Source organism: Neobacillus sedimentimangrovi (assembly GCF_010614825.1).
In the GTDB taxonomy this organism is placed as follows: domain Bacteria; phylum Bacillota; class Bacilli; order Bacillales; family Cytobacillaceae; genus Neobacillus; species Neobacillus thermocopriae.
This window is the reverse complement of sequence record NZ_JAAFZF010000003.1, coordinates 57,672-143,274: the sequence shown is the minus strand read 5'-3', so window position 1 is coordinate 143,274 and position 85,603 is coordinate 57,672. Positions and strand designations below refer to the sequence as shown.

Annotated in this window: 95 protein-coding genes, 3 pseudogenes, 1 riboswitch and 1 other annotated feature (1 of these 100 running past the window's edge); of the genes and pseudogenes, 24 read left to right on the top strand and 74 right to left on the bottom strand. The window is 38.2% G+C overall.

The window, feature by feature from the left end:
• A partial coding sequence (locus GZA11_RS16430) for a hypothetical protein (protein ID WP_204317740.1) occupies positions 1-181 on the bottom strand: 181 nt, incomplete at its 3' end.
• Positions 182-432: 251 nt separating this feature from the next.
• On the opposite strand from GZA11_RS16430, the gene GZA11_RS02885 reads away from it, so the two are divergent.
• Positions 433-834, top strand: a complete 402-nt coding sequence (locus GZA11_RS02885; protein ID WP_081905129.1) for a YrvL family regulatory protein — start codon at positions 433-435, stop codon at positions 832-834.
• A 151-nt stretch (positions 835-985) separates the two neighbouring features.
• Here GZA11_RS02885 and GZA11_RS02880 read toward each other — a convergent pair whose 3' ends face one another.
• From GZA11_RS02880 to GZA11_RS02815, 14 genes are all read right to left on the bottom strand, one after another.
• A complete protein-coding gene (locus GZA11_RS02880; protein ID WP_038539474.1) occupies positions 986-1,561 on the bottom strand; it encodes a GNAT family N-acetyltransferase in 576 nt (191 codons plus the stop codon).
• A gap of 49 nt (positions 1,562-1,610) precedes the next feature.
• Complete coding sequence (locus tag GZA11_RS02875) at positions 1,611-1,925, bottom strand: DUF3892 domain-containing protein (RefSeq protein ID WP_038539471.1); 315 nt, start codon at positions 1,923-1,925, stop codon at positions 1,611-1,613.
• Positions 1,926-2,079: 154 nt separating this feature from the next.
• Positions 2,080-3,120, bottom strand: a complete 1,041-nt coding sequence (locus GZA11_RS02870; protein WP_163182815.1) for a zinc-binding dehydrogenase — start codon at positions 3,118-3,120, stop codon at positions 2,080-2,082.
• Positions 3,121-3,137: 17 nt separating this feature from the next.
• Positions 3,138-4,184: a galactitol-1-phosphate 5-dehydrogenase gene (locus tag GZA11_RS02865; RefSeq protein WP_163182814.1), complete on the bottom strand. Its 1,047-nt coding sequence runs from the start codon at positions 4,182-4,184 to the stop codon at positions 3,138-3,140.
• An 86-nt stretch (positions 4,185-4,270) separates the two neighbouring features.
• Positions 4,271-5,542, bottom strand: a complete 1,272-nt coding sequence (locus tag GZA11_RS02860; RefSeq protein WP_163182813.1) for a PTS galactitol transporter subunit IIC — start codon at positions 5,540-5,542, stop codon at positions 4,271-4,273.
• A 52-nt stretch (positions 5,543-5,594) separates the two neighbouring features.
• A complete protein-coding gene (locus tag GZA11_RS02855; RefSeq protein WP_163182812.1) occupies positions 5,595-5,873 on the bottom strand; it encodes a PTS sugar transporter subunit IIB in 279 nt (92 codons plus the stop codon).
• Between the two features lie 74 nt (positions 5,874-5,947).
• Entirely contained in the window at positions 5,948-6,418 is a 471-nt protein-coding gene (locus GZA11_RS02850; RefSeq protein ID WP_163182811.1) for a PTS sugar transporter subunit IIA, read from the bottom strand.
• A gap of 28 nt (positions 6,419-6,446) precedes the next feature.
• On the bottom strand, positions 6,447-8,501 hold the full coding sequence (locus GZA11_RS02845) for a BglG family transcription antiterminator (protein WP_163182810.1): 2,055 nt from the start codon (positions 8,499-8,501) through the stop codon (positions 6,447-6,449).
• A gap of 310 nt (positions 8,502-8,811) precedes the next feature.
• Complete coding sequence (locus GZA11_RS02840; RefSeq protein ID WP_163182809.1) at positions 8,812-9,192, bottom strand: DUF488 domain-containing protein; 381 nt, start codon at positions 9,190-9,192, stop codon at positions 8,812-8,814.
• Entirely contained in the window at positions 9,192-9,422 is a 231-nt protein-coding gene (locus GZA11_RS02835) for an excisionase family DNA-binding protein (protein ID WP_038539448.1), read from the bottom strand. Before GZA11_RS02835 ends, GZA11_RS02840 begins: the two co-directional genes overlap by 1 nt.
• Positions 9,413-10,456: a DmpA family aminopeptidase gene (locus GZA11_RS02830; RefSeq protein WP_163182808.1), complete on the bottom strand. Its 1,044-nt coding sequence runs from the start codon at positions 10,454-10,456 to the stop codon at positions 9,413-9,415. Before GZA11_RS02830 ends, GZA11_RS02835 begins: the two co-directional genes overlap by 10 nt.
• Complete coding sequence (locus GZA11_RS02825; RefSeq protein WP_163182807.1) at positions 10,453-11,388, bottom strand: dipeptidase; 936 nt, start codon at positions 11,386-11,388, stop codon at positions 10,453-10,455. The genes GZA11_RS02830 and GZA11_RS02825 overlap by 4 nt, the downstream gene beginning before the upstream one ends.
• Positions 11,389-11,515: 127 nt before the next feature.
• A complete protein-coding gene (locus tag GZA11_RS02820) occupies positions 11,516-11,878 on the bottom strand; it encodes an ArsR/SmtB family transcription factor (protein WP_163182806.1) in 363 nt (120 codons plus the stop codon).
• Positions 11,879-12,298 carry an SRPBCC family protein gene (locus tag GZA11_RS02815; RefSeq protein WP_163182805.1) on the bottom strand — a complete coding sequence of 140 codons (420 nt, stop codon included), beginning with the start codon at positions 12,296-12,298 and terminating at the stop codon, positions 11,879-11,881.
• A 404-nt stretch (positions 12,299-12,702) separates the two neighbouring features.
• Between GZA11_RS02815 and GZA11_RS02810 the strand changes: the two genes are divergently transcribed.
• The 3 genes from GZA11_RS02810 to GZA11_RS02800 all read left to right on the top strand — a co-directional run bounded on the left by GZA11_RS02810 (position 12,703) and on the right by GZA11_RS02800 (position 15,606).
• Positions 12,703-13,656 carry a DMT family transporter gene (locus GZA11_RS02810; protein ID WP_163182804.1) on the top strand — a complete coding sequence of 318 codons (954 nt, stop codon included), beginning with the start codon at positions 12,703-12,705 and terminating at the stop codon, positions 13,654-13,656.
• Positions 13,657-13,855: 199 nt separating this feature from the next.
• Positions 13,856-14,731: a LiaG family protein gene (gene liaG, locus GZA11_RS02805; protein ID WP_163182803.1), complete on the top strand. Its 876-nt coding sequence runs from the start codon at positions 13,856-13,858 to the stop codon at positions 14,729-14,731.
• Between the two features lie 485 nt (positions 14,732-15,216).
• Positions 15,217-15,606 carry a hypothetical protein gene (locus tag GZA11_RS02800; protein ID WP_163182802.1) on the top strand — a complete coding sequence of 130 codons (390 nt, stop codon included), beginning with the start codon at positions 15,217-15,219 and terminating at the stop codon, positions 15,604-15,606.
• Positions 15,607-15,719: 113 nt separating this feature from the next.
• Here GZA11_RS02800 and GZA11_RS02795 read toward each other — a convergent pair whose 3' ends face one another.
• The 11 genes from GZA11_RS02795 to GZA11_RS02745 form a co-directional block, all read right to left on the bottom strand.
• Positions 15,720-17,390, bottom strand: a complete 1,671-nt coding sequence (locus GZA11_RS02795) for a glycoside hydrolase family 13 protein (RefSeq protein WP_163182801.1) — start codon at positions 17,388-17,390, stop codon at positions 15,720-15,722.
• A gap of 140 nt (positions 17,391-17,530) precedes the next feature.
• Complete coding sequence (locus tag GZA11_RS02790; RefSeq protein WP_038539436.1) at positions 17,531-18,223, bottom strand: YesL family protein; 693 nt, start codon at positions 18,221-18,223, stop codon at positions 17,531-17,533.
• 119 nt (positions 18,224-18,342) lie between these two features.
• A complete protein-coding gene (locus GZA11_RS02785) occupies positions 18,343-19,311 on the bottom strand; it encodes a sugar phosphate isomerase/epimerase family protein (RefSeq protein ID WP_038539433.1) in 969 nt (322 codons plus the stop codon).
• A gap of 17 nt (positions 19,312-19,328) precedes the next feature.
• A complete protein-coding gene (locus GZA11_RS02780) occupies positions 19,329-20,372 on the bottom strand; it encodes a Gfo/Idh/MocA family protein (protein WP_163182800.1) in 1,044 nt (347 codons plus the stop codon).
• A gap of 2 nt (positions 20,373-20,374) precedes the next feature.
• Entirely contained in the window at positions 20,375-21,406 is a 1,032-nt protein-coding gene (locus GZA11_RS02775) for a Gfo/Idh/MocA family protein (RefSeq protein WP_163182799.1), read from the bottom strand.
• A 27-nt stretch (positions 21,407-21,433) separates the two neighbouring features.
• Positions 21,434-22,162: a ThuA domain-containing protein gene (locus tag GZA11_RS02770; protein ID WP_163182798.1), complete on the bottom strand. Its 729-nt coding sequence runs from the start codon at positions 22,160-22,162 to the stop codon at positions 21,434-21,436.
• Positions 22,163-22,240: 78 nt separating this feature from the next.
• Complete coding sequence (locus tag GZA11_RS02765) at positions 22,241-23,284, bottom strand: LacI family DNA-binding transcriptional regulator (RefSeq protein ID WP_163182797.1); 1,044 nt, start codon at positions 23,282-23,284, stop codon at positions 22,241-22,243.
• Between the two features lie 103 nt (positions 23,285-23,387).
• The gene (locus GZA11_RS02760) at positions 23,388-24,206 is read right to left on the bottom strand and encodes a carbohydrate ABC transporter permease (protein WP_038539419.1); all 819 of its coding nucleotides are present in this window, start codon (positions 24,204-24,206) and stop codon (positions 23,388-23,390) included.
• Positions 24,206-25,066: a carbohydrate ABC transporter permease gene (locus GZA11_RS02755; RefSeq protein WP_038539416.1), complete on the bottom strand. Its 861-nt coding sequence runs from the start codon at positions 25,064-25,066 to the stop codon at positions 24,206-24,208. The genes GZA11_RS02760 and GZA11_RS02755 overlap by 1 nt, the downstream gene beginning before the upstream one ends.
• 189 nt (positions 25,067-25,255) lie before the next feature.
• Complete coding sequence (locus GZA11_RS02750; protein ID WP_163182796.1) at positions 25,256-26,554, bottom strand: ABC transporter substrate-binding protein; 1,299 nt, start codon at positions 26,552-26,554, stop codon at positions 25,256-25,258.
• Between the two features lie 330 nt (positions 26,555-26,884).
• Positions 26,885-27,277, bottom strand: coding sequence for a globin domain-containing protein (locus GZA11_RS02745; RefSeq protein ID WP_163182795.1), 393 nt, complete (start codon positions 27,275-27,277; stop codon positions 26,885-26,887).
• Positions 27,278-27,534: 257 nt separating this feature from the next.
• Positions 27,535-27,579: riboswitch (PreQ1 riboswitch) on the top strand.
• A gap of 45 nt (positions 27,580-27,624) precedes the next feature.
• Here GZA11_RS02745 and GZA11_RS02740 point away from each other — a divergent pair.
• Both GZA11_RS02740 and GZA11_RS02735 read left to right on the top strand, forming a co-directional pair.
• Positions 27,625-28,122, top strand: a complete 498-nt coding sequence (locus GZA11_RS02740) for a QueT transporter family protein (RefSeq protein WP_163182819.1) — start codon at positions 27,625-27,627, stop codon at positions 28,120-28,122.
• Between the two features lie 154 nt (positions 28,123-28,276).
• The gene (locus GZA11_RS02735; RefSeq protein WP_163182794.1) at positions 28,277-28,801 is read left to right on the top strand and encodes a DinB family protein; all 525 of its coding nucleotides are present in this window, start codon (positions 28,277-28,279) and stop codon (positions 28,799-28,801) included.
• Positions 28,802-28,919: 118 nt separating this feature from the next.
• On the opposite strand, the gene GZA11_RS02730 is transcribed toward GZA11_RS02735, so the two are convergent.
• Entirely contained in the window at positions 28,920-29,528 is a 609-nt protein-coding gene (locus tag GZA11_RS02730; protein ID WP_163182793.1) for an exonuclease domain-containing protein, read from the bottom strand.
• 268 nt (positions 29,529-29,796) lie between these two features.
• Here GZA11_RS02730 and GZA11_RS02725 point away from each other — a divergent pair, with 268 nt between their 5' ends.
• Positions 29,797-30,306, top strand: coding sequence for a DoxX family membrane protein (locus GZA11_RS02725; protein ID WP_038539402.1), 510 nt, complete (start codon positions 29,797-29,799; stop codon positions 30,304-30,306).
• Positions 30,307-30,368: 62 nt separating this feature from the next.
• On the opposite strand, the gene GZA11_RS02720 is transcribed toward GZA11_RS02725, so the two are convergent.
• The 17 genes from GZA11_RS02720 to GZA11_RS02640 form a co-directional block, all read right to left on the bottom strand.
• Positions 30,369-30,587 carry a hypothetical protein gene (locus GZA11_RS02720; RefSeq protein WP_163182792.1) on the bottom strand — a complete coding sequence of 73 codons (219 nt, stop codon included), beginning with the start codon at positions 30,585-30,587 and terminating at the stop codon, positions 30,369-30,371.
• Positions 30,588-30,725: 138 nt separating this feature from the next.
• Positions 30,726-31,742 carry a 4-hydroxy-2-oxovalerate aldolase gene (dmpG, locus tag GZA11_RS02715; protein ID WP_038539400.1) on the bottom strand — a complete coding sequence of 339 codons (1,017 nt, stop codon included), beginning with the start codon at positions 31,740-31,742 and terminating at the stop codon, positions 30,726-30,728.
• Positions 31,743-31,763: 21 nt separating this feature from the next.
• Positions 31,764-32,648 carry an acetaldehyde dehydrogenase (acetylating) gene (locus GZA11_RS02710; RefSeq protein ID WP_163182791.1) on the bottom strand — a complete coding sequence of 295 codons (885 nt, stop codon included), beginning with the start codon at positions 32,646-32,648 and terminating at the stop codon, positions 31,764-31,766.
• A gap of 44 nt (positions 32,649-32,692) precedes the next feature.
• Positions 32,693-33,472: an IclR family transcriptional regulator gene (locus tag GZA11_RS02705; protein WP_163182790.1), complete on the bottom strand. Its 780-nt coding sequence runs from the start codon at positions 33,470-33,472 to the stop codon at positions 32,693-32,695.
• A gap of 144 nt (positions 33,473-33,616) precedes the next feature.
• Positions 33,617-34,843, bottom strand: a complete 1,227-nt coding sequence (locus tag GZA11_RS02700) for a cation:proton antiporter (protein ID WP_038539394.1) — start codon at positions 34,841-34,843, stop codon at positions 33,617-33,619.
• Complete coding sequence (locus tag GZA11_RS02695) at positions 34,844-35,347, bottom strand: cation:proton antiporter regulatory subunit (protein ID WP_038539392.1); 504 nt, start codon at positions 35,345-35,347, stop codon at positions 34,844-34,846. It abuts the gene before it with no gap.
• 41 nt (positions 35,348-35,388) lie between these two features.
• Positions 35,389-35,955 carry a tyrosine-type recombinase/integrase gene (locus GZA11_RS02690; RefSeq protein WP_163182789.1) on the bottom strand — a complete coding sequence of 189 codons (567 nt, stop codon included), beginning with the start codon at positions 35,953-35,955 and terminating at the stop codon, positions 35,389-35,391.
• 377 nt (positions 35,956-36,332) lie between these two features.
• Positions 36,333-37,763: an aspartate ammonia-lyase gene (gene aspA, locus GZA11_RS02685; protein ID WP_038539386.1), complete on the bottom strand. Its 1,431-nt coding sequence runs from the start codon at positions 37,761-37,763 to the stop codon at positions 36,333-36,335.
• A gap of 229 nt (positions 37,764-37,992) precedes the next feature.
• Positions 37,993-38,271, bottom strand: coding sequence for a 2-hydroxymuconate tautomerase family protein (locus GZA11_RS02680; protein WP_374718300.1), 279 nt, complete (start codon positions 38,269-38,271; stop codon positions 37,993-37,995).
• Positions 38,240-39,037 (bottom strand): 2-keto-4-pentenoate hydratase, encoded by a 798-nt coding sequence (locus GZA11_RS02675; RefSeq protein WP_163182788.1) that lies wholly within the window; start codon positions 39,035-39,037, stop codon positions 38,240-38,242. The genes GZA11_RS02680 and GZA11_RS02675 overlap by 32 nt, the downstream gene beginning before the upstream one ends.
• A gap of 63 nt (positions 39,038-39,100) precedes the next feature.
• A complete protein-coding gene (locus GZA11_RS02670; protein WP_038539374.1) occupies positions 39,101-39,880 on the bottom strand; it encodes a 2-keto-4-pentenoate hydratase in 780 nt (259 codons plus the stop codon).
• A gap of 57 nt (positions 39,881-39,937) precedes the next feature.
• Positions 39,938-41,398, bottom strand: a complete 1,461-nt coding sequence (locus GZA11_RS02665) for an aldehyde dehydrogenase (protein ID WP_038539372.1) — start codon at positions 41,396-41,398, stop codon at positions 39,938-39,940.
• Positions 41,399-41,872 (bottom strand): RidA family protein, encoded by a 474-nt coding sequence (locus GZA11_RS02660; protein ID WP_038539370.1) that lies wholly within the window; start codon positions 41,870-41,872, stop codon positions 41,399-41,401.
• A gap of 5 nt (positions 41,873-41,877) precedes the next feature.
• The gene (locus tag GZA11_RS02655) at positions 41,878-42,882 is read right to left on the bottom strand and encodes an amidohydrolase family protein (protein WP_163182787.1); all 1,005 of its coding nucleotides are present in this window, start codon (positions 42,880-42,882) and stop codon (positions 41,878-41,880) included.
• Positions 42,873-43,421 carry a 3-hydroxyanthranilate 3,4-dioxygenase gene (locus GZA11_RS02650; protein ID WP_038539364.1) on the bottom strand — a complete coding sequence of 183 codons (549 nt, stop codon included), beginning with the start codon at positions 43,419-43,421 and terminating at the stop codon, positions 42,873-42,875. The genes GZA11_RS02655 and GZA11_RS02650 overlap by 10 nt, the downstream gene beginning before the upstream one ends.
• Before the next feature lie 30 nt (positions 43,422-43,451).
• Entirely contained in the window at positions 43,452-44,006 is a 555-nt protein-coding gene (locus tag GZA11_RS02645; RefSeq protein WP_038539362.1) for an NADPH-dependent FMN reductase, read from the bottom strand.
• A 30-nt stretch (positions 44,007-44,036) separates the two neighbouring features.
• Positions 44,037-45,515: a 4-hydroxyphenylacetate 3-hydroxylase family protein gene (locus GZA11_RS02640; protein ID WP_163182786.1), complete on the bottom strand. Its 1,479-nt coding sequence runs from the start codon at positions 45,513-45,515 to the stop codon at positions 44,037-44,039.
• Positions 45,516-45,758: 243 nt separating this feature from the next.
• Between GZA11_RS02640 and GZA11_RS02635 the strand changes: the two genes are divergently transcribed.
• On the top strand, positions 45,759-46,382 hold the full coding sequence (locus GZA11_RS02635) for a Crp/Fnr family transcriptional regulator (RefSeq protein ID WP_038539357.1): 624 nt from the start codon (positions 45,759-45,761) through the stop codon (positions 46,380-46,382).
• Positions 46,383-46,393: 11 nt separating this feature from the next.
• Here the strand turns inward: GZA11_RS02635 and GZA11_RS02630 are convergent, their stop codons facing one another.
• Positions 46,394-47,014 carry a Crp/Fnr family transcriptional regulator gene (locus tag GZA11_RS02630; RefSeq protein WP_163182785.1) on the bottom strand — a complete coding sequence of 207 codons (621 nt, stop codon included), beginning with the start codon at positions 47,012-47,014 and terminating at the stop codon, positions 46,394-46,396.
• Positions 47,015-47,143: 129 nt separating this feature from the next.
• Positions 47,144-47,758, bottom strand: a complete 615-nt coding sequence (locus tag GZA11_RS02625) for a TetR/AcrR family transcriptional regulator (RefSeq protein WP_163182784.1) — start codon at positions 47,756-47,758, stop codon at positions 47,144-47,146.
• 286 nt (positions 47,759-48,044) lie between these two features.
• Between GZA11_RS02625 and GZA11_RS02620 the strand changes: the two genes are divergently transcribed.
• From GZA11_RS02620 to kynB, 3 genes are all read left to right on the top strand, one after another.
• Positions 48,045-49,457, top strand: a complete 1,413-nt coding sequence (locus GZA11_RS02620) for an amino acid permease (RefSeq protein WP_038539351.1) — start codon at positions 48,045-48,047, stop codon at positions 49,455-49,457.
• A 70-nt stretch (positions 49,458-49,527) separates the two neighbouring features.
• Positions 49,528-50,397, top strand: coding sequence for a tryptophan 2,3-dioxygenase (kynA, locus tag GZA11_RS02615; protein ID WP_038542086.1), 870 nt, complete (start codon positions 49,528-49,530; stop codon positions 50,395-50,397).
• A gap of 95 nt (positions 50,398-50,492) precedes the next feature.
• On the top strand, positions 50,493-51,119 hold the full coding sequence (gene kynB / locus GZA11_RS02610) for an arylformamidase (RefSeq protein WP_163182783.1): 627 nt from the start codon (positions 50,493-50,495) through the stop codon (positions 51,117-51,119).
• A 277-nt stretch (positions 51,120-51,396) separates the two neighbouring features.
• Here the strand turns inward: kynB and GZA11_RS02605 are convergent, their stop codons facing one another.
• Both GZA11_RS02605 and GZA11_RS16585 read right to left on the bottom strand, forming a co-directional pair.
• The gene (locus GZA11_RS02605) at positions 51,397-52,461 is read right to left on the bottom strand and encodes an undecaprenyldiphospho-muramoylpentapeptide beta-N-acetylglucosaminyltransferase (protein ID WP_163182782.1); all 1,065 of its coding nucleotides are present in this window, start codon (positions 52,459-52,461) and stop codon (positions 51,397-51,399) included.
• Positions 52,462-52,638: 177 nt separating this feature from the next.
• Positions 52,639-52,941: a phospholipase gene (locus GZA11_RS16585; protein WP_321175662.1), complete on the bottom strand. Its 303-nt coding sequence runs from the start codon at positions 52,939-52,941 to the stop codon at positions 52,639-52,641.
• Positions 52,942-53,253: 312 nt separating this feature from the next.
• Here GZA11_RS16585 and GZA11_RS02600 point away from each other — a divergent pair, with 312 nt between their 5' ends.
• From GZA11_RS02600 to GZA11_RS02590, 3 genes are all read left to right on the top strand, one after another.
• Positions 53,254-54,027 carry an alpha/beta hydrolase gene (locus tag GZA11_RS02600; protein ID WP_038539341.1) on the top strand — a complete coding sequence of 258 codons (774 nt, stop codon included), beginning with the start codon at positions 53,254-53,256 and terminating at the stop codon, positions 54,025-54,027.
• Between the two features lie 95 nt (positions 54,028-54,122).
• On the top strand, positions 54,123-54,533 hold the full coding sequence (locus tag GZA11_RS02595) for a YbaN family protein (protein WP_038539338.1): 411 nt from the start codon (positions 54,123-54,125) through the stop codon (positions 54,531-54,533).
• A gap of 199 nt (positions 54,534-54,732) precedes the next feature.
• Complete coding sequence (locus tag GZA11_RS02590; RefSeq protein ID WP_051968268.1) at positions 54,733-55,221, top strand: YobA family protein; 489 nt, start codon at positions 54,733-54,735, stop codon at positions 55,219-55,221.
• Positions 55,222-55,329: 108 nt separating this feature from the next.
• Here GZA11_RS02590 and GZA11_RS02585 read toward each other — a convergent pair whose 3' ends face one another.
• Together GZA11_RS02585 and GZA11_RS02580 are read right to left on the bottom strand one after the other, a co-directional pair.
• Complete coding sequence (locus tag GZA11_RS02585; protein WP_163182818.1) at positions 55,330-56,028, bottom strand: polysaccharide deacetylase family protein; 699 nt, start codon at positions 56,026-56,028, stop codon at positions 55,330-55,332.
• Positions 56,029-56,058: 30 nt separating this feature from the next.
• A complete protein-coding gene (locus GZA11_RS02580; RefSeq protein ID WP_038542080.1) occupies positions 56,059-56,511 on the bottom strand; it encodes a DUF2269 family protein in 453 nt (150 codons plus the stop codon).
• A 189-nt stretch (positions 56,512-56,700) separates the two neighbouring features.
• Between GZA11_RS02580 and GZA11_RS02575 the strand changes: the two genes are divergently transcribed.
• A complete protein-coding gene (locus GZA11_RS02575; RefSeq protein WP_163182781.1) occupies positions 56,701-56,904 on the top strand; it encodes a hypothetical protein in 204 nt (67 codons plus the stop codon).
• A 324-nt stretch (positions 56,905-57,228) separates the two neighbouring features.
• Here GZA11_RS02575 and GZA11_RS02570 read toward each other — a convergent pair whose 3' ends face one another.
• A complete protein-coding gene (locus GZA11_RS02570; RefSeq protein WP_231314956.1) occupies positions 57,229-58,470 on the bottom strand; it encodes an MFS transporter in 1,242 nt (413 codons plus the stop codon).
• Between the two features lie 466 nt (positions 58,471-58,936).
• Here GZA11_RS02570 and GZA11_RS02565 point away from each other — a divergent pair, with 466 nt between their 5' ends.
• Positions 58,937-59,554 carry an NUDIX hydrolase gene (locus GZA11_RS02565; RefSeq protein ID WP_163182780.1) on the top strand — a complete coding sequence of 206 codons (618 nt, stop codon included), beginning with the start codon at positions 58,937-58,939 and terminating at the stop codon, positions 59,552-59,554.
• A 208-nt stretch (positions 59,555-59,762) separates the two neighbouring features.
• Here the strand turns inward: GZA11_RS02565 and GZA11_RS02560 are convergent.
• From GZA11_RS02560 to GZA11_RS02540, 5 genes and pseudogenes are all read right to left on the bottom strand, one after another.
• Positions 59,763-60,636, bottom strand: a pseudogene (locus GZA11_RS02560) (IS3 family transposase).
• A complete protein-coding gene (locus tag GZA11_RS02555; protein ID WP_163182778.1) occupies positions 60,633-60,944 on the bottom strand; it encodes a transposase in 312 nt (103 codons plus the stop codon). The pseudogene GZA11_RS02560 and the gene GZA11_RS02555 overlap by 4 nt, the downstream one beginning before the upstream one ends.
• A gap of 97 nt (positions 60,945-61,041) precedes the next feature.
• Entirely contained in the window at positions 61,042-62,382 is a 1,341-nt protein-coding gene (locus GZA11_RS02550) for a sodium-dependent transporter (RefSeq protein WP_038539327.1), read from the bottom strand.
• 55 nt (positions 62,383-62,437) lie between these two features.
• Positions 62,438-62,654: a binding site (T-box leader), on the bottom strand.
• A gap of 167 nt (positions 62,655-62,821) precedes the next feature.
• Positions 62,822-63,250 carry a DUF1801 domain-containing protein gene (locus GZA11_RS02545; RefSeq protein WP_163182777.1) on the bottom strand — a complete coding sequence of 143 codons (429 nt, stop codon included), beginning with the start codon at positions 63,248-63,250 and terminating at the stop codon, positions 62,822-62,824.
• A 198-nt stretch (positions 63,251-63,448) separates the two neighbouring features.
• Positions 63,449-63,739: a hypothetical protein gene (locus GZA11_RS02540; protein WP_163182776.1), complete on the bottom strand. Its 291-nt coding sequence runs from the start codon at positions 63,737-63,739 to the stop codon at positions 63,449-63,451.
• Between the two features lie 212 nt (positions 63,740-63,951).
• On the opposite strand from GZA11_RS02540, the gene GZA11_RS02535 reads away from it, so the two are divergent.
• On the top strand, positions 63,952-64,356 hold the full coding sequence (locus GZA11_RS02535) for a secondary thiamine-phosphate synthase enzyme YjbQ (RefSeq protein WP_038539319.1): 405 nt from the start codon (positions 63,952-63,954) through the stop codon (positions 64,354-64,356).
• A 71-nt stretch (positions 64,357-64,427) separates the two neighbouring features.
• Here GZA11_RS02535 and GZA11_RS02530 read toward each other — a convergent pair whose 3' ends face one another.
• The 8 genes and pseudogenes from GZA11_RS02530 to GZA11_RS02495 all read right to left on the bottom strand — a co-directional run bounded on the left by GZA11_RS02530 (position 64,428) and on the right by GZA11_RS02495 (position 72,392).
• Positions 64,428-65,885, bottom strand: coding sequence for an Msr family ABC-F type ribosomal protection protein (locus GZA11_RS02530; RefSeq protein WP_163182775.1), 1,458 nt, complete (start codon positions 65,883-65,885; stop codon positions 64,428-64,430).
• 355 nt (positions 65,886-66,240) lie between these two features.
• On the bottom strand, positions 66,241-66,285 hold the full coding sequence (locus tag GZA11_RS17010; protein ID WP_105980607.1) for an erythromycin resistance leader peptide: 45 nt from the start codon (positions 66,283-66,285) through the stop codon (positions 66,241-66,243).
• Between the two features lie 181 nt (positions 66,286-66,466).
• Entirely contained in the window at positions 66,467-66,952 is a 486-nt protein-coding gene (locus tag GZA11_RS02520) for a flavodoxin (RefSeq protein ID WP_163182774.1), read from the bottom strand.
• Positions 66,953-67,444: 492 nt separating this feature from the next.
• The gene (locus GZA11_RS02515; RefSeq protein ID WP_163182773.1) at positions 67,445-68,152 is read right to left on the bottom strand and encodes a DNA alkylation repair protein; all 708 of its coding nucleotides are present in this window, start codon (positions 68,150-68,152) and stop codon (positions 67,445-67,447) included.
• Positions 68,153-68,537: 385 nt separating this feature from the next.
• Positions 68,538-69,134, bottom strand: a complete 597-nt coding sequence (locus tag GZA11_RS02510) for a YdeI/OmpD-associated family protein (RefSeq protein ID WP_038539311.1) — start codon at positions 69,132-69,134, stop codon at positions 68,538-68,540.
• Between the two features lie 240 nt (positions 69,135-69,374).
• Positions 69,375-69,959, bottom strand: a complete 585-nt coding sequence (locus tag GZA11_RS02505) for a hypothetical protein (protein ID WP_204317739.1) — start codon at positions 69,957-69,959, stop codon at positions 69,375-69,377.
• Positions 69,960-70,190: 231 nt separating this feature from the next.
• Positions 70,191-71,156, bottom strand: a pseudogene (locus GZA11_RS02500) (sulfate/molybdate ABC transporter ATP-binding protein); the annotation flags it as partial.
• 528 nt (positions 71,157-71,684) lie between these two features.
• Positions 71,685-72,392, bottom strand: a complete 708-nt coding sequence (locus tag GZA11_RS02495) for an MOSC domain-containing protein (RefSeq protein ID WP_038539304.1) — start codon at positions 72,390-72,392, stop codon at positions 71,685-71,687.
• A 198-nt stretch (positions 72,393-72,590) separates the two neighbouring features.
• Between GZA11_RS02495 and GZA11_RS02490 the strand changes: the two genes are divergently transcribed.
• On the top strand, positions 72,591-73,019 hold the full coding sequence (locus GZA11_RS02490) for a DUF6220 domain-containing protein (RefSeq protein WP_163182772.1): 429 nt from the start codon (positions 72,591-72,593) through the stop codon (positions 73,017-73,019).
• A gap of 226 nt (positions 73,020-73,245) precedes the next feature.
• Here GZA11_RS02490 and GZA11_RS02485 read toward each other — a convergent pair whose 3' ends face one another.
• From GZA11_RS02485 to GZA11_RS02465, 5 genes are all read right to left on the bottom strand, one after another.
• Complete coding sequence (locus GZA11_RS02485; RefSeq protein ID WP_163182771.1) at positions 73,246-73,806, bottom strand: 5' nucleotidase, NT5C type; 561 nt, start codon at positions 73,804-73,806, stop codon at positions 73,246-73,248.
• 11 nt (positions 73,807-73,817) lie between these two features.
• Positions 73,818-74,912, bottom strand: a complete 1,095-nt coding sequence (gene ribD, locus GZA11_RS02480) for a bifunctional diaminohydroxyphosphoribosylaminopyrimidine deaminase/5-amino-6-(5-phosphoribosylamino)uracil reductase RibD (protein ID WP_038539299.1) — start codon at positions 74,910-74,912, stop codon at positions 73,818-73,820.
• The gene (locus GZA11_RS02475; protein WP_038539296.1) at positions 74,905-75,660 is read right to left on the bottom strand and encodes a GTP cyclohydrolase II; all 756 of its coding nucleotides are present in this window, start codon (positions 75,658-75,660) and stop codon (positions 74,905-74,907) included. Before GZA11_RS02475 ends, ribD begins: the two co-directional genes overlap by 8 nt.
• A gap of 658 nt (positions 75,661-76,318) precedes the next feature.
• A complete protein-coding gene (locus GZA11_RS02470) occupies positions 76,319-76,801 on the bottom strand; it encodes a hypothetical protein (RefSeq protein ID WP_163182770.1) in 483 nt (160 codons plus the stop codon).
• 345 nt (positions 76,802-77,146) lie between these two features.
• Positions 77,147-78,397 carry a S8 family peptidase gene (locus GZA11_RS02465; protein ID WP_163182816.1) on the bottom strand — a complete coding sequence of 417 codons (1,251 nt, stop codon included), beginning with the start codon at positions 78,395-78,397 and terminating at the stop codon, positions 77,147-77,149.
• Positions 78,398-79,056: 659 nt separating this feature from the next.
• Here GZA11_RS02465 and GZA11_RS02460 point away from each other — a divergent pair.
• Both GZA11_RS02460 and GZA11_RS02455 read left to right on the top strand, forming a co-directional pair.
• Positions 79,057-79,404, top strand: a complete 348-nt coding sequence (locus tag GZA11_RS02460) for a PadR family transcriptional regulator (protein ID WP_038539291.1) — start codon at positions 79,057-79,059, stop codon at positions 79,402-79,404.
• Positions 79,391-79,745 (top strand): annotated as a pseudogene (locus tag GZA11_RS02455) (HAAS signaling domain-containing protein); the annotation flags it as partial. The gene GZA11_RS02460 and the pseudogene GZA11_RS02455, both read left to right, overlap by 14 nt.
• A 145-nt stretch (positions 79,746-79,890) precedes the next feature.
• On the opposite strand, the gene GZA11_RS16425 reads toward GZA11_RS02455, so the two are convergent.
• Positions 79,891-80,061: a hypothetical protein gene (locus GZA11_RS16425; RefSeq protein ID WP_163250487.1), complete on the bottom strand. Its 171-nt coding sequence runs from the start codon at positions 80,059-80,061 to the stop codon at positions 79,891-79,893.
• Between the two features lie 425 nt (positions 80,062-80,486).
• On the opposite strand from GZA11_RS16425, the gene GZA11_RS02450 reads away from it, so the two are divergent.
• The 4 genes from GZA11_RS02450 (at position 80,487) to GZA11_RS16855 (ending at position 82,065) form a co-directional block, all read left to right on the top strand.
• Positions 80,487-81,248, top strand: coding sequence for a hypothetical protein (locus GZA11_RS02450; protein WP_163182769.1), 762 nt, complete (start codon positions 80,487-80,489; stop codon positions 81,246-81,248).
• Positions 81,249-81,272: 24 nt separating this feature from the next.
• A complete protein-coding gene (locus tag GZA11_RS02445) occupies positions 81,273-81,458 on the top strand; it encodes a hypothetical protein (protein ID WP_038539286.1) in 186 nt (61 codons plus the stop codon).
• A 174-nt stretch (positions 81,459-81,632) separates the two neighbouring features.
• Positions 81,633-81,944 (top strand): hypothetical protein, encoded by a 312-nt coding sequence (locus tag GZA11_RS16575; protein ID WP_235924816.1) that lies wholly within the window; start codon positions 81,633-81,635, stop codon positions 81,942-81,944.
• On the top strand, positions 81,937-82,065 hold the full coding sequence (locus tag GZA11_RS16855) for a hypothetical protein (RefSeq protein WP_268926746.1): 129 nt from the start codon (positions 81,937-81,939) through the stop codon (positions 82,063-82,065). Before GZA11_RS16575 ends, GZA11_RS16855 begins: the two co-directional genes overlap by 8 nt.
• A 133-nt stretch (positions 82,066-82,198) precedes the next feature.
• Here GZA11_RS16855 and GZA11_RS02435 read toward each other — a convergent pair whose 3' ends face one another.
• The 4 genes in view from GZA11_RS02435 to GZA11_RS02420 are tightly spaced (at most 6 nt apart) and all read right to left on the bottom strand, a layout consistent with a single transcriptional unit that may run on beyond the window.
• Positions 82,199-82,885 (bottom strand): 4'-phosphopantetheinyl transferase family protein, encoded by a 687-nt coding sequence (locus GZA11_RS02435; protein WP_051968264.1) that lies wholly within the window; start codon positions 82,883-82,885, stop codon positions 82,199-82,201.
• Between the two features lie 6 nt (positions 82,886-82,891).
• Positions 82,892-83,095, bottom strand: a complete 204-nt coding sequence (locus GZA11_RS02430; RefSeq protein WP_038539283.1) for a hypothetical protein — start codon at positions 83,093-83,095, stop codon at positions 82,892-82,894.
• Positions 83,092-83,310, bottom strand: a complete 219-nt coding sequence (locus tag GZA11_RS02425; RefSeq protein WP_038539281.1) for an MbtH family protein — start codon at positions 83,308-83,310, stop codon at positions 83,092-83,094. Before GZA11_RS02425 ends, GZA11_RS02430 begins: the two co-directional genes overlap by 4 nt.
• Positions 83,303-85,603, bottom strand: partial view of an amino acid adenylation domain-containing protein gene (locus tag GZA11_RS02420; RefSeq protein ID WP_163182768.1) — the 3' end only. Its footprint extends 4,704 nt past the window's final position; only the last 2,301 of its 7,005 coding nucleotides appear in the window; its start codon lies off the right edge, out of view; it ends in the stop codon at positions 83,303-83,305. The genes GZA11_RS02425 and GZA11_RS02420 overlap by 8 nt, the downstream gene beginning before the upstream one ends.

Below are 85,603 nucleotides of genomic sequence, written 5' to 3'. Positions count from 1 at the left end.
TAATAGACCTTTCGCTGACACGCTGTACATTTGGATTTTTTTGAAGCATGTTTATCTCTTTAGATGAAAATGTTATTTTACTCATGTTGTCCCCTAATCTCCATATTCTGAAATTCAAGTATATAAAAATACCTGTAGGTTGAACACTCTTTTTTTCGAGTGTCCTACCTACAGGTACCATTTTAGTGTCTCCCCTTTTTTAATCTTAAAAAATCATTTTAAATTCATGAATTGACTACCACATTGCATATGTACCATTAGAAAAATTAGAATTTGCTGGATGAACATTATTTGCTCCAATAAAATTGTAAACGCACGAAACCTTTTAAAACTTAAATAACAAATCCTATGGAATTTAATAAAAAATTGAGGTCATTACAGTGAAAAGTAAGAATAAGTCATTCAATGAAATTAGTTTTTTGAACAAGTTAATTGTTGTGGCAGCAATCACATTACTTGTGGTACTTGCTATTTCAATTACTTTTGGAAGTATTTTTTTTTGAGGTCGTAGGATTTTTTAAATTATTAAGAGTAAGTTATCAATCTTTTTCATCACTTTTGCTTTTTATTTTTTTGTATTTCATAATCGGATTAATCCTTGATTTTATTTCGATTGTTTTCATTAAGCTAGCAACACAGAATATAACAGGGAAAACTAAACCATTTATTATAAGAATGATAATAGACTGCTTATTTTCTTGGATCGCCTTTCATACTGCAGATGAAATCATTGGTGGTATTGACATTCCTTTAATAACTGAAATTATTGCTGTTCTATTCTTTTATTTAGTTGAGATTGCTTTTGAGGCAAAAGAAAAAGGAAAAGGTGAATAAAACTCTTATTAATCATCTACTAAAGTAAAAAATAAAATCGTGGAACTCTTGTACAAAAAAATTCTTGCGGGAATACGTAGCAAGGGAGACCCCTCAGTCACATAAGGCTCCCCTGCCCGCCTGCAGAAAAAATACAAAGAAAAATGAAACCTCAGACATCCTCCAATATGTTTTCACTTGATGTATCTTCGTTAAATGTAAGCACCTCATCAACCGGCTGGTAGGATTCACCGTAAAATTGTTCATCTTTATAGGTATGAATCAGATGATATGTTTTTTTCATTGCTTCATAAATTTTTTCTTCCGATTCATTATTTGGTGCCCAATAGAGGATTTCCATTTTATTTACCTCATTCGTCGCCAAGGACCTTCTTTCATATCCAATCGATTGGGCATGTTTAAACCCATTTCGTTTGTAGAAACGAAGCCTTTTTTCCGTGTCGCTGTCCTCATAATTAACTGGTTCCACTTCAAGGATGATTGGTTTCTTTTTCTTCTTTAATTTCTCAATCAGTTTTTGTCCAAGCCCCTGGCCCCGAGCATCTTTGGATACAAATAAGTAATCAACAAAAATAAAATCATTCAATTCGGCGTACATCATCACGTGATGTGGTCCTTCGTCTTTGTGATAGATGTCTGGACGTTCTTTTAACAAGGTTTCCATATGCTCTCTAGATTTCATCTCTTCAATCGGGAAATACTGGTTTAGCTTTTCATACCAATGCATACAATCACTCTTTTCAAAGGAGTCTCAAGTAAAAAATATTTGGAAATCATTAAAATTCTGGAAGACGATCGAGATTATTTTCTTTTATACCATCTGGCTCACTTCGAATAATGTCACGACCATATTTGTGAAAGACATCGACATGGGCGATTTTACCCGCTTTTGCTTCTTCGAGAGCTGTTACATAATCCAACTCCCTTCCCGTATTTGTCTTAAAAGCAATGATGTTCCCGTCATCATTTTTTCTAACAGCGACAAATTCTTCTTTTCCAATTGGATCCCCTGCATCCGTCTTCATGTGAGCATGCTGCTCCCCTTGCTTCTTGTATTGTTCATATATTTTTTCAAAATCATTCTGCTCCATCAAAACACCTCCGAACATTTGTTAGTATTTTTATTTTTTTTAATATTATCCTCCAAATACACAAATTACCGATTAACAAAATAATTTTATAAAGATGATAACAGCTTTAAATAAAAAAACCGCTGCATGATCAGCGGTTTTGAATCTTCCATTTTTAAAATTCATTTGATTGAACCATCACTTTAATCTCATTTCCCTGCATAACAGATTCAAAGCCTGTTCGCCATTTTTCCAAAGGTACAATCTTAGTAATCATTTTTTCAACATGAATCTTATTGTTTTTCAGAAGATCTAGAGCGATTTTCCAAGAACTTGGTTTTTGTGAACGACAACCAATATAAGAAATTTCTCGCTGTATAATAGCATCTTGATTTTGAGGATTTATTTTTTCTGCAAAAAGGCCTACTTGGACAAACGTTCCTTTTTTTCTTACAAGCGGCAATCCTTGATTTAAAGCAGGAACCGCGCCAGAGCAATCAAATACCTTATCTGCTCCGTATCCATTCGTATGTTTTAAAACTATTTCCTCTAGGTTTTCCTGCTGACTATCTACGACTACATCAATTCCTATAGATTTCCCCAGTTGTAGACGTGGCTTATCTTTTGTTATACCCGTTAGAATTACAAATGCTCCTTGAGATTTAACCACCTGAGCGAGCAATAATCCGATTGGTCCTGGACCAAATATTAATACTTTATCCTCTTTTCTAACCGTTGTTTTCTCTAATGCGGCATGAACACAGCAAGCTAATGGTTCTGATAATGCAGCTGCCTTTAAGCTAATTTCCTTTGGTAATACATGAACACTTTTTTCTCTAGAAATCACGTATTCTGCAAAACTACCATTTACTTGAGTTCCTAATCCTTTTCGGTATGAACATAAATTGTAGTCTTTTTCTTTACAATAATCACATACTCCACAAATTTCAAATGTCGTTTGACTTGTTACACGATCTCCTACTTTTACATTTTTTACGTCTTTACCAACTTCCACTACTACCCCTGAAAATTCATGACCAAGAACAACGGGCAGTGTTGGATTACTATATTCCCCTTTAAACGTATGGATATCGGACCCACAAATCCCTGTATAAGCCACCTTGATTTTTACTAGATCATCTATTGCTTTTGGTTCAGGAATATCAACTAGTGACATATTGTCATATCCAACTTCATGTTTCATGACCGCTTTCATTTCCGTTTCCCCCTTTATTACTCTTGATTAGGAAGAATCATGACTTTGCCATAAGGCTCTTCACGGTTTATGATCAAATGAAATGCTTTTTGTGTATCCTTAAGTTGAAACCGATGTGAGATTAAATCTTTCACCTTGATTTTTCCTTTATTTAAGAAATCAATACTTGTTGTCCACTCTTTTCCAGGGAATGGAGCAGAGTATGAATTCCAAAAGCCTTTTACGGTTAGCTCTCTTCTAAAAATATTTTCAAATGCTTGTTCCGATAAATGAACATCTTTATAGGCAATGCCCAAATATCCAACTTTTCCTTTTTTACTTGTAACAAGCAAGCATTGTTCTTGTGTAATATTAGAACCAGCACATTCTAAGGCAATATCGACTCCACGACCATTCGTATATTCATTAATTTTTTCGAATAAGTCCTCTTTCAATGAATTGATGCTTCTGTCACAACCTCTTTCCATTGCCTCTCGTAATCTATCATCAGAGATATCAATTGCTATAATTTCTTTTACACCGGCTACTTTCAGCCATTCAATGACTAACATCCCAATGGTACCTACACCAAAAACAGCAACCATATCTCCCATTCGGGGCTCAATTCCCATCACACCATGCAGGGCAACTGCAAGCGGTTCGACCATTGCTGCTTCTTCAAAATCTAGGTCTTCAATTGGCAAGACATTTCTTTCTCTTACATTTACAAATTCTGCAAATGCACCATATGATTTAGTCCCAATCATTCCATAATCTTCGCATAATGAGAATTCACCTTTGTGACAATATTCACAATCAAAGCAAGGTTCAAAAGGAATACCAATGACACGATCGCCAATTTCAAATTTATGAACATCTTTTCCTTTATCAACCACAATACCTGAAAATTCATGTCCCATAATAGCAGGTAACTCATACTTCCACTTGGAGACCATTTTATGTGTATCCGATCCACAAATCCCTGCTGCCATGACCTTTATTCTAACTTCGTCCGCTTTTAACGGCTTAATCTCTATATCTTCATAAACAATGTTATTGATAGAATGTAAAACTGCTGCTTTCACCTTATCTTCCCCTCACCATTCATACTCTCCCAGTGTTATAAGACAAAAAGCAATGAGCTAATTGTCTTATAACACTAAATTAGAAGTTATAATATCGCATCCAATAGTTGTGAGAATTTCAAGATTAACCAGTTAAATAAGTTACCACCAAGGTCTAAACTTGAAATTTGCGTTGCTCCATTAGGTGCAGTGAATTGAGCACCTTCCATCATTAAGGTGTGCACTTCAGCAAAGTTTGTAGCCATATAAAGGGATAAAGCAACCATTACGGTACCTGCGAGAACAGAGTGAACAATATTCCCTCTTAAAAAGGCAACAACGAAAGCGATATAGAATGGGATCGTAGCCAGGTCTCCAAATGGCAATACTTTATTACCTGGTAAAATAACCGCCAAGAATAATGTAATAGGTACTAAGATTAGCGCGGTCGCCATGACAGAAGGATGGCCAACTGATAATGCTGCGTCCAATCCAATATAAATATCACGGTCACCATAACGCTTTTGCAAGAAATTACGTGCAGCTTCTGAAATGGGGATTAATCCCTCCATTAAAATTTTTACCATTCGGGGCATAAGGAGCATAACGGCAGCCATCGAAATTCCGATTTTAGCCACACCACCCACATCATACCCAGCTAAAATTCCAATTAAGATACCTAGAATTAATCCCATCATCATCGGTTCACCGAATACACCAAAGCGCTTTTGAATAGTCTCGGGATCCGCATTCAATTTATTTAAACCTGGAATTTTTGTTAATAACCATCCTACTAATATTCCAATTGGTCCGAAAGCGGCTGTTGAACCTGTTGGAAGGGAAATACCTTCCAGTCCAAAGTATTTTTGAACCAATGGAGCGGTCCAGTCAGCAACTTTCAATACGACAATTTCATAGATTACAGCACATAGGATGGCAATCCACCAGCTCCCGGTAACGACATAACCGGTAGCACCTGCAGCGATAAAATGCCAATAGTTCCAAATATCAATATCTAAAGTCTTTGTTCCTTTAAGTAGTAATAACAAAACATTTACAAATAAGCATATTGGAATTAAGATCGCGGCAACTGGAGATGCCCAAGAAGCCGCTGCAGCAGCGGGCCACCCTGCATCCATAACGGTTAAACTTAATCCAAAACGTTCAACCATTTGTTGAGCTGCAGGACCTAAGTTATCAACCAGAACCCCAATAACTAAGTTAATCCCAACAAATCCGATACCAATAATAATTCCTGACTTAAATGCTGCTTTTAATCCAGTACCAAAAAGTAATCCAATAATTAATATCGCAATTGGCAAAATAACGGTTGGACCCAAATTCAACACATATTGTATACCTGCTAATAAACTCTCCATATTGCCCCCTACTTTTTCTAACCTATTAATTAAATGAAGAAGCCGATCATATTTATTTCAGCGCATCAAGGATTTTTTTATCCAACGCCTCCATACCAATTCCAGTAATATAAGCAGTTGCAATTATCGAGGGGATATCATAGGTGGTTGGAAGAATCGTTGTTGATACAATTAAATCTGCATCTGCTTGACGCGATTTTACTTCGGAAATTTTGCACTGAATGACCTCAGCATTCACATTGTTTTCTTTTAATAAATTTTCTACACGGTTACATACCACTGTTGAAGTTGCGATCCCTGCTCCACAAGCTACTAATACTGTTTTTTTCATTTCTTTTTACCTCCAATAATTTTTAAATTTCTTAAAATTAAATGTATTTTCAGTCTTTTTTAACTCTATTAAATTCAGGTCCTGGCTTCCATTTGTTTAAAAATATATCTCACTTCTTCACGACTCTCCGCGGACAATAGATTCTCAATATTGCTCGGATTTTGAATAATGGCCATTAGTTGCTTTAATATTTCAATCTGTTGATGTGGTTGATTTAACCCCAACATGAAAACTAGACATACATCTGTTTCTTGGCTGGCATCATCCATTAATGAAAACTTAATAGGTTTTTCTAATGTTACTACGGCAATAAATTGTTCCTTCACATATTGTGGATCGGTATGTGGGATTGCCACACTAAATTCATTCAGTTTTAATCCTGTTGGGAATATAGATTCTCTTTCTTTAATCTTGCTTAAAAATTGTTTATCTACTAATCCTTTGTCAAACGCCTCATTAAACATTAATTCAAAAAAATGATCTCGATCTTTGCATAATAAATTTAATTTGATTAAATCATTATTTAAAAATCTTTCTATTGACAAACCAGGATGCCCCCCTTCAAATTGCTTATTACCTTGAAAACATATTGATTATTTCAAAAATATCACTCTGATGATTTGCAGAGATGATTTTATCTACGATCTCATCGGTACTTGCTAGTTTCATAAGCTGGAGTAATGCATTTAAGTGTTGATTTTTATCAACAGCAGCAATGATAACGACTAGATGAAGTTTTTTCCCATCCTCAAGAGGAATACCTTTATTAATCTTTAATAAACTCATTCCAACTCTATTAACTCCATCTTCCGGACTTGCATGAGGGATCGCTATGTTTCTTCCTAGAACAATATGCTCCGCAACGGAAGGATAAAGTTCTTTTACAATATCAATATACTTTTCTGTAATACTCCCTTTTGTTAAAAGGGGCTGTGCAGCCAATTCAATCGCATCATGCCATCCATCTACGTTTTCCTTAATCGTAATCGTTTGCAAATTGATCAAATCGGCTAAATTATAACCTGGTGATTTTTTTTCCTCTTCTTTAGAAATCTGGAAAGCAAAGTATTCTTGCAAATCTCTTTCTAAGGCTTTCATTTCATGAATTTTCGCGTGTTTTCCAATAATTGAAATTAATTGATCGACATTAATGACATTTGTATTTAATCCAAAAATTTCTTTCATTACCCTTTGACGGAGCTGAAATTTCTCAAAATCTGTCATTAAACCTTTTACGATAAATAATTTTTTATCTGTTTGAATCGGTACAGCGGAAAAAATAAGATCGGTTTCAATATCTAGCTGCTGAAATTCACGAATAGAAAATGCATCATAAAAGTAGAATTCAGGAAATAAATCTCTAAGAGAGTTTTCCATTAGATTGGAAATAGAAACCCCATTTGGGCATACAACAACAGCCTTCTTTTTCTTATGAATGGTTTTCCCACTATTCAGCAAATGTCCACCAATAAGAATGGTAAAAAATGCAATTTCCTCCTCTGGAATCGGACAATTGATATATTCTTCAAGCGGTTTCAAAGAGTCCTTAACAATATAGTGGATGGCCTCAAATTCATCGCTGACTTTTTCAATCATTTTATAATTAGTGGTTAAGTGATATTTAATCCGATAATAAGCAGGTTTCATGTGTAGCATTAACTTATCAAGAAATTCCTCTTTATCTTTTAATTCAACAATCGCTTTTCTCTCAAACTCTTTTAAACATTCCATTATGGCATGCCGTAGTTGAGGTAATTCTTGATCCGTTAATATTTGTGAATATAAAACATTGGCTGTTAATAGCTGCAAAGTAATAAATAGCCGTTCTGTTTTAGGTACTGGGCCTAATTCTTGTATGATGATTTCTGCCGCTTCATACTCTTTTGTGTCTGACAATTCCTCATAATGAATATGATAGAAATCATCAATCACATCTCCCCTTCGTACCCTTCGATACAGGATGGCAATTGTATATTGCAGCAATCGGACTCTTTCATCACTAAACTTTAATTGTAATTTGGCTTCAACCTTCTCCATTAATTTTTTAAGATGTTCGATTTCAGTTTTTGGAATCTCTAAAAACTTTAGTAAATACCACTCACTTTCAAAGTTTTTAAAAGCATCTTGCAGAAGTTCAATCAGAAGTTTTCTCTTATTCCACTCACTTCCGGAAAGTTCGTAGCCATGGATTCTTGAATAGACAATTTCCAATTGGTAATCTTCGATCATATATTGAGCAGCTTTTATATCTCTCAAAATGGTATTTTTACTAACCTTTAACGCATATACAAAATGAATGAGTGATAATTCTTCAGAGCTACTTAGTAGCATTAATAGAATAAATTTGGCTCGTTCCTTTTCGGACGGAATGTAACTGCTCTTTTTAAATGGATGATCTATATTTTCCGTAAATAAATCAATGATGTTTGGATTGACAATAAATTTCCCGGTACTCGTTCGTTTTATTTTTGGAAAATTATTTGATTCCAGCCAATCATTGATCTTTGTAAGACTGTAACTGACCTGCCTTCTTGAGAGTTGAAATTTTTCTTCTAATTGAACATTTGAAACTTCGGGGTTACCAAGAATTTCTTGTAATAACAGATTGCTTCTTTCATCTAAATACATGAATTGATTCCCCCCTTACACTTCTAATTTTATAAAACACATGTCGAAAACTGAATCCGTTTTCATATCCAAATGTTGTACGTGAATTGTATCACATGATGATTTATTATCTAAAAATTTGTATTTTTTGAAAAGGTCTGTTTCGTATTTTGAAAACAATAAAAAAAGCCTAGAAAGTGACATTCGTTCTTTCCAAGCTTTTACCATTCCATTATGAATAAATAATTTTTCAGATTGGAGGAATTTGAATATTGTTTGCTACCTAAGGAGATTGACACAACGATTTGCATTTCATCCCATTTATAAATACCTATTGAACATATTTTGCATTGATCCCTCTCATCAGTTCCTCAAATAAAATAACCGCATGATTATGTATCGGATCCTTTGCCCCATATAAAAGTGTGACCCTTGATGATTCCGCTGTTTCAAGAATTTGCTTCATCAAATTCTGTTTTGTTTCATCTGTACGAAGTTCTTCAACATAACGAATTCGAAATTCTTCAAACAGTTCTGGCTTATGGCAAAACCATTGCCTGAGTGTGTTGCTAGGGGCAATTTCTTTCATCCATTCGTTCAGTCTTGCCTTTTCTTTTGAAATCCCCCTTGGCCATAGGCGGTCCACCAAAATCCTGTACCCATCATTCTCGTCAAAAGGTTCATAGATTCTTTTCAAAAAAATAGTTTCCATTAATCTTCATCCTTTACATCCCAATCTTCCGGGATAGGTTCGTTTAATATTTCTTCGACAAGTTGTTTGTATTTCTCCATTTGCCTTAGATGAGTGTTAAATTGTTCTTTATTGATGAGATATTGTGTTCCATCAAACAGTGCACGGATTTTTTTCTGTTGTACCAATTTTTCCACAGCTTTTTCAGAAATCGATAAGTATTCGGCTGTTTCTTTAACGGTTAAATACATCTTCCATTCCCTTCTTTCATAAAATCCATCTGATATACTACTCGTCCTAATCTTCCGGATGTTGTGACTGCTTGGGATAAAGAATTTAGAATCGCCTCTTCCACCGCTTCCGCCGCAGCCATAAAGAACAAATTCATAATCGGCTGGTCTTCCCTTATTTGAGTTCGCTGTTCAGTCAACTCTGATGAAAAATGGGTCATTTTGTTTGCGGTTGAGAAAGCAATGACAATGTCGCCGCTTCCATGGCTAAAATGACTGCCCGTCCTCCCCAAACCAATTCCACTGCGCTTTGTCACACGTGCCAGCTGGCGGTCACTTAACGGTGCATCTGTTGCCAACACGATGATGATGGATCCATCCGATGTTTCCGACAATCCTTCCCTTTGATGATACTGAAAAGATCGGAACTCTTCCTTTCTGCCAAAGTTACTCAAAACAAGGCAGCCGATGGTGTATCCTTCCACCAATCGCGAGGACGACCCAATCCCTCCTTTATAGCCAAAGCATACCATTCCTTTACCGGCTCCAACTGCTCCTTCTTCTGCCCGCTGTTCTGAGGCATTCTTAATGGCATCTATAGCGTGAGTTGGTGTAACTGGAAACATACGAATCGAGTTGAGATAACTGTCATTGCATTCTCCTACCACCACATTAATGGTTCCGGTAGTCTCACCAATTTCAGGGTTTTCCCGGAGCATATATTCCAGTGTCCCTTGTGTCACAGCAGGAACACCAAAAGTATTCGTCAACATAATCGGCGATTCAATGACACCTAGTTCATTCACCTGCACGAGCCCGGTTGTTTTTCCAAATCCATTCAGTACATAACATGCGGCAGTAACTTTTTCCTTAAACAAATTGCCTCCATGCGGCAATATGGCTGTTACCCCTGTACAAGCATAGTCCTTTCCCGTTTCATCTAGGGGAAAATCAAGAGTGACATGACCGACCTTAACTCCAGCAACATCAGTAATGCAATTTTTCGGACCGACAGGAAGACTTCCAATGACCATTCCAGCTTCTCTTACCTTCATCTTCTTACCCCCGGTCTGTGATCCAAAAAGTTTTGTGAGGCAAAACCCCTGACTTCATCTTCCGAATAATATTTTAACAGTTCATTAATGAGATTTTGACTTTTCGAGGCATCTTCTAAACCGTTAACGAACTGCGATATCCCGTCAAAATCAGAACCCAGTCCGATTTGTTTCACCCCTCCCAAAGAACAAAAATGATCAATATGCTTCACAAGGTCGTCAATACTAGCTTCTCCCTTCTCTTTAACAAATGGCGGATAATAAACCACATGAATCATTCCGCCTTTTTTAAACATGGCAAGAGCCTGTTCATCAGTTAAATTCCTTGGGTGATCACAGATCGTTTTAGCATTCGAATGACTGGCAATCGGATAGTCAGCTATTTCCATTACATCCCAAAATGCCTTTTCACTTAAATGGGAAACGTCCGTTAATACTTGGTATTGATTATTCAATTGAACGATTTCCTTTCCAAGCATGGTCAGCCCTCCCCCACGAGGCTCTTCAGCCCCATCGGCCGCCAAATTGGCAAAATTCCAAGTCAGCCCGACCGAACGAACTCCTAAGCGGTATAATGTCCGAAGCTTCATTAAATCATTGCCAATCACATCTACCCCTTCTAGTGTCAACATGGCACCGGTCTGACCAATTTTTAATCGATCGAAATCAGCCCATTCTTTTATATGTACCATATCAGGATTTTTTCCTAGTACTTCCTGATAAAAATAGTCTACTTGCTCAAGTGCGACTTGAAATTTTTGTTCTGAATGGATATGTGGCTCAACAAAGATAGCAAAGCATTGAACTTTAACTCTTCCGTTCTGCAAACGGGTTTTATTTGCCTGCAATTCCGGAGAATCTGCAAATCGGAGCGAACCTTTGGACTCTTGAAGCTTATACAATACATCACAATGCAAGTCAATGATATTCATTAATAGGGACTCCCTTGCTTAAGATCTTTTTTCAAAATTTTAACACATACCTCAAAAAGAAAAAGAGCCGGCATGGGGAAAAGCCAGCTCTAATTATTTGTACTATCAAACTTTTGTCCGCTTGATCTTACTTCTCCTCTTTTGATCTTATCACCTTTAAGCCGCTCTCCTCTTCCTTTTCAACCACATGCTTTAGAACAGAAAGCTTATTGCTCCAAAATTGTTCGTAGAAAGATAACCATTGCTTCAGTTCTGTCAATGGTTCAGGGTGAAGCCGATAAATTTTTTCCCTGCCCACTTTTCGACCGATAACTAATTCTGCCTCTGAAAGAATTTTTAAATGTTTAGAAATAGCCGTACGGCTAATAGAAAAATACGAAGTGATTTCCGAAATCGGCAATTCTTTTTCAGCAAGTAATCTTAGCACTTGCCTACGAGTTGGATCGGCAATGGCCTGAAATACATCATGCTTCTTTGCTGGAAGGGACACTTAATTCTCCATAATCGCTTTAAATTTTTGTAGAATGCCTGTCCAACCACCGGACATTCTGTCATGGATAACGGAAGCCTTGTCGCCCGCTTTACCAATGATTTCATCGGCTTGCTTCCAGCCACCGTGGATCAAGGTAAATTCTGTTTTGTCCCCTAACTCTTTTAAAATAAAGGAAACAACCCAGCCCTCTGTATCCCAGGTGAAAGAAAGCCGATTCGGAGGATCCACTTCTGTCACTTTACAAGGTGACGGACCAAATGGAGATTGCAAATGGAATTTATGGCCAACTTCAGGCTTAAAATCATTTGGCATAAACCAGGAAGCAATTCCTTCTGCCGTAGACACCTTTTCCCAAACTTTTTGAATGGGTGCCTCTAAGATAATTGTTTGCTTAATATCTTGTAATGTCTTTTCCATTATGATCTCCTACTTTCTTTTCAAAAATAAAACCTTTTGATTTCATATTAAATGATATAAAACCTTTTGGTTTCATGTCAATTTTTTCATTTCCCTTTCCATATTAAAAATACATGAAAAACGATTCACATATATTTTTCTGGATGATAACAGAGTCCATTTCAAGTCAATTTTATTTTCCCAAACTGGCAGTTTTTTAGGAAAGTGTTGATAAATTTTTTGAAACAAATAGGGCAGTAAAACTTACAGGAAATTCCACCTAAATTTTAATCCCCCCCTTTTCTTCAACGGTATATCTTTCGTATTACGAAAAAATTAACGTCAAAAATCCTCAGCAATGTTGTATAATGAGGAGGCTATCTTTTTTGAAAAGGAATATAAGGTAAAAGAAAGAAGTGGAGAAAATGTCTAAGGCAGTGAAATACAGAATTTATTTGCTTCTTGTTTTTGTCATGTTGTCTTGGGGATTTAACGTTATTGCTACCAAGATCATTGTCAGCAGCTTTCCAACGATTACGATTACCTCCATAAGGGTTTTCACCGCTGCACTCAGTGTCTTTATCATCCTGTCTTTCCTAAATAAAGTCCGGCTTCCTAGTAAAAAAGAGCTTCGTTATATTTTAATTGCCGGATTCTTTAATGTCGTGTGTCATCATTACTTTTTATCTATCGGCTTGTCCAAAACCTCTGCCTCAAACGGCGGACTTATATTAGGTCTTTCTCCTATACTGACAACCATTGTTGCTTTTCTTTTTTTAAAAAATAAAATTACATTCGTAAAATTTCTCGGAATCTTGCTAGGCTTCACTGGAGTTACTTTTATTGTTGTCATTGGGAATGGTGGCGGCATTAGCAGCATCTCCTTTGGAGACATCTATGTTTTTCTATCCATATTCACACAGGCATTCAGCTTTGTCTTAATTAAAAAAATATCCCACTCATTGGATCCAAGGCTTATGACTGGTTACATGCTGCTTTTTGGCTCTATTATTCTATTTATTGTTGGACTGTATAAAGAACCAGGTGGCTTAGAGGGGATTCCAAACGCCTCCTTTGATTTTTGGATGATTTTCCTTGCATCAGCAGTCATATCAACCGCTCTTGGACATATGATTTACAACTCGGCTATAGAAAAAATAGGTGTAACAGAATCTGCTATATTTATTAACTTAAATCCATTTTTTGCACTGATTGGTGCTGTTTTATTTCTTGATGAAAAAATCTCCTCCACACAACTTGTTGGCTTCCTCTTTATTTTATTTGGAGTATTATTTGGCTCAGGTGCATTGGAAGAATATTTGCATCAATTAAAATTGAAAAAGAAACATGTTTTTATCGATAAAGCTAAAAATGTATAAATGAAAGGGGCTGTCTCACTAAATCTCTGACCTCACGGAAAATACGATTATTACTTTTGTGGTGGAAGACACTTGACTTTTAAGTGGCAGCCTCTTTTTATTCCGCCTCAAGTCTTAGAAAGAAATCAATCCCCGGTACATAGTGGAAAAGACAAAGATTTTTTATTCTTTATATAGAAGCAAAGAAAGAGGAAGGGAGATGAAACGAGTGAAAAGAATCATCATTTTATTATTAGTCATTACAGGTTTATATCTTGCCTATCATCAAGTGACAAACCTTGGGCTTTTTGGTATGAGTAATAAAAAGCAGGAAGCATCCATTTCAAAAAATACGAAATTCATTGAAATAGATGTATCGGGTGCTAAAACAATGATTATACCGGAAGAACGTTCCAACTTAAAAGCTGTCTATAATGGGAAACAAAAGCTGAATGTTTCAGAACAAGGAGACACTGTTGAAGTTTCATTAAAAGGAAAGTGGTTCCATTGGTTCAACTGGGATATGTTTAAGAAAAAGAATACACTAAAAATTTATATCCCAAAAAACTATGACCAAAACATGGACATTGAAATGCATTCAGGCTCTCTAAGTTTTTCAGGAGAGTCCAAAAAGAACCCAATGGAATTAAATGAATTAACCGTTGACATTGGATCGGGAAACACCAACCTTCAAAACTTATCTGTAAAGGATCTTAACTTTGATGTTTCCTCAGGGAATGTGGACATAAATTCCTTGAAAAGCAAAACCGGCACATTTGATGTAAGCTCGGGAAATTTTGAAATGAAACATTACACGGGCGCAATAGATGCGGAAATATCTTCAGGAAAAATGGACATCCAAATGGATACATTAACTGATTCCATTAATATAGATGTAAGCTCTGGAATGGTTGGACTTGACCTTCCTAATCAAGCGGATTTCACACTTAATGGTAATATCAATAGTGGTCATATTTCTTGTGATCTTCCATTGAAAAACAAAAAACAGAATAAAGATATGATCCAAGGTACACATGGGAATGGGAAGCACCCTATAGAGTTAGATATATCAAGTGGAAAAATACGAATTTACTAGAAAAGCGTAAGCGCCCTGGTTAGCGGCGTATACCCCTCCTCCCAAAAGCTACCGCTTTCGGTCGTGCGATGATTAGGCTGCCGAATCCTTCCTTGTGGTGGCCTCCAACTGAGATATAGGAAACACGAGGAGCCTAAAGCGAGTCGATGTTGACTTATCGTAGGGCGGAGACCGAAGGGTACTAGACGCTAGGTCACTGAAGCTAGACAATTCTCGAAGTCATAAAGATATTTTTTATCTTACTAGAAAAGCGGAAGTCCTCTGCCCAGCAGCGTAAAGCAGAATGACGTAGTGGATAAAACAATAGACTTGGACACACATCAATCAAGGCTGAGCCAAAAGTCATTAAAAACGACTTTTTTGGGCTCAGCCTTTCTCTTTAGAAATTTGATACTCCTTTCTTACCTAATCTACGAGTCACCGAAAATGTCCATTTAACATACGGTATATTGCCTTTGTTTTTTCAGTGAGAAAGGAGAGTACACATGTATTATAACCCTTTTCCATATCCAATCTATCCTACAACTCCCGTGAATCCCATTTACTGGTTGAATGCACCGATTTATAGAGCCTATCCACCTGTAAACATTAGCATTTTAGAAAGCTCAGTAAAAAAATTCCAGCTTCTAATGACACAAGGAAGTTTATTACTTAACCGGCTTGGGGACAAAAGTTTTGCTTATAAAATCATGACTGCCGCTCAGCAAGGAAATCAAGAGGTAGTTAATCAATTAATTCGTTCCATTGGCCTACAGATTCCAGTTACCACAAATTATACGCCTACAGGTGTCAACTTTATCCTTAGTACCCAAACTTCACAAAACGATCCGACAAACTGTTGTACATTAACCATTAATTTGAAATGGGGAAGATAACCATTCATAGCCTACTGACCCATCCCTCTACGAAAAATGATGTCGCCCCAAATACAAAGTGGTATACCGAATGGAACATCGATATACCACTTAGCGATTTATTGTGTTTTTTGTTATAGACGATAAACTCTTGTCTCATAAGGCTTTAAGATTATTTCATTAAGAGGAGCGTGTTTCGTGACAGGATAGTTATTTAACAATAGCTGATCAAATTTGAAAGAATAACCATCAATAACTGCGATTGCCGACTGAGATGACAAATTAGAAAGAACGATTATTTTTTCATTATCTAATGTCCTGGTATAAGCATAAATTTGCGGATCATCCTCTAGTAGTAAATCATATGTGCCATAAGTAAACACTTCATTTTCTTTCTTCAGGCGGATCATTTTTTTATAAAAATTCAAAATGGAATTTGGATCTTTCTGCTGTGCTTCCACATTGATTTTTTTATAATTTGGGTTCACCTTTAACCATGGATTCCCTTTAGTAAATCCGGCATTTTCCGAATCAGACCACTGCATGGGGGTACGGGCGTTATCTCTTCCGGAAGCCCAAATAATCTCCATAATCTCCTCATGCGGTACTCCTTGCTCATGTTTCATACGGTACATGTTTTTTGCTGAAACATCATTATACTCATCAATGGAATTAAATTTCACATTGGTCATGCCAATTTCCTGACCTTGATAAATAAACGGTGTACCTTGCATAAGGAAATACATTGCGGCAAATGCCGTGGCACTTTCCTTCCAATATTCCTGATCATTTCCCCAGGTAGATACCACTCGGGCTTTATCATGGTTTTCAATAAATAACGCATTCCATCCCTTGCCTTCCAGTCCTTTTTGCCAGCGAGATAGAACTTTTTTCAACTCGACTATATTCAGTTCCTTTTTCTTTTCGGCGTCCCAAAGCTTTAAATGTTCAAATTGAAAAATCATGTTGAACTTTCCGTCTTTTTCTCCGACCCATTGTTCAATATCTTCTTCATCATTAATGCTGACCCCATTTGCCTCACCAACTGTCATAATGTCATACTTAGCAAAGGTCTCATCCTTTAATTCTTTTAAAAAGTCATGGATGCCTTCCACGTTCATCATTTTATCAAAGCATGGTACATATTTAAGCTTTTTCGGATTAGGCATATCTTTTAAGCCTGGTTCTTTTTTTATGTGGCTGATCGCATCGACCCGGAAACCGTCAATTCCTTTATCAAGCCACCAATTGACCATCTCATAAAGGGCATGGCGAACTTCTTTATTTTCCCAATTCAAATCAGGCTGCTTTTTTGAAAATAAATGCATGTAATATTGATCGGTTAATTCGTCATATTCCCATGCAGAACCACTAAAGATGCTTTCCCAGTTATTCGGTTCCTTTCCGTTTTTTCCATCTCGCCAAATATACCAGTCCCTTTTTGGGTTGTCCTTGGATGAACGGGATTCAATGAACCATGGGTGTTCATCACTTGTATGGTTGATAACCAAATCTAGAATTAATTTCATACCACGCTTATGAACTTCTTTCAGCAGTTCATCAAAATCTTCCATCGTTCCAAACTCATCCATAATCGCTTGATAGTCGCTAATATCATAGCCATTATCGTCATTAGGGGATTTATACATTGGGCAAATCCAAATGACATCAATCCCCAAGTCTTTTAAGTAATCCAACTTAGACATAATCCCTTTTAAATCTCCGATTCCATCGCCATTGCTATCCATAAAACTCCGGGGATAGACTTGATAAGCTACACTTTCTTTCCACCATTTTTTATTCATCCGTTTCCCCCTCTTTCTAGAAGATGAAGTAAATCATTCCTTTGTAATAAAGGGAAGACTACTTTTAAATATTCATTATTTTTGTAAATACCTAATGAAAAGCTCCTCTACTGGAGCAATTAGTCATCTTTCCTATTCCCTTAATTGATTTGATTCGAAGAAACTACCTTATAATAGAACCGATAAAATGCGGAGAAGGATAAGTAAGACATTAACGCCCCTGCAAAAAATGGAAGCAAAAACCAAAATGTATCTAAACTTAGATAAATAAGGATACTGTTACTTATGAGGACCGTAAAAAAAAGTACCGGACTTCCAATAGTTATGATTAAAGTATTTTTAAATACCGAGCCTAATTTCATATGGTAATGAGCCATCACAGAAAAGAAGTTAACCGTATATACAAATAAAACGATCCCTATGATAAAGAAAATCCCCATTAAAATAATATTTTCTTGACTGAAATAATAATAATCCACTGCCCAGATCGTCCATGCAATCGTAAAGATGAAACCACCAATAAGGCTTTTCAAGTAATTTTCTTTATAGTAAGACCAGTACCTTCTCACGGAGACATACTCGTCCTTGATAACCCAATCCCTTGCTGAAGCAAACATGGCCGTGGTTGCTGGGAAAAAGAGAATTGGAATGAAAATAATGAGAGGGAGGATGAAAAAGAATAATGCTCTCTTTTGCTCCAAAAATAGAATATTAAGTAATATGAAAACAAGAGGCAGATTAAATATCACCCATAACAAGTTGATGATAGTAAATCTCATTATCCACTCACAGATTTTGTATAATCCCCCCATCAAACGGGAATTATCTTTCATTTTTCCATCCTCCTTACTCTACCATTATTTTTCCGTCTCTCTAAAAAAATCCCTTTAAGTCAATGTGTCTCTTCGCTTAACACAAGGTACTTAAAGGGAGGCACTTTTTTAGATCATATCTATGCCCACCAAATGTTAGTTGGTGATTCTTCGATCATTACACTTTTTAAATTTCTTACCGCACTTCTGAAACCTTCTTCAATTGACATAATTGGATCTTCATGTTCGATGCTGATGACATAATCATAGCCATATGTTCTTAGTGCACTCACAATGTTGGACCATTCTTCTAAACTATGACCATATCCTACCGTACGGAAAGTCCATGCACGGGACTGTACGTTTGAGTATGGCTGCATATCTGTTAATCCATACATATTTACATTATCTTGATCAATGTATGTGTCTTTTGCATGAAAATGATGAATGGCATTGGCCTTGCCTAAAATTTTTATCGCTGCCACAGGGTCAATGCCTTGCCACCATAAATGGCTTGGATCAAGATTGGCACCAATGGCATCACATGTCGCCTCTCTTAACTTTAACAGTGTGTATGGAGTATGAACGAGAAATCCTGCATGAAGTTCCAATCCAATTTTTACCCCGTTTTCTTTAGCAAACTGTCCTTGTTGTTTCCAATATGGAATCAGTTTCTCTTCCCATTGCCATTTTAACAACTCAGAATACTCATTTGGCCATGGTGTTACTGGCCAGTTAGGAAATTTTGCACCTTCTTGATCCCCTGGTATTCCTGAAAATGCATTCACTACTGGTACATTCATTAATCCAGCCAATTGAATGGTTTTGGTTAACGTTTCATGGGATTCTTTAGCGAATTTTTCATCTGGAGATAACGGATTCCCATGACAACTAAAAGCACTTATTGTTAATCCGCGAGAATGGACTTTTTCAAGATATTCGTTCCGCTTTTCTTCATTTTCCAGTAATTCATCTAAAGGACAATGTGCATTCCCAGGATAACAACCTGTTCCGATTTCCACGGCTTTTAGTCCTGCAGCTTGGACATGATCTAGCATCTCTTCAAACGATTTTTCTGAAAATAACACGGTAAAAACCCCAAGTTTCAATGACGCCAACCTCCACTCTATTTATTAAACTGTACACTCTTTCCGGTTTCACTACTTAGATAAATGGCTTCGATTATTTTGGTGACCTTTAATGCTTCTTCCGGTTTTACGACTAATTCACCAAGACCTAGACAAGCATCAATAAAGTTTTCTGCTTGTGGTATTCCTGGATCGTCCTCACCCAATATGGTTTGTGCTTGTGTATTGAGAAGCATGCCGTTTTTCGCTTGATAAAGTTCAAATGGAAAGACATTGATTCCGCCATTCACCCCAGAAATACTTACATGTTCCGTATCTTCCTTAATATTGGCAGCCCATGAACATTCAAATAAAAGTGAAGCTCCATTTTCAAACGTAATATAACTAGTTACATGATCATCTACATCAAAACTTTCCGGATCAAAAGAACCCCATTCATTTACCTGGTTGGGCTGCTTGCTTAATCGATTGTAGGCTCTTCCCATTATCTCTGTAGGCTTTGGATTACCTAATAACCACAAGGATAAATCAAGAAGATGACAACCATAATCAATTAAACTTCCTCCACCTTGCAACTCCTTGTTCGTAAAGACTCCCCACCCAGGTACTTTTCGACGTCTCAATGCTTGCACTCTCGTTACGAGTACATCTCCTACTTCATTACTTTGCATCGCTTGTTTTGCCGCTCTTGCCTCTTTTTTGTGACGATAATGATAGGCAATAGATAAAACTTTGTTATTCTTTTGGGAGGCTTGAATCATTGCTTCACATTCTTCCGCAGTAATGGCCATTGGTTTTTCACATAGGACATGGACCCCTGCCTCTAAGGCAGCAATGGCGATTTCTGCGTGGGACTTATTAGGCGTACAAATGGTAACTGCATCTACTTCATGAAACATTTCCTTGTAGTCCTGAAATACATGTTTAATTCCGTATTTTTCAGCCACTTCATGAGCACGACTTTCATTTACATCATTGACCGCTGTAATAGTTACACGATCTTGAAGTTTTTTATATACGGGAATATGTCTATGCTGGGCAATACCTCCTGCACCGATAATTCCCATTCGTAATTTCCGCATACTTACACCTGACTTACTTTTGTAATTTTTTTGCTTTCATTTGATTCAATAGCAGCAATAATTACCTCTAATGATTTCTTACCTTCCTCACCACTTATTGGAGGTACCGTATCCGTTTCAATCGAATGAACAAAATGTTCAATTACATGGCTATTTTTTTGTCCACCCTCCTCATTCGATTGAATCTTTCCTAGTTTATAACGAACGACTTCACCATTTTTATATTGAACGACCAAAGAATAGTTTGGATCATCCTCTAATCGTAAAATAGCTTTTTCACCATAAATAATAGTTGAATTATCCTCACCTGCGGTATAAGCCCAGCTTGCAGCAAGGGTTCCAATTATTCCGTTTTCAGTTTTTAAGATGAATACAGCATTATCATCGACATCACTTTTCTCTTTGGCACTTGTTTCCACAAAACTTGCAACTTCAACAAATTCTTCCCCCAATAAATATCGGAGCAAGTCAACTTTATGTACTCCTAAGTCTCCCATTGCACCGATAAAGGCCAAATCCTTTTTAAAGAACCAACTTTCTTTCCCGTCTGCACTCCAAGATTCTGGCCCTCCGTGACCAAATGCGGTTCTAAAACTATAAATCTTTCCTACTTCTCCGTTTTCAATCAATTGCCTTGCTTTCACATGTGAAGGGACAAAACGCTGATTATGGGCAATCATTAATTTCTTGTTATTTTTCTTCGCCGCTTCAATCATTTGCTCTGCCTCTTCACTTGAAGTAGCCATTGGCTTTTCACATAATACATGGGAACCCGCATTCAAAGCTGCAATGGTTACAGGAGCATGAAGGGCATTTGGAAGACAAACACTTACCGCATCGATTTTTTCATTAGCCAATAACTCTTCATAACTTGTATAAGCTTTTGCATTGTATTTTTCCGCCATTTCTTTTGCGCGACTTTCAACAATATCGCATACCGCAGCAATTTCTACTCCAGGATGTGCATCATATTCTACTAGATGACGATATCTAGCAATACTTCCACAACCAATAACAGCTACTTTTAATGTCATATTCCTCTCTCCTTTTCTATAATTCTATTAAACCGTTGCTTTGTCTGAGATGGTTTCCAATGGCTTTGCGTTTCCATAGACAGGTGTTGCCGTTTCAGCTGGTTTTACCCAATTTACCCCATTTTTTATAACACGTTGAATTTCTTTATTGTGGTAGGTTTTATAGGTTTCATGTCCAGGGCGGAAGTAGAAAATTTTACCTTTTCCACGTTTAAATGTGCAGCCACTACGAAATACTTCTCCACCTTCAAACCAACTGATAAAAATGAGTTCATCTGGTGTTGGAATATCAAAATGCTCGCCATACATTTCTTCTTGTTCTAATTCAATATATTGTCCAATTCCTTCGGCAATTGGGTGCGTTGGATCAACAACCCAAATTCGCTCTTTCTCATTAGCCTCTCGCCACTTCAAATCACAGGATGTTCCCATAAGTTTTTTAAAGATTTTAGAAAAGTGACCTGAGTGTAAAACAACTAGGCCCATGCCTTCTAATACCCGTTTATACACTTTTTCAACAATTTCATCTTTTACTTCATCATGGGCTTTGTGTCCCCACCAAACTAAGACATCGGTTTCTTTTAATACTTCATCCGTTAACCCATGTTCTGGTTCATCTAATGTCGCTGTTTTTACATTCACATGATCGTCTTTTATAAATTCAGCGATTGTACCATGGATACCATTCGGGTAATTTGCTGCAACCACTGGATTTGTCTTTTCATGACGGTTTTCATTCCATACCAATACATTCATTTTTATTAACCCCTTTTTAATTATGAAATTTCCGCAAAAAGCAAACGTTTGCATTAAAGAATGCTGTTATATTATTTTTTAATTTTTAGTAGAGTCCTCTTTCGTTAGATCAATGCATGACTCTCTTTCAACAATGACTGCAGGAATAATCACTCGTTTATTAACCATGGTTGGATCTTTAATCTCTTCGATTAAGCATTTAGCTGATTGATAACCTAACTGAAAGGTTTGGATATCCACTGATGTCATAGGCGGTGTTGAAAGTCTAGAAATCATTGTATTGTTAAAATTGACAATACTTATTTGGTCCGGAATCTTAATATTACGTTCTCTTAAAGCTAAAAGTACCACTAAAGCATTTAAGTCATCTGTAATCACTAATGCGGTTGGAGGTTCTTTTAAGTTTATTAGTTCATCGACAGCCTGTGCTCCTTGATCCCGGTTGTATGATATATGTTTGATATAATCATTATTCGTTTCAATACCATTTTCACTTAGCGCTGCCATATATCCATTTAATCGGTCTTTTGAAACTTCAAATCTAAGATCTCCACCAATTAAACCGACTCGGCGATGACCTCGTTTAATGACAAATTCTGTGGCATCTTTTGCAGCTTGGAAATTATCATTATCCACATACATAATGTTTGGTGAATCCAAAATGGGTTTTCCTAATACGACAAAAGGGATTCCTGAATTGATTAAAAAGGAAACCACTTTGTCATCTTTTTTCGAATACATGACGATGACCCCATCTACTTTTTTCCCTTGCACCATCTTAACTGTATCTTGAAAAATATCTTCCTCTGATTCTCCAGTTGCAATGCATATGCTATACCCTTGTTTATGGCAATAGGCACTAATGCCGGTTAATACTTCTGGAAACACAGGATTTTGCAAGGATTGGCTTATGGAATTCTTCATCACAATCCCAATTGTCTGTGTGGATCTCTGAACTAATGTCCTTGCATTTAAATTCAGATGATAGCCCATTTCCTCCATAATTTTACGGACTTTCCGTTTTGTTTTTTCACTAATATTTGGACTATCCGATATGACACGTGAGACAGTAGAGGGAGAAACATTTGCTTTTTTTGCAACATCCTTGATTGTGACCGACACCACTTTTCCCTCCTCTCATTCTTGGAAATAAGTCAGATTATCTGTTGTCATACAAGCTAGTTATGTTCGAAAAAATACTACTATTAAACATGTTCCTCGTAAGCTATTTGACCGCACCTTCGGAAACACCTTTGATAATTTGCTTCTGTGCAAAGAAATAGGCGATAATGACAGGAATAATTGCTATTGTTAATCCCGCTAATGCTAAATGCCATTGTTTTGTAAACTGACCAAAGAAAAAGAACATTTTCAATGGAATGGTTGCAGATTCTTCTTTTAATACAAGAGATGGTAATAAAAAGTCATTCCATATCCAGATAATATTAAGAATTCCTACCGTTACAGATATTGGCTTTAATAACGGGAAAATAATATGCCAAAATACTTGAAATTTATTAGCCCCATCAATATATGCCGCCTCATCAAGTGAATTGGAAATTCCATTCATTGCACCATGGTATAAAAAGATTGACAAGCTGCTTCCGAATCCTAAATACATAAAGATCAAACCTGCACTATTCAGCATGTCTGCTTGACCAAAAATGGATACAAGCGGAATCATGACAGATTGGAAAGGGATTAGCATGGCACCAACAAACATGAAAAAGATAAAACCACTTAATTTACTTTTATTTCTCGCTAATGCATAGCCCGCCATAGATGAAAAGATGATGATGATCCCTACTCCTAAAATAGAAATGATTAAGGAATTCATCAAAGAATGAATAAAATCTAAATGATAAAAGGCCTCAACAAAGTTTTCCATCGTAAATTCTTCAGGCATTCCTAGTACATCGGAAAAGATTTCCCTTTTCGTTTTGAACGCATTTACAACCATTAAGTAAAATGGTGAAAGCCATAAAAGGGCTAACAAAAGGCCGAAAATTTCAAGGATAATGCGATTTCTTTTCTTCTTCTGCATTACATTTCGACCTCCCGTTTTTTATTATAATAAACCTGTGTTAACGCCACTGTTGCCACAAGAATCAAGAAAATGATCCCCTTAGATTGAGCAAACGCCATTTGATTATCATTAAAAGCTGTCTTGTAAATTTCCATTGCCACCATCTGTGTGGAATTAAATGGTCCACCACCAGTTAATGACAAGTTTTGGTCGTATATTTTAAAGGAGTGAGATACAGTCAGGAACATACTTACAGTGAAAGCAGGTGCAACTAATGGGAAAGTAATGTTTTTAAAGCGCTGGAAGCTATTTGCTCCATCAATTTCAGCCGCTTCCATTAAGTCCTTCGGTATATTCTCCAAATATGCAATGTAAATAATCATAATATAGCCAGCCCATTGCCAGCAGTTTAGAATCACAAGTCCCCAAAAGCCTGTTTCTGTATCGGATAACCAGCCTTTCAAAGCTTCAATGCCTAGCAAATCACCGATTCCACTAAATGCACTTACGAAAATAAATTGCCAAATAAATCCTAAAATAAGTCCACCAATTAGGTTGGGCATGAAAAATATAGTCCGTAAGAAGTTACTAGTTTTCATTCCTTGTGTAACTAACAAGGCAAGTCCTAAACCAAGAACATTAAGTAAGATCACTGATACAACAGCAAATTTAATAGTGAACCACAATGATGCTCTGAATTCTTCGTCCTTAAATAAATCAATATAGTTGGCAAATCCTAAAAATTCGGTAGCGGTCAGACCATTCCAGTTGGTGAAAGAATAATAAATTCCAAAAAGTAATGGGATGATGACGACAAGGCCTAACCCTAATAGGACCGGCGTCAAAAATATCCAAAATGATATATCCCGATTTCTCACCTAAACCCCCCCTGTAATAATTCCCGATCAATTAAGGGAATAAATGTAGCACCTTTGGCAAATAGAATAATAATCATCACTAGTTTTTTAATAGCTAACGAAGCAACAATTACTGCTTCGTTAGCTAGCATATATTCATTTGAGGGTCAAACTTAAGCGTTTGTCCGCCTTATTGACATTTTCTTCTGGTTATTTACGTGATTTTTCCCAAGCTTCTTGGGCTTTTTTAATTGCTTCGTCCCAAGTACTTTCACCACTTAAATATTTTTGCATATTTACAGCTAATACCCCTTCTTGCCATCCAGTTGGTGATCCTAAGAATACCCAGCCAATGGTATTACCTTCAGAAGCATATTTGTAAATTTCTTTTGAAAGTGGATCAGCAATTTTAGATGTGTCATAGCCTTCATACGCCGGGATAAATTTAAAGTCTTCCAATACAGCTGTTTTACCAGCATCAGAAGTATACATCCAGTCTAAGAATTCCTTAGCAGCTGTTACTTCTTTTTCATCACTCTTCTTATTTACAGCCCAGTACATTGGAACTCCTACAGGTAATTTACCTTCGAAGCCTTCAACTGGAATTGGAACAAAACCAATATTCTTTTCTGCAAATTCAGGATCGATATCATAGATAGAGTTGTAAGTCCAGTTCCCTTGTTGGATCATGGCAACTTTTCCTAATGAGAATAATTGTTCTACTTGTTGAGAATAATCAAGGCTTAATACAGGCTGAACAGAGTACTTCGCTTGTAAATCAAGCATTCTTTTCAATTCTTCAGACTTTGTGAAAGGAGCGGATTTGGCATTATATGCTTCAACAACACTATGATTAAAATCAGGCGCCATGAAAACGTTTGCTAAATGGTTACCAATAACCCATTGTTCTTTAGCCGCTAATGCAAATACTGCCTCAATCCCTAACTCTTTCTTTTTACTATCTAAAGTTTTTACTGCCTTTTCTAAATCTTCATATGTTTTAATAGACGCCGGGTCAATTCCAGCCTTTTTAAATACTTTCTTGTTGTAAATAAATCCATAACCTTCTTGGTTAAATGGCAATCCAAGAACTTCCTCGCCATCCTTCACACTATCAAGAGTTCCTTCAAGTGCTGCCTTTGCTGCTTTTGTTTCTGACAGGTCCGCAAGGTAATCCCTATAGTTTTGGACATCTGATGGTCCACCTACGTTAAAGATATCTGGTTCATCGCCAGAAGAGAAGGCTGCTTTTAAAGCTGCACCATAGTCGTTACCGCCACCAACAGTTTTTACATTGATCTTTATATCAGGATGTTCTTTTTCGAATTGCTTCACAAGGTCTTCAAATTGGTTTTTAAATTCAACCTTAAATTGGAAGATATCAACCGTTACTTTATCCCCACTACTGGCTTTCTCTTTATCATCGCCTGTACCACCGCATGCTCCCAATACAACACTTGACGCTAACAATGTTGATAAAAGACCAGCATACAACTTTTTCCCCTTCATTTCTTTTCCTCCTAATAAACTTGTAATTTTCAATAGTTTTTCATGAATTCGTTTGCATAAATTCACGAAAAAAACATCACTATAAGCAAACGCTTCCAATTCAAATTTAAAATTAATCTATTAAGTACTAGGTAGAGTATATTAATAAAACCTATTTATAATTACGAAAACGTTTGCATTACGTGATTGATTTAATATTACCATAGCCTACCTATGTATACAAGAATTTTCAGATATTTTTATATAAATCTATTTGTTAAATTTCATAAAATTCCTAAAATAAAAAAAGATTCCCGTTCCTTCCTGAAGAAGTGACGAGAATCCTGTTAATTACTCCTTATCTGGACTGTTCACCATGATTCCTGCTACTTGTGTCAATCGATCATAGAAGGCTTGACCAGCAGGATTTTTATCTAGACCGATTTCTTCAAATGCTTCCTTCATGCAACGAAGCCAGCATTGGGCTCTTTTTGGTGTGATTTCAAATGGTAAATGGCGCTCTCTCATAGCTGGAGGTCCAAATTCTTGACTGTATAGGGGAGGTCCTCCTAAAAATTGCGGCAGGAACATGCGCTGCTTTCGCTTGATTTCTTCGATATCCCCTTCAAATAATGGCGCTAAATCGGGGTCGGCGTAAACGCGTGGATAAAATGCGTCAACCAGTTTATCTATAGTTTCTTGTCCACCGATCTCCGTGTAAAGTGATTTAAAAGGGTATTCCATTTTTTTCACCCCCTCTTCCATTTTCTCTTTTTTTCATTATAAAGAATTGCTTTGCGAAGTTTTGTGATTTAAATCACGTTTTTGTTTGACATCCATTGGCACGTCTATTAAGATTAAGTTTTTCCATCCATACTTTTGCCTTATACTTATCATACCAATGAAATGGATTCATACTTAGGTATTCAAATTAATTTTTTCCAAAATTGTGTCATTGACCCGTATTTCCTTTTATATTAATATATTAGCTTGTTAATAATGATAAAGTGGTTCGAAACCATCCCACTATAAAAAACTAAGGAGAATTTCATATGGAAAATACATCAAACATGTTAGATGCTCGTCAAACAATGAGCAGAGAAGGCAGCAAGGTACGGGGCATTGTTGTGAACGGAATTGTGGCGGCATTGTATATTGCTGTTTCAGCCATGATTGCACCATTTGGGTTTACCCAAGTTCAGTTCCGTGTTTCGGAAATATTTAACCATCTCATCGTTTTCAACAAAAAGTACCTGTACGGGATTATTTTAGGTGTATTTTTAACAAACCTATTCTTTTCCCCGATGAAGGCCTATGACCTCATTTTCGGTGTCGGCCAATCTTTACTTGCATTGACCATAACAATCGTTTCTGCACGCTATGTTAAAAGCATTTGGAAACGAATGATGATTAATACACTTGTATTTACGTTTACTATGTTCTTGATTGCACTTGAACTTCATTTGGCATTTGATTTACCATTCCTATTTACTTGGTTAACTACGGCCGCGGGTGAATTTGTTGTATTGGCTGTCGGCATGCCAATTATGTACCTCATTCATAAACGCGTCCGTTTTGATAAAATATGAAAATAAGAAGTAAGAGCTGTTGCTTAGGTGAACAAACCGGGCAGCGGCTCTTTTTTATGGTAATTTTTTGAAAGAAGAAATACAATGAAGTTAGTCCTAAATGAATTAGGATGTACAGTGATTTATAAAATTGATTAGATAGGAGAGGATTCGATTGCTTCAACGTCCAGAGGTAAATGAGTTCCCAGAGTACTATGTCCCGTATGTATCATTAGTACCTGAGGGGGATTTGATTCCAATTCTTCAAGAGAATCTTAAGAAAATGATCAAACTTTTTGATGGGATTTCGGAAGAAGACAGCTATTACCGTTATGGGGAAGGGAAATGGAGTATTAAAGAAGTCCTCGGTCACATTACAGATACTGAAAGAATCATGAGCTATCGGCTCATGCGTATCGGTCGCGGCGACAAAACACCTTTAGCAGGGTTTGACGAGGAATTCTTTGTCAATCATTCTAAAGTCAATGAATTGCCTGTAAAGAAGATTCTTGATGACTTTATTGCCACAAGAAAAGCCACCATTACCTTAATAGAAAACATGCCAACTGAAGCTTGGACGAACGAAGGGAACGCCAATAACACAAAGGTCACTACCCGGGCGATCGCCTACATTCTTGCCGGCCATGAAATTCACCACCGCCATATTATAGAAGCAAGATACTTATCAAACTTAAAATAATTGAGCATGCCCTCCTGTCCTCGAGTCAGACATTTTTTCTATGCCTATCGAAAAAAATGTTAAAAATAAGGCTCGATTAGAAATAAACCGCCATGCAGCAAACGGCATGACGGTTTTATTATCCCAATTTTGCTCTTGATGTAGCAGGCTTGTATTTTCTCATTGGACCGTATTCTAAGATTTCCTGAAGATATAAGTTCCCTTTTGGGCTCCTTTTTTTAAGTAATTCCATTAAATATGTAATATCATCCATCGCTCTATGTGTTTGAATGTTGGTGATTTCATGGGCTTCAAGCAGCGTAATTAATTTTCCGTTAGGGAAACCATATTGCTTCCATGGTACATTCCTCATCGTACAATACCACTTCATGTCATTAACCTCTGGATACATATGGTATAGAAAACTACGGTCAAAGGAAGCATTATGGGCAAACACCGCATCTGCCCTATGAAAATAGGTTCTTATTTTTACATCACTGAATCTTTTTCCACGCACAAGATCAAATGGGATTCCATGGACTTGAAAGGCCCTATCATAATTTCTACGAGCTGAATCTGATATCGGCTCCCTTAAAAAAGAATCTTCTTCTAAAACTTCTATTATTTCACCTGTATCCTCATGATAAGAAAAAAGCTTTAAAGCAAGTTCAATGACCTCATCTGTAGTCGGGCCTAAACCTGTCGTTTCCACATCCAACAGTAATCCATAGCACACCTGATTCCTCAATGCCATCATCCCTTAAATCGAAAATTTCCTTTATTATATCAAATATTCCCTAACCATCCTATAGAGACACCATTCCCTCAATACTATTAAACCCCGGAATACATGATGTTGACCTATCTATTTTTCATGACAATTGCAATGTAATAAAATGTTCAAGTCTTTTTGACTAATATGTGAAATAGTGAACAAAATCGTCTTCATTTAAGAACGATTTGCTATATTAATAGTGTAATAAATAATTTACCTTTCATTAAGGAGATGTATTAATATGTTTAACACATTTCTAAGGGAAAACAAAATTGCCGCTGGTATTTTAACCGTATTGCGTTTATTTCTTGGATATTCTTGGTTCACAGCAGGTCTTGGAAAAATAACTGGTGGATTTGACGCCTCTGGTTTCTTGAAAAATGCCATTGCCAATCCGGTGAAAGGTCCTGACGGAAGCGTTGTTTATGGCTGGTATGTAGATTTCTTACAAGGCTTTGCTCTACCAAATGTTGAACTCTTCAACATTCTCATTCCTTGGGGTGAAACATTAGTTGGTTTGGGATTACTATTAGGCTGCTTAACCACTGCTGCAATGTTCTTTGGTTTAGTGATGAACTTCTCTTTCTTCCTCGCAGGAACGGTTTCTCACAACCCAACGGACATTTTCCTCGGATTCATCATCTTAGCAGCTGGCTATAATGCTGGTCGCTACGGATTAGATCGCTGGGTCGTACCATTTATTCGTAAAACAACATTAAAAACAGATAATCGAGTAAAACATAATGCTTAACATTCACAAAAATACGCCTCTATCGCATTTCGCGAATGAGGCGTTTTATTTTTTAGTTCGTTTTACCCATTATTTTTCATTATATCTTCTTTATTCACAAACCAGTTCGTTACCTGTGTTAGAATGGCAAAGACCAAAAAGAAATTCATTGCCCATACATTGACAAACGGGGCAATGCCACCAAATTCAATGGTTACATTGCCTTTCAGTTTCATGACAATCATCGACTCAATAAAAACCAAGAAAAAACCAATTACCCCTGCAACTGCCGCTAGTAACATTCCTTTTCCCCCTGTTACACTCCTATTTAGAAAAAAGTTTGGCAAAATTATGACTTATAATTCCATTATATCGCCGGACGATTATTAACTAAAGGAATTACTTTTCAAAACCTCAAGGAATTGGCAAATGCTATCTCATTAAATGGAAATTACCTTGGACTTCGCGATTTCTGCTGCGACATCTACAATCATGTCTTCTTGCCCGCCAACCACTTTTCGCTTGCCCAGTTCTATTAAAATATCGCGGGAATCAATTCCAAATTTGGCCGCGGCCCGTTTAGCATGGAGAGCAAAACTTGAGTATACACCTGCATATCCCAATGTAAGGCTATCCCTTGTAATTTCCTGCGGTGTTTGCAAAATGGGGGCGATCATGTCTTCGGCTAAATCCATCATTTTATACAAATCTACACCAGTCTTGATTCCCATACGGTCTAGAACGGCCACAAGCACTTCTGTTTGCGTATTGCCAGCACCAGCTCCTAAGCAACGGACACTGCCGTCAATGCGAGTAGCCCCCTCCTTAATAGCAGCAAGTGTATTGGCCATCGCCAGAGATAAATTATTATGGCCGTGAAAACCTACATTCACTCCGATGGATTGTTTAAGAGCACGAATTCTTTCGGCTACTTGATCTGGAAGCAAATAACCGGCCGAATCGACCACATAAACGGTATCCGCCCCGTAGCTCTCCATTAATTTTGCCTGTTCCACCAATTTTTCAATAGGAGCCATGTGAGCCATCATTAAAAACCCGACTGTTTCCATCCCTAAATCTTTAGCGGCATGTATATGCTGTAAAGCCACATCTGCCTCGGTCACATGAGTAGCAATACGCGCCATTTTCGCTCCTAATTTGGCCGCTTCTTTCAGATCTTTTACCGTCCCAATACCCGGAAGAAGGAGAACCGCAATCTTTGAACGGTCGGCCACGGTTACTGCTGCTTCAATTAATTCCATTTCATTTGTACGGGAAAGACCATACTGTAAGGATGAGCCGGCTAGTCCATCCCCATGGGATACTTCAATATATGGAACACCTGCATCATTTAACGCCTTGGCTACTTTTATTACCTGTTCAACCGTATATTGATGGGAGATCGCATGGCTCCCATCTCGTAAGGCGACTTCCGTGATATAAATATCTCTGGTCATGTTCTAGTTATCTCCTTTCTATTACACTAGTTGTTTGGCTAATTGATTTTTTGCGAATTCTTCCGCTACCTTTACCCCTGCTGCTGTCATAATATCGAGATTGCCGGAGTATTTCGGCAAATAGTCACCCGCTCCTTCCACTTCAAGGAAGATTGTAATTTTACTGCCGTCAATGATAGGGTCAGTCCGTAGGCGGTATCCAGGAACATACGATTGAACGGTTTTTTCCATTTGTTTAATGGATTCAACGATTTTTGCTTCGTCCATCGTTCCCTCTTCAACAAGGGCATAAACCGTGTTTCTCATTAAAATTGGCGGTTCAGCCGGATTTAAAATGATAATGGCTTTCCCTTTCTTTGCACCGCCAATCTCTACAATTCCCCGTGACGTCGTTTCGGTAAACTCATCGATGTTTGCCCTAGTTCCCGGCCCTGCGCTCCGACTTGAGATCGTAGCCACTATTTCGGCATATTCAACCGGACTCACCCGGTTTACTGCGTGTACCATCGGAATCGTTGCTTGACCACCGCATGTAATGAGATTGATATTATCTGCGTCCAAATTAGTTCCCATGTTGACAGCTGGAACAACAAACGGTCCTCTTGCTGCCGGCGTCATATCAATGACTTTTTTCCCCGCTTTTTTTAACAACTTTGCATGGCGTATATGTGCTTTTGCTGAGGTGGCGTCAAACACAATATCAGCGAGTTCTGGGCGTTCAAGAAATCCGTCAATTCCTGTATCAATAGCGGTGTACCCTAACTCTCTGGCCCGTTTTAACCCCTCTGACTCTGGATCAATTCCAATGACTGAGGTAAGCTCCAACACATCGGAACGCCCAAGCTTCATCATCAGATCTGTTCCAATATTCCCTGAACCTAGAATCGCTACTTTTACTTTTGCCAAACCCATTCTCCTCCTCTTAAACTTTTATTAAAATAATCTACCCTCTACAGATGTACAGGTTTTTGTTGATAACCCATATTTCGTGAAATCGTGGCCGCCGCTTCTTTCATCCGTCGAATGATTTCCGTCTGGCTTTCATCACCCATCCTAAATTTTGGAGCGGCACAACTAATAGCAGCTATCGCCTTGCCATAATGGTCAAATATAGGAGCGGCGACACATTTAAGCCCAAGTTCAATTTCTTCATCATCTGTTGCATAGCCTTGTTCCCGAATGGTTTGTAAATGCTTTTTGACTTCCTCTTTATCTGTCATAGTGAATTCTGTATACGGTTTCAATTCAGTGTTGGATAAAAGTCTTTCAATTTCTTCCTCATCTTGAAAGGCAAGAATCGATTTTCCAACACCTGTACAATAAATCGGTGCTTTCTTGCCTACCTGCGAATAAATTCTTATCGCCTGTGGCCCATCTATTTTTTCAACATAAATCACTTCTCCCCGTTCAAAAACCACAAGATGGACGGTTTCTTTCAGATCATCTACCAATTCTTTTATAATTGGACGGGCTATTTTACTTAAGTCAAACTGGGCACTGACCTTGTTTCCAAGTTCAAACAACTTTAACCCCAATTTGTATTTCAGATTATTTGGATCTTGCTTCAGATACCCTCTATACTCAAGTGTCTTAATAATGCCATGAACCGTACTTTTGGATAATCCGAGCCTATCGCTCATTTCCTTTACACTAAGTTCTTCAGAAGAGATTAAAAACAATTCAAGAACATCTGCAGCTCTTTCAATGGATTGAATAAGACGTTCAGTCATACACTTTCCCTTTCTATTCGACATTATCGAATTGCGTTCGTAAATTTTATAAATGTTGTAATAATTTTACCTTTTATCCAAATTTTCTGTCAATAAAACAGGTGTTCCAATTTTTTATATGGAACACCTTCGTCATTATGCCCATTAGTCCCCAGGCACTTCTATTTTTTTCTTTTCTGTTTCTTTTTTCCATTTAAAAATCTTATTTAAATATTTGTAAATAGTTTTGCTTTCTTTGGCCATAAGCGGACCCGCTATCGCCAAAATAAGAACATATAAAGCTGTAAAAGGAGTTAGGATCGTATTCAATCCTGCAGTAACTCCTAAGTTTGCTACAATAATCGAAAACTCTCCACGAGCCATAATGGTTAAACCAATGTTAGTAGACGCCTTATGAGATAGCCCCGCTCTTCTACCAGAAATCATGCCCGCAACAAAATTCCCGATAATAGTTACTAAAGCAGCACCTAATGCTAACCAAATTGCATCCGCTAATGTTGATGGATCAATGCTTAATCCAAAACTGAAGAAGAAAATAGCTCCAAAGAAGTCTCTAAAAGGAACAACCAAATGTTCAATGCGATCCCGATGCTCTGTTTCAGAGAAAACTAAACCTAGTAATAGGGCACCGATTGCTTCAGCCACATGAAGGGTTTCTGAAAATCCGGCAACAAAAAACAATATGGCAAAAATCACGATGATGAAAATCTCGTCAGATTTTATATTTAACCATTTATTTAGTAATGGAGCACCTTTTCGGGCAATAATAAAAAACATGAGCATATAACCAACTGAAATAATTACAGACGTGAAAATACCGAGGAAAGAAGTAGTGCCCGCAAGTAATACACCTGACATGGTCGTTAAAAATAAAGCGAGGAAAATATCGTCAAATAAAATGATACCAAGGACTAGTTCTGTTTCTGGATTTGCTGTTCTTTTTAAATCAACAAGAACTTTCGCCACAATGGCACTGGATGAAACACTAAGAAGTCCAGCAATAATCAGGGCTTCGATCCATGGCATACCGACTATGAAACCATATAAAAGTCCCAAAACAAAATTAATAGCTACATAGATACTGCCACCTACCACTATGTTTCGTCCTGATTTCATTAGTTTGCCGACCGAAAATTCTAGCCCTAAATAGAATAGTAGAAATAATACACCAATTCTTCCTAAAAATGTAATAATAGCATTACTTTCAATAAAGGTTAGATCAATGATCCCTATCTGTGGGGCATGTGGACCCACTAACATCCCTAAAATGATTAAAAATGGGATAATGGAAAACTTCAGCTTGTTTGCAATAATGGATCCAAATGCCACAAGGATAAGAGCCGTGCCGACTTCCAATACTAGATCATTCATCTATACTCCTCCCCCCTTACTAGATAATAGTTGACTAATTAATTCCTTTATTTGGTGTCTCTCCCCTGAAAAGACTAATGTGTCACCTACCTCAATAACCGTTTCAGGACCTGGGTTATGCGTTTTTTTAGTGCTCTTTTTCTTAATGGCGATCACGGTAACGCCAAAGTTATTTCGAATATCAATTTCTCCAATTGTTTTATTAACTGCCGGTGCATTAGGTTCAACTTGAAACCATTCTATTAATAAATCATCAAAAGCAAAGTCAACCGTTTCTAATGCTTTAGGTTTATAGGACATGCCACCTAAGATTCCTGCAATTTGTCTAGCTTCAGAATCAGATAATGTAACATTGCTAACCACTTCATCTTGATCTTCTGAATCAAAATGATAGATTTCTCGTCGGCCATCATCATGGATAACAATCACTATTTTTTCTTGATTCTTTGTTGTAATTTCAAACTTACATCCAATACCTGGAAGTTCCCTTTCTCTAATATTCATGATTAAAATCCTCCTTTTATCATTTAGGTTTGGTTTTATTCTTAAAGGTTTACATCAATTTCTGTTCGAATTTTTTCATCTTTAGAAATTCCAAGATACTTAAGAGTTTCTGATGGAGTAGCATGATTAAAATATTTTTGAAGCAATGATATGGCAACTCCGCGTTTATAGGCATGATAACCAAAAGTTTTCCGCATTGAATTCGTTCCAATTTTCCCCTTTATACCAACGGCTTCTGCAGCTTGATGAATGATACGGTAGGCCTGTTGCCGGGTAATCGGTTTTTGTGTTTTTGAGGACTTAAATAAATAATCATCTTTGTTTAAATGACTAGCTTCAATAAAATGAAGGACAGCCTTTTTTACTTTTTGATTCAGATAAATTTCTTTAGGACTTTTCAATTCATTACTTGTAAGCAACAAAAATTCCTTTACACAGTTTTCGTTCTCTAGAACATCACCTACCTTAATGTCTAATAGCTCATTAATCTTTAGGCCTGTATTAATTCCGAATACAAAGAGAACATAATCTCTTTCAGAATGCTTTTTTAAATATCTTTTCATGGAATTAATTTGCTTGATGTCTCTTAGAGCCTCAACATACTCCATCTAATAGCTCCCCTTAAACCCATGTTACTTAATATAAGTATACAATATGATTATGTAACATTCAAACAAAATACTTTCGCCTTATTATTGGCCAAAAAAGCAACAATTAAACAGTCTTCTTCCTGTGATATTTTGTGGTTTAACAAAAAAAGGTGTCAGTCCCCGCAAACAGTTGTCTGACACCTTTTCTATATATATCTACTTTTCACCCAAACTGATCTTGGAAGCTTTTTCATAATCAGCTGTCACGAACTACTAGAACAGCCTGCCGCTGCTTCTAAGCATCCATCCGCAGCCAATCATCAATACAGATAAGAATAGCATTTTTTAAAAGATACCATCATTGCAGTCCTTGTGACCTCAAAGGAACACAATTTTTAATCTCTTTCAAGTAACTCAGCACCAGCGATTCCTGGATGAGTCATTTCATATGGGTCTAAAATCAAATTAAGCTCTTCTTCCGTAAGAATATCATATTTCAAACATAGATCCCGGATAGGTGCGCCGCTCAAAATCGCTTCTCTTGCAATGCGGGCTGCTTCTTCGTACCCAATATGTGGATTAACCGCTGTAATGACGCCAACACTCTTCTCCACATACTCTTTTAATCTTTCTTCATTCGCTTTAATCCCTTTTACACAATGGTCAGTAAAAGTACGGAAGGCATTATTCATAATGCTGATTGATTGCAGCAAATTAAATACAAGAACCGGCTCCATTACATTTAGTTCAAGCTGTCCTGCTTCAGATGCAAGGCAGATCGTATGATCATTACCGATAACTTGGAATGCTACCTGATTGATCAATTCCGCCATTACCGGATTTACTTTACCAGGCATAATGGAAGATCCTGGCTGTCTAGCTGGTAATGAGATTTCCCCTAAACCAGCTCTTGGACCAGAGGCCATTAAACGCAGGTCATTGGCAATTTTGGACATATTGATCATACAAACCTTCAATGCCGCTGATACCTCTGTATAAGCATCTGTATTTTGAGTGGCATCTACCAAATGCTCAGCACCCACTAGTGGCATTCCACTAATGTCTGCAAGATATTTAACTACTAATTCAATATAGCGCGGATCCGCATTTAAACCGGTTCCAACCGCTGTTGCTCCCATATTCAATTCATATAAATGCTGACGTGATTGTTTGATTCTCTTAATATCTCGTTCAATGACACGGCTGTAGGCTTCAAATTCTTGGCCTAGACGAATTGGAACAGCATCCTGCAAGTGGGTGCGTCCCATTTTAATTACATGATTAAATTCCTCAGCCTTTTGCTTAAAAACAGAATGCATATCTTCCATTGTATTTAATAATTTTTCCAATAACTTTAACGTAGCAATATGGATGGCTGTTGGAAAAGAATCATTCGTTGATTGTGACATATTGACATGGGTGTTTGGACTGCAGTGGAAATAGTCTCCCTTTTCTTTCCCCATGATTTCAATGGCACGGTTAGCCAACACTTCATTTACATTCATATTAAGGGATGTTCCTGCACCACCCTGGATTGGATCAACGATAATTTGGTCGTGCCATTTCCCTTCAATCATTTCATCTGCCGCTTTTACAATTGCTTCTCCAATCCCGGGGTAGAGACGTTTAACATCCATGTTTGCAAGCGCTGCTGCTTTTTTCACCATTGCCATTGCCTTAATTAATTCTTCATGGATTCGATAACCAGTGATCGGAAAGTTTTCTACGGCACGGAGAGTTTGTACTCCGTAATAGGCATCTGCTGGAACTTCTTTTGTTCCTAAGAAATCCTTTTCAATTCTCATTTGATTTTTGGTGTTTAACATCTTACTTTCTCTCCTCTATATCGACGGTCGTTGATGTAACATGTTTTGATTAATGAGTCCGTCCTCATTATACACTAAGATTATAACATCAACTAGAATGTCTTCGAATGGTTTTGTCTGGAAATGCAACAATTTAAAATAGTCTACATACCTTATTCCTATAAATCTTCCATTTAAATGGTTAGCGCTTACAAACATCCAATACTTTCCCACAAAAAAACCAGTGCTTTTACACATTGCACTGGTTAATAGATGTGAATGATTCTTTTGTTTCTCCGCCAACTCCCCAATATTTTTTTGGGATGGTTTGGACAAGGACACGGACTTGTTCGGGCTTTACGTCTAAGCATTTTACCGTTGATTGGGTTAGTTCAGCTATCAGTTCTCTGATTTGATCGTCCGTTCTGCCTTCTAAGATTTGTACTTGTATGATCGGCATATCTTGCTCTCCTCTATATTTCAGTAAAACTAATAAACTATTTACTAGATTTACAACTGAATGAAACACTACCTAATTCATCAAACTGCACCAAAATGCTATCATTAGGCGCAAAAGAAATCGCCTCAGAAATAGCCCCGCTTAGTATAATATCCCCTTTTTTAATCCCTTTTCCCACTTCTCCTAACTTATTGACTAACCAAGCGACAGATTCTGCAGGATGCCCCAACACCGCCGCACTTGAACTAGTTTGAGCAATCTCACCGTTCTTTGACATCATCATACCCACGTCTGCCAAATTTAAGGTGTTAGGTGATACCCACTTGCTGCCAACAACAAATTTGGATGAGGAGCAATTATCAGCAATCACATCGGCTAGAGTAAACTTAAAGTTTATATAGCGGCTGTCGATAATTTCTATAGCAGGCGCAACATACTTAGTTACTCTAAGAACATCCTCAGCAGTCACATTGGTCCCCTGGAAATCTTCTCCGATCATAAAAGCAATCTCCGGCTCTGCCTTCGGATGGATCAATTCCTGAAAATCTATTGGTTCCCATTCCAATGTCAGCATATCATCGGTTAGATACCCATAAATTGCCTCATGAACTCCCATCATTTCTTGCTTCGCCTTACTGGTAAGACCAATCTTTAAACCGATTCGGCGACAGCCATCCTCTTCTCGTTTTTGAATTAGTTTTTCCTGTATTCGGTAGGCTTCTTCCAAATTCAGCTCTGGATATTGATCCGTAATCTTTTCTACTTCACGTCTCTCTTTTTCAGCAGAATATAAATAGCCTACTATTTTATTATCAATGCCCTTTGTTAATGGCATCTGCAATACCTCCATTTTGAGTACATGACCACAGCTTTGATTTTTGTCATTTTCTTTCCTTCTTTACTCAAAAATTACTGATACAGAACCAAGCTTCCCAAAATGAGCAGAAATTTGGTCCCCTTTTTGGACTGTAAGTGCGGCGGATAACGCTCCTGGGAGAATGAGTTCTCCTGCCTTCAGAGTGATGTCAAATTCTGATAATTTATTAGCCAACCAGGCAATGGCATGGGCTGGGTGACCAAGTGCAGCCGCTCCTGCCCCCGTGGCAACCATTTCCCCGTTTTTATACAGAACCATTCCAACTGTCCGCAAATCGATTCCTTCAATTTTGGTCAATTGGCTTCCTGTTACCACTTTTGCAGATGAACCGTTATCAGCAACTGTATCTACTAATTGAATCTTCCATTCTTCAATTCGGCTGTCGATGATTTCGAGCGTTGGCACGACATATTTGGTGGCCATCAATACATCTAAATAAGTAATTTTCGGCCCCTTTAAATCCTCCCCTAAAATAAACCCAATCTCTGCTTCCACCTTAGGGCTTAGGAGTTCATTGGTTTTTATGATACTGTTGTCTTCTATCTTCATGTCATCAAATAAATGACCATAATCTGGTTCGTTCACACCCAGCATCTTCTGCATAGCTACACTTGTTAGCCCCACCTTCTTTCCAATGACTTTACGTCCTTCACTAACTTTTCTACTCATTACTCCAAGCTGCACCATGTAGGCATCCTTTACCGTTAGTTCAGGATACGTTTGAGTTAATGGAGCTATAGCCTTTCTATTGCGTTCTGCCATAAAAAGATTGTCAGCAATCTGCTCTAATAGTAGATTCATATCCTCACTCTTTCTCTAGAAAACTATCGCTATCAGTGCAAGACAGCATTTCTTGTTTTATAACTTTAAAGTGATTGTCTTTGCTTCCGTATAAAATTCAAAGCTGTGGCGTCCACCTTCCCGGCCGATGCCGCTTGCTTTTGCTCCACCAAATGGCGTTCGTAAATCCCGGTAATACCAGCAATTGATCCATAGCAATCCGGAATTGACCTTAGCAGCTACCCGATGTGCCCGACGAAGGTCATTCGTCCATACGACTCCTGCCAAGCCATAAATAGAATCATTGGCAATACGTATGGCCTCTTCCTCCGTTTTAAATGGAATAACAACTAAGACAGGACCAAAGATTTCCTCTTGAGCAACCCTCATTTTATTATCGACATCATAAAGAACCGTCGGCTCATAGAAATTGCCTTCTCCAAGCTCATGGATTCTCTTTCCACCGATTGCTAGCTTTGCCCCTTCAGAAAGTCCGATTTGAACATATTGATCTACTGTTTCAAGATGGCTCCTAGAAACCAATGCTCCCATATCCGTTTCTTCACTTAACGGGTTTCCAACCTTTATATTTCGAACGGCTGCAACAAATTTTTCAAGGAACAAGTCATAAATGCTCTCCTGAACGAGAAGGCGAGATCCAGCTAGGCAGATTTCTCCTTGATTTCTAAAAATCGCTTCGATCGATCCGGCAACTGCCTCATCTAAGTCCGCATCCTCAAAAACAATATTGGCTGATTTTCCGCCAAGTTCTAGGGAAACCGGGATTAATTGAGAAGCTGCATTTTGCATAACCGTCTTGCCGGTTGTACTGTCCCCTACAAAAGAAATACGCCGTACAGATGGATGGTTGGTCATAGCAGTCCCCACGGTCCCTCCAGGACCTGTAATAATATTTAATACCCCAGGAGGTAGGCCAGCTTCATTGGCAATTTCTCCAAGCATGACAGCACTTAAAGGCGTATAGGAGGCGGGCTTAACAACCACTGTATTCCCCGCTGCCATGGCAGCAGAAGCCTTCCAGGTCATCTGCATAAAAGGAAGATTCCACGGTATGATTAAGCTTGTCACTCCGGCAGGCGCATACTTGGCATAAGACATATACTTTGATTGATCATAATGTTCATGATGGATATAATTGGCCATTTCTGCGAAAAAACGCAGATTGGCGGCCGCCCTCGGGATATCGAACCCTCGGCTCTCTTTAATCGGCTTTCCAACATCAAGGGTTTCCACCAAAGCCAGTTCATCCACTCGCTCCATAATCAGGTCAGACATTTTGCACAAAATCTTAGACCTTTCAGAGACTGGCATTTCGCTCCAAACACCACTTTCAAAGGTCTGCTGGGCCACTTCAATCGCATATTTTGTATCTTCTACACTTGCCTCCGCAACGGAAGCAAGTTTTTTATTCGTTGCAGGATCAATCGTATCAAAGGTTTTCCCTGAAAAAGCTTCCCGATATTCCCCGTTAATGAAGAGCTTTGCGTCTTTTATGACCTGCTGCTTAGTTAAGTTCATCTATATCGCCTCCTGCTCCTCTACTTCTAACACCATTTCCACTTCTACTGCATTATTTAATGGAAGCTGTGCCAATCCAACAGCGGACCTTCCATGCCTACCCTTTTCACCAAATACTTGAATAAGTAAATCAGATGCTCCATTCATCACTTTCGGCTGATCAGTAAAATCTGGGGTACTATTCACAAAACCTAGTACTTTTACAATCCGCTTTACCTTGCTTAAATCTCCCAATTCATGTTTGACCACGCTCAGCAGGTTTAACATACATTGTCTAGCTGCCAAATAACCTGTTTCAATGGAAACATCTTTCCCCAACTGACCACGGTATTCATCTGTCCCTTGTCCGGAGGTGAAAAGCAAATTTCCTGTACGTACACAGCTGACATAATTGCCGGCTGCCGGCCGGAGAGGAGGCAATGTTAATCCTAGTTCCACTAATCGCTCCTCCGGTGTAATCGTATGATTTTTCATCTCACTCACACCCCTGCTTTTACCGGTATATTCAAAAACCGCAGTGCATTTTTTCCAAGCATAGCTTCAGTTTGTTCATTGGTCAGTCCTAGTGTTTCATCAATGACCTTACCCGGCGGTACCTCTCTTAAGAGAAATGGATAATCAGATCCCATAATAATTTTTTCGTGGCCAAAGTTGCTTAACAAATAATTGAGATTGATAGGATCATTCACCAAGGAATCAAAATAAAAATTCTTTGCGTAATAGCTTGGTGGATGGTTCAGTAATCGTAAATGTGGCCAGACTTTCCAGCCTTGGTCAAGACGCGGCAGCAAGTATGGCAAAGACCCGCCACCGTGTGCAAAACAAATTTTCAGCTTTGGAAATCTTTCAATCACACCGCCTAAAATAAGGCTTGCTCCTGCAAGTGCCGTTTCACTCGGCATACCGACTGTGTACATCAAATTATGGCGGGGCATCCGCTCTTTACCCAATGTTTCCCATGGATGGATGAAAAGCGGAACTTCCCATTTTTCCGCCATCTCAAAAAACTCAATGAGAGTCGGAGCATCCAAATTGTTACCGTTTACATTTGTACCAATCTCAATTCCTTTTAATCCTAGCTCATGAATGCAGCGGTCCATTTCACGAATGGCTCTCTCCACATCCTGTAGTGGGACCGTCCCTAAACCGATAAATTTATCAGGATATTGATGTACGGTTTCCGCAATAAAATCGTTCTGAATCCGAGCCAAGATTTCTGCTTCCTCAGCAGGCGCCCAATAAGAGAAAGTGACTGGAATAGGGGATAATACTTGCATATCTACCGATTCGCGCTTCATATCGGAAATTCGTTTTTCCGGACTCCACACTTGGTCGGTTACCTCACGAAAAACTTTCCCGGCCACCATAATATTGGCACCACAGGCACAGGTCCTCTCCAGCTTCGGCCAGCGCTCACCCGTTAGATTCCGGGTTAGTTCCGTGAAATTCTCCGGAATGATATGAGTATGAAAATCTACTCGCATTGCCACTCACTCGCTTCTGGAGGCATGACATATCCGCAATTTTTACATGTCCTTAATTCTTCGCTACCGTTAAATCCTTCAATCGCTTCCTTTACCTGTACTTCAATGTTTGTTAACTGGATCGTTACGCGATGCATTTCATGATCACACTTATCACAGAACCATACAAAATCCTCCAATTCTCCTTCGGCACGATTTCGCTCAATCACTAAACCAATCGTATCGGCAACACGGTGTGGGGAATGAGGGACATTGGCTGGCAGTAGGAACATTTCTCCTTCCTTCACCTCTACCACTTCACGCTTTCCTTCATCATTAATGACTTCCACATAACAGCTACCTTTAATTTGATAAAAGATTTCTTCCGAAGGATCTACATGGAAATCACGTCTCTTATTTGGTCCGCCAAGTAGCATGACCATCAATTCAGCATCCTTCCAAATCACCTTATTATTTACAGGCGGCTTCAGCTCATCCTTGTGTTCTTCAATAAATTTCATAAGATTAATTGGTGAGAATTTACTTTTTACACTTTTCATTACTTATCTTCTCCCTTCGTTATTGGATCTTTATTTTACTTGGCTATAGTCAGCTTTTAATGCTTTCTGCATATGGACCACTTCTTCGGCTAATCGGGAAATTCTATCCAACAGGTCCGAATCAACAATTTCATTCTGTTTATTAAAATGATCATTATTTGCATAGACATAGCTTGGTGCGACAAAGGCCCGGAAAAATCCAGCAATCGGTTTTAATTGATTTTCAATGACCAAATAATGCTGATAAGTTCCTCCGTTTGCCACAAATCCCATCACTTTGTTTCTAAAATCATTTGGGTGGATTAGGTCGAACAGATTTTTTAATGCCCCAGTGATGGAACCTTGAAAAATAGGAGTTCCAATAATATAGAAATCAGCAGCAGACACCTTTTCAATAACCGTCCTCGTATCTTCTGAATAGGCAGAAAGACTGCGGCCATCACAAAACTGAATATCGTAGTCCATCAGGTCAAGATATTCCACCTCAATCTCCGGATGGTTTTGCTTCACTTCTTCCAACACTTTTTTAACGAGAATGCCAGTTTTTGCTCCTATAAGCGTGCCGGAAATTCCTACTAGTTTCATTTTCTTCTGACTCCTTTCCCAGCAGAAATCTTATTTTGCTGCCATTTCTTTTTTTAAAGTACTTACTTTTAGCGCTTCTTCCACCATATCCGGTGAATGCATACGTTTAAAATTATTGTAAAAAATCCCTCTTTTCCGGATCGGATCGCCAGTATAGTATCGTTCGTATTGAAGCAGACGCTGTCCAAACGCTTCTCCACATAAATCCCATGCCAGTTTAAACAGACTTACTCGGTCAAAAGAGGATACTCCTTCTCTTCCAACATAGTAATTTTCAATAGAATCTCTTAATTCTTCATTTTCAAAATCAGCGCCGGTTGGTGACATTAACAGCCCACCTGCACCGATAATTTGCAAGACTTCAATGGCACGGGGATACATTTTCGGAAGCAGTCCTCTGATCGTTTCAAGCGGTATATAAGCAGGCATCGCTTCCCCATGTTCGGTAATCGTATATTCCAGTTCCGCCACTCTTAGAAGGGCTCTAATCGATTCAAGCGATTGTGCTAATTCTCCTAAATCATTTTGGACATTCAAATAAACATCCACCCCGATAGAATCAGCAAGCTTCATGGCCACTTCTGTCGCAAATTGAAGCTTGATCAGCCCTCTGACTCCAGACTGATGGGCCGGCTGCTGTCCTGCACCCGTCATTGGATAAAGCAGATTCGCCGCTTCGACATTGTTATATAAAAATACTCGATCCCATGGAACAACGACATCATCAAAAACTAATAGGGCATCCATTTCCTCAAATCTTGATGCCAGCGGATGGTCAAACAATGAGCGGGTTCCATCCTGCATTGGTTCACGACAAATAATCCGGAGCCCCGGTGTGTCGATCGGAATCGCAAAGGCTAATGCGTAACGCTCATCTCCTGGTTTAAATCCTGGGAAGGAATAAATGATAACCTCATCCGTGATTGGGGCAAGGGTCGCCAGCATTTTTGCTCCCCGAACCACCAAACCATCTGGTGTTTCCTTAACAGCCCCTAGATGGGTAAACATATCTTTTTGCTCATGGGATGATTTACTGCGGTCATTTTGTGGGTTTATGATGGCATGGGTTAAAAATAAATCATTATCACGCAAGTACTTATAATAGTTTCGAATATTATCTGCCCAATTTTTATTGTATTTTTCAAAGAACCATGCATTATGGTACATGGAGGTAACTACGACATTTAAAAAGTCAGGTGTTCTACCCATTAAACCAAATGTTGCCTTAGCAAATGCTTCAAATACAGCTCTGCGCTTCATTAGATCCTCATAACTTTTTGGCACTAAAAAAGCGTTGTTCGCTCTTTCTCCTGTTTCTTCGCAAATATGAGTAATTTGTTCGCGATATTCTGGATCATGCTGCATATCATACAGCTTGGCAATTTCCAAGATCGGCTGTTTAAATACAGGCTCCTCAAAAACATTTGTCACTTTCCGTCCGGAAAGCCAAACTTCCGGCTTTCGTGATTTTAACCCCTCAATATATTGCGCCCCTGTTCTTACTCCCATAGGCAACCTCCTTCAAAAAAAATATCAGAAAATTCATAACTCAATTGTATTCCTTTCTTGTGAGCGTAACTGTAACCTAATTAACGTAATTTTTAATAAAATTTTTAAACAAATCAAAATAATCAAATAAATAGTGGTGTTCTATTTCTATTTCTACTATCATGATAGTGGAAAGGCAAATTGCTAGAATAAGGACCATTCATGAGCACTTTTGTATCCAATTTCATTTGGGGAGGTTATGAGATGGTTACTTTGTATGAGCATGTTTTTAATTGGGAGCCATATTTGCAATTTGGTACGAGGCAATTTTTTAAACGCAAGCAAACCATTTATTCACAAGGAACACCTGGTGACGGATTTTATTTTCTTCATAAAGGGTTAGTAAGAATCGTAAGCGTGAATGCCACTGGAAAAGAACGAATTTTAAACATCGTGATCCCGAACCAGCTGATGGGTGTTCAATCATTCGATCAAAAAGAACATTTCACCACAGCCATTGCGGTTCAAGATTCTATTGTCTATCATTTTTCCAATAGGAAATTCAAGCAACTTTTAAAGGAGAAACCAGAAATTGTACGAGTATTTTCTAGGACGGTTATTCATAAAATGAAAATTCTTTTAGATCGCATCAATTTGGATACGCTTACATCAGAACAAAAAATTGCTTTGCTACTCCACAATATTTGTTTTGAATTTCAGAATCTCGAAGTTCCCCTCAATCAGCAAGATATTGCCAGCTGTACAGGATTGACAAGAATCTCCGTATACAAAGTGTTAAAACAATGGAAAGAGAAAGGAATCATTGACATTATCAACAAGAAATACTATATAAAAAAACCAGATTTCTTTCGAAACCTGGTAAACTAATAATTTCTATATCAACATTCATCGTGAGCGATTGCTTTTATTTTCTCAACATCATTGATTAATATTTGACGGTTCTTTAATGTGATATAATTTTTTTGTTTCCATTTCTGAATGATCCGATTGATAGTTATCCTTGATGCGCCTAAATATTTAGCAAGGGAAGTTTGATTCATGGAAGCGCTTCCATTATTTTCATAAAAAAGCTTTAATAAATAATGAGCCATCTGCTGTTCTACTGGACAATCAATATGAGAGATGATTTCCGCTATGGTTCGAAATTTATAGATGAGTGAATTCGTATATATTTCTGCCGCTTCCGGGTGTCTGGCATAAATCGTTGCAGCTGCCTCGTCAGAGAAGTAGTATATGACAGACGGGCAGCCCGCAGCTGCACTAGTCAAATACGGTTCTTGATGAATGCCATGTTCACCAAATAACATCCCCTGCGGCACCACATTAATAATCCGTTCATCTCCCTTATCAGAAAGAAGAGTAATTTTGATTTCTCCCATGCTTAAATAAAAAAACCCTCTTCCCTTCTCCCCCTGACGGTAAATCACCTTATTCCTTTCCACTTCAAACCGCTGGCCATACTTCAAATAAGGTTCCCATTTGTAAAGAAGCTCTTTCATTCAATCACCTTTCTAAAAAGTTTTGTCTTTTTTTCGGGTGTTCATAAGCTGATGAATGGATGATGTACACGGTTACATGTTGTTTCTTCCTCCAATATACCATGGACTTTTTCCCTTGTAGCCCACTCTTTATAGATAAAGCCCTCTTGTATAAACAGCAGTAATCGTTTTAGCAATCTCTTCTACCGATTCTTGCCGTTCATTCCGCACGATATCCCAAAGATACATTTCGTTCATGAAAAACCATCCCCTTGCCACCAGTTCATGATTTAATTCCCTTCTTGCCAATCCATTTTCCTGTGCGTAGGATATATCTTTTGAAATCCGTTGAATAAATTTCTCACGGATTGATTTCCATTTCTCAGAAACAGCGGATGATATTCCAATAGCCTGTTCGAAAATTTGGAGCATACGGCGTTCCGTTTCGGCCATTTTCAAAAAAGAGTATGCTTGCTTTTGAATGATTTTCTCTGCTTCCTCTTTAGACTTAGGGTAAAAGGAAATTTCGGCAATTTCATAAAATTTCCCCATCACATCCTCCATTAAGACAATTAAAATATCTTCTTTTCCTTCAAAATGTACATAGGCTGTCCCATAGCCGACCTCTGCTTTTTTGATCATTTGCGAAATCGTTGCCTTTTGGAAACCTTCCTCCAAAAAGACCTCTTTTGCAGCTTCTAGTAATTTCTGCCGAGTCTTTATAGATCGTAGATGCCGTTTGTCCGTCACTTCTTTTTCCTTCATCTTCTTTATCTCCTCATTTGTTTTTTAAAAGATTAAGAAAGAACCGGAACTTCGTGATTTCCTATCATTAGAAAATCAGGGTAAATATAACATTAAAAATTTTCTGAATTATATTATTGACATAATGTCATATTCCTTGTTATGATGTCCCTTGAAAATATAACCGATGAACAGGAGGAAATCAATGGGTTAGGAAATTTTTCTGCTTTTCACAGAATCTATTATTTTGTAAGCGGTTCCACACAATTCATTTAAAATATGCCTTTGCGGCAAAAGGAGGAGCTCTATGGGGAATAAAAATCGTCAAGTCCATGGTCATAGTGGATCCGGTAATCAATTAAAGCGTGATTTAACCACGAGGCAGCTGACAATGATCGCGATGGGCTGTGCCATTGGTACTGGTTTATTTCTTGGGAGCGGACTAGCCATAAGTACAGCTGGACCTGGTGTGTTAATTAGTTATGCAATTGGTGCATTGATTGTCTTAATTTTAATGGGCTGTCTAGCTGAAATGACGGTCGCCCACCCTTCCACCGGGTCTTTCGGCTTTATTGCAGAAACGTATATTCATCCGATGGCCGGATATCTCGTCCGTTATTCATACTGGATTGCTAACGTATTAGCCGTTGGAGTGGAAGTAAGCGCAATTGCTATCTATATGAAATACTGGTTTCCAACAGTGCCAGGATTGGTTTGGATTTTATTCTTTGGAGCCGTACTCATATATGTGAATGCAACAAGTGTACATACTTTCGCTACGTTTGAGTATTGGTTTTCAATGATTAAAATTAGCGCAATTGTCGGCTTTATCCTTTTAGGTGCCTACGTTATATTTGGTGATACGTCCGGCACAAATATGGGACCTGAAAACCTAGTAAATGATGGGGGGTTTCTACCTTTTGGCTGGTCAGGCGTTTGGATTGCCATCTTTATCTCCCTCTTTAGTTTTTTAGGGACGGAATTGATTGCCGTTACTGCAGGTGAAGCAAAAGATCCGGATATTGCCGTACCAAAAGCATTGAAAGCAACTGTTTTTCGCCTGACTGTGTTTTATGTACTTACTCTTGCTCTTATGTTAATGATCGTTCCATGGAAATCGGCTGGAGTGGATAAAAGCCCGTTTGTAAAAGTAATGGAAATTTTAAATATCCCAGGCGCCTCCGGAATCATGAACTTTATTGTATTAACAGCCGCATTGTCTGCAATGAACAGCCAGTTATATGCATCAACGAGAATGATGTTTTCTTTATCCCAGTCCAAGTTTGCACCAGCCCTTTTCGGAAGTGTCAGTAAAAAAGGAGCTCCATTTGCAGCTCTTGCCGTTTCCGCAACAGGGATAGTCGTAGCAGCGGCTGTCAGCGCCCTATTCCCTAATACTTCCTATGCGTTTATGATGGGGATCTCCATGTTCGGAGCTATTTTTACTTGGTTAATGGTCTTTATCTCTCATTTATTTTTCAGAAAAGCATGGGAGCAAAAAGGTGGACGTAAGTTGCCGGTAAAAATGATTGGCTACCCATATTTAACCATTATTGGTGCCGTACTCCTTGTCAGTTTAATGCTCACTACATGGGTAACCGACTTCAAAATCTTACTTCAGTTCGGCATTCCTTGGCTTATCTTTTTATCCATCACTTACTTTTTTACGAATAAAAAAAAGGCTTTACACCATGAATCTGTCAACCAATTAAACAACTAAACGAATCAAGTAGATAGATAATGGATTCAAGTTAAAGGAGAAAAATTTAGAAAGCGGGGTATGAAACATGATGACTGAGAAACAAGCAGATACGAATGATAAAGTCCAAAATGGCCACCCTGGGCTCGAAAAAGAGATTCAAACCGATTTCCAAAAAGAAATGTCCTACGGCGATTATCTCCATCTTGACAAAATATTATCAAGCCAACATCGCCTTTCCGATCACCACGATGAAATGTTATTTATTATTATTCATCAAGCAAGCGAACTATGGATGAAGCTGATTCTTCATGAATTGAACGCAGCGATTCAATGTATTCTTCGCAACGATCTGGAACCTTCATTTAAAATGCTATCACGCGTTTCAAGAATCCAACAGCAATTGATCCAATCGTGGAGTGTGCTGACCACCATGACTCCTGCAGATTATATGCAGTTTCGTCATAAACTGGGCCATTCATCCGGATTCCAGTCTTATCAAAACCGTTTGATTGAGTTTGCTTTAGGGCAAAAAAATGCACACACACTCGCTGTTTATCGTCACCAATTTGAACTGTATGAACAATTGAATAAGGCACTTCATGAACCTAGTATTTATGATGCGGCAGTTTCTGCTCTTCATGCTCATGGGTTGCCTATAGATGAAACGGTACTTAATAGGGATTTTTCACAAAACTATGAACCAAATCCAAGTGTCCAAGAGGCATGGCTAACTGTTTATCGCAATACCGATCAATACTGGGATTTATATGAGCTGGCAGAAAAACTAGTAGACATCGGAAATCAGCAACAACTTTGGCGCTTTCATCATATGACGACGGTAGAACGGATCATTGGACATAAGAAAGGAACGGGCGGATCTTCAGGTGTTACTTATCTAAAAAGAGTAGTCGATCAGCAATTCTTCCCAGATCTCTTGAGCATAAGGACACTACTGTAATACACTAATAGATGGATAAAGTTAAAGATTAAGCGGCAGACGGATAATATTCATTCCGCGCCGCTTTTGTCTTAAATGGATGGAGGCTTTCAATCATGAATAAATGGATAGATATATCACAAAAGCTCACTAATGATATAGCTGTTTGGCCAGGGGATACGCCCTTCTGCTATAAAGTAAGCTGGAATATGGAAGAAAGCGGCTCTGTCAATGTCGGCGAAATTACGATGAGCACTCATACCGGCACACATATTGATGCCCCTTATCATTTCGATAATGAAGGAAAAAAGGTTATTGATCTAGATATCCAGTTGTATATTGGTCCGGCTCGTGTCGTTCATTTGCCTAATGTGAAGAGAATTGGGATTAAGGAATTATCTGAAGTGAATTTGGATGGGGTGACCAGATTATTGATTCGGACCGATAGTTGGCAAAATCGCAAGGAGTTTCCTCAATCAATACCACCTGTTGAACCAGAACTAGCTGCCTACCTTTCCGAAAACGGAGTGCGGCTGCTTGGACTGGATTTACCATCTGTGGATTCACTGGATAGTAAAGAGTTACCTGCCCATCATGAACTGAACCGTTTTGGTATTCATATTTTAGAAGGACTTGTATTAGACGAAATTGAGCCAGGAGATTACGAGCTTGCAGCCCTTCCACTTCCATTAGTCGAAGCAGACGGAAGTCCGGTTCGAGCGGTGATAAGGAAATTGGGTTAAAAAATAGCCAGTCCCTTAAAAAAGGCTTCTTAGAGGATGGGAACCTACTTAGGAGCATGAGGAGGAGAGGCTCTGCGACGCCTCCGTGGTTAGAACGGAAATCAATACAAGGCTTAGAGTAAACAAAAAGAGGGTTTCCTAAAAATGATACTTTTGGGAAACCCTCTATTTCTATTCATGTTCTCAATAAGACTTGTAAACGAAACATTTGTCTCCATTCTTCTCCTTTTAGATCCCTCTTCCCAAAAAAGAGCTGCCGAAGCAACTCTTTTTCTTATTACAAAAATTTGTTTATTTCCGTCACAAGTGTCTTTAACGCTTCCCCTTGTTGTGACGCCTTCATTTTCCCGCGAATTTCTTCCTCTTTTGCCTCAAGCATTTCTAAATGTTTAATGAGCGATTCACTAGTCAGATTTTCTTCTTCTAATGTGAGGGAGAACCCTTTTTCCTCAAAAGCTTGGGCGTTTAAAATTTGATCGCCTCTACTTTGCTTAAGCCCAAGCGGGATAATCAACATCGGAATGTTTAATGCCAAAAATTCAAAAATTGCATTAGAACCACCCCTAGTGATTACCAAATCAGTAGCTGCCAATATATCAGATAATTCCTCATGAACATATTCAAACTGTTTGTATCCGGATATGTCAGCTAAGCTTTCATCCACATTGTTTTTACCGCATAAATGAACAATTTGATACTTTTCTGTCAGCTGTGATAATGCTTCTCTGACGGCTTCATTAATCCTTTTTGCTCCTAAGCTACCGCCCATGATCGTCAAAATCGGCCGTCTTTGATCAAATCCCAGGAACCTTCGTCCTCTTTCCGCTGATCCGCTCAAAACCTCTTTACGAATCGGTGATCCAATTGCCTTGACTTTATTTTTCGGGAAAAATTTTTCCGTCTCCTCAAACGATGTAAAGATTTTTGTTGCAAACCGTTGCGAGATTTTATTGGCCAGACCAGGTGTCATATCACTTTCATGAATAAAAATAGGGATTTTTAAAGATCTAGCCGCAATTATGACCGGGACGGAGACAAATCCCCCTTTTGAAAAAACTAAATCTGGCTTCAGTTTCTTTAAAATCCTTCTAGCATCCAAGCAGCCTTTGAGAACTCGAAAAATATCAATGACATTTTCAAAATCGATATATCGTCTCAGCTTTCCGCTACTAATACTATGATAAGGGATGTTGATTTTTCTGATTAATTCCTTTTCAATTCCCTTTTTTGAACCAATATAATGAATATTCCAATCGTCTTTTATTTCATTAATAACGGCTAGGTTTGGTGTCACATGTCCTGCAGAACCCCCGCCAGTAAATACAATTGTCTTTTTCGCCATACTTCCTCCAAATATGATTACTTTTTTTATGCATTATTTAATTATATGAAAAAAAAGCTGACAATTCCATATCATTACACTTTACCAACTTAAAACACTAGCAGATAAGACTCTATCGTTAGACATATCTCAAAAAAATTAGGGACTTTCATTGGAAGTCCCATCCTTTTTTCATTTCTACCTTATCCGGCCGCCGCACGCAAATGTCGTGTAAACTTTCATTGCATTGTACATTAATGCTGCTTTTCTTCCTTTATCTGTGTAAGGATTCCTCTTATGATAGAGACAATTCATAAACTCATAGTCACACTGACAACGATCAATACCGCTTCGAAGACATTGATCATGTTTCATACAACAGGCATCTACATCGTTTATCGGTGCCCCCGGCCCACTGCAGCCTGGGCCACACCAGTTGTAACCGGGAAAAACACAAAAACGAAATGGGCTTTTTCTCCCTCTTCCCTTCAAAATGATCACCTCTTTCCATGAAAAGCTCCTATACTATTAAATTATGTAAAAGGAGAGAAATCGAATGGGACATGTACCCTTTGGCCAAAAGTTGATGGAGGACACTAGACAAAATCTTTTCGCATGTATCCTTTTCTGTAAAGAAGCGTAATAGTCCATTGCTAACCTCCTTTTCAACCTTTCGTACACAAAAGACACTTCTACTTACATATTTTGGTGAATGATAAAAATACTTAACTATTAAATTTATTTCATATATCATTATTTACGAGCGTTTCGAATCTAAGACATTTCAAATCCTAAATAGGCAGGTGCTATAATTTGTTAGAAAAATTCTCGGTTTATATGACTTCATTTCAACAAGAAAGATACGTACGAGTTTATTTACCAGAAAATTATGGCAATACAGATAAAAGATACCCCGTCTTGTATATGCATGATGGGCAAAATGTGTTTGAAGATGAGGACGCACTAAAAGGAGTTTCATTACGTTTAAAAGATTATCTAGAACAAACTAAATTAGAACTGATCGTGGTAGGTATTGATCTAAATCCCGAAGGAGAGGAACGGATCAATGAATACTGCCCATGGAAGCATGGAGAATTAAGCAAGCAAATTTTAGGATATGAAAGTACAGCTGGCGGTAATGGTGAAGCCTATTTAGATTTTATCGTCCATGAATTAAAGCCATTAATCGACCGAAAGTACCGGACAATAAGCTATGAAACTGCGATGGCCGGCATTTCATTGGGGGGACTTATCACTACATATGCTGCTTGTCGTTACCCGCATCTTTTTAAAAAAATTGCCGTCTTATCTCCAGCCTATTTCCGTAATCAGGAGGAAATTGAAAAATTGATCCAACAATCCGATCTGTCCAGCATTGAAAAATTTTATATGGATATCGGAACAAATGAAGTTCCAGGAGATGACGCCTCTAGTAAACTTTTCTTGGATCTTAGCAAAAGAGTCTTTGACCTATTAGACAACAAAATCGAAGATGCGAAGTTTCAACAAGTAGAAAAGGCAGAACATCACTATTCTTTTTTCAAAGAAAGAATTCCGAATATTTTTACCTATTTATTTTTGGAATAATGATAATGGTTGAAATAGGCCTTTCAGCGGGTTGTCACTTTCATATGTTATAATGAAGGGGAAATAGGAGTAAAGGCTCATCTAAGGTGAAGGGTATGTTTATACAACGTAGTATTGTAAAATTTATCTATATTATCATTGGATTAATCTCATTGGGCCTTGGTGTGGTGGGAATCGTTTTACCCGTCGTACCGACGACTCCCCTCCTGCTATTGGCTTCGTTCTGCTTTATGAAAGGATCGAAACGCTTTGAGACTTGGTTTAAGGGCACGAACCTATACAAGCGCCATTTGGAAACCTTTGTTCGGGAAAAATCGATGACCTTAAAGCAAAAGGTGACCTTAATGCTCTTTTCTGATGCAATGATTGCCATCCCACTATTTTTACATGATAGCTACATCATCAAAATAGTACTAGTGCTGATTATTATTTATAAGTATTATTATTTCATTTTTAAGATTAAAACCGTACCGGGTAAGAATGCAAAAGTTGAAGGCAATCAATGAAAAAAGACAAATGGGTTCCTGGCCTTTTTATTTCCATTATCTTAAGGATAGGATCGTTTGATGGGCGAATTTGACCATTTCTTTCTGACTCACTCTTTACATTGGCAAATAGTAAAGCTTCCCTTCTTTTTAACGGGCAGTACTGATGATTGGTGCAACAGGAGGCCCCGCTCTCTAATTTAATAAAGGAGGCTGTAAAATGAAGAAGCTCCCTTTTAGTTTTTTGCTTTTGTGCCTCTGGCTAATCGGCTGCACCACACATTCTAAACCCGGGATTGAGGGGTACGTGGTAAAAAAAGAAAGTGGCAGGATTCTCGTGGTTGCCTCAGAATCTGAGGATTTTAGTTCAACTGATGGTCTCAAAGAATTTTATCCTGCGATTTGGTTTTCTCATGCTTCAAATAAAGCAGATGTCGGGGATAAAGTACAAATTTGGTTTGATGTGGTAATGGAATCCTATCCGGGACAGGCGGAAGCAGAAAAAGTGTCGGTCCTTCCTAGCAAAAAACCAAAAGACGCAGACCTGACCGAATCAGACGCTATTCGAAAAGCATTGGCATCAAAAGAATTCATTCTCTCCAATGTTCCAGCTGTTAAATCAGTGACTTATCAATCAAAAACAGATCATTGGGAAATTACCATCCATTCTGGTGAATCCGAAGTAATGGTCCAAATAAAGGATAAATAGAAAAGCGAAAGCCCTCTCGCTGCTAAGGTGCTTATGCTAGTCAGTTCTTGATGTCACCAAAATACTTTCTTGGCATAGAAAAAACGCTTGGCCACCCAAGCGTTTTTTCTATGAACCTATCAGCTCTTCTACGGTTACGAACTCGTATCCTTCATTTGATAACTCCTGTAAAATTCCTTCTATCGCTTTCAACTCTTCTGCAGAATCACCATACCAAGGATGCAACAAGATAATGGAACCCGGTTTAATATTTTCCTTTACATATTTAATCTTGTCTGATGCAGAAGTAAAGTAGCTGTCTGGCTCGAGATTCCATAATATCGTCTTCCGATCATGTTTTTTTAAATAATAAGGCAGTCCGACAAGCTTTTTTCCATACGGCGGACGAAAAACAATTTCCCCTTTATACCCTGCTTCACGGATCAAGCGGTCTGTTTTCTCAATCTCTTCTTTAATAAATGATGGAGTTTTAAAGACCATGCGATCATGTGAATAAGTATGATTTCCTAACTGATGCCCTTCCTCTACTAATTTCTTCGCTTCTTCGGGATACTTTTCTATGTCAGCACCAATTAGAAAAAATGTTGCCTTGGCATGATATTTTTCCAAAAGGGGCAGCAGATCCGGATTTTTGTTCGTCGGTCCATCATCAAATGTCAGTGCAACCACCTTCTGATCGGTTTCAACCTTGTTGATCAAATCCCCGAATAATTGATAAGTTCTCGAATTCATTAATTGATTGATGCTAAAAAGTAAAAGAACAAAGAGTAGAATCCCTATTCCGCTTAAGATCCATTTCCTTTTCATCATAACAACCAACTTCTATTTAGATTTACATTAAAACGGTTTTAAAATCATTAAGGCAATAATAATCATAATAATAAAATTCTCGAGGTTTTCATACATAAAAAGCTCTTTTGATAATTTCCAGTATTCCTCCGGTATCTCCTCACCTTGATGAGATTCAAGCATCGCTTTAATCGGTTTGGATCTAGGAGATAACATAACTGGTCCGATAGCTAGGGCGATGAGAAAGAGGATCAAACTCGTGACATACCATCCCTGCCGGAACAGAGCTGGGTTTAAAAGACCTAAGCCCAAGCCAGAAACAAGCAATAATGTGCCGCCAATCATTACAAAAATATGCAAACGATGTCTGATAGCATAAGAATGACGTAATTCGGTCATTGTTTTTCCGGATTTCACAACAGTTGTTAAAATAAATCCCGGCCCTACCCCCATTATCGCTGAAAATATATGTATAAATACAAGAAATTTATATAAAGTCATATCCATTAAGCCTCCAATCCTGTACAAAATTATTTTAGCATACTCTTATTTTATAAGATAAAAAGCATTGTTACATATTTTTGTCCTTTACTATCAAAACCACCTCATTGAAAAAAAGAGAAATTTGTCCAAGCACTTTTTTCGTACAAGCATATTTTATTCATTATAAGGAAGAAGGGAGGGAATAACGTGTCAAAAGAAAGAAGAGGATTTAATGATTTTCATGATGATGTGCTAGGCGTGAGTGATGAGAGAAGAAGACGAGTTGTGATTGATGCAGATCGGGTGATTATCCGTGCTGACAAAGTCATTATTGAGAATGAGGACAGAAGAGATCATGACCGCGATCACGACAGAAGAGACCACCATAGAAGAGGATTTTCATGGATCTAATCTTTTAATGTGCCTCATATAGGCTGTGAAGGAACCCCATTTCCAACACAGCCTCTTATTCAATGTCTATCACATAATAATTTTATATACCAGTACCTCCTTTCTTACAGAAACAAACTTCATTTTCTTGAAATAGCATGAGCAGGTTTTTATGTGTTGATCTTAATATTTAATTTTTATATATAAAGCTTGTTTAGAAATTCTATGAAAGGTATTCTCTCTTTCTCTCCTTATTTTTTCTCTTCAAAAGCCTAATGGACAGACTATATTAATATTTATATTAAATAAAAAAGGAGCTTGCATCAGCGAGCTCCTTTTGCCTATCTATACTTCTTCACTTTTTTTCAACATGGTTGCTCCTTTAAAAAGCGGCACCAAGAAAAAGATTCCTACTACAAATAAAAGCGCAGATCCTTCATACATGGTTACAAGTGAAAGTTTTTGCTTCAGCCAGCCGCTAGCAGTCATGGTAATAACCATGGCTCCCATAAACATTGGGCTTAAAATCCCGTTTACCCGGCCAATGAAAGCTGCTTCGGTATTCTTTAAAATCATTGTATTGATACCAATATGAATGCAAGGCATGAATAGACCGGTGATAAACTGTACGGCCATTGTAAGCCAAAACATTTCAGATATACCATACACAATAAATCCAATCGCATTCACGGCCAAACCTAAGGCGAGCAAAATTTGCGGAGGTGTCTTTTTCGCTAACCCAACCGTCAAACCGCCTCCAAGGATCATTCCAGTACCAAACGCTGCCATTAACCATTGCAATTGTTCCTTCGGTAGGCCAAGCTGTTCCGTAACGAGGAAAACAGCAAGTGGCTGAGTAAGTCCGATCGCCAATCCCGCTGCAGCAAAAGTCCCGCCAAGTAGTGATAATGCACGGCTATTCAAAACATATTTAAACCCAGCTTTCATTTCCTGCCAGATCGTAGTCTTCTCTTTCTTTTCTTCTACCTCAAAATCAGCCGGAAGCAAGAACAAGATACCAGCAGAAATCAAGAAGGCAACACCCATAATGGCAATCGCTGTGTTAATGCCATATTGCTGATAAACAAATGTTCCGAGAACCGGACCAAGAATCATAAATAATGCAAACAGTGTTTGATAGATGGACATCCCCATCTGAATCAGCTCTTCTGGAACATGCAATTTAAATAGCTTCATTCCTGATGGCTGAGAGAACTGTGACAGAATGGAAGAAACAAGAGTTGCGAAGAAAATCGCCTTCCAGCTTCCAAATACAAGAGTAAGCAATACGATAAAAATTGATACTGCACTTAGAAAATCACACCAGATCATCGTCCGTTTTGGACGCCAGCGGTCCGCAAAAGTACCCCCAATAAAGGAAAACAAGAAAATCGGGGCAAATTCAGCTACTGAAATGAGTGACACAGCAACTGGATTTTCATTGGTTTTCTCCACCACAAATAACAAGATGGAGTAATTGCGAACCCAAATTCCGATTTGTAGGAATAACGTTGATAATAAGATAACTTGTATGACTCGATTGCGGAACAATGTTCCCATGGTCAATTCTGTTTTAGTTTGTTCCATAAAAAAACCTCCTTTTTCCACATCTGGATAGGAGGTAAAACAGGCACCAAAAAATCAAGGTACATCTGTGTACCTTGTTCTCGTCATATTAAAAAAGCCTGCACTAATCCTATCCAGAATAAATATCCGTGTTATATACGAATGCTCTTCTTAAAATAGGATTAGTTGTTCATCGGCTTTATATCCACCCTTCTATTATTCGTATACTCCATAATAATTTAATTGAAGAAGAAATGCAAGTATTATTTTTTGAATGAAGAAAAAAATTTTATTTTTATTATCCCCGAGATTACCTACTCTTCTCGAGTCCATTATTATCAGTTTCTATCATATAAAAACAGAATGGTGATTGATGACGAGTAGTTCTCCCAAAAAAAAAATAATAAAAATGCCAAGTCAAATTATGAATTTTCATAATATACATAGTAATATTAAGTATATATTAGACAAGCATGGAGTGATGATCGTGGAACCGAAATGGCTGGAATGGGCCAAGCAGCTCCAGTCCATAGCCCAAGTTGGATTAACCTATTCAAAAGATGTATATGACCTGGAGCGGTTTGAGGCCATTCGTAAGTTAAGTGTGGAAATTTTAAGTCATTATACAAAAATGGATCAAACCGTCATCAAAGATTTGTTTGCCAATGAGACCGGGTATGCCACTCCAAAGGTAGACATCCGGGCGGTCGTTTTTAAGGACGGAAAAATTCTAATGGTACGTGAAAAAATGGATGGTGGCTGGGCACTACCCGGTGGATGGGCGGATATCGGCCTAACACCTGGAGAGGTGGCCGTAAAAGAAGTGAAGGAAGAGGCAGGATTCGATGTGAAAGCAGTAAAACTGCTGGCTGTCGCAGATAATAAATGCCATCCACATCCTCCATCTCCCTACCATATTTATAAAATGTTCATCCAATGTGAAATTGTGGGCGGCCAGGCTGCAGGCGGCTTGGAGACCAGTGAAGTCGGTTTTTTCCCAGAGGACGCGCTTCCTGCCTTGTCCGTTGCTCGTAATACGAAGTCACAGATTGAAATGGCCTTTTCGTTTCTAAAGAATCCTGAAAAAGCTGTTTATTTTGATTGAGAACGGTTACGATTGGTTACAAATAAAAAGCTCGGTAAGTGGATATACCCCTGTCAAGTAGACAGTAGAAAAAAGCGTCCTCTTCAGCTTTGACAATGGTAGTTGGTATGCCTGGAGCTTGTCAAGGAAAGCACTTGACAAAGCTCCAGGCAACCAACTAAGTAGTCTGTAAGCTGAAGAAGGAGTCAATCTAATCATAATTGATTTCTTAGGCAACTTTAGCTCGATACTTTACTGGGCTAAGGTTGCCTAATTTTTTTTGAATTCTTTTTAAAGTAAATATATTTATCTACTGCTTGAATGACTTCCTCTGGGTTTTCGAATTTATTTAAATACATACACTCTGTCTTAAAATGGCTAAAAAAGTTTTCTACACACGCATTGTCTAAACCATTGGCTTTTCTGGACATACTTTGAGTAATACCATTTAGTTTGACGGCTTCGTGGTATTCGCGAGATGTATACTGATAACCCTGATCACTGTGCAGGATAGTTTTATCAGTCACATCTCTTTTTTTGTTTGCCTCTTTTAATATTTCCATCACAAGTTCCAAATCATTTTTGTAACTGATTTTGTAAGCCACGATTTCTTTATTCCATAAATCACAAATGACTGATAGATATAAACGTTGATTGTTAAACATTAAATAGGTAACATCGGTAACCCATTTTTCATTTTGTTTTTCAGCAGTAAAGTTCCGGTTTAATACATTTGAAACTACGATTCTTTCACTACCTTTACGATACTTCTGTTTTTTCTTGCGGATTTTTGCCTGTAGCTTCATCTCCTTCATTAAACGGTAGATTCGTTTATGGTTAACCGTTATTTCATAATCCTTCCTAATGGCAGCTGTAATCCTTGGATATCCGTAAGTGCCATTTGATTCTTCATAAACTTCAATTATAAAATTTTTTATTACTTCATTTTCCTGGTGCTTTGGAGTAATCGTATCTTTTCGGTTTAACCATTTATAATAACCACTCCTAGAAACTTTCGCTAATTCACATAGTAAGATCACTGGATATTTGGTACTTAACTTAAGAATAATTTGATAACGTATGGCAACTTCCTTCTTTTTCACCTCCTTCTCATAATTAATAGCTTTTTTAAAAATTCATTCTCCACTTCTAATCTCTTTACCTTATCCTCTAGAGATAGATCGTTTTTACGAGGACGACCGGATAAAAATTTCCTCTGGTCTTCAAATGCCTTGGATATATCCTCTTTTGAAGCTTCATATTTTTTAACCCACTGTCGAATATTCCAAGAAGTCATATTGTATTTTTTAGCTAGGCGATTGTAACTAATAGTTCCTGTCAAATATTCCTGAACAACCTTTAATTTGAACTCATCAGTATATTTTTTAAATTTAGATCCTTTTTTTGCCATGAAAAATCCCTCCTGTGAGCCAGTATAGGCTTTTTCCTAACTGTCTACACAAGAGGGATAATATCAATAAAGCCGAGCTTTTTATCTGTTTAAAATTTTATCCCCTTATCACATGATAGCAAACCATTAAAATCGCAATCGGTGCAACATAGCGAATTAAGAAAAACCATAATTGAAACAAGTGATAAGGAAGTCCTCCCCCTGTTGAGAATTCCTCATACAAGGCCGATTTTTTCATTTTCAAAGGAACAAAGACAGCGATTAACAAAGATCCAATTGGCAACAATACATTGCTCACTAGATAATCAGCCGCATCAAAAATGGATTTTCCAAATATCAGCACATCACTTAATACCCCAAATGACAAGGCAGACGGAATGCCAAAAACAAAAATCGCCAGACCAATGATCCAAGACCATCTCTCCCTTTTCTTGGCCTCTCCTTTAGCCAATACTGTTACAATGATCTCAAGCATTGAAAAAGCGGACGTAAGGGCAGCAAATAAAAATAGGATTAAAAAGGCGACAAAAAAGACCATGCCAAACGCCATCTGATCAAACACATTTGGCAAAACATTAAACAATAAAACAGGGCCGGCATCCGGTTTTAAACCAAAAGAGAAGACAGCCGGGAAAATCGCCAAACCAGCCAAAATAATGATAAACAAATTCATCATAACAATCGAAAAAGCAGACCGGAATAAGTTTTCTTCCTTTGATAAATAAGAACTATAAGTAACCATGACGGAAACACCGATACTTAATGCAAAGAAAGATTGACCCAATGCAAACAAAATCGTTTCCGCTGTGACTTTGCTAAAATCCGGCTTAAATAAGAAGAGAACACCTTCCATCGCATTATCTAATGTTAGTGAACGGATAATTAATACGATAAACAAAATAAATAAGACTGGCATCATGACCTGACTGGTTTTCTCAATCCCTTTTTGAACACCTTTCGCCACAACGACAATAGTGAATAACATGAAAAGGAACTGAACGAACACACTGATATATGGGTTAGAAATGGTAGCCCCAAACAACTCGGCATACTCCGATTGGTCAAGCCCATTCAGCTGGCCTGTTATAGCTTTCCATAAATACGCAATAATCCAGCCACCGATCACGCTGTAGAATGAGAGCAAAATAAAACAAGTCACAATTCCCATGTATCCAATCCAATGCCATTTTGAATTCGGCGCAAGTTCCTTATAAGCGTCAATCGCATTTTTCTGTGTTTTTCGTCCAATGACAAACTCTGCCATGAGAAGTGGAAGACCTAAAAATAAGGTGAAAAGAGTAAAGATGACAAAGAATGCCCCTCCTCCACTCACACCGGCAATATAGGGAAACTTCCATATCGCTCCAAGTCCAATGGCAGAGCCTGCTGCTGCCAAAATAAAGCCAATCTTCGATGACCATTGTTCTTTCGTTTTCAAACTCTTTACTCCTTCCTTTTTAAATAAAATAAAAAAGCCGTCTCTGCGTTAATAACACAGGGACGGCTTTTGACCGCGGTACCACCCTAAATTGAGATGAACATCTCCACTTTGTTGTCGTTATCGAGACAATCCGTCTTTTCCTTCCAAAGGTCGAAAAAGATACTCCAGGAACGAAATTCGTCTTTTTTATATGTACCAGTTCGCACCACCCACTGGCTCTCTTCACAACAGGGATAAAAAGACTACTGAAATCCTATCATCGTATTAATCTTATTTTTTTGATAGTTCTTAGAATAACGTAATTCGATAAAAAAGTACACTATTTTTTTAAATTTTATTAGTTTCGACTTCATTAACCGCCATTTTCTGACATTATCACAAATTTCCCCCTCGGCTTCAAAAGAATAGAATTTCATTTCCTGAATTTATCTTCCCACTACTCTTTCTGGCTTGGGTACTTTTCTTGTAAAAACAGGACCGATTCTTTGATTAATTCTTTTAATACATTGACATCAATATCTGCCACCTTATTGATGTATACACACGCTTTTCCTGTCGTATATTTTCCGAAGTTTTTCAATAATTCCTCTCGTTTAGGTTCACCGGGTGCCAAATACAAGCTGATTTTTGCCTTGCGGGGTGAAAAGCCAACGAGAGGGGCATCTCCCTCGTGTCCAGATTCGTATTTATAGTGATAAGATCCGAAGCCGATAATACTTGTCCCCCACATTTTTGCTTCATACCCAGTTGCTTCTTTGAAAATTTCCAACAACTTATAAGCATCTTCACGTTTTTTAGGACTTTCTACATTTTCAATAAACTCAATAACACTATTATTCGTTTCTTTTGTCTTTTGTTCGTACATAATAAAACCTCTCCTATTATTATAGTTTTAATTAACAAATCACCATATTGTTCTCACGTACTGAAACAGCCGTTTGATTCCAATAACACCAAAATAAACTAGTTCTGTTCAATTGCCTGTTTTGCAGGCTTGCTTATATTACCGTAAGATACTTTACCTGTTGTTCGTTTCCGACCTTACCTCTCCCTCCATATAGGATTATTGACTTAAAACGGTAATTCCAAGCCATCCGATTAGAAAAAAATTAAGGGCGACCAATAAACTGGATAACCACCTCAGATTCTTCTTTAACGAAATGGCAGCGCCTACATAAAATAATGGAAAAAGTAAGCCCCAAATAGAAAAACGAGGAGTAGCTGCCAGATAGACGGATAAAGGTAAAATGAGTAGTGAGGAAATCACTAGATACTTCGGCCTGCGAAAGCAAATCGCTATTACAGCGAGAAATAGGGAAACAAGCATACAAGGCCAAAAAAGGATTTGTATCATAATGAAGACCTCCATCTAGTAATTTCTTTTTGGAGATTGTGTAAATTCGTCCCAAACATTTGTCGTCATACCAACATAGCATTCCAAAAGCCCTTTCCTAGATTTTAACATCTTTAATCCTTTTAGAGGCAAAAAGAAGGCTAGGATCGTTACAAAAATTCCCTTTCTTATGATAAAATTTCACTTAATGAAACAAGAAAAGGGAGAAAACAATGCTTAAAAAATTCACTTTACAAACAACTCAACGCGATCAAATGATTGAGGTTACCCATCAAGTTCAAGAATTTATTCGAGAAAACAATATTATGGAAGGTGCCGTTGTTGTTTATTGCCCACACACAACAGCCGGAATAACCATTAACGAAAATGCGGATCCCGACGTGAAAAGGGACATGATTCGCCGATTTGATGAAGTGTATCCTTGGCATCATGACCAAGATCGTCATATGGAAGGAAACACAGCCGCTCATATGAAGGCAAGTACAGTCGGTGCATCCCAACATGTCATCATTACAGAAGGACGGCTGCTTCTTGGCACATGGCAAGGTATTTATTTTTGCGAGTTTGACGGCCCTCGGACACGGACATTTTATGTAAAAATATTAAAAAGCCTCTGAAACGGATGTAACTCCCTTCAGAGGCTTTGTTCTTTCACTCAAAAATAGATTCGATATATCTTTCGTCTACCCTAATACCTTTGGATCAATTTTTTATCTATAATATGAAAGTTTAGGTCAGCCACATTTTTTATAAATTGCTTATCGTGCGATACAAATAGGATCGTACCTTCATAGGCAAAGATAAACCGTTCTAATGCTTCAATCGCATGAATATCTAAGAAATTAGTTGGTTCATCTAATAACAAAATGTTGTATTCCCCAAGGAACAGCTGACAAAGCTGAAGGCGAATAGCCTCTCCTCCACTTAATGACTTCACACTTTTTACTAAATCCGTACCGACAAACTGCATCGAATGTAAAACACTACGTAGAAACCCTTCATCATATTCTGAATGATTTTTTAAAAATTGTAAAACCGTTTCATCATTCATAAATTGATAGCTCATTTGACGAAAATATCCAAACTTAGCTTTTGGTGATATGGTTAGGCCAGTCCCCCTATAGGCAATATGGTGCAACAATGTACTTTTCCCACTACCATTACTGCCGGTAATAGCAATTTTTTTACCTAGTGGTATTTGGAAACTTACTTCATCCAATAACACTTGATCCTGTACACGAAGTGTCATTCTGTCGGCCATAATCGGAAATTTATTATGCAATTCAAGCGCCTTTGATTGACGGAACTGAATGGGCCTTTCTTCTTGTACGGCTTCCACTACCTTAAGCCTTTCCATCCGATGTTCAATGGCTTTTGCGGCACGCTGGACAGCTTTTTGGCTCGTGCCTTTTGATTTTGTCATATACATTTTATTCGGTTTGGCATTCGCTTCTTTTTTAGACATGCTGCCTGCCTGAGCAATTTTTTCCGCTTTTTTCATTTTTTCCTGAGCTGCTTTTTCCAGCCGGCTTTTTTCTTTCAAGTATTGTTCGCGAGCTTGGAGCTGTTGTTCACGTTCTAATTGTTTTTGAGCCATGTAATCACTATAATTGCCTGAATAAATGTTGATTTTTCCCCCATCTACTTCCCAAATCGTAGTGACAAGTTCATCCAATAAGGCACGGTCATGACTAATGACAATCAATGCTCCATAATAATACCGTAATTCATCCAGTAAAAAAGATATACCCTCTTGATCCAAGTGAGTGGTCGGTTCGTCCAATAATAGTGCTTCGTAATAATGAGTAAACAATTGAGCCAGCTTCAGCCTTGTCTGCTCTCCACCACTTAGCTGATCAGATTGTTGAGGAACATGTAATTTTCCAAGTAAGGATGGATCCGCTTCTTTTTCTGATGGAGCTTCCACTTGCTCAAAATATCCGAAATCAACGAAACAGTTCACTTTCCCAGCTGTTGGCTGCACCATACCCGCAAGTACCTTTATTAAAGTACTTTTCCCTGCACCATTTTTACCAACAATACCAATGCGATCAAATTGGTGTACTGCCAATCGTTCAATCTTTAAAATTTCTTTATCTAAATAAGTCACTTCCACATTTTCTAATTCAAAACAAATTTGTTCCATCATTGCTACCTCCCGAAATTGTTATGTTTTCGTATCGGTAGCGAGACCGATACGAGCCTAAGTTCAAGCTCGTATCAGTATCAAAAAAATAATAAAAACTGCATGGACGCTTCCCCTCCCGCTTCCACTTTTGAAATAAAAAATCACAGGCTAGCTGCCTGTAATTCAGAGTAAAGGGAATACCCCTATCAATTTGGAAAAGGTGAAGCGAATAGGCTGTCTATAAAAAATAAAAAAAGGCATACTAATCTGCCTTTCTTCCATTCATGATATTGATAAAAATGAAGACTATTAAAAAAGGACAGACTCCTCCCATTACTCTGCATACACAAGCAGAGCCTTTGACCGTATTCAATTACTGGTTCAAAGTTGGGAAACGTAATCTCATAGAGTGTGTCATTTTTTAATATCCTCCTTACAATCTTTAGTATAAATTTGTTTTTTTTAAAAGTCAAAGGAACATCTATGAACCTTAGATTTTGAAATAAAAAAGATATATATGACAAGTTGCCGTTTTAACACGATTGTCTGATTCTTTCATTCTACCGAAATGAAGTAGCAGCTATCCGTAAAGAACACCATTATAGAAAGGATTGCTTTGCCCCTTGGTTCATTTCCTTTTTCTGAAGAACCCACTCATACACGGATTGGGCAAATTTCTCGCATTGGCGAATTTCATCCTCTGTTTGTGGATCAAGTTCTATTTTCAAGCTTTCCGGATAAACGTTACACCCGCATTGATTCAACTGCTGATAGAATGTATCAACAGCGGCACAAAATTTGGGATAGGCATGATCGCCTGATCCGAAGCATGCCGCATTTTGACCAGTTAAATGATATTCAAGTAATTCATTATAAAAATCCTCTACCTCATATGGAAGATCACCGTCCCCCCATGTATAGGTTCCAATAAATATACAATCATAGTCTAGAAGACTTTGTACTTCTACCGTTTCAAGGCTTTCCATATCAACCTCACACCCTATCGAAAGAAGGGTATTTTTTAGGATGTTGGCCATTTCTTCTGTATTTCCAGACAGGCTCACATATCCAATAAAAATTTTCATTCCAAACGCCTCCTAATTGATAACGATTTTCAATAACCTGTTGTTATCATAATAATTAATAATGATTATCAATGTCAATCATTTTTTCCATTTTTTGAGTAAACGATCAGCCAAATGGATCAATACGATTCAGCCATTTGATATCAAAATCAGAAAAGTTCAATTATACTGATTACGCATATGACACCCTGAAAATTCAATTACTTTGATCGTGAGTTATATATGCCTTCCAAAGCTCTTCCTAGTCGGACGCTCTAACTAAGAAGCAAGATAAAGCGATGAACCATGTGTTTGCTGACTGATTGTTAGCCATAATAGCGCTCAGTCGGTTTTGCTAGACACTTCTTTAAATCATAAAAACAAGAAAACCGGGCATTGCCCGGTTTCAATTTTTTTACGCTATTCTATTATCATCCTATAAATCCTTTTCTCTCCAAACATTTATAAGTTAATAGAATGATGCTCTTTTTTAGTTAAATATCCCTTCTCACTCTAACACCTTACATATTTACGTTTAAAGCCAAGTCTCCCTCTATCTATTTCCTTTTGAATATTTTCAAGTGCATTTAAAAAACTGCTTTTTTTCTTGTCCTTTTTGATCTCAACTGGACCAACGGCTTTAGCCGTTTCCACAGCCTTCTCATGGAGAGGAAGGTATGAAATCGCGACAGTGTAAATGAAAAGATTCATCGCAACTTTCGTTCGCTCGGGAGCATCATGAATCGTTTTTTCCACTTGGTCAAGCATACGAGCAATTTTGCTTTCACTAAACTCACTGTCCTTGCGGCTACCTAAAAGCCAACAGTAACAGCTCCAACCTGCCGACATTCTGAGTTCATCCCCGCTTGCAATCCATTTATCAGCCACCTCTTGCGCAATATTGGTTTCTGACAAAGTGACAGCCACTACATAATCGGACAGCATATAGAAATAGGCTCCATCCATCCAACGTTCAAAATCCGCTTCAGTCATAATCATTGGGTCCGCTATGATCCCTGCAAAATACATGGCATCATAATTCCCAGTAGCGTAAAGTTTCTCCGCCAATGGCTGATTTTTCTTAATCTTTTTTGCAAGTGGCTTCATTGCACCTGTCGCCACCCCAAAAAGCGGCTCGTGTGCCCCATTGTTTATGTACCTCTTTTTCAAACTTTCTTTACCGAGTGCTTCGAGTTCTTGCATCACCGTTTCAAAATCCATCGCTTTACCCTTCCTCCCTTATTTAACATGCACCTTCATTGTAACATCCAACCTTAATCTTCATATATCATTAGGTGATTTTACCTACCCATTTGTCTCTCTATTCTACCATTTTTACCCTATAAGTGCGATGATTAGGCTGCCGAAGCCTTCCTTGTGGTGGCCTCCAACTGAGATATAGGAAACACGAAGAACCGAAGGTGATTCGATGTTGACTTATCGTAGGGCGAAATGCGAAAGTAGAGGGTTTGTAGAGGGAAGGATGATGACGTCTCGCCAATAGGAGATTGAACCTTTTCTACATATTAAAAAATGGGCTTTCCAGAAGTCCGTTGCCCCGACCTATTGCTGGATTAGCCCGTTCAACTATCTTTTTTCCTCTTATTTATAAATCTTTTAACCCCTTCCCATGGAGAATCTTTTCCATACATTTTTCAATCCTTGACTCCCGCGTTTTAGATTGTTTGGCTTGTGAAAAATAAAGGATATACTGTCTTTGCCGTCCTGGGGTCAATGCTTCAAAAGCTGATTTTAAGGCAGGGATTTCATCGAATTTATTTAGAAGTTCTTTAGGCATGTCATATTCATCCGTATTTTTTAATTTCACTTCCAAACCGGCCTTTTCGACTTCAATCGCTTCATTAATATAGTTTTTCACGATCGTTTCCATTTCAGCTATTTCTTGGACATTGGTAAACCGAATTTGGCGCTGTGCCTGACTATTCTCCCCGGGTTTGGTCAGAATACCATCGGCATCTTTTAACAAAGCACCTTTAAAAAACATAAGTGCACAGTATTCTTTAAATCCTTGAATGATAACGATATTCTTTTTCTCAAACGTGTAGCAAGGAAGCCTCCACTTCAATTCTTCAGTCAATTCACAGTCAAGTGCCATTTCTCTTAACTTCTCAAACTCTTTCTTCCACTTTTTCGTATTCTTTAAAAATTCATCGACCTTAGGATTCTTTCTGCTATTTGTCATCAAGGAACACTCCTCGCCTAATTGTAAAAAATGTGATTGAAAACCTATTATGTTTATTCTTTACCTTCAATTAAATCCCTTCAAACCTTCAAGATGTTTTTTCATTATTCCCTTTTTCACACCAAACCATTGATTACCGTATTACGTTCTTGGATTTTTTCTATAGAGGGGTGTTTGGAAATTTACAAAAGAAGCGAAGGAGCATTCAGTAGGAGAATGATGGAGGGAAGTTTGCATGATTTACCCGACAGGACTAAATACATTCAATGACGATGGCTGTCCCTTGCTTTTCTGTAGGGTCCTTCGATGAGCCAGAGGATAATCACATAGTGGTCCTTCATAAACGAGTTGGAGATGAGGACAGTTTATAAAATCATTGGGAGTGACAAGCATGTCCGGTTTGTCTGCAATGATAACATCTCCACTCTGAAAAACAGCAGATACAAATTGCGAGCAGAAATATGCCTTTTCCCGCTTGATTGGTTGATTAAACAACACTCCGAATAAACCGATAAAATTATATCTGTAGCTGTGTCGCTCCTCCTCTATAGCTTGCACAAACTTTTTCATTCTTTGAAATTGCTCCTCAGTAACTGAACACCTATATACCGCACCAATAGCATTTTCGAACAGATCCTGGTTGATCTGTTCCCTTATAAACCCACCTAGAAATGGGTTATTGGGCTTCTTTCGTCCAAAACTGTATATTTCTCTTAATTGTTGATCAAATGAAATAGATACATGATTCAATGATTGTTTTGTAAATAATCCGATGGTCTTTGATAACGTCGTCTTTGTATCTGTAAGCAAAACATACACTTCCATTTTGATTCCTCCTCAACACTGCTCCCCTTTTCATTGCGTCAATTTCATTCTATAGAACAACGATGAGAAGGATAATAGTCCTCCGATTGATATTAAGATAAGACCTAAGACTGATCACGCAGAAAAGGTTAATAGATCAAAGGAAAGAGAATTAGGAGGAAATGGGTGTGATCACTAATAAAAAATATTCACTCTCCTCACCCATAGAAAAAGAGGCTCTTTCAGCCTCTATTACATGTATGAAGAAACGGCTGAAACAACCTCTCCCTGTACGTTTTTCTCTGCTTGAATTGGGTGGGTTTCCCTATCAAACAAGACGATGTTTTTAAATTCGGCATATAAAACCTCTCCTTTATGAAAGGGACCCTGCTTCCTGTATTGATCAACAGTCATTTCTGCTTTAAATAATTCATCCGTATCCAGCCTTTTCAGCTCAATTCGTACTGTTGAACCGGCCTTATTAATATGGATCACTACTGATGGTATGCTGTTTTCTTTGGATAGATGGTGCAGAACGATTTCATGTGGCCTGATATATCCAACCGCTTCTTCAGTCCCCTTCACATGCGGAAGATTCGTTACCAAAGATTCTCCCTTGAATTCATTCACCTTGCCTAAAAAGCTATAAACAAATGCATTGGCTGGTTTTTCGTATACTTCTTCTGGTGAGCCAATTTGTTCAATTCTCCCATGGTTCATTACCACAATCGTATCCGCCATTTCTAACGCTTCCTCTTGATCATGCGTAACAAAAATGGTCGTAATGTTAAGCTTTTGATGGATTTCTCTTAACCAGCGGCGGAGCTCTTGACGTACCTTTGCATCCAATGCGCCAAATGGTTCGTCTAAAAGTAGTACCTCCGGCTCAACAGCAAGGGCCCTTGCTAAGGCAATCCTTTGCCTCTGTCCTCCGGAAAGCTGAGCCGGATAGCGGTCTGCCAGATGTTCCAACTGAACGAACTTTAACAACTCCATTACTTTTTCCTTTATTTCCTTCTTCGTTGGACGTATTTTTCGAGGCTTTACCTTTAGCCCAAAGGCGACGTTTTCAAAAATAGTCATATGTTTAAACAGGGCATAATGCTGAAAAACAAAACCAACTTTCCGTTCTTTTACGGTTTTAGCTGTATAATCAATCCTATTAAAAAATATTTTTCCTGCATCCAAATTTTCCAGCCCAGCAATCAATCTCAGAAGACATATTCCCCTTTACTTGATACCTCCATTTCTCCTCCTCCTAATGTTGAGTAATCCAGTCAACATTCATGGCTAAAAATAGATCCCTCTGTTTCTGGGAAACTACCTAATTTAGTTTTGTATAAATATATGCAGTGGCCAATTAATGGTCACTTATCCATATGTACATCGTTAGAATTCATAACCCAATTCATGAAAAGGGGTATAACCAATTCCTATTAATTCTATAGGATTACTTTTTTAAAAATCATAATATGGTCATTTAAAAAAATCAATAACTTTCTGAAAAGATCCTATAAAATTATTGTTTGGCAGTGTGTAAAGGGCTGGATGTTCCAACTCCCAAATCCAGTCCATTTTACCCGCCAAATTACAAGAATAATAGCTTTTTTTCATGGAAAAAATTGATTCAATAAAAGAGTACTATATATGAATGTCCTTACATCAACGACAATAGCTGACTCTCTTGATGTTCCCTTCATGGTATTTGTACCTTACAAATCTTGGCTTTTTATTAGACTGTAAGAGTTATAAATTGGGACCATATACCCTATTTGTAATATCCGGATGTATCCTTTTTTCAACCCGTGTCGCTAATGTTTCCCGCATTCCGGGCGCAAGAAATTCGCAATGGGCTAATTTGCGCATCTCTTCAAAGTCCGGATTTTTCGCATGAAGGATTTGATTGCATTTTTGAATTGTCCACTGTGGACAAGGACGATCTACCAATTTAAAAGTTTGCCCCTCTTTTACCTGACCTTCTTCTAGTACACGGAAATACCAGCCGGTTCTCCCCGTATTTTGTATAAGCAGGGCAAAAGTTTTGATTTTAAAACGACGGGCTGGCTTCCAGCATGGCTGACGCGGCTGGGAAACTTGAACAACGGCCTCACCAATTTGAAAGGTATCACCAATCGAAATCATGTCTTCCGTTACATTTTCCATTAGGAAATTCTCACCCATACCACCAGGTCCAATCTCTGCATTTCCAAGTTCCTTTTGCCAATAAGTATAATTTTCGACTGAATAAGCAAAAACCGCTTTTTCAGGACCTCCATGATGCTGCAAATCAAATTGTCCGTCTCCAGCTAAACCAGTTTTCCCGACCCAAACTGTTCCTTCAACCGGCTCTTTAAAAATCGCACTGGTCCATTCCCGGTCCATTGGACTGACAGCATCTTTTGTTCCAACCGTTTTTGGTTGCCCGACAAAAACTTTTTTTAAAAGAAAGTCCATTTTTATCCACTCCTATTACAGATCGGTATTCTCTATTTTTACAATACTCCTTCTGTCCATTCGACTTGAACGCGTTTGATTCCTGCTTCGAGGAGTAAGACCTCGGACTTAGTGAGAATTACAACTCTAGCACATTATGAAACCAATCAAATATTGATAAACTTTTTTTACATTTTGTAGAAAAGGAATGATTGTGGGTTGGAGAAGAACTTAAATTCAAAAAGAATTGACTTCACGCAAAAAATCTACGTTATTTTCAGTCTTCTTTTTGCTTGTTGTTTAATTGTTCAAGTGTTTTTCGCAGGTTTAGCTATTTTTGTGAACCCTGCAAACTGGGAGAAGCACCTATTTCTTGTTCATCTTTTTGGAATGTATGTTCCACTATTCATGTTGATTCTTTCTTTTGTCGGCAAAATGCCGCGCTGGGCAATTGGAGAAAGTGCTGGATTAATTGGGTTAATTTTTGTCATGTATTTCACAGCAAACATTACTCAAGTAAACGCTTATGCAGCTGCCGCTCATCCGGTTGTTGCCATTGTATTAATCTCGGTTTCTTTTATGAATGTGGCTAAAGGATGGCGTTTAGTATTTGCTGGCAGTAGGAAATCCATGCCTCAGAAAAAATAAATACGAAAATAGAAATCGAGTCGTTTATCGGGCAAGCTTTATGCCGCTGGTGCTCACCATCGACAGTCACTGCTATGTAAAGGGCATTTGAAATGCGGCTCCCTTCTCTTTTGTTTTTCAATTCCGTATGAAAATACAAGAGCGTTTCCTTTTTGGCATTCAACTTCACTTTGACCTCTATCCCTTTCCATAAAAAAAGAGCCGGGCTCCGATTTGCCCAAGCTCCCTATTTGATTATATTTTCAAATTCCTTCCAATGTACAATTCGTGGTAAGTCGATATGCCGGTTATAAGATTGATCTTTAATAATGACTTTCACAGATTCGTTGAGAAGTGTATTTAGCACATCTGGTTTATCATCAAAGTAATAATCTAGATTTAATTGTTTGATGATTTCTACCTTTTCGTGGTCTTTCATCCCATAGAAAAATCGTTCGTCCACGACAGGAAAACCGGTTTGTTTCATCCATTCTTTCGTTCTCTCTCCGTGTTCGGCTGGCCTCGAAGTAATATAGAAAATTTCATGCCCCTGTTTGTCTAATTGTTGCAGTGTTTCAAGGGCATCGGGAAAAGGAGGACATGAAGTGTAATAGATCTCCTCTAATGAACGATTCCACATGTGTTTCCCTTCTTCATCTGAAAGCCCAAAAGGTTCGTGGATTTCCACACGGTTTAGTGATTGAAAAACCTCAATCGGAACGTTTTGATTTAGTTTTTTATTATATAGATGAAAAGCATGTTCCCGCAAATTTATTAATGTATCATCAATATCAAAACCAAATTTCATTGAACATTCCCTCATTTATGATAAATCGGGTAGCCAACAAATTTGAAATCTCGGCCGATTTTCTCAAAGGAACCGTCGGCAAGCTCAACCGCATCCCGCATCATCTCAACCCCAGCTCCTTCCAGGAACGTCGGGGCATGTTGGCCGCCCACTAACTTTGGTGCAAAATATAAGACTACTTTATCAATTAATTGATTCTCCAGGAAAGAAGCATTAACGGCTCCTCCACCTTCTATTAATAAAGAAGAAATCAAATGTTCCCCTAAAATTTTGACAACATCATTTGGGTCCACCTGTTTCATCCCATTCGTATGAAAAACTTTAATCCCTAATGATTCCAGCGTTTTCTTCTTGTCTTCATCATAATTTTTGCTTGTAAAAATCCATGTCTCTGCTAAGTTATCCGTAACTACCTTTGATTCTAATGGAATTTTTAACGTGGAATCTAAGATCACACGGATAGGGTTTCGACCATTCGGGATACGCGCTGTTAATTCCGGATTATCCTTTATAACCGTGTTCACCCCAACAAGAATCGCCATATGTTCATTTCGTAGGTGGTGTACATCTAATCTCGCTTCTTCTGACGTAATCCACTTGCTGTCAGAGGTGTGGGTAGCGATTTTTCCATCCAAAGTAATTCCAGCCTTTAAAGTAACAAAAGGCTTTTTCTGAACGATGAACTTATTAAACACCTCGTTCATTTTTCGGGATTCCTCTTCTCTAACCCCAATTACTACTTCGATTCCTGCATCCTCAAGGATTTTCACCCCATTGCCAGCGACAATCGGATTGGGATCCAGTGTTGCAATGACAACCTTTTTGATCCCCGCTTCCACTAGTGCCACCGCACATGGGCCAGTCCTACCATGATGAGAACATGGCTCGAGAGTCACATAAATCGTACCACCTCTTGCTTTGTCACCAGCCATCCTTAAGGCATGAATTTCCGCATGAGGTTCGCCTGCTTTTAAGTGAGCCCCCACACCAACGATTCGATTATGATTCACAATGACAGCGCCTACTAATGGATTGGGATCGGTTTGTCCCTTCATCGCCTGGGCATTTTGTAACGCTAGATCCATATAAAATTCATGATTATTCATTTGGGCAGAACCCCTCATCCTTAATATGGCCAGAGCGCTCAATCTTTGTTTGCAAATATTTTTCGTTATATTCGGAAACATCTCCCCAAAGCGGTTTTCTTCCTGAAACTGGCAAACCTGCATCTTTTAAAGCAGCTAATTTTTTCGGGTTGTTTGTCACAAGGCAAACTGGTTTTGACCGTAATGCTTTTAAGACTTGAATCGCATCATTATAGTTTCTGGCATCATCAACAAAACCAAGAGCATGGTTGGCTTCAACGGTATCATAATTATTTTCCTGTAAAATGTAAGCCATCGCTTTACTGAATAAGCCAATACCGCGGCCTTCGTGATTGGCTAAGTAGAATAAAGCTCCCGTTCCATGCTCAACAATCATTTTCATAGACTGTTTCAGTTGATAGCCACAATCACATCGCTTACTACCAAAAATGTCACCTGTGTGGCAAATCGAATGCATTCGGATAATGGCATCATCAGCAAATGCAAAATCCCCATACACCAAAACACTGGATTGTTGCATTTCAGCCAAATTAATGGATGAGAGTTTATCAATAATTTTTTCAAAATTCTCAGTTACTTCGCTACAATTTAACCAGCAGTACCACTGGAATACGACCGTCTCACCATATAAATTGACTGGGAGACGAATAGGACCGACTAAGTAAATTGCGCCTTCCTCTGTTTTAATTAATTGGATTTTATCTTCAAGAACCGATAACACTTTAGGGTCAAACTTTGTTTGTGTCATCAAAATTCCCCCTTTTTAGGTAGTATGTAATATTTGTAGGTTATTCATCTCGTTTGAAAAAATATTTTAGGGAACTGATGAACCTATAGTAACAAAATTATCACCATGAACCAATTATTTTGAAATATGAGACCACGGAGATGGGTGAAAGGCTTTAATAAATCTTAAATTTAGGTATTACATTCGAATGTTAAACTGATTAGTAAGGAATATTTTTTACATTTAAAGGGGAGAGATTTGAAAGGGGATTTCTCCTTGTGAGGGAAAAATAGAAAAGTCATTACTCATGTTGTTGATTAAAGCCGTAGAAGGATCGAAGCCCCTTCGACGAAATATGTAAAGAATTCCACATCGAAGAAAAAGGAAGACCTACCGTCTTATTAAGTAATAAACGTATTGGTAGCCTTTCCACTCATCCAGGAACGCCGCTAGTTGACCATATTAAAAATGCAACGAACTTTCTTATTAATGAATAAGGCTGTGTTAACCTAGCGATGGATTTGCTCTCTTTGTGATTCGCTTTCCGTACGCGAACGGAACCCTTCTTGGCGTTTTCTGCACGACCACAGAGGCTTGTTACCCGTTCATGTATCCAAATGTGTAACACAACCTTAATCAACAATGAGGCCTTAGATAAACCGACTTTCGAATAATTTTATTACTCATAATGGTTCTCATCCTGAAGAGGCATTCTGTTTTTTGCCCATAAAGATCGAATCGTAAATCCCACAATAAGTCCCGGAATGACACAAAGCATAGGTAACCACACTGGCCCCAATAGTACTCCAAAAAGGTGGAATTTGGAAGAATATATGCAGCCAACCGTGACAAAGTAAGCAGAAAATACGAACGGAAGAAAGAGCGATCGATCAACATTCTCACTAGCATCTTGAAATGCATCCCACATTGCAAAGAAATACAAACATGGATAAAACATTAACCATTGATAGTTCGCAGTTTGTATCGCTTTTTCAATCTTACCTTGAAAACTTAGTATAATAATTTCATTAAAATGGGCTTGAACATTCACGATAAATTCTAGAAATATGAGAATAATCCCTTTTACCAATTTTCCATTTAATAGTTGACCAAATCCAGGAAAGGCAATACTCCAAAACAATACCTCTTTATGCTTGGCCACACAATTCTTGCCCTTTTCTAATTTGAAATTTGTTTTTAACGTTTATCCTAATCCACTTGTACTTCATCTTTCGCTGCCCTTCCTCAACATTAAATTTCAACTTATTTTTAAAGAAATTTCGATAGATCCATTGGGAAATCTTAAAATCGAAATGATAATATATGATTCATACTATCATCAGCCCCTCTCGCTCTTTTATAAAATAATATCTCCAATCGTAAAAGAAATATCAGTAAGAGAATTGATTTTAGGAAAAATTTTCTAACTTAAAGGGGTTGTTCGTTATGTTGATAAATGAGCAGATAGGAAAAAGCCATCTAAATCAGATGGCTTTTTCCCTTTTTCTTATTTTACTCTCGCAAACCCAAATCCTGAAGCATAGTCGTCTCCGGTCGTAGCCCCAATTCCGCCTTTAATATCATACAATTTCGCTCTTCTTTGTAATTCTGCACGCAGTTGAGTATGAGTCCACGTTGGATTAGATGACCATATTTTTGCTGCTAAACCTGATACGTGAGGGGTAGCCATGGAAGTACCACTAATGGTGTTGTAGTTTCCATCATACCAGGTAGATAAAATATCTCTGCCCGGAGCTGAAATTTCAATATCACGCTCTTGAATCACGTAATCACCGTCTGTAGCAGAAGAACCACGGGACGAGAAGTCAGCTACACGATAAGTACCATTTTGCTGAACATTTTCCAAAGCAGCAACAGCAATGGCATTTGGCAATGCTCCTGGATAATTAATCGTATTGACACCAGGCCCACTGTTACCTGCGGCAGCCACAACGAGTACTCCTTTGCTGTAAGCATAATCTACCGCACTGGAGATCAAGCTATCTTTGGCACTGGATCCTAATGACATAGAAATAATCACCTTAGAGCCTGTCCGAACGGCTTCATCAGCTGCATGACGAATGGCTCCAGCAATATCATCAGAATATCCTGATCCATTGTCATTTAAAACTTTGTATGCCCAAAGTTTCGCTTCGGGTGCTACCCCATAGACTCCTAATCCATCTGAGGCACCATGGGCGAGAACTGTTCCTGCCACATGTGTCCCATGTCCATTTCGATCTGTACACGAATTATTGACAATGGATGTGGCTTGGGTAAAGTCCTTACATTGTTCAGCACTTCCCACTAAATCATAATGATTAATATAAACACCTGTATCTAATACAGCTACTTTGATTCCTTTCCCACCAGATGTACTTGTAATCGACGGATCATTATAAATCGCTTCAATTCCCCAAGGTGTGCGGTCACTCGGAAGAGAAGTGATAGCTGTCGCACCTGATTTTCCTTTAGTTGAATCCTGAACTCGTTCTAACTTTACTTCATGAACTTTCTCAATTTGTAAATTTTTATTTTTCAATAATGCCTGGTATTGTTTCGCATTCACTTCAACTGTAAAGCCATCTGTTCCAAAATCCCAGCGGGCTTTATAGTTTTTCTTGGCACTTGCCATTTCTGATTTCGGACCTTTAATACTCACACGAATTTTCTGATTAGGATCTGGTTCTTGACCGAAAGCCCCTGTGGAAAATGTGGTGACTCCCATTGTCAAAGCAAGTAAAGCAGCTCCTAACATTTTTCTCTTTTTTAAACCTTTTCTCAACCCTTTTCTCCTCCTACCTTTGTAATAAATGCAATTGGCCATATTGCAATTTTCAGTTTATTTTTAATATTACAATTAATCAATATTTTATCTCTTTCGGGTGGTTGGGAAAATTTTTGAAAACCCTTTTATTAGAAAAGTGGAAGCCCCCTGGGCAGCGGCGTATGGCTTGGAGGTCTCCAACTGAGATATTAGGAAACACGAAGAGCGAAAGCAATTCGATGTTGACTTATCGTAGGGCGGAGACCGAAAGACACTAGACGCTAGGGGGCTGGAGCTAGACAGTTATCGAAATCAAAATGATTTTTCTTATCTTCTAAGAAAAGCGGAAGCCCCCTGGGCAGCGGCGTATGACCTCCTCCCAAAAGTGATCGCTTTCGGTCGTGCGATGTTTAAGCTGACGAAGCCTTCCTTATGGAAGCTCTCCTACTTAGATATAGGAACAGGAAAAGACGTGCTCCTTCTCAAGATGGCGATGTTCTTTTTAACCTTTCTTCCTCCATTTGTGAAGACAGGGAATAAAAAAATTGTAAGATATCAAAGTTTGTTGCATGATGCACCATTATACTGTATGATACATAGTATAAACCATATAGTGTATGACACATAGTATGTGGAGTGAGGTGAGGTAAATGAGCACGCTGCTGCATTCGTTGACAACTGAACTGCGCAGAGGGACTTTAACGCTAGCAGTGCTAAGCCAGCTTCGGACACCGCAATATGGGTATTCACTGGTTCAATTATTAGAGAACTCCGGCATCAATATTGATCAGAGCACCTTATATCCATTACTGCGGCGGCTAGAAAAACAAGAACTTGTGACAAGCAGTTGGGATCATACAGAGAGCCGGCCGCGAAAGTATTACGTTTTAAGCGAACAGGGTCTAAAAATATTTCTTCAACTGAGAGAGGAATGGATCAAGAATTCCAAACAGCTTTATGGGCTGTTAAAAGGAGATGAGGAAGATGAATTTAATTGACATATATATACAGGAAGTGACCCGTAGACTTCCTGAAAAAAGCCGAGCGGACATTGCCCTCGAGCCTGAAGTCTACCATCGAGGATATGCTTCCGGATGATTACAATGAGGAAGATATTAAAGAGGCTCTCAGCAAATTGGGCAACCCTGCAGCCCTGGCGGCCGGTTATCGGGATCAGCCGATGCATCTTATCGGGCCACGCTATTTTGATGTATATATATCTCTTTTAAAGATGATACTGCCGATTGCTGCTGCGGTTTCACTGATATCACTTGCAGCCGAATTTATTTTTAATTTCAACCGGGACGAAGCGATCATCAATATGATTCTCGAATTGGTGATGCTTTTTAACCATCCATGAAAACCGCACAAAAGGTCATAAAAGCCATTCGTGAGCTTACCATTAAAAACGTTGATTATGACGACTTCTGGAGTATGTAATTATACCCTTGCATAACGCAAATGCTTATTTTATTTGATTCTTCCTAATATACTTCTCCTAGTGTCTGAAGAGCACGTTCCATCTTGTATAAGATACGTAAATCCAAGTAACTTATATTCTTCGTTGGTATCAATGCTTTGATGCGATTTATCTCCTCTTCTGTAAACTGAACGGTGTATCGTACTTCGAGCTTTAATTGGTGGTCATCGAACATATTTTTAAACCTTTCCTTTCCGGAATTTCAAACTTTTTACAAGGTAAAAATGAATATTCGAATACTTTTCAGATAAAAAAATTCCCCAAAAAAATAGAACGGTTGATAACACGCAGGAATCGACGTGCATATTTGAATGCACACGTCAGGGAGATCCGTTCGAAGGATTTATTCATAGATGCTTCAAATTCAAGAATGGAAATAGTTTGTCCTAACTACAAAGACATTGAACAAAGCCCGACTATATATACCATAAAGTTCCATGCAATCTGTTAATAAAAATTAATAAAGTTATTAATAATTTTGAGGGTATTTTTCTGCGATACGAGGCTAAAAGAAAAACAAAAATTTGTCGTTTCCACATAAATAAATTTATTCCAAATCTATCAATTTATGGTAAAATAATGAAAGAAAGGAGCGGCTTTATGAAAAAAATTAAAAATCTATTTTTTTTACTTTTTGCTTTTGTTGTTGCTTTTAATTTGTTGAATTTGAATGCTTTTGCGTCATCTAAAGATAACACAGAATTACCGTATACTACTTTATCAGATAAGGATTCTAAAAAGATTATTAACAGGGCTAAATCTTTAGAGTTATTCAAAAAGGCAAAAAAGATCGTTAAGTCCGAGGGCTATGAATTAAACGGAAAACGAATCGCAGTTCATTTAAATGAGGCTGATACCAACGTTGCCTACTTTTACCTGGAAGAGCGAAACAAAAAAAATAAAAATAAAGATGAATTAAATCCTTTTATCGCAATAGCGGATGGAGGAGAAAGTTTTATTCAACTGGCTAAATACGAAAAAAATGGGATTTTGCATTCAAAACTCTATAAAAATAATACACTATTTAATGAAACCTATATTAATAAAGATGGATTATTCCAAAAAGGTTCTTATGTTTTTATTGAAGAATATACATATGATTTAACTGAAATGAATAATAAAATTTTGGAAGAGGATAATGATGTTAATAAAGATAATATGGTAACTGCTTCTTTCTCTTGGAGCACATTCTGGAGTTGTATTAAAAAACAAGGGAAAGATTCAGCACCTTTAAGAACTATGGTAATGTCAGCATGTTATTATGTATGCTTAACTGGACCGCCAAGTTGTATTACTTGTACAGCTATTAATGCTGGATTAACATTAGGTCAAGCTGGATATTGCGTAAAAAAAGCTTGGTAATTATGAAAAGAAAAGAGGGGTTAGATGGTTAAAGATGAGGAGCGATCTCATTCAAAAAATGTAGTTTTAGCCGTGTTTGATACGGTCACACTAGGAATTCCAGTTTATATTGCAAACTTAATAAAGCAACCCAAAAAGACATTAAAAATATCTTTAATTGTAATTCCCATTGTCGCGATTATAGCTTGGTTTCTTTCATCATTGAACTAATTTGTAAAGCCCTTAGTTTTGAGGGCTTTTTTTGTGTGTTTGATTTTCTTGTTTTTCAGTAGTTTTTCGTTGAACTTCATAACGAAATTCTAGCCTTATCCCGATGATCTGAAAAACATCACCTATATACCGATGAAAAGAGCCATTAGCAAGTTTGAGGTATTCGGCAGCTTAATGTGGACGGCCATTTGGGCAACCCTCTACTTTTATGCTGACCGACTAATTGGAATTTATCGTGGCGGAGGAGAAGGGTTGGAGTTTAAAATTCCCACATTTAATCAGGATGTTCTGCTGGAATACTGGCCAGTCGTTGTGGTTATCATTGTGCTTGAAGTAGCATTGGCATTTTACAAATTAATAATTGGTCAATGGACAAAAAGAATGGCAATCTTCAACACCGTACTGGAACTGTTTTCCACTATCGTTTTTATCTTCACTATTAAATCCGAATTTGCTGCAGCAGGAATTTGTAAGATTTATGACTGACTTATTTTCCATTTCAGCCGAACAATTTACAAACTGGCTACTTGGCGGCATCATCATTGTATTTGTTTTTTATGCAGGAATGAGCATATATGATGGGATACGGAAGTCCAGAATACAATAAAAGATTTCTCTAAACAAAAAATGCCTGTTCTTAAAAAATTAGAGAACAGGTATTTTTTTAGTTCGGCAATTAGAAAGATGAAAACTGCGAACTAAAAATACGGGCTTTATTGAATTTGCTGCCACCAATAACATCAGAAACTAGTATCACTCTCACTGCTCGATTTCTCCATAAAATAAGTTATCAGCTGCTCTATAGATATGAACTTCACTTTCTCAGCACGGTATTCACTGCATACAGCGCATTGATATTGCGGATCCATATCGATATTCTGAATGAGGACAGGTGCTTTTTTTCCGTTTTGATAAACGATCCCATCATAGTCAATATCAACGGTTTTTAGATCTGTCGCTAATCCCGTTCCTAACCACTTCACATAACTTTCTTTTGCCGTCCACAAATAATAGAAATGTTTCATGCTATCAACCTCGAAGAGCTTCTTTTCTCTTTCGGTCCATACACTTTGAAATAAGGAAAAATCACGGTACTGTTTCAGTTCCAAATCGATTCCTACTGGACGGTCACTTATTGCACCTATTACATACTGCCCCGCATGTGAAAGATTAAAATGCAGGTTCTGATTAACTAATTCATATTTCCCAAATTGGTTTACTTGATATGTTAATTCTGCAGGGTCGCATTGCAATTGTTTTGCTAATTGCATATGAATTAACAAATTACCTATCATGCTACGCAAACGGTCCTCATATTGGCGAAAACGCTGAACATGATGCTGGCGTTCTTTTGGTAGGTTGAGGAGAAGCTGGTGAAACAGCTCCTTCTCTATCTCTTTTAGGCGACAAACGAATAGTTGGATCATGATGCTTTATGCTCCCTTAATGAAAATGCATCTGATTGTACAAATAACGTAAAGGCAAAACCGGCCTGCAAAAGTCCGACTATACCAAATAAGGTTATTTGATAAGCTAAAGTGTTTCAACTGCTTGTATGCCATCAGTAAAATGGCTGCAACAATGGCAATACCTGAAGCAGCAAAGCCACAGATACGATCATGATGAAGTTTTATCAAGATGTGACCTTCTCCATTGCATTACGTAAACTTTTTGGACGCATGTCCCGCCAGTTTTCTTCAATGAATTGCACGCATTCCATTTTCACCTCTGGCCCATAAACCTTCTTCCATCCGGCTGGAATGTCAATTGCTGCAGGCCATAGCGAATATTGCCTCTCTCCATTTACCAGTACAATATAGCTTCCCTGTTCGTTTTCAAATGGGTTATACATATTGTTCTTTCCCTTCCTTTACAGTTAGTGCTTCTTTTACAATCTTTCCTATTTCTGCTAGCGGAGTTGGCTGGCACATATCCTCATGCCGGCATGCAATGTCATAGCTCATTATATGACCGGTAATAAAGGGTGCCCAATTTTGTGCATCTACCTCAGGGAACCATTCTGGAACAATGGTCGATTTGAAAAATAATGCATCCCCCTGATAGCAGCCTGCTTCATGCTCTTTTAATAACCGAATCGAATTTTTAAATACTTCTTTTAAACTCATTATCGTATCTTCTGAAAGTGATGCGAGTGCGCTACCATCTGCCTGAAGCTTCCTAATCACAAATTCCTGTGTTAGCTCTGCATCTATTTTCGGCTCGAATCCTCCCAGTGCTAATAGTGCAACGAGTGCTTCCTGCTCCTCATTCAACCCAAATGGAGGGGCTAAGTGCATTGGATAAGCATCTAAAATAATGAGCTGTTCTACCTCATGGCCCATTTGCTGCAGTTGAACAGCCATCTCCTGTACAACATTTCCGCCAAACGACCATCCTAATAAACGATATGGTCCTTCAGGCTGTATCTTCTGGACGGCCTGAATATATCCAGCCGCCATTTCAGCCAGTGTTTTCGGCAGCTCTTCTTTCTTGCCTATTCCTTTCGCCTGAACACCATATATAGCGATATTTGAAGGCAATGTTTTCATTAGACCCGCATAGCACCAGCTTAATCCGCCTGCTGGATGGATACAGAATAATGGGTCATCCCCTTTTCGCAAAGGCAATATGACATCAAGAGCATTCGGTTCATCATCATCATTTAATTTCTCTGCTAGTCTCGCAACGGTAGGCGCCTCGAATAAATGGCCGATATTTAGTTCTTTTCCAAACGCCTCTTTAATACGTCCCATTAGCTGAACGGCTAGTAACGAATGACCACCTAGTTCAAAGAATCGATCTTCAATCCCCACCTGCGGCACATGCAATACCTCTTTAAAAATCTCACAGAGCAGCTCTTCCTGTGGATTTCGAGGCAGAGTCCATTCTTTTAAACTATGGTCCGGTATAGGCAATGCCTGTTTATCTAACTTGCCGTTAGTAGTCAGCGGGATCTCCTCAATGATCGTAAATGTGGAAGGAATCATATAATCTGGTAAATCTTTTGCAGCAAATTGGCGTAGAGCCGCAGTATCTATGACCTGATCTTCTTCGTTCACGATATAAGCTGCTAATCTAACATCTCCCGGCACATCTTCCCTAACAATTACCGCAACCTGTGCTATTTGCGGATGGTTGAGCAGGACATTTTCAATTTCACCTAATTCAATACGGAATCCTCGAATTTTAACCTGATGGTCAATGCGCCCTATATAATCGAGTTCCCCATTTTTTGTCCAGCGGGCTAAATCTCCCGTGCGGTACATTCGACTCCCAGGTTTTCCGTACGGGTTGGCAATAAAGCGCTCTGCTGTTAACGCTTTACGATCAAAATATCCCTGTGCCAATCCTTCACCTGCTACGTACATTTCACCAATTACATTTGGTGGTACAGGCTGTAGCTTTGAATCCAGCACGTACACATCTAAATCAGGGATGGGGACACCTACTAAGCTGTTCACATTTCTTTTTACCAGTTCTTTCGTTAATTTCACATAACTGACATGAACGGTTGTTTCAGTAATTCCATACATATTAATCAGTTCAGGCTTATCATCGGCATGTCTTGAATACCAGTCTTGTACTCTATTAAAATCCAAGGACTCTCCACCGAACACAATATAGCGAAGAGTTAACTGACTGCTAATATCAGGATGATCCCTGTCTGCCTGCATGAGCTGATAAAATGCCGATGGTGTTTGGTTTAACACGGTTACCTTCTCCATAGCTAATAAATGTAAGAATGCTTCTGGTGATCGACTCACTTCATACGGTACAACGACAAGTCTTCCTCCATATAATAATGCTCCCCATATTTCCCACACCGAGAAATCAAATGCATACGAATGGAATAAAGTCCATACATCCTGTTCATTAAACTCAAACCATGACTCTGTCGCATGCAATAAGCGAATGACATTCTGGTGAGGGATCACAACCCCTTTCGGACGACCAGTAGAACCCGAAGTATAGATAATATAAGCAGGATGAAGGCTTTGTAATGGGGTGTTTCTTTCTTCCTGTTTTATATCGGAATCATCAAGATGCCCTATCTGCTCAAAGTCTATATAAATACATTCCATTTCATCCATCTCAATAGGCAGTTCCATATCCTTTGCCGTCACAAAAATAGATGGTTTCACATC

Excerpts from the sequence above, each read along its gene's own strand:
- GZA11_RS02880 (WP_038539474.1), bottom strand. The coding sequence starts at position 1,561 with ATGCATTGGTATGAAAAGCTAAACCAGTATTTCCCGATTGAAGAGATG.
- GZA11_RS02875 (WP_038539471.1), bottom strand. The coding sequence starts at position 1,925 with ATGGAGCAGAATGATTTTGAAAAAATATATGAACAATACAAGAAGCAA.
- GZA11_RS02870 (WP_163182815.1), bottom strand. The coding sequence starts at position 3,120 with ATGAAAGCGGTCATGAAACATGAAGTTGGATATGACAATATGTCACTA.
- GZA11_RS02860 (WP_163182813.1), bottom strand. The coding sequence starts at position 5,542 with ATGGAGAGTTTATTAGCAGGTATACAATATGTGTTGAATTTGGGTCCA.
- GZA11_RS02855 (WP_163182812.1), bottom strand. The coding sequence starts at position 5,873 with ATGAAAAAAACAGTATTAGTAGCTTGTGGAGCAGGGATCGCAACTTCA.
- GZA11_RS02845 (WP_163182810.1), bottom strand. The coding sequence starts at position 8,501 with ATGTATTTAGATGAAAGAAGCAATCTGTTATTACAAGAAATTCTTGGT.
- GZA11_RS02840 (WP_163182809.1), bottom strand. The coding sequence starts at position 9,192 with ATGGAAACTATTTTTTTGAAAAGAATCTATGAACCTTTTGACGAGAAT.
- GZA11_RS02835 (WP_038539448.1), bottom strand. The coding sequence starts at position 9,422 with ATGTATTTAACCGTTAAAGAAACAGCCGAATACTTATCGATTTCTGAA.
- GZA11_RS02830 (WP_163182808.1), bottom strand. The coding sequence starts at position 10,456 with ATGAAGGTAAGAGAAGCTGGAATGGTCATTGGAAGTCTTCCTGTCGGT.
- GZA11_RS02825 (WP_163182807.1), bottom strand. The coding sequence starts at position 11,388 with ATGAATATCATTGACTTGCATTGTGATGTATTGTATAAGCTTCAAGAG.
- GZA11_RS02815 (WP_163182805.1), bottom strand. The coding sequence starts at position 12,298 with ATGGAAAAGACATTACAAGATATTAAGCAAACAATTATCTTAGAGGCA.
- GZA11_RS02810 (WP_163182804.1), top strand. The coding sequence starts at position 12,703 with ATGTCTAAGGCAGTGAAATACAGAATTTATTTGCTTCTTGTTTTTGTC.
- liaG (WP_163182803.1), top strand. The coding sequence starts at position 13,856 with ATGAAACGAGTGAAAAGAATCATCATTTTATTATTAGTCATTACAGGT.
- GZA11_RS02800 (WP_163182802.1), top strand. The coding sequence starts at position 15,217 with ATGTATTATAACCCTTTTCCATATCCAATCTATCCTACAACTCCCGTG.
- GZA11_RS02795 (WP_163182801.1), bottom strand. The coding sequence starts at position 17,390 with ATGAATAAAAAATGGTGGAAAGAAAGTGTAGCTTATCAAGTCTATCCC.
- GZA11_RS02790 (WP_038539436.1), bottom strand. The coding sequence starts at position 18,223 with ATGAAAGATAATTCCCGTTTGATGGGGGGATTATACAAAATCTGTGAG.
- GZA11_RS02780 (WP_163182800.1), bottom strand. The coding sequence starts at position 20,372 with ATGCGGAAATTACGAATGGGAATTATCGGTGCAGGAGGTATTGCCCAG.
- GZA11_RS02775 (WP_163182799.1), bottom strand. The coding sequence starts at position 21,406 with ATGACATTAAAAGTAGCTGTTATTGGTTGTGGAAGTATTGCTAGATAT.
- GZA11_RS02770 (WP_163182798.1), bottom strand. The coding sequence starts at position 22,162 with ATGAATGTATTGGTATGGAATGAAAACCGTCATGAAAAGACAAATCCA.
- GZA11_RS02760 (WP_038539419.1), bottom strand. The coding sequence starts at position 24,206 with ATGCAGAAGAAGAAAAGAAATCGCATTATCCTTGAAATTTTCGGCCTT.
- GZA11_RS02750 (WP_163182796.1), bottom strand. The coding sequence starts at position 26,554 with ATGAAGGGGAAAAAGTTGTATGCTGGTCTTTTATCAACATTGTTAGCG.
- GZA11_RS02745 (WP_163182795.1), bottom strand. The coding sequence starts at position 27,277 with ATGGAATACCCTTTTAAATCACTTTACACGGAGATCGGTGGACAAGAA.
- GZA11_RS02740 (WP_163182819.1), top strand. The coding sequence starts at position 27,625 with ATGAGCAGAGAAGGCAGCAAGGTACGGGGCATTGTTGTGAACGGAATT.
- GZA11_RS02725 (WP_038539402.1), top strand. The coding sequence starts at position 29,797 with ATGTTTAACACATTTCTAAGGGAAAACAAAATTGCCGCTGGTATTTTA.
- GZA11_RS02720 (WP_163182792.1), bottom strand. The coding sequence starts at position 30,587 with ATGTTACTAGCGGCAGTTGCAGGGGTAATTGGTTTTTTCTTGGTTTTT.
- dmpG (WP_038539400.1), bottom strand. The coding sequence starts at position 31,742 with ATGACCAGAGATATTTATATCACGGAAGTCGCCTTACGAGATGGGAGC.
- GZA11_RS02705 (WP_163182790.1), bottom strand. The coding sequence starts at position 33,472 with ATGACTGAACGTCTTATTCAATCCATTGAAAGAGCTGCAGATGTTCTT.
- GZA11_RS02700 (WP_038539394.1), bottom strand. The coding sequence starts at position 34,843 with ATGAATGATCTAGTATTGGAAGTCGGCACGGCTCTTATCCTTGTGGCA.
- GZA11_RS02695 (WP_038539392.1), bottom strand. The coding sequence starts at position 35,347 with ATGAATATTAGAGAAAGGGAACTTCCAGGTATTGGATGTAAGTTTGAA.
- GZA11_RS02690 (WP_163182789.1), bottom strand. The coding sequence starts at position 35,955 with ATGGAGTATGTTGAGGCTCTAAGAGACATCAAGCAAATTAATTCCATG.
- aspA (WP_038539386.1), bottom strand. The coding sequence starts at position 37,763 with ATGTTAAACACCAAAAATCAAATGAGAATTGAAAAGGATTTCTTAGGA.
- GZA11_RS02675 (WP_163182788.1), bottom strand. The coding sequence starts at position 39,037 with ATGCCATTAACAAAGGGCATTGATAATAAAATAGTAGGCTATTTATAT.
- GZA11_RS02670 (WP_038539374.1), bottom strand. The coding sequence starts at position 39,880 with ATGAATCTACTATTAGAGCAGATTGCTGACAATCTTTTTATGGCAGAA.
- GZA11_RS02665 (WP_038539372.1), bottom strand. The coding sequence starts at position 41,398 with ATGAACTTAACTAAGCAGCAGGTCATAAAAGACGCAAAGCTCTTCATT.
- GZA11_RS02660 (WP_038539370.1), bottom strand. The coding sequence starts at position 41,872 with ATGAAAAATCATACGATTACACCGGAGGAGCGATTAGTGGAACTAGGA.
- GZA11_RS02655 (WP_163182787.1), bottom strand. The coding sequence starts at position 42,882 with ATGCGAGTAGATTTTCATACTCATATCATTCCGGAGAATTTCACGGAA.
- GZA11_RS02650 (WP_038539364.1), bottom strand. The coding sequence starts at position 43,421 with ATGAAAAGTGTAAAAAGTAAATTCTCACCAATTAATCTTATGAAATTT.
- GZA11_RS02645 (WP_038539362.1), bottom strand. The coding sequence starts at position 44,006 with ATGAAACTAGTAGGAATTTCCGGCACGCTTATAGGAGCAAAAACTGGC.
- GZA11_RS02640 (WP_163182786.1), bottom strand. The coding sequence starts at position 45,515 with ATGGGAGTAAGAACAGGGGCGCAATATATTGAGGGGTTAAAATCACGA.
- GZA11_RS02635 (WP_038539357.1), top strand. The coding sequence starts at position 45,759 with ATGGTTACTTTGTATGAGCATGTTTTTAATTGGGAGCCATATTTGCAA.
- GZA11_RS02630 (WP_163182785.1), bottom strand. The coding sequence starts at position 47,014 with ATGAAAGAGCTTCTTTACAAATGGGAACCTTATTTGAAGTATGGCCAG.
- GZA11_RS02625 (WP_163182784.1), bottom strand. The coding sequence starts at position 47,758 with ATGAAGGAAAAAGAAGTGACGGACAAACGGCATCTACGATCTATAAAG.
- GZA11_RS02620 (WP_038539351.1), top strand. The coding sequence starts at position 48,045 with ATGGGGAATAAAAATCGTCAAGTCCATGGTCATAGTGGATCCGGTAAT.
- kynA (WP_038542086.1), top strand. The coding sequence starts at position 49,528 with ATGACTGAGAAACAAGCAGATACGAATGATAAAGTCCAAAATGGCCAC.
- kynB (WP_163182783.1), top strand. The coding sequence starts at position 50,493 with ATGAATAAATGGATAGATATATCACAAAAGCTCACTAATGATATAGCT.
- GZA11_RS02605 (WP_163182782.1), bottom strand. The coding sequence starts at position 52,461 with ATGGCGAAAAAGACAATTGTATTTACTGGCGGGGGTTCTGCAGGACAT.
- GZA11_RS02595 (WP_038539338.1), top strand. The coding sequence starts at position 54,123 with ATGTTTATACAACGTAGTATTGTAAAATTTATCTATATTATCATTGGA.
- GZA11_RS02590 (WP_051968268.1), top strand. The coding sequence starts at position 54,733 with ATGAAGAAGCTCCCTTTTAGTTTTTTGCTTTTGTGCCTCTGGCTAATC.
- GZA11_RS02585 (WP_163182818.1), bottom strand. The coding sequence starts at position 56,028 with ATGAAAAGGAAATGGATCTTAAGCGGAATAGGGATTCTACTCTTTGTT.
- GZA11_RS02580 (WP_038542080.1), bottom strand. The coding sequence starts at position 56,511 with ATGACTTTATATAAATTTCTTGTATTTATACATATATTTTCAGCGATA.
- GZA11_RS02570 (WP_231314956.1), bottom strand. The coding sequence starts at position 58,470 with ATGGAACAAACTAAAACAGAATTGACCATGGGAACATTGTTCCGCAAT.
- GZA11_RS02555 (WP_163182778.1), bottom strand. The coding sequence starts at position 60,944 with ATGGCAAAAAAAGGATCTAAATTTAAAAAATATACTGATGAGTTCAAA.
- GZA11_RS02545 (WP_163182777.1), bottom strand. The coding sequence starts at position 63,250 with ATGTACGAACAAAAGACAAAAGAAACGAATAATAGTGTTATTGAGTTT.
- GZA11_RS02540 (WP_163182776.1), bottom strand. The coding sequence starts at position 63,739 with ATGATACAAATCCTTTTTTGGCCTTGTATGCTTGTTTCCCTATTTCTC.
- GZA11_RS02535 (WP_038539319.1), top strand. The coding sequence starts at position 63,952 with ATGCTTAAAAAATTCACTTTACAAACAACTCAACGCGATCAAATGATT.
- GZA11_RS02530 (WP_163182775.1), bottom strand. The coding sequence starts at position 65,885 with ATGGAACAAATTTGTTTTGAATTAGAAAATGTGGAAGTGACTTATTTA.
- GZA11_RS02520 (WP_163182774.1), bottom strand. The coding sequence starts at position 66,952 with ATGAAAATTTTTATTGGATATGTGAGCCTGTCTGGAAATACAGAAGAA.
- GZA11_RS02515 (WP_163182773.1), bottom strand. The coding sequence starts at position 68,152 with ATGGATTTTGAAACGGTGATGCAAGAACTCGAAGCACTCGGTAAAGAA.
- GZA11_RS02510 (WP_038539311.1), bottom strand. The coding sequence starts at position 69,134 with ATGACAAATAGCAGAAAGAATCCTAAGGTCGATGAATTTTTAAAGAAT.
- GZA11_RS02505 (WP_204317739.1), bottom strand. The coding sequence starts at position 69,959 with ATGGAAGTGTATGTTTTGCTTACAGATACAAAGACGACGTTATCAAAG.
- GZA11_RS02495 (WP_038539304.1), bottom strand. The coding sequence starts at position 72,392 with ATGGACTTTCTTTTAAAAAAAGTTTTTGTCGGGCAACCAAAAACGGTT.
- GZA11_RS02485 (WP_163182771.1), bottom strand. The coding sequence starts at position 73,806 with ATGAAATTTGGTTTTGATATTGATGATACATTAATAAATTTGCGGGAA.
- ribD (WP_038539299.1), bottom strand. The coding sequence starts at position 74,912 with ATGAATAATCATGAATTTTATATGGATCTAGCGTTACAAAATGCCCAG.
- GZA11_RS02475 (WP_038539296.1), bottom strand. The coding sequence starts at position 75,660 with ATGACACAAACAAAGTTTGACCCTAAAGTGTTATCGGTTCTTGAAGAT.
- GZA11_RS02465 (WP_163182816.1), bottom strand. The coding sequence starts at position 78,397 with ATGTTAGGAGCTGCTTTACTTGCTTTGACAATGGGAGTCACCACATTT.
- GZA11_RS02460 (WP_038539291.1), top strand. The coding sequence starts at position 79,057 with ATGAGCACGCTGCTGCATTCGTTGACAACTGAACTGCGCAGAGGGACT.
- GZA11_RS16425 (WP_163250487.1), bottom strand. The coding sequence starts at position 80,061 with ATGTTCGATGACCACCAATTAAAGCTCGAAGTACGATACACCGTTCAG.
- GZA11_RS02450 (WP_163182769.1), top strand. The coding sequence starts at position 80,487 with ATGAAAAAAATTAAAAATCTATTTTTTTTACTTTTTGCTTTTGTTGTT.
- GZA11_RS02445 (WP_038539286.1), top strand. The coding sequence starts at position 81,273 with ATGGTTAAAGATGAGGAGCGATCTCATTCAAAAAATGTAGTTTTAGCC.
- GZA11_RS16575 (WP_235924816.1), top strand. The coding sequence starts at position 81,633 with ATGTGGACGGCCATTTGGGCAACCCTCTACTTTTATGCTGACCGACTA.
- GZA11_RS16855 (WP_268926746.1), top strand. The coding sequence starts at position 81,937 with ATGACTGACTTATTTTCCATTTCAGCCGAACAATTTACAAACTGGCTA.
- GZA11_RS02435 (WP_051968264.1), bottom strand. The coding sequence starts at position 82,885 with ATGATCCAACTATTCGTTTGTCGCCTAAAAGAGATAGAGAAGGAGCTG.
- GZA11_RS02425 (WP_038539281.1), bottom strand. The coding sequence starts at position 83,310 with ATGTATAACCCATTTGAAAACGAACAGGGAAGCTATATTGTACTGGTA.